Here is a 109117-nt window from a genome sequence, read left to right on the forward strand (position 1 = left end):
GCGGCCAGCCAGCCGGCATCCCGCGGCTGGGCGCGGCCGCTGTCGCGGATCACGATCTGCAGCTGTTCTTCCAGATCGGCGGTCACCAGGGTGCGCTGCAGCTGGTGCAGGGGATGCTCGGGATGGGCGACGGCGACGAATTCCACGGTGCCGAGGGAGGCCCCCAGGTGCGCGGCGATCACCAGCCCGGTGATCGCCAGGTCCGCCGAGCCGTCGAGCAGGGCCTCTTCCACGCCGGACAGAACCTCTTCGCGCAGCCGTACCCGGCAGCCACGACTCTGCGGCATGAACTCGCGCAGGCACAGCAGCAGGGGGCGGGTGGGGTAGGCGGCGTCCACCACCAGCCGCACCTCGGATTCCCAGCCCTGTTCCATGTGGTAGGCCAGTTCCTCCAGCTGGCTGGCCTGCTGTACCAGGCGGCGCGAGCGGCGCAGGAGCACGGCGCCGGCATCGGTCAGCACGGCGCGGCGTCCCTCCAGGCGCAACAGCGGCACGCCGAGCTGCTCCTGCATGCGCGCGACGGTATAGCTGACCGACGACTGGGAGCGATGCAGCACCTCGGCGGCCTGGGCGTAGCCGCCGTGATCCACCACCGCCTGCAGGGTCCGCCACTGATCGAGGGAAACGCGAGGAGTCTTCATCAAGCGCTCTGGGCTCACGAAAGGGCGCATGTTAGTGCCTAGCCTGGCAATGGCAAAACGCGGCGTCCATCACGGCATGAAAAAATGTCGGCTGGCGGGTCAAATGTTCCGCCGGCGCCAGCCTCCAAGCCTGCCGATGAGTTTCCCACTCTAGGCAGGACAAGGAGTCTCCATGTCGTCATTCAAGGCGTTGCTGGGTTGCTGTCTGGTCATCGCGCCGCTGCTGGTCCAGGCCGAGGAATCTCGCGCGGCGGCCGCCGATCCCATCGATATCGAAGGCATGAACATCAGCCGGACCCTCGACTGCGAGGGGCGCGACGTGTCCCTGTCCGGCGAGGGCAATACCCTGACCCTGAAAGGCCAGTGCGGTGAGGTGTCGGTCTATGGCAGCCATCATCGCCTGGTGCTCGACAGCGCCCGGGCGCTGACCATCCATGGCCTGGGCAGCGTGACCACGGTCAGGGGCGCGGTGGCCAGCCTGAGCATCGGCGGCGGCTATCAGCAGGTGCAGGCCAATGTGCGCGGCAGCGATGGCCTGGCCAAGGTCGATGCCTACGGCTACGGCGCCAAGGCGCGCCTGACCCTGCTCAGCCAGGCCGACATCGCCGTGGGCGGTTCCAGTCAGCAGGTCTACTGGTCCCGCGCGGCCGGGGTGGCCGAGCCCAAGACGCTGGTCTCGGGTGCCGACAACGTGCTGCAGGCCAACCAGTCGGTGGCGGGCCTCACCGGCGGCGAACCCTCGGGCCTGAACGCCACCCGCTAGGCCGTGAAGGGCCGGGGGTTTCCCTCGGGCGGCGGGCACGTTAAGGTCGCGCACCTTTTTCGTGCGTCGCCGTCATGCCTTATCTCCTGCTCGTCACCCTCATCTGGGCGTTTTCCTTCAGCCTGATCGGCGAATACCTCGCCGGTCGGGTCGACAGCGATTTCGCCGTGCTGGTCCGCGTGGCCATCGCCTTCGTGCTGTTCCTGCCTTTCACCCGCTGGCGCGGGGTGCCGGGACGCTTCGCCCTGGGGCTGATGGCGGCGGGCGCGCTGCAATTCGGCATCACCTATCTGTGCCTGTATCGCAGCTTCGCGGTGCTGACAGTGCCCGAGGTGCTGCTGTTCACCGTGCTCACGCCCATCTACGTGACCCTGCTAGACGACGCCTGGCAGCGGCACTTGCGAATCTGGTCGCTGCTCGCCGCCGTGGTGGCGGTGGGCGGCGCCGCCCTGATCCGCTTCCAACCGCTGACCGGTGACTACCTGCTGGGTTTTCTCCTGCTGCAGGTGGCCAACCTGACCTTTGCCGCCGGCCAGGTGCTGTGTAAGCACCTGGGGCATGCCTATGCCGGACAGGGCGCCCTGCATCGCCATTTCGGGCTGTTCTTTCTCGGCGCCCTGCTGGTGGCGGCGCTGTCCTTTCTGCTGTTCGGCAATCTGGCACGGTTGCCCGGCACCCTGTTGCAGTGGGGCGTGCTGGTGTGGATGGGCGTCTTCGCCACGGCGCTCGGCCTCTACTGGTGGACCCTGGGCTCGCTGCGGGTCAACGGCGGCACCCTGGCGATCATGAACGAAGCCCATGTGCCGGCGGGCCTGCTGGTCAGCCTGCTGATCTGGCAGCACCCGGCCGATCTGCCTAGGCTGTTGCTGGGCGGTGGGATCATCCTGCTGTCGCTATTCATCAATCGTCTGGGGCGTCAGTCATGAACGTGCTGTCCGGCAAGGGCCTGGGCCTTTCGGTGCTGTCGTCGGTGCTGTTCGCGCTGATGCCGGTGTACTTCGCCTGGCTGGCGCCGCTGGACGGCCTGCAGGTGGTGGCCCTGCGAGTGGTCTGGTCGCTGCCCATGGTGCTCCTGCTGGTGGTGCTGCTGCGGGAGGGCAGGGCCCTGTGGGCCACGCTCAAGCGACTGGTGCGCGAGCCCCGGCTGTGCCTGGCGATCCCGGCGGCGGCGCTGCTGATGGGCATCCAGTGGTGGGTGTTCGTCTGGGCGACCATGAACGGCGAGGCCATGGCCATGTCGCTGGGCTACTTCCTCTTGCCCCTGGCCATCGTGCTGACCGGCCGGCTGGTCTATGGCGAGCGCCTGCGACCGCTGCAGCGGCTGGCGGTCGGCTGCGCGCTGCTGGGGGTGGTCAACGAGGTCTGGGTGACCGGAGCGCTGTCCTGGGTCAGCCTGCTGCCGGTGGTGGGCTATCCGCCGTATTTCGTCCTGCGCCGCTGGATGGCGGTGGACGCCCTGTCCGGGTTCGTTCTGGAGATGGTCTGCCTGCTGCCCTTCGCGCTGCTCGCCCTGCACTGGTTCTCGCCCGGCGTCATCCTGCAGCAGTCGCCCTGGCTCTGGGCGCTCCTGCCAGGCCTGGGCCTGCTCAGTGCCATCGCCTTCGCCGCCATGCTGGCGTCGAGTCGCATGCTGCCGCTGAGTCTGTTCGGCATCCTCAGCTATGTGGAGCCCGCGCTACTGGTGTTCGTCGCCCTCTATGTGCTCGGCGAGCAGCTGCCGGAGGGCGCGATCTGGACCTATGGCCCCATCTGGCTGGCGGTGGCCTGGGTCTGCCTGGACAGTGCGCGCCTGCTGCGCAAGCAGCTCAGGCGCGCACCAGTGGCGCCCTAGAGCGCCAGGGTCGGGCACTCTGCGGCCGCGAAAAAGAACTCGTCGCAGTTGGGCAGACTGCCGGCGCGATCGACGATGAGGAATTCATCCTCGTCGCGCAGGGCCAGCACAGGGTGGTGCCAGACGCCGGCATGGTAGTTGATGCCCTGGCGGCCATCGGTGCGGAAGACGCGGATGGCGCCGGCATCCGGGACCGCCGCCGGCGGCGCCACCACCACCAGGAAAGGTTCGCCGCGCAGCGGCACGAAGGCCTGGCTGCCGTGGGGATGGCGTTCGAGCATGGCGATGGTCAGCGGATAGTCCAGCCGCCGGGCGCGAAAGATGCTGATGATCGCCGCGCCGTCCGCCGGCCCCGTCTCGACCCGTGCCAGGGCGTGGTATCTCTGGGTCGAGCCGTTGTTGATGGGATACCAGTCCCGGTCCGCCGTCTCTATGACCTCGCCGAAGGGCGCGAAGCCCTCGGCGGTCAGCGGCTCGATGCGCAGTGGCCGGCTCATGCCTGGCCCCGCGCCACCTTGCCGAACAGTCGCAGTCGGCTGACGCCGCCGTCCGGGAAGATGTTCAGGCGCACGTGGGTGATGGGGCCGAGGTCGCGCACCTGCTCGCGGAAGCTGTGCTCCTGGTGCATCTGCAGCTTTTGCGGCGGCAGCAGCTCCTTCCAGAAGAGACTCTGGGTCTCGATCTGACCGTCGGTGCCGCCACGCACATAGGCGCCCTGGATCTGGCAGCTGTCCGGGTAGTTGCCCTTGAAGTGCAGGGTGTCCACCAGGATTTCCTCGACGATGCCGGCGTGGCCCAGGGCGACGATGACCCAGTCGTTGCCGGGGGTGCGGCGGCGGGCGGTTTCCCAGCCGTCGGCCATGCTGGCGGCGCGGCCCGGATTGAGGATGTTGCTCATGCGGCCATAGTGCTCGTCATTGCAGGCCAGGGCGCGACCGCCGTTGAGGGCGGCGGCCAGATCCAGCACTTCGTCGTCGGCCTGGGCCGACCAGTCGCGGTGGGGAATGCCATAGACCCGCAGGCGCGCCACGCCGCCATCGGGATAGATGTTCAGGCGCAGGTGCGTCCAGGGGCGATCGTCGGCGATGGCATGGTAGTGATGGCTGTTGCCCTGCATCTCGATGGCCGGCAGCACCTCGGTCCAGGCGGCATCGGCGGCCGGGTCGCCCTCGGCGCAGAAGCAGGCTTCCAGGGAGGCCGAGGGCGGGTAGTTGCCGGTGAACCAGCGGGTGTCGATGTCGACGCCCTTGATCGAGCCGGGCACGCCCAGGCGGATGACCGCATGGTCGTAGCCTTCGAAGCGCTTGCGCCGCGACTCCCAGCCGTCCATCCACTTGCCGTTGTCGTCGTAGACGCCTTCCTTCCACTCCGGCTCGTGGGGCTGGAGCATGCGGTCGGCGGCGGCGAACCAGTCGTCGGTGACGCTGATGACACGGGTGCCGAGGCGGGCATCGGCGAGGTTGAGGTACTTCTCGAAGGGCGCAGCGTAGGTGCGTTTCATGGGGTGCTCTTGTCGGGGGAGGGGTCAGAGGGTCTGCAGGCGGAAGAGGGCGATGCGGTCGATCTCGGCCAGGGCACGCTGGAATTCCTGCTCCGGACTGTTGGGCAGGCGTTCCTCGAAGGCGGCCAGGATCAGGTGCCGGTTGCTGCCCTTCACCGCCATGATGAAGGGGAAGCCGAATTTGGCGCGGTAGGCCTCGTTGTGGCGGGTGAAGCGTTCGAGTTCGTCCGGGGTGCATTGATCGAGGCCGGCGCCGGCCTGTTCGCCACTGCTGGCGGCGGTCAGTTCTCCCGCCAGGGCGGCGCGTCCGGCGAGATCCGGGTGCGCCTGGATCAGCGCCAGCTGTTCGGCTTGGCTGGCGCGGGCGACCTGGGCGGCGAGGCGCTGGTGCAGGGCTTCGACGCTGTCCGGCAACGGCTGGCCCTCGTCGAAGGCGCGCTCGGCGACCCAGGCGGAATGCTCGTAGATGCCGCCAAAGGTCGCGACGAAGGCAGCGCGCTCCAACTGGCTGGGGGTGACGGTCTGGAAGGTGCTCATGCCGGCGAATGCTCCCGGTGCCAGTGACGGGCGATGTCCACCCGACGGGCGAACCAGACGCGCTCATGGCTCTGGGCGTATTCGAGGAAGCGCTTGAGGCCCACCAGGCGACCGGGGCGACCGATCAGCCGGCAATGCAGACCGATGGAAAGCATCTTGGGCGCGGTGGCGCCTTCTTCGTAGAGGGTGTCGAAGGCGTCCTTGAGGTACTGGAAGAATTGCTCGGCGGTGTGGAAACCCTGGACCTGGGTGAATCTCATGTCGTTGGTGTCCAGGGTGTAGGGGATCACCAGGTGTGGCTTGCCGGTGGGCGTATCGGGTTCCCAATAGGGCAGGTCGTCGTCGTAGGTGTCGCTGTCGTAGAGGAAGCCGCCTTCCTCCATCACCAGGCGCCGGGTATTGGGACCGGTCCGGCCGGTGTACCAGCCCAGCGGTCGTTCGCCGGTCAGCTCGGTGAGGATCTCGATGGCGCGCTGCAGATGGGCGCGCTCTTCGGCCTCGTCCATGTACTGGTAGTCGATCCAGCGATAGCCGTGGCTGCAGATCTCGTGGCCGGCCTGGACCATGGCGCGGATGACCTCGGGGTGGCGCTCGGCGGCCATGGCCACGGCAAAGATGGTCAGGGGCACCTGGTGCCTGGCGAACAGTTCCAGGATACGCCAGACGCCGGCGCGACTGCCGTATTCGTAGAGCGACTCCATGGACATGTTGCGGACGCCCGGCAACGGCTGGGCGGCGACCATCTCGGAAAGGAAGGCCTCGGACTCCTTGTCGCCGTGGAGGATGTTGCGCTCGCCACCCTCTTCGTAGTTGAGCACGAAGGACAGGGCGATGCGGGCGTCACCCGGCCAGAGAGGGTGGGGCGGCTGGGCGCCATAGCCGATGAGATCACGGGGATAGGTCATGGAAGGGGCATCCTGGCAGTCGAGATGTTTTGTATACAATGTTTGGAGACCTTTGCCGAGTCCCAGCAAGAATCCTGCCTAACTGGTCTGACCGGTCTGAAGACTTCCGGCCGGCTGGAACGCCCCCAGGCTGCAAACAGTGCCTCTGGCAGGGCTGTATACAATCGCTGGCTGGAAAACTGCTAGGCTGGCTCATCCCCCCTGCAGGAGCGCTCCCATGTCCGTTTCTTTCCCTGGCGGTTACCTGACGACCCATGTGCTGGACACCGCCGGTGGCTGTCCGGGCGCGGATATCGTCTTTCGCCTGTACCGTCTGGAGGGGGCCGCGCGGCAGGCCCTGGGTGAAGGGCGGACCAACGCCGATGGCCGCAGCGATACGCCGCTGTTGCAGGGCGACGCCTTCACGGCAGGGGTCTATGAGCTGGAGTTCGAGGTGGGCGCCTACTACCGGCGCCGCCAGGTGGCGCTGGATGAGCCGGCCTTTCTCGATACCGTGGTCCTGCGCTTCGGCCTCGCCGACGAGGGCGCGCACTACCATGTACCGCTGCTGGTCTCTCCCTACAGCTACTCGACCTACCGCGGCAGCTAGCGGCAACTGCTCCGCGGCGGTGCACTTCCGCCCGAATCGGCACCAGGGTAGGGCGTAGGTCCCGTGGCGCTAGTGGAAGGTCGGCTCGGTGTTGAGTCGCGCGGTGGCGAGCATCGGACGATCCGGCACGGCACTGCCGGGCCAGGTCTGGGCGATGCGTTCCAGCACTACCTGGGCCAGCATGCTGTGGGTACGACTGGCGAAATGCCCGCGGGCGCCAAAGATATAGGCCTGGTCAGCGCCCGGTTCGACGTAGCTGTCCGGATCGCAGAATTCGCGACCGGGGAGACAGGCATCCCCTTCGGCATGGGTAAAGCCGTAGTTTCCGTAGTGAGCGAAGACCTCTTCCATCACCCGGTAGGCATCCACCAGCAGCAGACGGTCTCCGGCCGGCAGGTTGGCCTGCAGGGTATCGTTGTAGAGCTTGACCAGCTCATGGTTGCGCTGCGCCACCTGCTCGGTCCAGGGCTCGAGATAGGGCGCCTTGCCGTAGTCGGTGTTGTTGAGCACCACCAGCCGCTGGGCACCCAGGCTCAGCAGATAGCGCAGCAGCTTGACCTCGTTCAGGGCCGTATGCCGGATCCGCGCCTCGACCTGTTCGCGGACCTCGGGGGGCAACGGGGCGTCGGCCATCAGCGCGGCCTTGAGCTTCTTGTCGTAGAAGGGGCCGATGATGTCATTGCCGCCGATCTGCACCAGCACCAGGTCCTGCTGGCGGAAGCGGCCGTGCTGCATCTCGAAGTTGCGGATCTGCTGGGAAAAGGCCAGTGGCGCCTCGTTGTGGTCGAAGCCCGGCTCGGTGAAGCTGCCGGTCACGGCGCCGCCCTCGGCGTAGCAGAGACCGTCGGGGTCGCTCGGCCCCTCGTGGCCATAGCCTTCCACCTGACGATTGGGACCCAGCTCTATGCCGTAGGCGTCGGCGATTTCCTGCGGGTAGGTACGCCCCGGATTGGTCGCATAGATGTGGCCGAAGGTGCCGCAATCCATGAGGCTGTCACCAAAGGCGATGACCCTCTGGATACCCCGCGCCTCGGCGATGGGCTCGGGGCTGGGTACGAGGGCGAGTAGCGCGGCGACACCCGCCAGTGCGGTCGCCAATCCCCAGTGCTTGCCCATCCTCTACCTCCCGGCAGCGCCCAGCGTCTGTGCTGTCACCGCCTGCTGCAACCTTCATACCGGGAAGAGCGGGAAAAACGGCGGAGAGTTCCCTGCGACCGGACCAGCCGAGACGGCAGGCGACGACAGGCAAGGACCTCGGGTGGGACGGGGCGATTGCGGCCCGCCCGCTGCCATTCAGGGTGGGTCAGTCCGGCTTGGCGACGGGATCGGAAGATTGCGCCAGGATGGCGGCCATCAGACCGGGGAAGCGCTGATCCAGGTCTTCGCGCCGCAACTGGTTCATGTGCGTGGTACCGGCGTTGCGGGTATGCACCAGGCCGGCGTCGCGCAGGACACGGAAGTGATGCGACATGCTGGATTTGGGACGGCCGCCGTCGAGTTCGCCACAGGTGGCCTCGGCGACCCGCGCCAGGTAGCGGACGATATCCAGGCGCACGGGATCGCTGAGCGCGTGGAACAGACGCTCAAGGGAAAATTCGTCGGGACTGGGATGTTTGAAAGGGCGCATGCGCCAATCATACACCGGGGGTTGGCGATTATGTTATGTTCGATTAATATCGAATTAACGAACAAGATTTCGACGTACACCTTGTCACCATACGGGAGACCGCTCAGATGTCCGCATTGTTCCAACCCTTCACCCTCAAGGACGTGACGCTGCGCAACCGCATCGCCATTCCGCCCATGTGCCAGTACAGCGCCGTGGACGGCGTCATCGACGACTGGCACCAGGTCCACTATGCCGGCCTGGCCCGTGGCGGTGCGGGTCTGGTCGTCGTCGAGGCCACGGCGGTCTCGCCGGAAGGCCGCATCACGCCCGGCTGCGCCGGCATCTGGTCGGACGCCCATGCCCAGGCCTTCGTGCCGGTGGTCCAGGCGATCAAGGCCGCCGGTTCGGTACCGGGTATCCAGATCGCCCACGCCGGTCGCAAGGCCAGCGCCAACCGGCCCTGGGAAGGTGACGACCATATCGCCGCCGACGACGCCCGCGGCTGGGACACCATAGCCCCGTCCGCCGTGGCCTTTGGCGCCAACCTGCCCAAGGTCCCCAAGGCCATGACCCTGGACGACATCGCCCGGGTCCGCCAGGACTTCGTCGACGCCGCCAAGCGTGCCTACGAGGCCGGCTTCGAGTGGCTGGAACTGCACTTCGCCCACGGCTACCTGGCGCAGAGCTTCTTCTCGGTGCATTCCAACCAGCGTGACGACCAGTACGGCGGCGACCTCGCCGGCCGCAGCCGCTTCCTGCTGGAAACCCTGGCCGCGGTGCGCCAGGTCTGGCCGGAGCACCTGCCGCTGACCGCGCGTTTCGGCGTGATCGAATACGACGGTCGCGACGAAGAGACCCTGGCCGAATCCATCGAGCTGGCCCAGGGCTTCAAGCGCGAAGGCCTGGACCTGCTGAGCGTCAGCATCGGCTTCTCCACCCCGACCGCCAACATCCCCTGGGGCTCGGGCCTGCTGGCACCCATCACCGAGCAGGTGCGCAAGGCGACCGGCCTCAAGGTGGCCTCGGCCTGGAACATCGACACCCCGGCCCTGGCCAACCAGGTAGTGGCCGACGAGCAGCTGGATCTGGTGATGGTGGGTCGCGCTCACCTGGCCGATCCGCACTGGCCCTACTATGCGGCCAAGGCCCTGGGCGTCGACAAGCCGTCCTGGGTGCTGCCGGCGCCCTACGCCCACTGGCTGGAGCGCTATCGCACCAGCTGAGGCTGAAGAAATGGCCGCCGCGGACCGGCGGCCATTTCTACTGGCGAGTGGCTAGTATGATAGCTAGCTAATCGTTAGGCCCGCACCTTGCATGACGTCAAAGCGATCCATCGCTGCTCTATCGTCATACAGGGAAAATTGTCATGTCCGAGATGTCTCGTCGCTCCTTCGTCAGCCTGGCCACCCTGGCCTCCGCCGCAGTTCCGCTGGTGGGCTGGTCCCGTCTGGCTGCCGCGGATACGGCCGCGCCGCCCGTGCGGGAAAAGGTGCTGATCAACTACAACGAGAATCCGCTGGGACCTTCGCCCAAGGCCGTGGCCGCCATGCAGCGAGGGGCCGCCCTGAGTGGCCGTTATCACTTCGAGTATCAGGAGCAGCTGATCAAGCTGTTCGCCCGCCAGCACGGCTTGCCGAAGGATCATGTACACGCCTTTTGCGGCTCCAGCGAACCCCTGCAGTACGCGGTGATGGCCTTTACCGGGCCCCGCAGCCTGGTGCTGGCCAACCCCAGTTACGAAGCGGCCATGGTGGCAGCCAAAGCCAAGGGGGCACCGGTCCACGAGGTTCCGCTGGACGCCAGCCATGCCCACGACATTCCCGCGATGCTGGCGGCGGACAGCCAGGCCGGGCTCATCTACATCTGCAATCCGAACAACCCCACCGGCACCGTCACGGCACGCGAGCGCATCGAATTCGCCATCGCCAATCGCCCCAAGGGTAGCGTGGTGATGATCGATGAGGCCTATATCCACCTGAGCAACGAAAAGAGCTGCCTGGACCTGGCCGCGCAGCATGACGATGTTCTGGTCCTGCAGACCTTTTCCAAACTCTACGGCATGGCCGGCGCTCGACTGGGCTTCGCCGTGGGTAAACCGGATTTGCTGGCCAAGCTGGAGGTGTTCGGCGGCGAGAATGCCATTCCGGTCGCCGCCATGCTGGGTGGCATGGCCAGCCTGGAGGATCGCCAGTTGGTAGCGCAGCGCCGCAAGGAGAATGCCGCCACGCGCGACGAGACCCTGGCCTGGCTTCGTCAACGGGGCTTCGCCTGCACGGCCTCCCAGGGCAACTGCTTCATGGTCGATACCGGTCATCCGGGCCAGCAGGTGATCGCCGCCCTGGCCAGGCGCAACATCGTCATCGGTCGCACCTGGCCGGCGTGGCCGACCTGGGTAAGGGTCAGCGTCGGGTTGCCGAATGAGATGAAGGCCTTCCGCGAAGCCTTCGTCGCGGTGCTCAAGGACCCGACGGCGCTGGCCGGATTCACGCCTTTGGAACGCCAGGGTGGCCAATTGGCGCAGCTCGCCTGATCCGCCGATAAAGCGCTTGTAGGGTGGCTAACGGCGCAGCCTTATCCACCCTGCCGCGGGCCTGCCAGTGGAAAACGCGGCGCGGTTTTCCACGCTACCGGATCGAGGCTCGGGCTTGGTCGTTTGGGTTTGTTGGGCTTCGCTAGGCTCAACCCAACCTACGTTGATGGGTAGGTTGGGTTGAGGCGGCTCCAGCGGCGAAGCCCAACAGGTTCAGCTGTCGCGGCCATGCACCCGGCGACCTGCGGCATAGGTCTCGCGCACCACGCGGTCGTCGGCGAGGGTGGTAAGGACGAAGAGGGTTTCTTCCAGGCTCTTGGACTGCTGCAGGCGGTAGTCCAGCAGCGAGGTGGCCTTGAGGTCGAGCACCACGAAGTCGGCGTCGTGGCCGGGGGCCAGGCTGCCGATGCGGTCGTCCAGGCGCAGGGCGCGGGCGCCGCCGAGGGTGGCCAGGTAGAGCGACTTGAAGGGGTGCAGGCGATGGCCGCGCAGTTGCTGCACCTTGTAGGCCTCGCCGAGGGTCTGCAGCAGCGAGAAGCTGGTGCCGGCGCCGACATCGGTACCGAGGCCGACATTGACCTTGAAGGCTTCCATCCGATCTAGATCGAACAGCCCGCTACCGAGGAAGAGGTTGGAGGTGGGGCAGTGGGCCACCGCCGAACCGGTGTCGTGCAGGCGCTGGCATTCGGCGTCGCAGAGGTGGATGCCGTGGGCGAACACCGAGCGCGGACCAAGCAGCTGGAAGTGGTCGTAGACGTCCAGGTAGTGGCTGCGCTCCGGAAACAGCGCCTTGACCCAGTCGATCTCCTTGAGGTTCTCGGAGAGGTGGGTGTGCAGGTAGACGTCCGGGTGCTCGGCCAGCAGGCGACCGGCGGCTGCCAGTTGTTCCGGCGTGCTGGTGGGGGCGAAGCGCGGGGTGACGGCGTAGTGCAGCCGGCCCTTGCCGTGCCAGCGCTGGATCAGCGCCTTGCTGTCGGTGTAGGCGGACTCGGCGGTGTCCTGCAGATAGTCCGGGGCGTTGCGGTCCATCAGCACCTTGCCGGCGATCATGCGCAGGTCGAGGCGTTCGGCGACCTCGAAGAAGGCATCCACCGACTGCGGATGGACACTGCCGAACACCAGGGCGGTGGTGGTGCCGTTGCGCAGCAGTTCGCCGACGAAGACCTCGGCCACCTCGGCGGCCTTGGCCGGATCGGCGAAGGCGCCCTCGGTGGGGAAGGTGTAGGTGTCCAGCCAGTCCAGCAGCTGTTCGGCGTAGCTGGCGATCATGCCGGTCTGCGGATAGTGGATATGGGTGTCGACGAAGCCGGGGGTGATCAGGGCGTGGGGGTGCTCGATCACCTCGGTGCCGGCTGGCAGGGTGGGCAGCAGTTCGGCGGCCTGACCCATGGCCTGGATGCGGCCGTCCGCGACCAGCAGCAGACCGTCGGCGTGGTATTCGTAGGAGGCGTCCAGCCCCACCTCGGCCGGGTCGGCGAGGCTGTGGAGCAGGGCGGCGCGATGGGCGATGGCAGTCATAACGATCTCTGAAAGACGAAGCGGCGGAAAAGGGATCAGTTGGGCGCGACGGCGTTGACCAGGCGCAGCGGCTGGTCCGCCTGCTGGGCCTGGCGGCCGTAGTGGGCGATGACCTCGCCGGCCACGGCGATGGCGATCTCCAGCGGCAACTTGCCCTGGACCTCGGGCAGGCCCAGCGGGCAGCGCACCGTGGCCAGGCGGTCGGCGCCGTGGCCACGGGCGGCGAGGCGGTGGCGGAACTTGGCCCACTTGGTCCTGGAGCCGATCAGGCCGAAGTAGCCATGGTCGCCGCGGGCGAGGATGGCGTCGGTCAGCTCCAGGTCCAGGGGGTGATTATGGGTCATGACGATGTAGTAGGCACCCGCCGGCATGCGGGCGATCTCGTCGACCGGCTCGTCGGTAACGATCTTTTCCACGCCAGCGGGCAGGACGGCGGGAAACTCCTGGGGCCGCGAGTCGACCCAGCGCACGGCGCAGGGCAATCCCGCCAGCAGCGGCACCAAGGCCCGGGCGACATGGCCGGCGCCGAAGACGATCACCGGGACGTCCTGCGCCAGCTGGGGTTCGAACAGCAGGGTGGTGACGCCGCCACAGCACTGGCCGAGGCTGGCGGCCAGGGAGAAGCGTTCCAGGCGCGGCTGGCGGATGCCGGCGGCGAGCATTTCCCGGGCGATGTCCACCGCGCGGTATTCGAGATGACCGCCACCGATGGTCAGGTGCTGCTCCTCGCGCCCCACCAGCATCTTGGTGCCGGCCTCGCGGGGCGTGGAGCCCTGTTCGTCGGCCACGGTGATCAGCACGCAGGGCTCGCCGCGTGCCTCGAAGTCGGCCAGCAGGGCCAGCCAGCCACGTTTGGGGGTCATGCGGGCTCCTCCGTGGCGGGGACCGGGGTGGTGTGCAGCTCGGCGGCCAGGCGGCGCATGCGCTCCACGCCCCAGAGTACCCGCTCGGGGGTGGCGGGCGCGTCCAGCGCAGGATGGAAGCGGTAGTCGGCCACGCTGGCCACGGCGTCCTGCAGGGCGCACCACACCGAGATGCCGAGCATGAAGGGCGGCTCGCCCACGGCCTTGGAGTGGAACACCGTGGCCTCGGGATTCTGCCTATTCTCCACCAGCCGTACGCGCAGATCCGGTGGCACATCGCTCACCGCCGGGATCTTGTAGGTTGAGGGACCGGCGGTGAGCAGCTTGCCGGCGTCGTTCCATACCAGTTCTTCCATGGTCAGCCAGCCCAGGCCCTGGACGAAGCCGCCTTCCACCTGGCCGATGTCGATGGCCGGATTCAGGGAGGCACCGACGTCGTGGAGGATGTCGGTGCGCAGCAGGCGGTATTCGCCGGTGAGGGTGTCGATCAGCACCTCGGAGCAGGCGGCGCCGAAGGCGTAGTAGTAGAAGGGCCGGCCGCGCGCCTGGTCGCGGTCGTAGTGGATCTTGGGCGTGCGGTAGTAGCCGGTGCTGGAGAGTGACACCTGGCCGACGTAGGCCAGCTGGATCAGCTCCTCGAAGCTCAGCAGGCGATCGCGCACCCTGACATGGCCATTGCGGAAATCGACCTCTTCGGGCCCGATGTGGAAGTGCCGACTGGCGAAATCGATCAGCCGGTCCTTGATGGTCTGGGCGGCGTTCTGCGCGGCCTTGCCGTTGAGATCGGTGCCGCTGGAAGCGGCGGTGGGCGAGGTGTTGGGCACCTTGTCGGTGTTGGTCGCCGTGATCTGGATGCGGGCTATGTCGACCTGGAAGACCTCGGCCACCACCTGGGCGACCTTGGTGTTGAGCCCCTGGCCCATCTCGGTGCCGCCGTGGTTCAGGTGGATGCTGCCGTCTGTGTAGACGTTGACCAGGGCGCCGCCCTGGTTGAGAAAGGAAGAGGTGAAGGAGATGCCGAATTTCACCGGGGTCAGGGCCAGGCCCTTCTTCAGTACCGGACTGTTCCGGTTGAAGTCGCGGATGGCCGCACGACGCGCCTGATAGTCGCTACTGGCCGCCAGGTCCGCGGTCATCTCCTCGAGCAGATTGTCTTCCACCACCTGGTGGTAGTGGGTGAGGTTGCGCGTCTCCTTGCCGTAGTAGTTGCGCCGCCTGACCTCCAGCGGATCGAGACCGCGATGGCGGGCGATGGCGTCCATGACGTTCTCGATGGCCAGCATGCCCTGGGGGCCGCCGAAGCCGCGGTAGGCGGTGTTGGACGCCAGGTGGGTCTTGCATCTGTGGCCGGTGATCTGGGCATTGCCGAGAAAGTAGGCGTTGTCGGCATGGAACATGGCGCGGTCGATGATGGCGTTGGACAGGTCCGGCGAATAGCCGCAGTTGCCTGCCAGTTCGAAGCGGATGCCCAGCAGCCGGCCGTCTTCGTCGAAGCCGACGTCGTACTCGACGTGGAAGGGATGGCGTTTGCCGGTCATGTGCATGTCTTCAAAGCGCGGCAGGCGCATCTTCACCGGGCGCCCGGTGAGATGGGCGAACACCGCGCAGAGCGCCGCCGGCATGCCGGCCTGGCTCTCCTTGCCGCCGAAGCCACCGCCCATGCGTCTCATGTCGACGGTGACCCTGTTCATGGAGACGCCGAGCACCTCGGCCACCTGTTTCTGCACCTCGGTGGGATTCTGGGTAGAGGAATAGACCAGCATGCCGCCGTCTTCGGTGGGCATGACCGAGGCCACCTGGGTTTCCAGGTAGAAGTGCTCCTGGCCGCCGATGGCCAGTTCGCCCTGCAGACGATGGGGGGCAGCGGCCAGGGCGGCGGCCGCGTCACCCAGGTGGTGGCTGTGGCTGGGCGAGATGAAGTGCTCGCGGCGCAGCGCTTCCTTGACGTCGAGGATGGCCTCCAGCGGCTCGTATTCGACGAGGGCGGCCTGGGCCGCACGGCGGGCGGCATCGAGGCTGGTAGCGGCCACCGCCAATACCGGCTGGCCCAGGTACTGCACCTCGCCATCGGCGAGCAACGGATCGCCGGGGAGGACGGCGCCGATGTCCAGCTGGCCCGGTACGTCGGCGGCGGTGATGGCCAGGGCCACGCCGGGAATCGCGTAGCAGGGCGCGAGATCGATGTGCTTGATCCGCGCATGGGCGTGCTCGCTCATGCGCGCATAGACGTGCAACTGGTTGGGGAATTCCAGGCGATCGTCGATATACAGGGCCTCGCCACTGACATGCTTGTCGGCGCTCTCGTGCTTGAGCGATTTTCCGACGCCGGTGGCCAGGCCGGCGGCGAAGGCCGCGGCCATTTCCTCGGGGGTGCGAACGGGGAGGGTGCTAGACATGGGCGGTGAGCCTCGTGGCGAGCGTGGGCTGGGTGGTCTCCAGGTGACATTTGCGCAGCAGATTCTGCGCCGTCAGCAGGCGGTATTCGCGACTGGCGCGGAAGTCCGACAGTGGCGCGAAATCCTCGGCCAGGGCCTGGACGGCGCGTTCGATGGACGCGGTATTCCAGAGCTGGCCGAGCAGCGCCTGCTCGCAGTGAGCGGCACGCTTGGGCGTGGCCGCCATGCCGCCGTAGGCGATGCGTACCGCCGCGACGTGGTCCTGGTCGAGCTCCAGCGCGAAGGCGGCGCAAACCGCGGAGATATCGTCGTCCAGCCGCTTGGATACCTTGAAGGCGCGAAAGACCAGGCCCTCACGCGCCCGCGGCACCCGGATCGCCTGGATGAATTCGCCGGGCTCCAGGGCCGTCTTGCGGTAGTCGAGAAAGAAATCGTCCAGAGCCAGTTCACGCAGGCGTTCACCCTGGCGCAACAGCAGGCTGGCGCCCAGGGCCAGCAACAGGGGCGGACTGTCGCCGATGGGCGAGGCATTGCCGATATTGCCGCCCAGGGTGCCCTGGTTGCGGATCTGCAGGGAGGCGAAACGCTGCAGCAGGGCGCCGAAGTCCGGGTAGTCGGCGGCCAGGGCGGCGGCGCAGTCGGCCAGCGGGGTGGCGGCGCGGATCTCGATCGAATCGTCGCCAACGGTGACGCCGCGCAATTCCGGGAGGTTGCCCAGGTAGATCAGGGTCTCCAGACGGCGATGCTGCTGGGTGACTTCCAGGGCCAGGTCGGTACCGCCGGCCAGCAAGCGCGCCTCGGGGTGCGCTTGGTAGAGACCGGCCAGTTCGCTCAGGGTGGTGGGGCTGTGGCAGCGCCGGTTGGCGCCCTGCAGCCGGGTATCGGGTGCTGGCGCCAGGGTCTCGAGGCGTTCCAGGGTCTGCTGCTCGCGGGCATCGAAGTGGTCCGGCTGACGGCCGGCGCAAGCCTGCTCGGCTGCGGCCAGGATCGGCCGGTAGCCGGTGCAGCGGCAGAGATTGCCGGCCAGGGCCTCGTGGGTGGCGGCGTCATCCGGCGCGGCAACGTTCTTCTGCAAGGCGAACAGCGACATGACGAAGCCAGGGGTGCAGTAGCCGCACTGGGAACCGTGGCAGTCGACCATGGCCTGCTGCACGCTGTGCAGGCGGCCCTGGTGCTTGAGGTCTTCCACGCTGATCAGTTGCCGGCCGTCCAGTGCCGCGACGAAGGTCAGGCAGCTGTTGACGGTGCGATAGCGCAGCTGGTCGCCGTCGGGCTCGGCCAGCACCACGGTGCAGGCGCCACAGTCGCCCGAGGCGCAGCCTTCCTTGGTGCCGGTCTTGCCGCAGCGCTCGCGCAGGTACTGCAGCACGGTAAGGTTGGGATCTAGCTGCTCTTCAACGCGCAGCTCCCGGTCCAGCAGAAACCTGATCACGGCCGCTCTCCACCTGGTCTCGAATGCCTTGATGGTGGGTAAAGCTGACCGATAGGTCAACATTTGCCCGGGTGAGTGGCGCCCCTCTGTCGTTTTTGAGCAAGAGGGGCAGGAAAGGCTGCGCCGTCCTGGCGCACTCGGTACGGCGGCGCCCATGGATGGTGCAAAAGCAGCCGCTCTAGCGAGCTCTTCTGCGGAATATTTATGCGAGGGCTTCAAGCCGCCCAAGGCAGTGCCGATATAAAGGCAGACGATTACGGCCTGGCCGCCTGCCGTCAGCACCCCCGTACAACCCGTTGCAACAGGTCGCTATCGTGCCTACCCAACTCAATCGTGTCGCCCGTCAGGCCTCCCTCGGCTTCTTCGCCCTGGTCACCCTCATCTTCGCTCTGGCGGGCTGGATGCTGTTCGACCTGTGCGCACGCATCGACGAGCAGCAACGCCACCACAGCGAGGCGGACGCCCAGCGCGCGCTGGAAACGCGGGTGGACAAACTGGGCCGGGTGCTGACCGATTATTCCTTCTGGCTGGAGGCCTATGCGCGGACCAATAAGAAGGTCGACGTCAACTGGGCCTACGAGGAGGACAATGTGGGGCCGTCCCTCTACAGCGGCTACGGGGTGAACGGCGCCTTCATCCTGGCACCCAATGGCGTGACCCGCTATGCCGTGGTTGGCGGCGGCCGCAGCAAGATGCAACTGGACACCTGGCTCGGCGACGACCAGACGGCGCTGCTGGCGCAGGCGCGGGAACGCTCGCTCAAGGATGGCTATGCCCAGGGCTATTTCCTGATCGATGGCCAGCCGGCCAGCGTGCTGGCCGCGGTCATCCGCCCGGATGCGACCTACCAGGACTTCAAGCGGCTGTCCTATATGGTGTTCGTCGACATCCTCACGCCGGACAAGCTGGCCCAGCTCGGGCACGCCTTCGAATTGCCCGGGCTGACCGCGGAGCCCGGGGACCTGCCCGCCCTGGCGGAGCGGCCGACCCTGGTGGTGAGGTCCGATCCGGGTATCGCGGTGACCTTCCACTGGCTGGTGCATGGCATGGGGCATCGCCTGCTGACGCAATTCGTGCCGCTGCTGGCGACCATGTGTGGCCTGGCGCTGCTGCTGGTCTGGTACCTGCGCCGGCGGATCGCCCTGGCGGCGCGGCAGACCGACGTGGCCGAAGATGCCCTGAGGCACAGCGAGCAGCGCTTTCGTACCGTTTCCGAGGCCTCGTCCGACTGGATCTGGGAGAGCGACGCCGAACAGCGACTGGTCTATCTCTCGGAGCGCTTCGTGGCCGTCACCGGCTTCAGCCGCGAAGACTGGCTGGGGCGTCCGCTGCACGAGTTGCTGGGCTACCCGCCGAGCCAGGTCGAGGAGGTGGCCCGGACGCCGCTGGCGGCCGGCCGCACCCGCCGTCCGCTGCCCTGCGAGATGCGCGATGCCCAGGCCAAGCTCAGGTACTGCCAGCTCTCGGCGCAGCCCATCATCAGCGGCGGCCTGCTGGCCGGCTTTCGCGGCACCGTATGCGACGTGACCGAGGAGATCGAGGCCAAGGCCCGCATCGAGCACATCAGCCGGCACGACGCCCTGACCGGACTGGCCAATCGTCATCAGCTGCATCGCTACCTGGCGCAGCGCTTCGCCGAGGGCGTCAGTGCCAGTCAGCCGCTGCATCTGCTGGCCCTCGACCTGGACCGCTTCAAGCCGGTCAACGACTCCCTCGGCCATGGGGCGGGCGATCAGGTGCTCTGCCAGGTCGCTCGCGAATTGCGCGCCAGTGTCCGGGAGGGCGATCTGGTCGCGCGCATCGGCGGCGATGAATTCCTGATCGCGGTGAACGGCTGCCTGAGTGCCGAGCAGGTGAGCCTGATGTGCAACCGGATGCTGGAGGGCATCGGCCGGACCATGCGCATCGACGAGCACGACATCAATATTGGCGCGAGCATCGGCATCGCCCAGGCGCCCCAGGATGGCCATGGCGCCGAGGATCTGCTGCGCTATGCGGACATCGCCCTGTACGAAGCCAAGGCCGCCGGGCGCAATACCCTGAGGTTCTACGAGCCCACCATGAACCAGCGCATCCTCGAACGGCGCCAGCTGGAGACCGAGTTGCGCCTGGGATTGCAGCGGCTGGAATTCGAGCTGGATTTCCAGCCGCGATTCGACGCCAGCAGCCAGCGCCTGCTGGGCGCCGAGGCGCTGGTGCGCTGGAACCATCCCGCGCGCGGTCGCCTGGCACCGGCCGAATTCATCGGGGTGGCGGAGGAGACCGGACTGATCCTCGGCCTGAGCGACTGGGTGCTGCAGGAAGCCTGCAGCCAGGCGGTGGTCTGGGAGCCGGAACTGATCGTGTCCATCAACCTGTCGCCGCTGGAGTTCCAGCGCGACGATCTGGTCGCGCGGGTCCGCAAGGTGCTCGACCGCACCGGCATCGATCCGGCGCGGGTCGAGCTGGAGCTGACCGAGAACGTCCTGCTGGACGACGCCGCGGGCGCCCTGGAGTTGATGAAGAAGCTCAAGGCGCTGGGGGTGCGGCTGTCCATGGACGACTTCGGCACCGGCTATTCCTCGCTGAGCTATCTGCGCACCTATCCCTTCGATTGCCTGAAGATCGATCGCAGCTTCGTCTCCAACATCGAGGTGAGCGAGAGCAACGCGGCCATCGTCGAGGCCATCGTCAGCATGGGGCGGGCGCTGTCGCTCACGGTGGTGGCCGAGGGCATCGAGACCGCCGGCCAACTGGCGCGCATCGCCGATCTCAGGTGCGACCAGGCCCAGGGCTTCCATCTGCAGCGACCGCTGTCCCAGGTGCGTTTCGCGGCCTTGCGGCAGGAGCAGTCACGACCGCGGGAAGCGTCCAACGACGCCAGTCGCGCCCTGGTCGCCACCAGGCACTAGGCACTAGGCACTAGGAGCGCCCAGGGCCGCACCCAGCAGCAGCGCGGCGAACAGCAGAAAGAGTCCGCCGGCCGCCCGGTTCAGGCGCGCGAGGGTGGAACCCGCGGTCAGGCGGGTACTCAAGGCTGCTGCGGCCCCGGCGTAGCTGCAGTGAATGAGGAGGCTCAACAGGCAGAAGCTCGCCACCAGCAGCACCAGCTGCGGCAGCACCGGGCGGTCGGCCTGGATGAAGGGCGGAAACAGCGCCAGAAAGAAGATGATCAGCTTGGGATTGGTGAGGGACACCAGCAGCCCTTGCCGGAGGCGTCTGGCGACGCCGATCGCCGGCCGGGTCGTGCCGGTCCGCTGGCCTGGAAGCGAGTCCTGGCGCAGGCGACTCAGACCCAACCAGCCCAGATAGAGCGCGCCAAGCAATTGCAGCCCCTGCAGCGCCCGTGGCGAACTGCTCACCAGGGCGCCGAGCGCGGTGCTGGACAGAATGGCTACCAGCAGGATGCCAAGCACCACACCGAGGATGCCTGGCAGGGCGCCGCGCCACTGCAGCAGCAGGGCGTTGTTGACCGTGAGCAGCACGCCCGGACCGGGACTGGCAATGGTGAGGCCGCACAGCAGCAGGTAGAGGGCAAAGGTATCCATGGCGTTTCCAGGCGGTCTGGTGGCCGGTCCTGGGCTGGCCGGTCCTGCGCTGCCGGCGACCAGTCGCTGACAGCGGCGCCCAGTCTGGCGACAGGGCGCGCCGGCGTCGCCATCCAGAGGGGCGGCTTTTCCACCGTACAGCGGCCGGCGCGGGGCTCAGGCCACCTGGAAGCGCCCCACCAATGACTGCTGGGCGTCGGCCAGGCGGGCCAGTTCGCGACTGGTGACCGCGGTCTGCTCGGCACCGGCGCTGACCTGGATGACCAGCTCATGGATGTCGCTGACGTTGCGGCTGATGTCTTCGGCGACCTGGCTCTGCTGCTCGGCGGCCGAGGCCACCTGGATATTGCGATCGTTGATCAGGGTCACGCCCTCGGCGATCTCGCCCAGCAATTCGCCGGCGCGGAGCATGTTGCCGGCGCCGGTCTGCACCTGGCCGAGGGTCTCCTGCATGGCCTGGGCGGCGCGGTCGGTGCCGCTCTGCAGGCGGCTGATCATCTGCTGGATGCTGCCGGTGGATTGCTGGGTCTTTTGCGCCAGGGAGCGTACCTCGTCGGCCACCACGGCAAAGCCGCGACCGGCCTCACCGGCGCGCGCCGCCTCGATGGCCGCATTCAGCGCCAGCAGATTGGTCTGCCCGGCAATGCCATTGATCACGTCCAGCACCAGGGAGATGGCATCGCTCTCCTGCTTGAGTTCGGCGATGATCTGCGCGGTGCGCTCGGCCTGCACCGACAGCCCCTGCACCAGGCCGATGGTGGCCTGCAATTCGTGGCGACCCTGGCGGGTGCTGGCCTCCACCTGCCGCGAGCCCTCGGCGGCTTCGCTGGTGCTGCGGGCGACGTCCTTGACCGTGGCGCTCATCTCGGCGATGGCGGTGGCCATCTGATCGGTGCCCAGGCGCTGCTGGGTCACGTTCTCGCTGGTCTGGATGGCGACCGCCGAGGCTTCTTCGGCGGCGGTGGCGACCTGCTGGGTGGCCGCGCCGATCTCCTGGATGACCTGGCCGAGTTCCTGACTCATCAGATTGAGGTTGCCGGTGATGGTGCCGAATTCGTCCCGGCCCTGATAGACGCAACGGGCGCTGAGGTCGCGGGTCGCCAGGCGGGTGAGGGTGCCGTTGACCTGTTCGACCGCCTGCCTGATGTTGCGGATGACCAGCCAGGCCAGCACCGAAACGGCCACCAGCAGCACCAGCATCAGGCCCAGGGTGGTCCAGAGATCGCGGCTGGAGCCAGCGCGTAGCTGTTCGGTGGTGGCGATGATGCTGGCGCCCAGCTCCGTTTCCAGGGTGCCCAGCTGATCGATGCGCTGGGTGGCCAGGTCGAACCAGGTGTCCGGCTGCACGTTCAGAGGTCTGCCCGGTGTCGTGTAGAGCGCACGCCGCTGCAACTGCGCCAGCTCCAGGGCACCGGGCTGCTTGAGGAGGTTCTCGAATCGCTGGACGACCTCGGGCGCGGACCTCTGCCTGAAGGCGTCGGCGTAGGCGGTGAATTCACCGAGATTGCGCGCGATCTGCACCAGTATCGGCAACTCCAGCCGATTCCTGCTGAAGGCTATCCCCAGCAGCGCGCGCTCGCGGCCGGCCCGCTCCTTCATCTCGACGAACAGATTCAGGGCATTCAGGGCGCGCTTGATCGCCGGATCCTCGACTTCGGCTTCGAGCTTGCTGTTGTAGCCTATCAACGCCTGGATCATCTCGGTATAGGCGGCACTGGATTGGGTACCGCTGATCGTCAGGCCGTCCACGGTGGTGCGCACCCCGGGCAGGCCGTCGAGGAGCTTCAGCACGGGTTGCAGGGCGGTATCGTCGCTGGCCACCCGGGCGCGCAAGGCGCCTTGGGCCTGGTCGCTGTCCTGGCGATAGGTTCGCAGGTCGTCACGCATGGCCGTGCCGCCACTGCTGAGAAAGGCGCCGCTGGCGCCCCGTTCCCGTTGCAGGGAGGTGATCAGGGTACTGACGTCTTGCGCCGTGGCGCTGGCGGTCACGGTGTGATCGAGGTTCTCCAGCGTCTGGTAGCGGTCCTTGAGGAAGAGACCGCAAATCAGCAGAAAGCCGGTCAGGGGCAGGAGCAGGATCAGCAGCAGCTTGGTACTCAGGGCGGCGTTCTTCAGCATTGGTCAGTCCTTCTATAGATAACCCTCGCGTCTGCTGGGACGCGAGGGATCGATTCCATGAGAGGTCACCGCGCAGGCATCGCCGGAAAGGATTCAGCTGCGCAAAGCCTGACGATTGCTTACGGACATACCCGGGTAGCGGATGCGCGCGCATGACCGGCGGTTATGCCTGCAAGTAGCGTGCTAGAGCGGTTCGAGGGTGTTGGTTGCGGATTCCCTGTTCCGTCTGGAACCGCGGAGTCGCCACCGGGACTGAAGGGCGATGGCGGCAAAGGCTTGCGGTCGAAGGATCAAGCCGGGGCAGACGGCAGAGCTCGGTACAGAGGACTGACGTCAGGGTTGCGGGCGGGGCTGGGCAGTGCCGAAGGGTGACCAAGCCCAACGACAGGGCAGTGCGGGGAGGCGGGAGAGTACAGCGAGAAGCGGGAAGGAGGGTTACAGCGGATGGCCAGCGAGGGGGACCTGGGGCTGTCCTCCTCGCTGGCCGTCGAATGCCTGGGTGGGGTCAGGCCACCCGGAAGCGGCCGACCAGCGCCTGCTGCTGTTCGGCGAGGCGGGCCAGTTCGCGACTGGTGACCGCGGTCTGCTCGGCACCGGCGCTGACCTGGATCACCAGGTCGTTGATGTCGTTGACGTTGCGGCTGATCTCTTCGGCGACCTGGCTCTGCTGCTCGGCGGCCGAGGCGACCTGGATGGTGCGGTCGTTGATCAGGGTCACGCCCTCGGCGATCTCGCCCAGCAGCTCGCCGGCGCGAACCACGTTGCTGGCGCCGGTCTGCACCTGGCTCAGGGTTTCCTGCATGGCCTGGGTGGCGCGGTCTGATCCGGTCTGCAGATTGTTGATCATCTGCTGGATGCTGCCGGTGGATTGCTGGGTCTTTTGCGCCAGGGAGCGCACCTCGTCGGCCACCACGGCAAAGCCACGCCCGGCCTCACCGGCGCGAGCGGCTTCGATGGCGGCGTTGAGCGCCAGCAGGTTGGTCTGCTCGGCGATGCCGCGGATCACGTCCAGCACCGAGGAGATGGCATCGCTCTCGTGCTTGAGTTCGGCGATGATGTCCGAGGTCCGTTCGGCTTGCACCGACAGCCCCTGCACCAGGCCGATGGTGGCCTGCAATTCGCGACGACCCTGGCTGGTGTTGCCCTCGACCTGGCGCGAGCCCTCGGCGGCTTCGGTGGTGCTGCGGGCGACGTCCTTGACCGTGGCGCTCATCTCGGCGATGGCGGTGGCCACCTGATCGGTGCCCAGGCGCTGCTGGGCGACGTTCTGGCTGGTCTGGATGGCGACCGCCGAAGCCTCCTCGGCAGCGGTGGCGACCTGTACGGTGGCCGCACCGATCTCCTGGATCACCTGGCCCAGCTCCTGGCTCATCTGGTTGAGATTGCCGGTGATGGTGCCGAATTCGTCCCGGCCCTGATAGGCGCAACGGGCGGTGAGATCGCGGGTGGCCAGGCGGGTGAGGGTGCCATTGACCTGTTCGACCGCCTGCTTGATGTTGCGGATGATCACCCAGGCCAGCGCCGAGACGGCCACCAGCACCAGCAGCACCAGGCCCAGGGTGATCCAGAGGTCGCGACTGGCGTTGGCGCGGGCCTGCTCGGCCTGGGCCCCGACGCTGGCGCCGAGGTCCGCCTCCACCTTGCCCATCAGGTCGATGCGCTGGGTGGCCAGGTTGAACCAGTCTTCCGGCTTGACGCCCAGGGCGTCGCCGAGGGGAACGGTAAAGGCCAGTTGCTGCAGGCGGCTGACTTCCTGGGCGCTGGGTTGCTTGAAGGTGTCGTCGAGCTGGCGGATGAATTCGGGCGTGGCCTTGCGCTGGAAGGCGTCGGCATAGGCGGAGAATTCACCCAGGTTGCGCGCGAAGCGCGACAGCAGGCTGGCGTCAAAGCGATTCTGGTTGAAGGCCAGACCCAGGAGCACCCGCTCGCGGCCGGCGCGTTCCTTCATCTCGACGAACAGATTGAGGGCGCCCAGGGCGCGCAGGATGGCCGGATCATCGACCCCGGCTTCCAGCGAATGGGTGTAGCCGATCAGCGTCTTGATCAGGTCGGTGTAGGCCGCACCGGACTGGGTGCTGTTGAGCGCCAGGCCGTCCACCTTGGTGCGTAGGTCACGTAGACCATCCAAAGCGCGCACGGCCGTCTGGATCGCGGTGTCGTCACCGGTGGCCAGAGCCCGCAGGTCTTTCTCCGCCTTGTCACTGTCTTCGCGAAAGGTCTTGAGCTTGTCTTGCATCGACTTGCCGCCGCTGCCCAGGAACACGCCACTGGCGCCGCGTTCGCGCTGCAGGCTGGTGACCACGGCACTGACACGCTGGGCCGTGGCACTGGCGGTCACGGTGTGCTCCATGTCCTTGAAGGTTTCGTAGCGATCGGCGGTGTAGAGACCCGAGATCACCAGGAAGCCGGCCAGTGGCAGGAGCAGAATCAGCAGGAGCTTGGTACTTAGGGGGGCATTCCTGAGCATGGTGGACTTCTCTGAAGCGGTCAGCGGGGGCGCCGGCGGCAGGATGATCAGCCGTCGTGGGCGAGGTCGATTGCGGTTATGTCGGCACCCCGAGACGAACCTTTATAGTCAGCTTAATCAATGGTGCGAGAGAGGGTGCGTCAGGCTGTCCATCAGACGGTGCGCCGGGTGGCGCGCGCTGCGCCCGGGGAGGCCGGGCGCTATGGTCAGACATCAATCAGCCCAGTTGCGCCTTGACGAGCAGGGCGTAGCCGAGCACCAGCAGCGGCCAGCCCACGGCCGGCCCGAACAGCAGGCGCCAGAGCCACAGGCGCGGCACGAAGCCGACGCCGTGGACCAGTCCGGCGGACACACCGAGCATGACCCCCATCAGCAGCGGATGACTGTAGTGGCCGCTGGCGTCGAGCATCAGCCCGGGGTGGATCAGCAGCAGCAGGGCCAGGGGCGCCGCCAGCAGCAGGGACAGCGTCCGCCCCAGCGGGTGGACGCGGGGCAGGGCCTCAGCATTCGGCATCGTCATGGACGTCCAGCTCCCGGGTGCTTTCCAGCCAGAGGGCGTTGATGATGCCGAAGCTCGCGGCGAGCAGGACACCGAGGATCCAGGTGAAGTACCACATGGCGTGTCTCCTTGAGAGGCCGATCAGTAGAGGCCGTGGGGGTTGGCGTCGATGAAGCGGTCATCGACCTTGCCCCACATGCGGATGTAGCTCCACAGGGTGTAGGCAAGGATGAGCGGCACGAAGAGGGCCGCGGCGACGAACATGATGCCCAGCGTCTTGTGGCTGGAAACGGCGTCCCAGACGGTCAGGCTGGAAGCCGGATCCAGGCTCGACGGCAGCACGAAGGGAAACAGCGCACAGCCGGCGGTGGCGAGGGTGCCGACGATGGCCAGGGCCGTGCCGGTAAAGGCCAGACCGGCCTGACGCCAGCTGCTGCCCAGCAGCGCCAGAACGCTGCCGAGCACGGCCACGACCGGGGCGATCAGGGTCAGCGGCTGGACCTGGTAGTTGGCCAGCCAGCCCGGGTTGCCGGCCGCGACCACCTTGTGCAGCGGATTCAGGGCAGTGCCCGGATCGCCCTGGCTGATCAGCACATAGCCGTCGATGCCATAGGCCAGCCAGACGCCGGCCAGGCCGAAGGTGGCGAGATGCAGCAGGGCGCACAGGCCGGTGGCGCGGCGGGCGCGCTCGCCCAGCGCCTGGTGGGTGCGCAGCATCAGCCAGCTGCCGCCGTGGGCGCAGAGCATGGCCAGGCTGACCCCGCCGCAGAGCAGCGCGAAGGGGTTGAGCAGGGCGAAGAAGCTGCCGCTGTAGGTGGATCTCAGGGTGTCGTCGAGCTGGAAGGGCACGCCCTGGAAGAGATTGCCGAAGGCCACGCCGAACACCAGCGCCGGAACCAGGCTGCCGGTGAACAGGCCCCAGTCCCAGGCGCTGCGCCAGCGGCCGTTGTCCAGCTTGCTGCGGTAGTCGAAGCCCACCGGGCGCAGGAACAGGGCGAAGAGCACCAGCAGCAGGGCCCAGTAGAGTCCGGAGAAGGCGGTGGCATAGACCATCGGCCAGGCGGCGAAGAGGGCGCCGCCGGCGGTGATGAACCACACCTGGTTGCCGTCCCAGTGCGGGGCGATGCTGTTGATGGCGGCGCGGCGTTCCTTGTCGGTCTTGCCGATCAGGGGCATGAGGATCATAGCGCCCATGTCGAATCCGTCGGTGAGGGCGAAGCCGATCAGCAGCACGCCGATCAGCACCCACCAGATGAGCTTGAGGACTTCATAGTCGAACATGGCGGTCTCCTCAGACGTTGGCCGGGGCAGCGGGCTTGGCCACCGCGGCCTGGCGCAGGGCGTCGCCGACCTGGGCGGCGCGTTCGTGGAAGTAGCGGCCGGTATGCAGGCTGCTTGGGCCGAGGCGGGCGAAGCGGATCATCAGGTACAGCTCCACGATCAGCAGCAGGGTGTAGAAGGTCACCAGGGCGCCGATGGAGCCGAGCAGATCGCCCGGGGCCAGGGTCGAGGCCGAGAGGTGGGTGGGCAGCACCTCGCTGATGGTCCAGGGCTGGCGACCGTGCTCGGCCACCCACCAGCCGGTTTGGGTGGCGATCCAGGGCAGCGGCAGGCTGAGCAGCGCCCATTTCAGCAGCCAGGGCTTGCTGAGTTCGTTGCGGCGGGTCGAAGCCCAGAAGGCGCAGATAAACAGCGCCAGCATCAGCACCCCGCTGGCGACCATGATGCGAAAGGTCCAGAATAGGCTGGCGACACCGGGAATGGTGTCCCGCGCGGCCTGGCGGACCTGCTCGGGGGTAGCGGTGGCGGGATCGTTGACGTATTTCTTCAGCAGCAGGCCATAGCCCAGGTCCTGCTTGTGGGCGTCGAAGGCGGCGCGGGTGGCGGCGGAGTCGTCGCCGGCGCGCAGGCGCTCCAGCAGGGCATAGGCCTGGGCACCGTTGCGGACGCGGGCCTCGTACTGGCTGACCAGGTCCTTGATGCCGGTGACCTGTTCGGTGGTGGAGCGGGTGGCGATCAGGCCCATCAGGTAGGGGATCTTCACCGCGTAGTCGGTGCGCATCTCCTGCTGATTGGGAATGCCGAAGAGGGTGAAGGAGGCCGGGGCTGCCTCGGTGTTCCACTCGGCTTCGATGGCGGCCAGCTTGACCTTCTGTACCTCGCCGACGCGATAGCCGGATTCGTCGCCCAGCACGATCACCGAGATGACCGCGGCCATGCCGAAGGCGGCGGCCACGGCGAAGGAGCGCCGGGCGAAGCCGATGTCGCGGCCCTTGAGCAGGTAGTAGCTGGAGATCGCCAGGACGAAGATGGCGCCGGTGACATAACCCGAGGCCACGGTGTGGACGAACTTCACCTGGGCCACGGGGTTGAGCAGCAGAGCGCCGAAGTCGACCAGCTCCATGCGCATGGTGACGTAGTTGAATTCGGCACCGACCGGATTCTGCATCCAGCCGTTGGCCACCAGGATCCACAGCGCGGAGAGATTCGAGCCCAGGGCCACCAGCCAGGTCACCAGCAGGTGCTGCCCTTTCGACAGCCGCTCCCAGCCAAAGAAGAACAGCCCGATTAGCGTCGATTCGAGGAAGAAGGCCATCAGGCCCTCGATGGCCAGGGGCGCGCCAAAGATGTCGCCGACATAGTGGGAGTAGTAGGCCCAGTTGGTGCCGAACTGGAACTCCATGGTCAGGCCGGTGGTGACGCCCAGGGCGAAGTTGATGCCGAACAGCTTGCCCCAGAACTGGGTCATGTCCTTGTAGACCTGTTTGCCGGTCATCACATAGACCGACTCCATGATCCCCAGGATCACCACCAGCCCCAGGGTCAGGGGCACGAAGATGAAGTGATACAGCGCGGTCATGCCGAATTGCAGGCGTGACAGGTCCACGACGGATTCCGAGATCATCCCGGCAATCTCCTCAAGCGAAGGGAAGGGGTACTAGTCCAGCAGGTGGGCGCTGACCGCCTGGGTGGCGTCGGGCGGAACCGTGGGGGCGCTGAACCAGAGGCTCTTGATCGCCATGAGCAGCGCCAGCTTGATCAGCAGGATGATCAGCAGTTCCTTGACCAGGCGTCCGTTCATGGCGACCTCGCGAGCCGTGGCGCCGCTCCAGGACGGAGTGGCGGCTGCATGCAGGATGCGCCTGCTGGCCCTGGGCAAAACTGATCCAGATCAATTGGCCAGTGGCCATCGCCTGGGGCAGGTTGTCGCAGCCGTTCAGGTCGGGTTCAGAGGGGTTAAGACAGCGTTAAGACGCCTGGGCGCAAGGTGGAACCGTGACTGACGCCGGACCGCTGCCGCGGCGACGCCAGCCCCCGTGTTCAAGACAGGAGGATCCACCATGAACGTCTTCAACAAGATGGCCGCTCTCGCCCTGCTCAGCACCGCCAGCTACACCGCCATGGCCGCCGAGATCAACGAAAGACGCGCCCAGGCCGCGCTGCAGCCCAAAGCGGCCCAGTCCGAGGTCGTCGCGGTGCAGCCACAGGCGCCGGCACGCTGGGACCAGGTGCTCGATCCCCAGGCCTATGGCCAGGCGTCGGTGCGCTATCAGGCAAGGGTCGTGGATCCGGCGCTGCTGCGGACCGTGAACCTCGGCTAGCGTCGCGGCGGGCCGGGCGGACCCCGGCCCCCGTTCGCATGCTATGTTGCATCCCTCGAGACGTGCGCAGGGGGACGCCGATGCAGCCGGTCACAGCCATATCCGCGGGACCCGGACCGATTCGCTGGGAGGCGCATGCCTGCCTGCCCCTCGTGCCCGGGCAGGACATGTCCGGCTTGCATCGCTATCGCGCGGCCGGCTTCCATCATGTGTCGATCAACGTCGGCATGGACATGACGCCTTTCGCGACGGTGGTGCAAACCCTAGCGGATTTCCGCGCCTGGCTGGCGCGGCATGAGGCGCACTTCCGTCTGGTCGGCACGGTGGCCGACATCCACCAGGCGCGTAAGCAAGGCAGGCTGGCCGTCTCCTTCGATCTCGAAGGCTCGACCATGCTGCTCGACGATCCAGCGATGGTCGGGCTCTATGCCAGTCTCGGGGTACGCCAGATGCTGCTCGCCTACAACCGCGACAACAGCTGCGCCGGAGGTTGCCATGGCGCGGGGGGCGGTCTGACGGCGCTGGGTCGCGAGATGGTGGCGGCCGGCAATGCGGCGGGCATCACCCTCGACTGTGCCCACGCGAGCGAGCGCGTCAGCCTGGAGATCATGGCGGTGTCGACCCGGCCGGTGGTCTTTTCCCACACCAATATCAAGGCGCTCCACGAGCATCCGCGGACGGTGAGCGATGGGCAGATCCGCGCCTGCGCCGACCAGGATGGCGTGATCGGCCTGACCGGTCTGAGTCTCTTTCTGGGCGATCCCGCGGCTTCGATGGCCAGCTTCGTCCGCCAGATCGACTACCTGGCGGAGCGGGTCGGGACTCGCCATATCGGCATCGGGCTGGATACCGAATTGTGCCCGGCCGACCATGCCCTGCCCGCTGGCGTCGACGTCGAGGACTGGTGGCCCGCACGCCACTATGGACAGCCGCACGGTCATACCCAGCTGCAACCCGAGGCGCTACCTGAACTGATACGCCAACTGGCGGGGCGGGGCTACACCGCCGCCGACATCGACGCCATCCTGGGCGGGAATTTCCTGCGCATCGCGAGCCAGACCTGGCCGTCTGCGGCTGCCTGAGTCCAGGCGCAAAGCGCTTTCCCCTGGCCTAGACGTACCGCGCCGCCGCGTAACCCGAGGCCCAGGCCCACTGGAAGTTGAAACCGCCCAGGTGGCCGGTGACGTCCAGCACCTCGCCGATGAAGTACAGACCGGGCGACTTGAGCGACTCCAGGGTCTTGGACGATACCTCGCGGGTGTCGACGCCGCCCAGGGTGACCTCGGCCGTCCGATAGCCCTCGGTGCCCGCCGGGACCAGTTGCCAGTCGTGCAGGCGGGCGGCGATGGCCTTGAGTTCGTCCGGGGTGTATTGCTTCAGCGGCCGGGACTGGAACCAGCTGTCGGCGAGCAGGGTAGCCATCTTCTTGGTGAACAGCTCGCCCAGCAGGGTCTTGAGTTCGCTGTTGGGCCGCGCCTGACGCTGCTCGGCGAACCACTGGACCAGGTCCAGGTGCGGCAGCAGGTCGATGCTGAGGCTGTCGCCGGGTTGCCAGTAGGAGGAGATCTGCAGGATCGCCGGACCGCTGAGGCCGCGGTGGGTGAACAGCAGATTCTCGACGAAGCTCTGGCCGTTGCAGCTGATCCGGCAGTCTTCCACCGCCGTGCCGGACAGGGCGCTGCAGAATTCCTTGAGCTGCGGATCGGTGATGGTGAAGGGCACCAGACCGGCGCGGGTCGGCAGCAGCTGATGGCCGAACTGGCGGGCGACCTGATAGCCGAAGCCGGTGGCGCCGAGGGTCGGGATGGACAGGCCGCCGGTGGCGATCACCAGGGATTCGCCACGCACCGGGCCCAGGCTGGTCTGCAGTTGATAGCCGCCCGGGTCGAGGCGGGCGATCTCCTGCACCGAGGTATTGAGGCGGATGTCGACGCCGCCCCGTTCGCACTCGTCCAGCAGCAGGGCGAGGATGTCGCTGGCCTTGTTATCGCAGAACAGCTGGCCGAGCTTCTTCTCGTGATAGGGCACGCCGTGCTTGGCCACCAGGGCGATGAAGTCCCATTGGGTGTAGCGCGCCAGGGCCGACTTGCAGAAATGCGCGTTCTGCGAGAGGAAGTTGGCGGGCTCGCAATAGAGGTTGGTGAAGTTGCAGCGGCCGCCGCCGGACATGAGGATCTTCTTGCCGGCCTTGTTGGCGTGGTCGAGTACCAGCACCCGGCGCCCGCGCGCGGCGGCGCTCAGGGCGCACATCAAACCGGCCGCGCCGGCACCGATGATGATGACCTGGGTATCGAACACTGTGACTCCTTACCGATAGACAGGGGCCTCTGGCCCGCGGCGGCGCATGTTACCCGATCGCTCGCTCGGGGTGGATGGCCGCCGTCGCGTCGCGGGTCCGGCTGTCCGGGCACCCTCCGACAGGCGCGGGCCGGGGCGGGCGGCGATCCATGAGCACCCTCGGCCACACCTGAGCGCGCGGCAGCGGGCAGTCTCAGCGCCGGCTGCCCGTTGCCCGTCCGCGCAGGTGATTGGTCGGTAGGGCGGTGGTGTACTTCACCTGGCTCAGGGCGAAGCTCGATCTGATGCTGGCGACGACGGGGATGGTCGTGAGGCAATCCAGCAGCAGCGTCTGGTACTTGGCCAGGTCTTCGCTCACCACCCTGAGCATGAAGTCGGCCTCGCCGCTCATCAGGTAGCACTCCATGACCTCCGGACGCTCCTTGATCGCATCCGTGAAGACCTCCAGCGACTGCTTGTCCTGCAGCTTGAGCGACACATGCACGAAGACGTTGATGGCGAGCCCCAGCGCGGCCGGATCGACCAGGGTCACGGCGCCGCGCAAGACGCCATGCTCCTTCATGTCCGCCACGCGCCGCCAACAGGGGGACGTCGAGAGTCCGGCGATTTCCGCCAGTTCGGCATTGCTCAGTTCGGCGTTCTGCTGCAGGGCATCCAAGATACGCAGGCTGGCATCGTCGAGTTTGGCGCGGCTCACGGTAGGACCTTCCTCTTTTAAATCTATTCAGGGTTGAATTTACCGAAATTCCCATTTTTCACGAAGAGAAAGGTGCGTTTTCGCGCACGAGCGGAAATAGCATAACTCCGAGTGATCCTTGGGCAACAGGGTGGCATCGTGAGCGCTACGATTCGGCAGAACCTCGACCTTCCCGGCAAGGCCTTCGGGCTTTCCTCCACCTATGTCGCGCTCGGCGTCATGGTGCTGCTGTGGGGAAGCAGCTGGCCGGTGACCAAGCTCGCCCTGCAATCGGTGCCGCCGCTCTGGCTGGCGACCGTGAGATTCGCCAGCGCCGCGGTCTGCCTGTGCCTCTACCTGGCGCTGCGGGGACAACTCAGGCTACCCACCCGGCACGACCTGCCGATCATCGCCAGCGTGGGACTCCTGCAGATGATGACCTTCACCGGGCTTGGCATGGTGGCCATGGTGCAGATCGACACCAGCAGGGCCGTGCTGCTGGCCTACACCACGCCCCTGTGGTGCGTACTGGTCGCCTGGATGCTGTTTCGCCAGGTGCCGTCGCGTCTGCAACTCACCGGATTGGCCATCGGCATGGCCGGGGTGGTCGCCGTCTGCAGTCCCGCGGAACTCGACTGGACGCAGCCGGGCACCGTGAAGGGGGCGCTCTTTCTCCTGCTCGCCGCGGTGAGCTGGGCGCTCGTCATCCTCCATGTGAAGCGCCATCGCTGGGTGACGTCGCCGCTGGCACTGGCACCCTGGCAGATGCTGCTGGCCGTGGTGCCCCTGGCCTTCGCCGCCTGGCTGAGCGAAGGCTGGCCGACCGCCGTCACCCTGGATACCCGGCTGTTGCAGGAGCTGTTCTTCATCGGTCCGATCGCCACCTCGGCCTGTTTCGTCATCTCGGCGGAGTTCGGCCGGAGGATTTCCACCTTCGCCATGTCGACCGTCACGCTCGGGGTGCCCCTGGTGGGAACCCTGGCGTCCTGCCTGGCGTTTGGCGCCACCGTGTCGAGCCTGTTCGTCGCCGGGCTCGGCCTGGTGGTGGCGGGGGTGCTCGTCTCGGCCCTGGCGGTGCGCCCCGGACGAACCTGAGCGCGACCGCCCGTACCGCGACGCCCTAGGTGGTCAGGTGCGTCGCGGTTTCTTCGAGGATCTGCTGCAGCCGGCGGGACAGGGCCTCCGCCGAATAGGGCTTGTGGATCAGCTCGAAGCCCTGGGCGCCATTGGTCGCCAGCACGTGGCTGTAGCCGGAGGTCAGCAGGATCGGCAGGCAGCGATAGAGGCGTCTGATCTCGATGGCCAGCTCCAGCCCGCTCATGCCGGGCATGACGACGTCCGAGAAGACCACGTCAAATCGACCCGGCTGGTCGGCGAGCAGGGCGAGGGCGCGCTCGGCGTTGGTGGCCAGGACTGCGTGGTAGCCGAGATCGCCCAGCAGGTCCACGGCGAAGCTACCCACCTCGAGATTGTCCTCGACCACCAGGACGGTGATCCCACCGCCATCGACCGTTGCCGTGGCATCAGCGAGGGTCGGTTGCGGCCCGCTGGCCGGCGCGAGCGGCAGATAGAGGCGGAAGGTCGTCCCGCGGCCGACCTCGCTGGTGACCCGCACCTCGCCGCCCGACTGCTTGATGAAGCCGAACACCTGGCTCAGGCCGAGTCCGGTACCCTGGCCGACTCTCTTGGTGGTGAAGAAAGGCTCGAAGATCTGCTCCAGGTGTGCCCGGGCGATGCCACTGCCGTTGTCCGCCAGGGTGATGGCCACGGCTGGGAGGTCCAGCGCTGGCTGAGCTCCGCTGGCCGGAATGCCGGCGACGGTCATTACGCCTATGGTCAGGCGTCCGGCACCGCTCATGGCGTCGCGGGCGTTCACCGCGATGTTCACCATCGCGGTATCGAACTGGCTGGGGTCGGCATAGACCAGGCACGGGTCATCGCCTACCTCGAGCTCGATGCCCACCTGCGAACCCAGCAGGGTTTCCAGCATGTCACCCATGGCCAGGACATTGTCCCGCGCGGAAAACACCTCGGGCGCCAGGGCCTGGCGCCGGGCGAAGGCCAGCAGTTGCCCGGTCAATCGCGCGGCGCGATCCACGGTGGTGGAGATCGCTTCCAGGTAGCGCTCGCGTCGCGCATCGCTGAGGTTGGGGCGCTTGAGCAGGTCGCAGGAGGTGCGGGCGACGGTGAGCAGGTTGTTGAAGTCGTGGGCCACGCCCCCGGTGAGCTGGCCGATGGCTTCCATCTTCTGCGCCTGGCGCAGGGCGTCTTCGGCGGCCGCGAGATCCAGCGTCTGCTGGCGTTGCTGGGTCACGTCGCGCACGGTGGCATAGATGAGTTCGCCGTTGCGCGTGGCATTCCAGGAAAACCAGCGGTAGGTGCCGTCGCGGTGGCGATAGCGGTTTTCGAAGCTGACCAGCGCCTTGCCCTGCTTGACGTCGCGAAACGCCTGGCGCGTGGCGACGAGGTCGTCATCGTGGACGAAGGTCAGGAAGGGACGGGCCTTGAGCTCGTCGAGCGACCAGCCCAGGGTCGCCGTCCAGGCCGGATTGAGGTTGACGAAGAAGCCTTCGAGGTCGGCCACGCACAGCGGATCGGTAGAGCAGTTCCAGATCTGGTCGCGCTCGGCGGTGCGCTCCGAGATGCGTAGCTCCAGCTCGTCGTTGAGCGCGGCAATGGCTTCGGCACGGGCCTGCTGCGCCTGCTGGGCGAGGATGCGACTGCTGATGTCGCGCGAGATGCAGACGATCTTGACCTCGCCGGTGCCGGCCACCGCGAAGGGCGAACAGGACACCTCCCACCAGCGCGGCTCGCCCCGGGCCGTGGGGCAGAATCCCTCGACCCGGGTGCCCTGGCCTTCGACGGCGCGCCTGACGGCGTGGCGGATCTTCTCGACCTCCGCGTCAGGCCAGAGCGCGGCGTATTCGCAGCCCATCACCTGATCGACGGACTGCAACTGGTTGAGCTCCAGGCCCTGGGCGTTCATGAATTCGATATGGCCCCCGGCGGAGAGGACCTTGACGCAATCCAGGCTGGCCTGGAGCAGGCTGCGGGAGAAGGCCTCGCTGTGCAGCACGTTGCGGGCGGCCACGAAGCGGCGCTGGGCGTCGATCTCCAGCGCGATCATGCTGGCGAAGAGTTCGAAGGCGGGCAGGATCTCCGGGCTGCTGGGCTTGGCCGGCTGCGGATCGATGGCGCAGAGGGTGCCGAAGAAGCTGCCGTCCTCCAGCACGATGGGCACCGAGATATAGCTGCGCAGGCCGTACTGCCTGGGCGTGTGATGGTGGCGATAGAGCTCGTCCCGCGCCACGTCGTCGATCACCACCGGCTGGCGATGGTCGCGGATCTCGTCGCAGATGGTCGATTTGACCTCCAGTTCGCCACCGGGCTCTAGGCCGAAGCCGATCAGGTCGAGGGTACTGCAGGCGATCCAGCGATCGTCGGTCACCCGGGCGACGGCGGCGAAGCCCATCCCTGTCATCCGGCAGACCACGTCCAGGATCCTGGGTACCGCGGCGATCTCGGCAATGAGATCGATGTCCTGGGACAGGAGGTACGAGGGGACTGGAGTCGAGGTGAGGGTGCTCATCGGGTCGCTCGTACGGTGCCCTGCCGGGGCAGCGGGGAAGATGGCGAGCGACAGGTTGAAGCCTCCAACACGGATGCTAGAGGTGTTCGTCACAGGCCGTGCGCGGCCAGTATAGCGAGCATCCAAGCGAAGCGGGTGACAGGATGCCCACCGGTTTGCGATGGGCGTCTCCGTCTCTAGCCTGAGGCCGCGGCGGGTATGGCCGTGCGACTGCCCAGGGGCTGGCTGGCACTGGCGTTGAACAGCGCGGTGAGGGGCGCGTAGTTGTAGAAGGCAGTGATGGCCTTGGCCAGGGAGGCGCTCTGCGTGCCCGCCAGCGGTTTCGCCGCTGGCGCGGGGAGAATCGGAGGAAGCCGTCCTGGTGCATTTAGGAAACCTTTGCAGCGGAAAAGGGCGGCCGCTCAGAGGCTAGGAGGTTTGTACCTCAGGGCAGGATTGCGGGCAAAGGTGCCCATTCTGGCTAGTGCGGCGGGTTCTGCTCGCCGTCTTTCCAGCAGGGCACCGCCGATTGGCTACCCTGGGAAGACCTCACAAGAAGGATGCAACCGATGCGCTACCTGTCCGCTGGAACCCTGCGCCCCTTGCTCGCGGCCATTGCCGGTCTTGCCAGTGCCACGGCTTTCGCCGCCACCGCGCCCGCTACCGACATACCCGCTCGGCAAGAGGTGCTGACCTTCACCTCGCTGACCCTGAGCGATCAGCAATTCCTGACGGGGGACCAGGGCGGCACCGAGGTCCTGCTCGGCGGCGTACTATCGCTGCCGCCCGGCGAGGGCCGGGTGCCGGTGGTGCTTCTGCAGCATGGGTCGGGCGGGATGGGGGCCAACATCACCTATTGGCAGCGGCAGTTCAATCAGGCCGGCATCGCCACCTTTGCCGTGGATGGCTTCTCGGGCCGGGGCATCACCAGCACTGCCACCAATCAGGCTCAGCTGGGGCGGCTCAATTTCGTGCTGGATGACTATCGCGCCGGTGCCTTGCTCGCGCGGCATCCCCGCATCGATACAGGCAAGATCATCCTGATGGGCTTTTCCCGCGGTGGACAGGCCTCGCTCTATGCCGCCATGGAGCGCTTCGACAAACGCTGGAAAAGTCAGGACTTCCAGTTCGCCGGCTATCTGTCGTTCTATCCCGACTGCTCGATCAGCTTTCGCGAGCAGGACCGGGTCGTCGCCAAGCCGCTGCGCGTCTACCACGGCCTGGCCGACAACTACGATCCCTATTCCCGCTGCGAGGGCTATCTCGCCACACTCAAGCAGCAGGGCGCCGATCTCGGGGTGCACACCTATCCTCACGCCGAGCACGGCTTCGACAGCCCCTATGTCTGGAGTCCGGTGGTGGTCGCGAAGGGTAGCCAGACCGTGCGTGAGTGTCGGATCACCGAGAACGCCAAGGGCGAGTTGATCAACCAGCAGACCGGCAAGGTCTTTTCCTATCAGGATAGCTGCGTGGTGCTGGGGCCCAAGGTCGGGCCCGATGCGGAGGCGACCCGGCAGGCCACCCGGGATGTGCTGGCGGCGGTCAGGGCCATCGTGAAATAGGGCTCACGCTCGACATCGGCCCTGGCGGAGGAGGGCGCAGGACCGCATCGGGGTTCGAGCGGATCGCCTGGCGGGACCGGCACGCATCCAGGCGGCGAGTCAGGCCCGCTGGTCGAAAAGGCACCCAATATCCCGGTGTAGAGCCTTCACGCGTGAGCGAGGCGGCACTTTTACAAGATGTGTCCAGTCGTAATTCAGGCCTCGCCGGGTCGCTTGAGCGGCCCCGCGTCTCTCCCATGCTCCGCTCCGAGACGACTCCTGATGAATACTGCGAACTGGGCTTATATCCTTATCGTCGTTGCCGGATTCCTGCAGGCTGCCGGTGCGGCCATGAACGGCTCGCTGAACAAGGCGCTGGTCAATCCCTGGCTGGCGACCTCGGTGTCCTTCGTGATGGTCACCTTCGTCGCGCTCGGGCTGTTCATCTGCATGCCCAGGCCGCTGCCTTCGGTGAGCCAGATCGGCGACATGCCCTGGTGGGCACCCCTGGGCGGCATCGCCGGTGCGGTGGCGGTCTTTGCCGGTCTGCTGTTCATCCAGCGCCTGGGCGCAGCGCCGGTGAACGGCGTCACCATCACCGCCAACCTCATCGCCAGCCTGGCCATCGATCACTTCGGCCTGTTTTCCATGGAACAGCATGCGGTCAACGGCTGGCGGCTGCTGGGCGCGATCCTGATGATCGCCGGGGTGGTGCTGATCGCCCGGTTTTGAAGCCACACCCCGGTAATCCCGGGACAGCGGAGGCCTTCGAAGCGCCTCCGGATTCACGGGAACCGGGCTAGCCGTCAGCCCTTTCCAGCCAGGCGCGGGCGATCTCCTCGCGGGTCGCGAACCAGACCCCTTCAAACTGCCTGGCGTATTCAATGAATCTCTTTATCGCCCGGACCCGACCCGGACGACCCACCATGCGTGGGTGCAGTCCGATCGACATCATGCGCGGTCCGGTCGCGGAATCCTCGTAGAGGACCTCGAAGCTTTCCTTCATGTATTCGAAGAAGTCCGAGGCCTGAGACAGGCCGGGCGAATTCCAGTAGCGGAAGTCGTTGACGTCGGCGGTATAGGGCACGACGAGATGGCGGCTGCCCTCGACCTCGACGAAGTAGGGGACGTCGTCGTTGTAGGCGTCGGAGTCGTAGAGAAAACCGCCTTCCTCGGCCACCAGCCGGCGGGTGTGGATGCTGGCGCCGTAGCGGCAGTACCAGCCGACCGGCCGCTTGCCACAGGTGCGCTCGAAGGATTCGACGGCGAGGCGGATATGCTCGCGCTCCTCTGCTTCGCTGAGGCGAAAGACTTCCTCCCAACGATAGCCATGGCTGCAGATCTCGTGGCCACCGGCGACGGCCGCCTGGGCGACGTCGGGATTCTGTTCGAAGGCCACCGCACAGGCGTGGAAGGTCGCGCGTACCGATTGTTCGTCGAGTATGTCGAGGATCCGCCAGATGCCGACCCGGGAGCCGTATTCGTACATGGATTCCATGGCCAGGTTGCGGGTGCCGGCGGGGATGGCGTAGCTGCCCCATTCGGTCATCGACTCCTGGTCCGGATCGCCCATGGCGAGCGAGCGCTCGGAGCCTTCCTCGTAGTTGATCACCAGGCTGATGGCCAGACGGGCGCCGTTGGGCCAGGTGCCTTGCGGCCGTTGTCTTCCATAACCGACCAAATCGCGTGCAGGTGACAGCATCGGGATCTACTCCTGAAGTGATTGTTGTGAACTACCCGGTGAGCGCTTGGGCTCAGCAGTCGATGTCCTTCAGCCGTTCATGGTCGAAGGCGCCATCGGTATCGCCCTGGCTGAAGGCGAGTCCCATGGCCAGGGTCTGGGCGATACAGAAGGAGGCGGTGAGGGAGCGAAAGCCCAGCAGCTCGGCATCGTTGACCTCTATCACCGTCTCCGCCATCTTTCCGATCGGACTCAACACGGTGTCGGTGATGGCCACCAGCGTCACACCCGCCTCGCGCGCCTGACGGCAGGCTTCGACGGTGTCCCTCGCGTAGGGTGGAAAACTCACCGCGATCAGCAGGTCGTCCTGGGCGATGGCGCTGACCTGTTCCGGCAGGGTGCCGCCGCCACCGCTGATCTGCACGGCGCGTCGGCCCACGCGGGCCAGGGCGTAGCTCAGGTAGGCGGCCACCGGAAAGGCCCGCCGCAGACCGATGACGAAGGTCGTGCGCGCCAGCTGCAGATGGGCGATGGCTGCTTCGATATTGGCCTGCTGGTCGCCTTCCGCCAGGTGTTCCAGGGACACGATATTGGCCTGGCTGAATTCCCGCAGGATCGCCCCGACGTCGCTGGGGTCATCCAGCAGCTTTTCCCCACCGTAGTGCCGGATGCGCTCGCTGTGGGTGGCCGCGGCCTGTTGCAGCGGCGCGCGAAACAGCCGCTGCAGATCCTTGAAACCGGCGAAACCCAACGCCTGCGCCAGCCGGATATAAGCCGCCGGGGCGATGTTGGAGCGCTTGCCCAGTTCGGCGACCGTGCTGAGGGCGATCTCGTGGGGATTGTCGATGAGGAAGCGGGCCGCATCGCGCAGGCGCTCCGACAGGTGTTCGTGCTGGGCGGTTATGCAATCGCGCAGCTCCGCAAGGGTTTCCGGTAAGGCCATGAAAAACGCTCGGCAGGTGGAAAGGAGAGGCGCCGGTCAGCGCAATTCGGTGATTGCCTGATCGAGCGCGGCGATGAGACGGTCGATTTCTTCGAGCGTGTTGTAGTGCGCCAGCGACACCCGTACCACGCCGCCCTGGGGCGCCAGGCCCAGGGCTTCGATCAGGCGTCGGGCATAGAAGTCGCCGAAGCGGATGCCGATGCGCTGCTCGTCGACCTTGAGCACCACGGCTTCCGAGCGCACGCCTTCCACCACGAAGCTGATCGTGGGCACGCGCGCCTGGACGCCTGTCTTGCCGATGATGCGGACCCCGGGGCGCTGGCGCAGAAAGCCCAGCAGTCGTTCGGCGAGGGCATCTTCCTGGATCTCGAAGGCGTCGAATGCTGCCTGCATCCGCTCTCGCTCGCTACCCTGGATGCCCAACTGGTTGGCGATGTCGAGCAGGTAGTCGGAGATGCCGATGCAGCCAAAGGACAGCTCGTAGTTGACGTTGCCGGGCTGCAGTTTGTAGGGCACCACCTCCTGGCCGATGAAGAAGTGGTTGAGGCTGGGAAAGTCCAGCAGCAGGTCACGACGGCCCCAGAGCACGGCAAAGTGCGGTCCGAAGGTCTTGTAGAAGCTGTAGACATAGAAGTCGGCGCCGCTGGCCTGTACATCGACCAGCCGGTGTGGCGCATAGGCCACCGCATCCACGCACAGCTGCGCCCCCACGGCATGCACGCGGCGGGCGATCTCGGCGACGGGATTGATCGAGCCGAGGATGTTGGAGGCGTGGGTCACGGCTACGTAGCGGGTCTTGTCGCCGAGCAGCGCCTGCAGGTCGTCCAGTTCCAGCTCGAGGCTGTCGGGATCGACCTCCCAGACACGCAGGGTGGCGCCGCGGTCTGCGCAGAGCCGGACCCAGGGGCCGATGTTGGCCTCGTGGTCGCAGTTGGTGACGATGATTTCATCACCGGGCGCGATCGAGGGGGCGATGGCGCGGCAGAGTATCTGCAGCAGGTGGGTGGTCGAGCCGCCCATGATGACTTCGTCGGGATGAGCCGCGTTGATCAGCTGCATGACCGAGCGGCGCGCCTGCATCACCCGTTCGCCGGCCGCGACCGAGGGCGCGTAGGAGGCGCCCAGCTGGACGCTGCTGTTGAGCAGGTAGTCGGCCACCCGGTCGGCGACCCCCTGCAACACCATGGAACCGCCGGCGTTGTCCATGAAGGCGTAGTCGCCGGCCAGACCGGGAAACTGCTTGCGAACGTATGCGATATCGAGGGGATTCACGCGACTCTCTCCAGCCAGGATCAGTGGTGCAGGATGGCCTGCAGGAAGGCCCGGGTGCGGGGTTCCTGAGGGGCGGTAAAGAAGGGTTCCGGGGTGTTCTGTTCGACGATGCGGCCGCTTTCCATGAAGATCACCCGGTCGGCGACGCGCCGGGCGAAGCCCATTTCATGAGTCACCACGACCATGGTGACGCCGGAGCGAGCCAGGTTCTGCATGACGTCGAGCACCTCGCCGACCATCTCCGGGTCCAGCGCCGAGGTGGGCTCGTCGAAGAGGATGGCACGCGGCTCCATGGCCATGGTGCGGGCGATGGCGACCCGCTGCTGCTGGCCGCCGGACAACTGGCTCGGGTACTTGTGGGCGTGATCGCCCATGCCGACCTTGACCAGCAGCTCCCGCGCGCGGGCGTGGACCTCGCGCCGGTTCAGGCCGCGCACCCGGATCGGCGCCAGCGAGACGTTGTCCAGGACGTTCAGGTGCGGATAGAGGTTGAAGCTCTGGAAGACCATGCCCACTTCGCTGCGAATACCGGCCAGGCGCGGTCCGTTCTCGACCCGTTCCCCGGCCACGCGGATATGGCCCTGCTGATAGTTTTCCAGCAGGTTGATGCAGCGGATCAGCGTCGACTTGCCGGAGCCGGACGGGCCGAGGATGACCACCACCTCGCCTTCCTCCACCTGCAGATTGATGTCGCTCAGCGCCTGGAAACTGCCGTAGTACTTGTCGAGGTGTTCGATGTCGATCAGGGTGCTCATGCGGTCTTGCCTCCCATGGCATTGCGTCTTTCGACCCAGCTGACCAGTTGCACCATGGGCAGGAGCAGCAGCAGATAGAGCAGGGCGGCGCCCACCAGCGGGGTAGGGTTGGCCGTCAGGGCCTGGGCCTGGGTGGCCTGCTTGAGCAGGTCCGGCATCGCCACCACCGAGGCGAGGGCGGTGTCCTTCATGACGTTGATGCAGTTGCTGGTCATGGGCGGCAGCACGATGCGGATCGCCTGGGGCAACACGACGTCGCGCATGGTGTTGAAGAAGCTCATGCCCTGGGCGGCCGACGCCTCGAACTGACCGCGGGGAATGGCTTCGATGCCCGAGCGAAAGATCTCGGCGCTGTAGGCGCAGGACACGAGGGACAGCGCGCTGGCCGCTGCCGCGAAGGAGGACAGGCGGATCCCGACGAAGGGCAGCGCGTAATAGATCAGGACCAGCAGGACCAGCAGCGGGATGGACCTCATGATGTCGATGTAGATGCGTGCCAGCAGCCGGACCGGGGCGTAGGAATACAGCCGCAGCAGCGCCAGCAACAGCCCGCCGACCAGCCCCAGGACGGTACTCACGAGGCCCAGCAGCACGGTCACGCCCAGGCCCCGGATCATCAGGGGGAGCGATTCGACGAGCACGTTCCAGTTGAAGAAGGTTTGCAGAAGATCCATGGGATACCTCGGTCACGGCCCGGGGCGCGCGGACGGCGTCCCGGGCCTGCAGCAGCGGCAGGACTCACTTGGGCGCGGCGGAGACCTTCAGGGTGCTCGACTCCTTGTCGGCCTCGGTACCGAACCACTGTTTGTGGATGGCGCCCAGGGTGCCGTCTTCCTTCATCTTGCTGATGATGTCGTTGACCTGATCGCTCATGGCCCAGCCCTTGGCATGCATCAGCGAATAGCGTTCCCCGGTGGGGATGCGGGCGACGACGGTGAATTGCGGCTTGTCCTTGATGTAGTAGAGGACGGCGGGGATATCGCTCAGGTAACCATCGATGCGCCCGGAGCCCAGGTCCAGCATGGCCGGTGACAGCCCTTCGTAGCGCGAAACGTCGGCGAACTTGTATTCGTTCCTGTGCTGGCCGATCCACATGTCGCCGGTGGAGCCGGTATCGACACCCACGACCTTGCTATTCATGTCCGCCAGGCTTTTCACCTTGGAGTTGGTCAGGGCGGTCAGCGACTGGTCGCTGTCGAAGTAGGGTTGAGCGAAGGCGACCGATTCCAGGCGTTTGGGCGTGATGGTGATGGACGAAATCGCGATGTCCACGCGTTTCGACTGCACCGCGCTGAACAGCCCGTTGAAGGGAATGTTGACGAAATCCACGGTCTTGCCGGCCCGTTTCGCCACTTCCTTCACCACATCGACTTCAAAGCCGACGAAGTCACCCTTGGCGTCCTGGAACTCCCAGGGCACGTTGCCGACGTTGGCACCCACCGTCCAGTCGGCTGACCAGGCGGGCAGGGCTACGGCGGCGGTCATGAGCAGACCCAACGCTATCTTCGCTTTCATCTTCACTCCCTATTTTTCGGTGCGGTCAGTGGCTTGTTCCTTACGACGTCGAGCCGAGAGTAAGGCGATGAAATTTTTTATTCAATAGGATTTTTTTATGAATATTTTGCTCCAAAATTGTGCGAAGCAGCTCGATGAATGCGCTGCTGTAGGGGCTTTGCGCGGGTTTTCCTGGCTGCATTTTCAATCGATGGCCGGCGCTAGACACCTCCAGCGGCCGGTCGCACGCATGCCCGAAAATGAGTCACGCGACCTTTGGCTAGACGCTCGGCCCGGCAGCTCTCTTGCTGTCAGCGGACGAATGACAGCCTCCTCTGCAGCAGTGCGGCCGGATCGTGGGCGACTGGCCTTGGGCTAGCTCTGGCTACGGGCGTGTCTGGTCCCTGGATACTTCCTCAGGACAAGCACCGCCGGCAGCCCGCTACGGGCTCAGGCCGGTTTGGAACGGCGCGAATTTCCCCTATGTCCTTGTTGCGACTACAGTTGTCTGACTAATCCAACAATGCCAACAAGGAAAGCCCGATGTCCGCTCCGTTCTTCCGCACCACCCTCGCTGCCGTTCTCGCCTGCTGTATCGCCTTGCCCGCCAGTGCCGCGCTCGATGCGCGCATCCAGACCGCTGCGGAGCAGGCCAAGGCGCCGACGCTCAAGCTGCTGGAGCAACTGGTCAACATCGACTCGGGTTCCGGCTACGAGCCCGGCCTGAGCGAGGTGGGCAAGCTGGTCAGCGCGGAATTGAAGACACTCGGCGCCACGCTGCAACAGGTGCCCAATACCGCGCCGGACAAGAGCCAGCACCTGGTGGCCACGCTCAAGGGCAGCGGCAAGGCGAAGATTCTCCTGCTGGCGCACATGGACACGGTGTTCAAGGAAGGCACCGCCAAGGCCCGGCCGTATCGCACCGATGAAAAACGCGCCTATGGTCCGGGCGTGTCCGACGACAAGGGCGGCATCGTGGTCGCCCTGGCGGCGCTGGAGATCCTCAAGCAGCTCGACTTCAAGGACTACGGGCAGATCACCCTGTTGCTGGACGCCAGCGAGGAAACCGGCTCCCAGGCCGCCACCGAGCTGATCGCCAGTACCGCCAAGCAGCACGACGTGACGCTGAATCTGGAGCCCGGTCGACCGGCCGATGGCCTGGTGGTGTGGCGCAAGGGCAGCGCCACCGCCGTGGTGGAGGTCAAGGGCAAGTCGTCCCACGCCGGCGTCTCGCCGGAGCTGGGGCGCAACGCCGCCACCGAGGTGGCGCACCAGGTGCTGCAACTGGGCAACCTGGGCGATGCGGAAAAGAAGACCTCGGTCAACTTCACCGTGATCGAGGCGGGCGAGCGGATCAACGTGATTCCCGATCATGCCGTGGCGAAGGCCGACGTCCGCGCCGCGCTGCCCGAAGAATTCGACCGGGTGGAAAAGGACCTGGCGCGCATCGCTGCCAACAAGCAGATCCCCGATACCGAGGTGACCACGCGGCTGGAGCGTGGCCTGCCGCCGATGCCGCAGACGGCGGCGAGCGATCGGCTGATGGCCATGGCCCAGGGCATCTATGGCGAACTGGGCCGCAAGCTGACCGTCGAAGGCAGCGGTGGCGCCGCGGATGCCAGCATCGCCGCCGGTGCCGGCGTGCCCACCCTGGACGGCTTCGGCATCGTCGGAGGCAAGCTGCATACCCCGGAGGAGTACGTCGAACTGGACAGCGTGGCGCCGCGTATCTATCTGCTCACGCGCATGCTGGTGGAGCTGTCCAAGGGGCAGTGACGGCCTGGGCCCCCTGATGCATGGGGGCCAGCGCCCAGCGGCCAGCGATCAGGGCGCGCAGTTGCCCGCCTTGGTGAAGCCGGCCGCCTTCGCCTCGGCTTCCGAGGCGAACGTGACCTGGTTCTTCGGCGACACCTGGGCGTAGCTCGGGCAGCCTTGCGGCAGGTGATAGACGTGGCTGTTGCGGTTGCCGATGATCGCGCCCTGGCTGGCAGCGGCAGGGCTATCGGTCTTGGCCGGTGCCTTCGGCGCCGATTTCGGTCCGGGCAGCGGGCTGACGATGCCGTCGCCGACCGGCTGGTAGCCCAGCGTCCAGTGCCGCTCGCCGGACACGAAGGGATTGCCGTAGCCCATCACCGCGGCGATGCGTCTGTCCCGTTCGCGCTCCCAGGCGGTGACCGGCTGCTGCTTGTCCCAGGCCATGAGCAGTTGCTGCTGCTGGCGCGACATGTTCAGGCCGTAGCGATCGAACATGTAGAAGGTGACCCGGGCGACCAGTCCCTTGACCTCGTCGCGCGGTTCGGCGGCGCGTTCCTGGAAGTCGATCCTGGTCGTGCAGCGACCATATTGCGGCTGCACGCCCTGGGCCATGCCGTAGTTGAAATTGGCCCGGTCCCCATTCACCTCGCCCACGGCGGGGTAGAGGTTGAAGAGGTCGGCCTCCATGGCCCGGAACACCGGGTCATCCGCCACGCAGTGTTCGCGGCCGCCGTTCTGCCAGCACTGGCGCTGATGACCAAAGGTCCAGGCCGGCACGATGTGCTCCCATTCGGTGCGCTCCCCACGGGTTTCCTGCTTGCGTGCCTGGAAGCCGCAGGAGGCGGCATCGACGCGCCCCCCGGACTTGCCGACCCACTCCCATTGGCAGCCGCAATAGAGGTCGCCCTGGGCGCTGGTGTTCTGGTCGAAATAGACTTTTTGTTTGGCGATTACCTTGGCTTCGACAAAGGTATCGGGCGCAGCGGCGAACGCGGAGGAGGCCAGCAGCGTGGCCAGGAGAAGCGAGAGCAGAGGACGCATGTATCTTCACGGCTTATTTAGGGCGCCGAATTGTATAGCTTTTGCCGGGCTGATGGCGGGTGCAAAGGTTGGGGGGAGTCAAGGAAGCGCTCTAGCCCGAGGGGGCGGGAAACACCGCGGTGGAACGCATATTCAGCAACAATGAGATTCGCTACGATTTGTGAACCAAATCTCAAAAACTTGTCTGATGACGCAGTCTGCACATCTGTCCGGAGTTTTTTATGAATGGCCCCAACCCCTGCTGTGATCTGGGTATGAGCACCTCGTTGCTGGAGCAGGAGCTGGCCGAGCGCAAGACACGTCTGGCCCAGGCCCATGCCCAGGCCCAGGCCGATGCCCAGCGCCAGTTCCTGTCCTATGCGGACGAGCACGCCTGCATCGCCGTGCTGGAGCGGGCGCTGGCCAAGGCCTATCGGTTTTTCTAGTGTCTGGCTGCCGGCGCCTGGCGTGAGGCGCCCGGAGTCCGGCTTAGGGAGGCGCCTATTCAGGCGCTCCTTCCGCACTGAGTCGACTAGCGCCTCAATTCTGGTTGTAGCAGCCGTTGCCGAACACCTGGTAATCCAGCTCATGTTCCCGGCCAGCGTGATCCAGGTAGTCGAGGCGGGCCGTGACGATCCCGCATTGGGCGCTCAGGTCGGTCTGGCTGACCACCCGGGCGACGTCGAGGGGGACGAAGAAGCCGGGCTGGTCGTGGATCAGGGCGGGATGGTCGGGAGCGGCCAGGGCGGAGCCGGTGGCGAGCAGACTGAAGAGACCGAGCAGCAGTGCTTTCATGATGAGTCCTCTTGAGTGGGGTAGCTATTCGCTGACCGGGCCACTCTAGGAGGACAGGAGGGACGTCAGCCTGACCGGCGCATGACAAATCGGTCATGGAGGTTGTCGCCTGGTCGCGCAGAAGGCCGAGAGATCCGCGCGGACCTCTTACCAGGCGCCCAACGCTCAGACCGAGCAGTCCAGTGTCTTGCCCGGCACCCGGCGCCGCCCGCAGGAAAGCATGACGATCACCAGGACGCAGCCGATGAGGATGGCCCCTGAGGACAGCACGAAAAGGCTGCGCCGGTCGTTGCCTTCGATGATCAGGCTCAGCAGGGTCGGCGCCGCGGCGGCCGAGGCGACCTGCACCACGCCGACTAGCTTGGTCAGGCGACCGCTCGGATCGTGGGTCACCACCAGCGACATGTAGTAGGACAGCGCCAGGTTCCAGCCGAAGTTCATCAGGAAGACCGCGAGCAGTAGATCCGCAGCGGTGTGGATGCGTGTGGCCAGCAGGTAGATGGCGCCGAGCACGGCCAGGGAGCCGGTGAGGATCATCGGCACCCGGCCGAGGTGCCGCCCGGCCAGGCTCGGCAGCGCCGCACCGGGCAGGCCGCCGAGCAGGCCAAGGCTGATCGCCCAGCCGATATCGACCGGTGCCACCCCGGCGTCGCTGGCGATGCCCTCGACGAAGCCCCACAGCGAATAGATCGACAGCTGTAGGAACAGCATGCCGAGCAGCGAGCAGACGCCGATCACCGTCAGGCCGGAGCGTAGCGACGCCTGGGAGACGGATCGTGTTTCCGGGCTGTGCCTGGCCGGCAGGCAGAGGCTCAGCAGGCAGACCAGGGCGAACCAGGCTGCCAGGTAGTAGATCGCCCCGGCGAAACCCTGCCACTGGGCGATCATCGGCATGATCACCGCGCTGCTGGCGAACAGGGCGGTCTGCACGAACAGCAGGATGCCGAAGGACCTGTCCTGGCCCGGCATGCTGCCCAGCCAGTAGATGGCGTAGGAGTAGAGCACACCCGAGCAGAGACCCGAGAGACCGCGCAAGGCCAGCAGCGGATCGAGCGCGGTGACGCTGGCGGTCGCGGTGTTGGCGAACAGCAGGAGCAGGGCGGTGCCCAGGGCCAGGGTGCGCGGACCGAGGAAGCGGATCATCGGCAGGTACAGCAGCGTCCCGACGATGGAGCCGCACATCTCCACGGACAGGGTCCAGCTCTGCTGCGCCAGGCTCAGGCCGAGGCGTTCGGTCAGCAGTCCGATAAAGATCGGCTGCACACCGATGACGAGGATCGAGGCGGCGGCGATGGCGATGCACGCGGCGCGTACCAGGGTTTGATGGGCGATGGTCATGGTCATTTACCTGCCGGCTCGGCCACGGCGGGGCCTGCCGCTTCAGTAGAAAGCCGTGCTGCGAGAAGGGTGGGCGGTCAGGTGAGGCGATAGCAATGGATGGCGACCCGGTCGGCGGCGGGATAGCCCACCTTGCCGATCATCACGCTACGGGTCAGCCAGTCGAGTCTGCCGCTGGCCACCTGGAAGCGCGGCGTGCAACTGCAGTGATAGTCCTCCTCGGCGATGGGCCAGAGGCCCTGGGCGACCTGCGCCCGGCCCCGGTCGCTGAGGGTGATCAGGCCGGTGTTGTGGATGTTGATCCACTCGCCCTGGTCGCTGCGCAGGCTGTAGCGAGCGTCCAGCTCGCCCACGCCATCGCTGCGCAGCAGATAGAAATCCGCGCCGCCGGCGATGACTTCGCCGCGCACGTTCAGGCCTTCGAACTGCCCGCCGGTGATGCGGTAGTTGCTGCGCTGGCCATCCGTGCAGGCGCCCAGGCCATCGGCCGGATCGATGATCACATGCAGGCTCAGCACCCATTCCAGCGTCGGCACGGCGATCCCGTTTTCTGTCTTGGTATTCATCACGCTCTCCTGTGCCCCTCGGGGGCAGTGGTGGCTGGTGGTCAGTAGCGATAGGTGAAGTACAGCTCGAGGGCGCTGAAGCGCTCGTTATCGCCGAACGCCTGGCGGGCGGCCGACCTGGCCTGCACCCAGTTGTACGAGAGCGAGCCGTAGAACTGCCGGTTGGGGGTCCAGTCGAGATACACCGCGGTCTCGTCGGCGAAACGCCGATCGCTGACCGCGGCGCCGCGGAAGTTGGCCTGGTCGAGCCAGAACTGGTAGTGGATGACGCCGAGGGTGAGGGTGTCGCCGAGGCGGTTCTTCAGCGAGAACTGCTGGACGCGCTCGTTGCTGTTGAACAGCAGGTAGTTGCCCACCACGTCGCCGATCAGCCAGGTGCTCCAGTCCGTGAACCCCTTGCTCAGCGGGTCCCAGGCTTTCTGGCGATTGTCAGTCGGGTTGCTGTCACCGGAGAAGACGGCGTAGCGATAGCCGAGGGTGGGGCTGAAGGGCAGGTCCTGGAATTGATAGTCGGCCTGGGCGTACCAGGCCCTGGCGTCGTAGCTGAGGGCGCCGTCACCGCCGCGCTGCACCGCGTATTCGCCATTGAGGGCGAGGTTGGGCAGGCCCGGCAGGTGACCACGCAAGGCCCGCAGGTTGTATACCCGCATGCCGTCGCGGCGGACCGCGGTGCTGTCTCGGCTGGCCAGGGTATCGACCGTCATGGCCAGGGCGCCGAGGGTCACCTGGCCGTCGAGGTCGTAATCCAGGTTGGCGCCGCTCAGGCGGAAGTCGCCGTAGTGATCGTCGGTGCGCAGGGTGAAGACCTGGGCCTGGGCTGGACCTTGGCCCCACGCCAGGATCGCCGAGTCGCGAAAGGCAGTGCGCGGACCGAGCCAGTAGGCGCCATCGCCGAACAGATCGAGATTGCCGTCCATGACGATGAAGCCGGTACCGACCATGAAATTCTGGCGGCCCGCGGTGAATTTCCAGTCGCCCAGCTGCACCCCGGCATAGAGCTCTTCGGGGGCGAAACGGCCGTCCGAACTGCGGGTGAAGCCACCGGCATCGCCGTCGCCAAAGGTGGTGGCGCCGACCACCGAGCCCCCGGCGAGCAGATGGAGCCTGTCGCTGAGCGAATAGTCGAGCGTGACGCCGGGTTTGACGTAGAACTCCTGCCAGGCGCTGCGGCTGCCGTCGTTCTGGCCGCTGCGGGCATCCACGCGCCCGGCACCGAAGTTGACGCCCCGGGTGCTGATGGAACCGGCGCCCACCGTCAGGTTGAGGTCACCTTTGAGATTCTCGTAATCGAACGCATAGCCCGCCAGGGCCGGCTGGCTGGCCAGCGGCAGGCCGAGCGCCAGCAGCACGCCGGGAAGGCGCTTGGTTGTGCACATGTGGAGCTCCTGACTATTTTTCTTGTATTACAGGGCAGTGAAGGATGGCCAAGGCGACCACCGGATACCTGACAGTGCAGGTGGGAGCGCTGGCGAGCCGGCGCTCTTCGATCTCGTTAGGGGTGGATCAACCGCGCAACCGGGCGGCAATGGCGCGCAGCAGGCGAACGGTATCGATGTCCAGTTCGGTGACCGCCTCGGGCAGCGACGACTGCTTGACGATCACCACCTCTGAGGCGAAGTCGACGAACAGGTACTGGCCGTGGATGCCACTGGCCATGAGGGCCGGGCTGTGGTCGTTGAAGACGTACCACTGGCTGCGATAGGAGGCGCCCGGGGTCCAGTCGGAGAAGTCCTGGTGCACGCCATAGACGGCCGGATCCCCGCCGGCCGCAATGGCCTCGATCACCGCTTGGTCGATGACCTGCTGGCCATCGACCACACCGCCATTGGCCAGCATCAGGCCGAAGCGGCCCATGTCGCGCAGTGTGGCGTTGAAGCCGGCGCCGGCGACACTGCGGCCCCAGGGATCGGCCATGAAGTAGGCGTCGCGCTCGCAGCCGAGTTGCTGCCATACCCGCTGCAACTGCTCGGCGCAGCCCAGGCCGCTGGCGCGCTCCATCACCCAGGCCAGCACCTCGGTGGTGGCGGTCACGTAGTGGAAGAGGCCGCCGTGCTCGCCTCTTTTGCGCAGCGATGGCAGGTACTGGTACAGCGACTCGTACTGGGCGTACTCGGACGGCGCGGGCTTGAAGCCACAGGCATAGCCGTACTGGGAGCTTTCCGAAGTCGGATCGTCGTACAGCTCGGTGTAGTGGACGCCCACGGCCATGTCGAGCAACTGGCGGACGGTGGCGTCACCGAAGGCGCTGCCGGCCAGTTCCGGCACATAGCGCTGGGTCGGCGCCTGGGCATCGAGCACGCCATCGTGGATGAGTTGCTCGCCGAGTATCCCGATCAGCGACTTGGTGACCGAGAACATGATGTGGCGGTCGGTGGCGACCTGGCCGTTGAAGTAGCGCTCGTACACCACCCGGCCCTGGTGCAGCACCAGAAAGCCGTCGGTCTTGCTGGCCTGCAGATGGTCGAGGGCGCTGACGCTGCGGCCGCAGCTGCTCTCGAATCTCAGTTCTTCGAGGGCCTCGGGTGCATGGGCCAGCACCCTGTCCGGTCGCGGTCCGGCCGCCACCTCGATGGTAGGGCGCAGGCGCGCCAGATGGCGGAAGCCCCAGCGATTGAACGGCGGTGACATCCAGTTGGCCCAGGTCACGCGCCGGTCCGGCTCGGCCGGAAAACCCTGCATCAGTACGGGCTCTTGTTCTTGTCTGTCGTACATCTCGCTGACTTCCCGACTCCGGGAAACCAGGGAGCGATCGAGGCTCTGGTTCATCAGACTCATCCTGGCAGTGGCCCTGCGTAGAGCAGGTACGAGAAAATAATTAACCCTGTTAATTTATTTAGTCAATAAAATATTTTCTTTGCCGAAGCCTGGCCAGCTATCCTCTCTGGCACCCCAGGAATCAGGAGCGACGGTGAGCGGGCTACGCGAACGTCAGAAGGAATCACGCCGCACCGCCATCTCGGCCGCGGCGGTCATGCTGTTCCAGCGCCAGGGCTTTCGCGAGACCACTGTCGAGCAGATCGCCCGCGAAGCCGGCGTCTCGGCGCCCACGGTGTTCAAGTATTTCGGCAGCAAGCACGAGATCATCCTGGAGATGATCAAGGAGTCCGATCGCCGGGCCCTGGTCGACGTGCGCCGGCACCTCCGCGACTTCGCGGATCCCGTCGACGCGCTCTGCCACCTGGAGCACCTGCTGGTCAGCTACGCGCTGGATGTCCTGCCCGCCGCCCTTTGGCGCGAGCTGCTGCCGCTGGTGCTGGTGGGGGGCGACAGCGGCCTGCCCCTGGCCTACCGGCAGATGAACAGCGGCCTGCAGGACGAGATCGCCAAGGTGCTGCGCGAGTTGCAGGCCGCCGGCAAGTTGCGCGCCGACCTGGATGTGCAACTGGCCGCCTTTCTGCTCAACGACTACTCCCATCTGCAGCTGCTGCGCCTGACGGCCAGTGACCCGCTGGATCGCGAAGGCCACGCGGCCAACGTGCGCAACACCACGCGCCTGATCTTCGAGGGCATGCGCGCGCTGCCGGCGTGAGGCGCCAGCGGCGTCATCAGCCGTGGCAGTGTCTTTGCGGGTCGGCTGGCGTCTCGTCAGGTTTCGCTCAGGGGTGCTCTACGGCGCTACGATTGCTAGGGCAGGGGGCAGGCGAAGCGGATCGCGGCGCCAACCCAACAGTGAGCCGACCAAGGCGAGCGCCTCTCACCTATCCCGGCAGGGAGGTGCCCAGCCCTTTTCAGATGCGCCTATAGTGAGTCCGCGCGCAGCAGGTGAACGTTGAACCGCCTTATCGGCGGCGATCGATACTCCTGCCGTATCCAACGGGCCGGTGCGGCGCGTGCGGGCTGCTCAGAACAACAAGGTAATGGAGTGCTTATGCCTATAGCGGGCTTCTTGATGCTGGTGGGTTGCTATCTGGCGGGCGTCTATCTGACGACTCATATAGGCGGCATTCCGGCCAGCGTCATAGGGATCATCGTCCTCTTCGCCCTGCTGATGCTCTTGCGTCGCGTGCCGGAAGGCGTGGAGACCATGGCCGGCAACCTGCTCAAGTACCTGCCGCTGATGCTCGTGGTGCCGGCGGTGGGCATCGTCGATTTCAGCGGTCTCGAGGCGTCGGTGTGGTTGCGCCTGGTACTGGTCATCGCGCTGTCTCTGCTGGTCACGGTGCCGCTGTGCGGCTGGTTGCTGCAGTACCTGATCGGACGGAGCAAAGACCATGGCTGATCAATCCCTCGCACCCCTGCTGGCCCTGTCCCTGACGCTCGCGGCCTATCAGCTGGCGCTCGTGCTGCAGCAGCGCCTGCGCCTGGTCATGCTGCAACCGGTGCTGGTCACCACGGCCATCGTCGCCACCGTGCTCTGGATCGGTGGCATTCCCTACGAGCAGTATCGAAGCGCCAGCGGGATGCTCGCTATGCTGCTCGGGCCCACCACCGTGGGCCTGGCCGTTCCGCTCTACAAGAATGCCCAGCGGGTGAGGGCACTCTGCACGCCGCTGCTGATAACCCTCGTGGTCGGTGGCGTGGTGGGCGTCTCCCTGACCCTGGCCCTCGGCTGGCTGTTCGGCTTGTCCGAGACCCTGCTGATGAGTCTGGTGCCCAAATCGGTCACCATGCCGATCGCCTTGCCGCTGGCGGATCATTTCGGTGGCATCGCGCCCCTGACCGCGGTGATCGTCATGCTGACCGGCGTGATCAGCACCACGCTGGCGCTGCCGCTGCTCAAGGTCTGCAAGGTAGAGGATCCGGCGGCCCGCGGCCTGACCCTGGGCATGAACGGCCATGCCATAGGCACCGCCCATGCGTTGCGCGAAGGTCAGGAGACGGCGGCCTTTTCGGCACTCGGCATGATCCTGCTCGGCATCCTGACGGCACTGGTGCTGCCCTGGGTGCTAGGTGCCTGAGCGACCTTGCCCGAGCGGGCGGGAAGGGGCGTGGCAGGCCAGTCCGGGCGTCACGGCCTCGGGGGCTCCTGCAGGGCTCGCCGCAGACCGGCATGGCCCAACGAAAGGGCGATGCCGTCTTCGGCCAGACCCAGACCCGCGTTGATCCAGGTGTCAGCGGCGTAGCGCTTGCGCAGTCCTATCGCGACCCGGGCGGCGACACAGGCCGCCGTCGCCCCGATCACGGCAGGCAACAGCCTTGGTTGCCGCCGCGCGCCGGCGAGAGCTGCTGCGCTGACGCCACCGGACAGGGCACGGACCAACATAGAGGGCGCTATGGTACGGTCCGGCGCGAAGGGCAATTTGTCGCCCAACAGCTCGCCGGTCGCCAGGGGCAGCAGGTACTGCCGTACGGGCTGCGACGCGAGCGTGCGAGCGGGTTCGCAAGCTTCGTCGAGGTCCGCACGTTCCGCCAGTGCCCGGCTGACCAGGGTCGGCGCCAGCATGCTGCGCATGCCCGTCACCACGCCAATGGCCAAGGCGCCCCACAAGACATTGCTGGCTGTCGTCATCGTCGAGTCTCCAATGGTCGTTCCAATAGGGACCGGATCCACGGGTTGCTGTTCGGCTGGATGGCACCGCAGGTCGCACGCCTGCTCGTATCCAGGGATGCCCACCTTCCGGTCTCGCGGCGCGGACACTCTCGCTACCGGTCCTGTCGTCAGGAAGCGGCGACGCTCCTGCCGGATGGGGTGTGATCAGGCACTTAGCAGTGCCCTGACGTGCGGCCGCCAAGGTCTGTGGACCAGCCGGCCCTTCAGCAGGTCGGCATCGGTATCCAGCAGCCGCGAGGTCCGGAAATGGTCCCAGTCGTGCTGGAAGGCCGAGCGCGAACGCAACAGCTGGAGCTGCGCCAGCACCACCCGTTCTTCCTCGGCCGAGCTGCAGGGGTCGATCCAGTCGATGCGACGGCGCTCGCGATCCACCTTGCCGGCCATGACCAGGTGGCCGTGGCGATCGGAGACGGAGATCCGCTTGGGGTGAAAGTCGAGCGCCGCCACGGGGGTCGGATAACGATCCTGGCGGACCGCCGCCAAGGCGATCCGGAGGACGTCATCGAGCACGCCGCACTGGCCGAGCTGGACATGCCCGGCGACATGGAAGGTGCCATGCCCGGCGTCTTCGAAGCGCTTCATCGTCCCGTGCAGCAGGATGGTGAATTGCCGCTCGAACAGATCCTGGCGAAGCGAGGTACCCGGTACATAGGGGTTGCTGACGAAGGGCTGGCCTTCGAAGTGTCGAATGATCAGATCCATGATGCCTCCAGCGTCCTGGAATCCATCATGCCCCGAAAGGATGATGGATTCCTTAAGGGTAGACGACGCAGGCGGGAAGCCAAGTCGGGCCGGTGATCCGCACCCCGCCCGGCGGAGCGGAGTAGGGACCTTGCCGTCTGGTCATCGCCGCACCCCAGGGCTTGTCTGGAACCGGAGCGTGGGGTGCGCGCCTGAGCTGGCCACCTGAATTCGGCGGGCGGCTCGTGAGGAGGCCGGTGTGAGCCCTAGGCCTTGGCGACGTTCAGTGACTGGCCGGGATATCAGAAGCGAAAGGCCTGGCGACCGATCAGCAGCCAGTGGCCGTTCTGTTTCTGCCAGATCTGGAAGTTTTCGATTTCGGTGGGCACGACCTTCCCACTGTTCACGGCCTGGGCGGAAAAGTGATTGCGCACCAAGGCGACGTCGCCGGACAGCGTGATCTTCTGATTGAGCATCTTCAGCTCGTTGAAGGCGCTTTTGCCCGTCTCGATGTCGGCGATGAAAGCCTTCTTGTCCTGAATGTTGCCGCTCGAATGGCCGTAGGTCAGGTTGTCCGCGGTCAGGGCATCGAGTTGCGCGATATCCTTGTGCCACATGGCTTGGGTCAGCTTGTCGACCGCAGTGGCGACATCGCCTTCATCGCCGGTAGCCGCGGCGACATAGCCGCTGAACAGACACAGGAAACCTACCGCCAATTTCAGCTTTTTCATGAGCGTATCCTTTTGTTGTAGTTGTCGGAAAGGGGGCGTAGCAGACGTCACAGGACGACCCTTCTTGTCGGTCATCATATGACTATTGGATTGTGCCTGGCGGAAAGGCGTAAGGCCAGCCCTGGCCACATTCCGCGGAAGGCGGAATGCCTGGCCTGTTGGCTGCGACTGGCTGGCACCTGCAGGTGCCCGCAGAACCCAACCCGAGGCCGGCAAGCGCCGGGATGCTGGGCCCGAGGCACCTCATGAGTGGTCATTGCCGCGACCGCAGCGAGTCGACAGCGATTGACGGCGGTGCAGGGCTAGAAGGCGAAGCACGAGCAGCCGAAGGCCCCCCAGAAGCCCTGGTGGTCACTGACCGGCACCGAGCTGCGGCGTGCGCGATCGTGCTGGTGCTGGTGAACGGCGCAGGAGCCGATGCACTGGTGGAGGCTGGCCGCCAGCGGGGCCGCGGGACGCCAATGGCCAGGTACGATGGCCACCGGTGACCAGTCCGGCATGACCGGTACGGCTGGCGGTGCCAGGTCAGCGAATTCGCTGGCGGCATGCACCACCTTGCCCCCGACCACCGTCAGCACCGATTCGAGCCATTTGATCTGCTCTTCCTCGACGCTGAAGAAATCGGCCGAGAGCGCCACCAGATCGGCCAGCTGGCCGACCTTGAGCTGTCCCTTCTTGCCTTGCTCGCTGGAGAACCAGGCGCTGCCGTGGGTGAAGAGCTGCAGGGCGGTGGCCCGGGGCAGGCCTTCCGGATAGAGGGTCATGCCGCCGACGGTCTTGCCGCTCACCAGCCAGTAGAGCGCCGTCCAGGGGTTGTAGCTGGCCACCCGGGTGGCATCGGTACCCGCGCCGACTGGTACGCCTTCGGCGAGCATGCGCTTGATCGGCGGGGTGGCCTCCGCCGCCTGGGCGCCGTAGCGGTCGACGAAGTATTCGCCCTGGAAGGCCATGCGATGCTGGATGGCGATGCCGCCGCCCAGGGCCCGGACACGCTCGATGTTGCGCGGGCTGATGGTTTCGGCGTGATCGAACAGCCACGGCAGCCCGTTGAAGGGGATGTCGCGATCGACCTTTTCGAAGACATCGAGCATGCGCGAGATGGACTCGTCATAGGTGGCATGCAGCCGGAACGGCCAGCGCTGCTCGACCAGATGGCGCACCACCGGCTCCAGTTCATCTTCCATGCTCGGGGCCAGATCCGGCCGGGGTTCGAGAAAGTCCTCGAAGTCGGCGGCGGAAAACACCAGCATCTCGCCGGCGCCGTTGTGTCGGAGAAAGTCGGTGCCCTGGTGCAGGGTGACGCTGCTCGTCCAGTGCTTGAAGTCGTTCAGCTCTTCCTTGGGCTTCTGCGTGAAGAGGTTGTAGGCGATGCGCACGGTGAGCTGGTCGTTGTCGGCCAGCTGCTGGATCACCTGGTAGTCCTCCGGGTAGTTCTGGAAGCCGCCGCCGGCATCGATGGCGCTGGTGACGCCCAGGCGATTGAGTTCGCGCATGAATTGCCGGGTGGAGTTGACCTGGTATTCCAGCGGCAGCGTGGGCCCCTTGGCCAGGGTCGAGTAGAGGATGAGGGCGTTGGGCCGGGCGATCAGCATGCCGGTGGGATCGCCCTTGGCATCGCGCTGGATCTCGCCGCCGGGTGGGTTGGGGGTGTGACGGTCATAGCCCACCGCCCGGAGCGCCGCTCGATTCAACAACGCGCGATCGTAGAGGTGCAGCACGAAGACCGGCGTGTCCGGCGCGGCCCGATTCAGTTCCTCGACGGTAGGCATGCGCTTTTCGGCGAACTGGAATTCCGTCCAGCCACCCACCACCCGCACCCACTGCGGCGTGGGCGTGCGCTCGGCCTGCTCCTTGAGCATACGCAGGGCATCCGCCAGCGACGGAACACCCTCCCAGCGCAGCTCCAGGTTGTAGTTGAGGCCGCCGCGGATCAGGTGCAGGTGCGAGTCATTGAGGCCGGGGATCACACAACGCTGCCGCAGATCGATCAGCCGCGTCGCCGTGCCACGAAAGGCCATGGCCTCGGCATCGGTGCCCACCGCGATGAAGCGGCCATCCCTGATCGCCACGGCGGTGGCCTGGGGTTGCTGGGGATCGACGGTGTGCAGGCGGCCATTGAACAGAATCAGATCGGCGCTCATGGGTAGGGTCCTTGTGAACGAAAGGAAGGGTTGTAGAGGGCGAAAGGGTGAGGGCAGGGGCCGGGGCCACGCCCTAGGCGGGGTCGGCGGTCAGCCAGGGATCCAGCATCCGCGTGGCCAGCGGCATGAACAGGTACACCACCAGCACCACGATGCTCAGGGTGATCAGCAGGTTGCTCATCAGGTAGCCGGCCAACCAGGGCGCCACGCTGAATACCGGTTGCCAGAGCGCGGGTACCAGCAGGCTCAGGGGCAGAATGACCAGGAAGCTGACGACCACCTGCTTCCACCGCGGCGGTGCCTGCTCGGCCGGCCGGGGCGCGAACCAGAAGTCCTTGCCGAGCCGGACCTCGGTGTTGTCGCCGTCCTGCAGCCATCCCTGTGCCTGGCTGACCAGCCACTGCCGGGCGGAGGACGCGAGCCATTCCTGCAGGTGCTGCATCTCGTCGAAGCGCAGCACCGAGGTGAACTGCAGGGCATCGCCATGGCGTTCCCGGCCGACGTCCACCCCGAGGTGCCCCGGGAATTGACTGGCGGCCTCGATGGTCTGGTGCAGCCAGGTTTCGTAGCGCTGTTCGTGCTGCGGATGGACCTGGTGGCGGACGACCAGGGTCGCGGTAGTAAGAGCGGGGTTCATGAGCAGGACTCCTGCCTGGACTGGGGAAGCGCCAGCCCCGCCCGAGACGGTGGGGCTGGCAGGGGCTCAGACGGCGGCGGCGACCGGGGCCAGGGTGGGGCCGTGGGCGATACGCTCGGGGGCCTTGTGCACCATGGTGTAGGCGTAGTCGACGCCCATGCCGTAGGCGCCGGAATGCTCCTTCACCAGGGCCATGACGGCGTCGTAGGTGTCGCGGTTCTTCCAGTCGCGCTGCCATTCCAGCAGGACCTGCTGCCAGGTCACCGGAATCACGCCGGCCTGGATCATGCGCTGCATGGCGTAGTCGTGAGCGGCCTGGGTGGTGCCACCCGAGGCGTCGGCGACCATGTAGATCTCGTAGCCGGCGTCGTGCATGGCGGAGAGGGCGAAGGTGGTGTTGCAGACTTCCGTCCAGAGGCCGGAAACGATGATCTTGTTGCGGCCATTGCGCTTGAGCGCATCGCACACCTTCTGGTCGTCCCAGGAATTCATCGAAGTGCGCTCCAGCAGCGGCGCCTCGGGGAACACGGCGAGCAACTCGGGATAGGTGTGGCCGGAGAAGCTTTCGGTTTCGACCGTGGTGATGATGGTCGGCACGTTGAAGATCTTGGCGGCCTTGGCCAGGCCGACGGTGTTGTTCTTCAGGGTCTGGCGATCGATGCTCTGGACGCCAAAGGCCATCTGCGGCTGCTGGTCGATAAAGATCAGCTGGCTGTTCAGGGGGGTCAGGACTTCGGTTTTGGAGTTGTTCATGGCTTCACCTATCGATTGAGTGTGGTTTGGGATGTGCTCCGGGCGGCGATCTGGGCGGCTCGCCTTCAAGGGGGCGATGGCCTCGTTCGCAGCGGTTGTGACCGGAACTGCTATCCAAGGTAAGGGATCAATCGAGGCTGTGCTTGTGCACTTTTGCGCCTTTGAAAGCGCAAACTTGCGCCATTGGATTCGCCAGGGGGCTGCTAGGGTGTGGCCTTCCAATCACCCGGATTCCACAGCGCGAATCCACTTTCCGCGAGGAACAGGCAATGGCAGCAGCACAGTTGAGGGACAAGGACACGGCGTACTGGGGCGTACCCTGGGAGCAGGCCTACGGCTATCCGCAGGCCCGTCGGGTGGGTGACGAAATCTTCGTCTCGGGGCAGTTCAATCACGACGCGGACGGCAATCTGGTGGCGCCCGCGCCTCTGGACAGCGAGGGCCGCCCCAGCGACTTTTCCACCATGGGCGAGCAGATGCGCACCGCCTACGACAACATCGCCACACTGCTCGCGCTCTATGGCGCCACCCTGCAGGACGTCGTCGAGGAAACCCTCTATGTGCTGGACATGGACGCCGCCTTCGCCGTCGTCGGCAAGGTGCGCAAGGCGGCCTACGGCTGCGAGGCACCGCGCTGCGCCAGCAACATCATCGGGGTTTCGCGGCTGGCCCAGCGCCCGCAGCTGATCGAGATCGCCTGCCGGGCGGTGATTGGCAGTCGCGCGCGCTAGGCAGAGGCTTAGCGCTCTTCGGGCGCAGTGGCAAACGGGCGCTGACCTTCCACCAGCGCCTTCTGCTCGGCCACCGCCGCCGCACAGAACGCCATGAAGGCCTTTACCCGCCAGGACTTGCGGATGTCCTGATGGGTCAGCAGCCAGAGTTCGTCGTTGAGCTCCGGCACCACCGGCCCCACGCGCACCAGGCCGGGCGTGGTATCGCCCAGCATGCAGGGCAGAAAGCCGAAACCCAGCCCCGCCACGATGGCCGTACTGGCGGCGGCGACCGAATCGGTACGGTAGGAGACATCCTCAGGCGCCACCCGGCATTCCAGATAGGCAGCCGCCTTGAGGTTGGCCAGGGCGGAGGTGTAGGACACCCAGGCCTGACCGGCCGCATAGGGATCCTCCTGCCGCGCACCGCCGCGACTGCCATAGGCGGCCCAGGCGATGGTGGCCAGCTTGCGCCCGACCAGGCTGTCGGCGGGCTTCCTGGTGGCCCGGATCGCGATGTCGGACTCGTCGCGGGCCAGACTCAAGGTCTGATTCCCCACCAGCACCTCGATGGTCATGCCATCGTTCGCCGCCTTGAAATCGGCGATGATGGGGGTCAGGAAGTACAGCAGCAGCGAGTCGCTGGTGGTGATGCGCAGCTTGCCCAATGGCCCCTGGGCGGCGCGGGATACCCGTCGGGCGACGCTGACGATATCCAATTCGACCCGCTCGCCCAGGGCGCGGAGCTCTTCGCCTTCGACGGTCAGCTGGTAGCCGGAGCGACGATGGTCGAACAGGGCGACACCCAGGGTTTTCTCCACCTGTGCGACCCGTCGGGAGACGGTGGAGACGTTGATGCCCAGTTTCTTGGCGGTCGCCGCCCGATTGCCGGACTCGCTGAGGGCCTTGATGATGCGCAGGTCGTCCCAGGACAGCTGGCTGACCGCCGCCCCCACATCCCAGCGCGCTGCAGCCTGATCAGGTTGGCTTGGAGAAGCCGGTTTTGCTGAGGCGTCCACACCTGAGGTTCCGTCGGTTGTTGTCGGGCATCATACGAAAAAGGCCATGGCAGAACCACGGTCGGGCAAGGGCGCTGGCGGTACCTGCAGCCATGCGGGCCTTCCACGGGCGTATTTGGCGGGCGGTCACTGGCGATTCCCCCCGGCCAAGTGCCGCTCAGTCATCAATATGGACAGTTCATGCGATAACTGATGTATTCATCAGGCCATCACGAAAGATGATGGCAATAAGCCAGTCGGCAATCGACAGCAGTGCTTTCAGGTAAGACCACCATGGGCATCGACGACACCGAATTTCCACCTCGCCTCACCCTGACCAGTCCGCTGGACCTGAACCGGGTCATGGATCAGGCCCGCCTCGATCAGGGCTTCATGCGCCGGGTCATCACGGTGCTGGAAGAGTGTGGGGTGGACGATCGTACCGACGACGAAAATGCCCTGCTCGAATGGGCACGCAGCTTCCAGCGCCGGCAGCCGGGCGAGGTTGAAGGTTAGGGGACCAGAGATGCCGGCGCCGGGCGTTGGCCCACCTGGTTCAGGCATTGCGCCTGGTCCGGGCCTTTCCGCGGCCGACCGATCCTTGGAGGGGCAGCCACGGCCTCCCGATCCGGCGTAGACGTGGCGTCAGCCCTGATCCGGGCTTCCCGTGGGAACCGTTTCCGCCACCAATCCCAGAGGCACAGGCGCCAGCAGCGCCGTCTCGGCCACCATGTCGGCCACCCGTTCGTTGAGATCCTGTACGGCCTGGAGCACAGCCTGGACGTCCGGATCGTCGCAATCGACCTTGCCCAGCCGCCTGGCATTTTCCTGTAACTGACGATGGAGGCCGAGCAGGGCCTCCCGGGCTTGGCTCTGGGGATCAGGATGCATGGCGAGGTCTCAGGCTCTTGTCTGGTTGATGGCGCCTGGCCACTATGTCCACATTGCTTTGGTATCGCAATAAACATTAAGACGATGCCGCTACCTTTCGACGAGTGGCGGCAGGGGCAGGGGCGCGGATAGGCACGGTGTGGCTGAAACGTTCTGGCCAGATTTCCAGCCACACCCTGGCACGCCCGAGCCCGACCAATCTCGGCGCCTCAAGCTAAGGTCGAGTAGCCTGGGGCGCCGCGCCTGGCCTGGGGGCCGCCGCTTTCGGCTTCAGTAGCCGGCCACCAGGCCATCCTTGCGCGGATCGGAGCCGCCCACGTAGCCACCGGCAACGCGCTGGATGATCTGGGCGCCGCCGAAGGCGAACACGCCGGAGGGCTCTTCCACGGTCACCTCGTGGCCCAGGGCCCGCAGTGCTTCCAGGGTGGCCGGGTCCAGGCTGCTTTCCACCGCGACCCGGCGGCCACCTTCGAGGCGCCAGCGTGGTGCGTCGGCGGCGGCCTGGGGATTCTGCCGGTACTTGAGGATGCGCAGCATCAGTTGCAGGTGCCCCTGGGCCTGCATGGGGCCACCCATCAGGCCGAAGGCCATCAGCGGGGTGCCGTCGGCGTTCATGGCGAAGCCGGGGATGATGGTGTGGAAGGGTCGCTTGCCCGGCGCCACGCTGTTGACGTGATCCGGCGCCAGGGTGAAGCCGGCGCCGCGATTCTGCAGGCTGATGCCGGTACCCGGCACCACCACGCCCGAGCCGAAGCCCATGTAGTTGGACTGGATGAAGGAAATCATCATGCCGCTCTCATCAGCCGCCGACAGGCAGACGGTGCCGCCGGGGCGTGGGGCGCCATAGCCGGGATCGCCGGCACGCGACCCGACCAGCCCGGCGCGTTCGCGCAGGTAGGCCGGGTCCAGCAGGTGTTCGGCCTGGATGCGCATGTGCGCGGAGTCGGTGACGTGCTGGTAGAGATCGGCCAGTCCCAGCTTCATGGCCTCGATCGAGCGGTGCAGGGTGGCGGGGCTGTCCACGGGATCCGCGCCGATGCCGGCGGCTTCGAGGATGCCCAGGCCGGCGAGGGTGGCGATACCCTGGCCGTTGGGCGGCAACTCGTGCACCACGGCGCCGGCGAAGGGTACCGAGAGGGTGTCGATCCAGTCGGCCCGGTGGGCGCGCAGGTCCTCTTCGTCCAGCACCGCTCCGTGTTCGCGGGCATGGCGGGCCATGGCCTGGGCCAGTTCGCCCTGGTAGAAGGCAGCACCGTTGCTTTCAGCGATGGCCTCCAGGGTTCGCGCGTGGTCGGGCAGGCGTACCAGGGTGCCGGCCCGGGGTACGCCGTTGGCCAGGAAGCAGGCGGCGAAACCGGGTTGGTCCTTGAGCTGCTCGGCGCCGCGGCGCCAGAGTTCGGCGATCACCGGGGTGAGCAGGAAGCCGTCGCGGGCATAGTGGATCGCCGGGGCGGCGAGGGTGGTCAGCGGCAGCTTGCCGTAGCGCTGGGCCAGGGCGACCCAGGCCGAGACAGCCCCGGGCACCGTGACCGCGCCCCAGCCGCGCGCCGGCATGGCGCTCTGGCCGGCGAAGTATTCCGGCGTCCAACCGCGCGGTGCGCGGCCGGAGGCATTGAGGCCCTGCACCTTCTCGCCGTCCCAGACGATGGCGAAGGCGTCGCTGCCGATGCCGCAGCCGGTGGGTTCCACCACGGTGAGCACCATGGCGGCGGCCACCGCGGCGTCCACCGCGTTGCCGCCGCGGCGCAGCATCTCCACGCCGGCCTGGGCGGCCAGCGGCTGCGAGCAGGCCACCAGGTTGCGGCCCATGACCGGCGAGCGAGCCGAGGAATAGGGGTTGTGATAGTCCAGATCGGGCATGGCGAAGGGTCTCATTGGTGACGAGGATCGAGGGCGTCGCGCAGGCCGTCGCCCAGCAGGTTGAAGCCGAGGACGGTGAGGTAGATGCAGACGCCCGGGGCGATGGACATCCAGGGCGCCTGCTCCATGAAGTTCTTGGCGGTGTTCAGCATGGAGCCCCAGGAGGGCATCGGCGGTTGCTGGCCGAGGCCGAGAAACGACAGGCTGGCCTCGGCGAGGATGGCGGCGGCGATGGTCAGGGTGGCCTGGACCACCAGCGGCGAGAGGATGTTGGGCAGGACGTAGCGCCAGAGAATCCAGCGATCCGGCAGGCCGATGGCGCGCGCCCCCTCCAGATAGTCCTCGTGGCGGATGGCGAGCACCTGGCCACGGGTCAGGCGGGCGAACACCGGCATGGCGGACAGGCCGATGGCGATCATGGCGTTGCCCAGACTCGGGCCGAGAAAGGCCCCCAGGGCGATGGCGAGGACCAGGAAGGGACAGGACAGCAGGGCTTCGACCAGGCGTGAGACCACGGCGTCCAGCCAGCCGCCGAAGTAGCCGGCGATCAGGCCCAGGGGCACCCCCACCAGCAGGGCGATGGCCACCGAGACCACGCCCGCCAGCAGCGAACTGCGCGCGCCCCACAGCAGGCGCGAGAGCAGGTCGCGCCCGAGTTCGTCGGTGCCCAGCCAGTTCAGCGCCGAAGGCGCCTTGCGTACCGCCAGGAAGCTGGTCTTGAGCGGATCGAAGGGGGCCAGCCAGGGTGCCAGCAGGGCGGCCAGGGCGAAGGTCAGGATCAGGGCGGCGCCGAGCAGCGCGCCGCGATTGGCGCTGAACTTGCGCCAGAAGGGCGAGCGCGCGGGTCTCAGGGTGGCCGGGCGGGGCAGGGTCAGGGCGTTCATGCGGCGTGCCTCAGGCGCGGGTTGATCAGGCGGTAGAGCAGGTCGGCCACCAGGTTGAGCAGCACGAAGCCCACCGCCACGCAGAGCACCACCCCCTGGACCACCGCGTAGTCGCGGTTGAACACGGCGTCGACGATCATCTTGCCGAAGCCGGGGATGCTGAAGACCTGCTCGGTGAGCACCGCACCGCCGAGCAGTTCGCCGAACAGCAGGGTGGTGAGGGTGACGATGGGCATCAAGGCATTGCGCAGGGCATGGCGCAGGATCACCACGCGCTCGCGCAGGCCCTTGGCCCGGGCGGTGCGCACGTAGTCGGCGCGCAGCACCTCCAGCATGGCCGCTCGGGTATGGCGCATCAGGGTGCCGGAGAGGCCGGCGCCCAACACGAAGGCCGGCAGGATCAGGGTGCGCAGGTTGCGCAGCGGGTCCTCGTGAAAGGGCACGAAACCGGAGGCCGGCAGCCACTGCAACTTCACCGCGAAGAGCAGGATCAGGAGGATGCCGAGCCAGAAGTGCGGGATGGAGATGCCGGACAGGGCCACCAGATTGGCGCCGTAGTCGACCGCCGTGCCCCGGCGTACCGCGGCGAGGATGCCGGTGGGGATGCCGATGAGCAGGGCGATGACGATGGCCAGCAGCGATAGCTCCAGGGTCACCGGCAGCTTTTCGGCGATCAGCGCCGTCACCGGCTGGTCGGTGCGCAGCGAGATGCCCAGGTCACCCCGCAGCACCCCGCCCATCCAGTGCAGGTACTGCACCGGTACGGGATCGTTCAGCCGGTATTTCTCGCGCAGGAATTCCAGCACCTGGGGATCACGCTCCTCGCCGGCCATGGCCAGCACCGGATCGCCCGGCAGCAGTTGCTGCAGGGTGAAGACGAACAGCGACACCAGCAGCAGGGTGGGCAGGGCACTTAGCAGGCCACGCAGGAAGAGGCGCAGCATGGCTATTGCCCGCGGGTGACGCCGGCCAGGCGAATCAGGCCGTCGGGATTGGGGACGAAGCCCTTGAGATCGGCGCGGGTGGCGATGATGCGCGGATCGAAATAGAGATAGAACACCGGCAGCTCCTCGCGCAGCAGGGTCAGGGCCTGGGCATAGAGCGCCTGACGCTGGGCCTGGTCATTGATGGTGCGGGCCTGGTCGAGCAGTTGATCCAGCGCGGCGTTGCAGTAGCGGCCGTCGTTCTGGTTGCCCTTGCAGGTGACGAATTGATGCACGTTGCCATCCGGATCGGGGCGGCCGGACCAGGCGCTCAGGCCGAGCTGGAAGTTGCCGGCGTGCTGTTCGGCCAGCAGGGTGGCGTATTCGGTGGCGACCAGGTTGACCTCGAAGCCGGCCTCGGCGGCCATGGCCTGGATCAGCTGGCCCACCTGCTGGGCGATGGGGTTGTTGGCGATCTTCAGCTCCACCTTGACCGGCAGGCTGACGCCGGCGGCCTTGAGCAGCGCCTGGCTGCGCGCCACGTCGCGGGCCGGCACGGCGAAGGCCTTGTCGTAGTAGGGGCTGCTCTGCGGGAAAGGCTGCACGCTGGGCGCATAGAGGCCCTCGAACACCACCTGGTTGAGCGCTTCGCGATCCAGCGCCAGGTCGAAGGCCTGACGCACGCGCTTGTCGCCGGCGAAGGGATTCTTCGCCCGGTCGCCGTTGGCCATGTTCACCATCAGCTGCATGTAGCCCAGGCCCGGGGTGTTGTAGAGGGTGAAGCCGGCCTGGCCCTGCAGGCCCTTGACGTCGGTGGGCGCGACCCGCTCGACGATGTCCAGGTCGCCCGAGCGCAGGTTGGCGAGGCGCACCGAGGTGTCCGGGATGGGCAGGAAGATCAGCCGGTCGAAGTGGTAGGCGCTGGCGTTCCAGTACTGGGGGAACCGCTCCAGCACGATGCGGTCCTGCTGCACCCGCTGCACGAAGCGATAGGGGCCGGAACAGACCGGCTTGCTGCCCACGTCGCCCGTGGATGCCTTGGGCGCCAGCATCATGCCGGCGCGGTCGGAGAGCTGGGCGAGCAGGGTGGCGTCGGGTCGCTTGAGGCGGATGCGCACGGTCTGGGGATCGACCACCTCGACGGTATCCACCGAAGCCAGTTCGCTCTTGCGCAGCGAGTCGGGCAGGCTGCGGGCGCGGTCCAGGTTGAATTTCACCGCGGCGGCGTCGAAGGCTTCGCCGTCATGGAAGGTCACGCCCTGGCGCAATTGCAGCGTCAGGCTACGGTTGTCGTCGCTCCACTGCCAGGCGGTAGCCAGTTGGGGCACCAGCTCCAGCTGTGGCGAGACGTCTACCAGCTTGTCGCACAGGGCGGTGTAGACCAGCCGCCCCGAATAGGTCCGCGAACGGTGCGGATCGAGCACGTCGGGATCGTCCTGGATGCCGATGCGCAGGGTGGTCTCGGCCAGGGCGGAGCCGCCGGCCAGGAGCAGAAGGGTGGCGGTGAGCCAGGCGGAGGCTTTCATGGGGTGGACTCCAGAAGGGATTGATGACGGTTGAACAGGGCCAGGCGGCGCGTGAAGGCGGCGCTGGTGGCGATCAGCGGCGGCGGTGAGGCGCCCGCGCCGGCGATCTCGCGCCAGAAGTGGCAGGCCACCCGGCCTTCGCCGGCGGCGGATTCCAGCAGCGGCTTGGCCTCGCGGCACAGCGGCCGGGCGTGGGGGCAGCGGGTGTGGAAGCGGCAGCCGCTGGGCGGCGCCGTGGGGCTGGGCAGGTCGCCGCCGAGCAGGGTGCGTGGCCGCCGCGCCCGCGGATGGTTGACCGGCACCGCGGCCAGCAGCGCCTGGGTGTAGGGATGCAGGGGCGTCTCGAACAGCGCCTCCACCGGCGCCAGTTCGACGATCTCGCCCAGGTACATCACCGCCACCCGGTCGCTCATGTGGCGGATCACGCCGAGGCCGTGGGCGACGATGATCAGGGTCAGGCCGAAGCGCGCCTTGAGGTCTTCCAGGAGGTTCACCACCTGGGCCTGCACCGAGACGTCCAGCGCCGACACCGGTTCGTCGCCGAGCAGCAGCCGCGGATCGGCGGCCAGGGCGCGGGCGATGCCGATGCGCTGCCGCTGGCCGCCGGAAAATTCATGGGGATAGCGCCCCGCCAGCTCCGGCGCCAGGCCCACGGTGCGCAGCAGCTCGGCCACCCGCTCGGCGCGCTGGCCCCGATTCAGCGGCTGGTGCAGCCATACGGGCTCGCCAACGATGTCGGCCACGCTCATGCGCGGATTCAGCGAGGCGAAAGGGTCCTGGAAGATGATCTGCAATTCCTGACGCACCTGACGTAGCGCCGCCGGACTGAGGTTGCCCAGGTTGCGGCCTTCGTAGATGACGTCGCCGGCGGTGGGCGCGAGCAGGTTGAGCAGCAGGCGGCCGAGGGTCGACTTGCCCGAGCCGGACTCGCCCACCAGCGCCAGGGTCTCGCCGCGGCGCACCGTGAAGGAGACATCGCTCACCGCCTGTACCGGCGGCTTTGGGCGTTGCAGGAAACCGGCCTGGCCACCGAAGTGCTTGGTCAGGCCGATGGCTTCGAGGATGGGACGTTCCACGGCATTCATGCGGGGGTCTCCAGGTGCTGTTCCAGGGGCGCGCGCAGGCAGGCCACCTGCTGCCCGGGAGCGGGTTCGACCAGGGGTGGCGGCGCAACGCGACAGGCATCGAGGACGAAGGGGCAGCGGCTGGCGAAGCGGCAGCCCGCCGGCATCTCGGCGGGCGTCGGCACCCGGCCGGCGATGGTCGCCAGGCGTCCCGTGCGCGGTCCCAGCGAGGGCATGGAGCCCATCAGGCCGAGGGTGTAGGGATGCTGCGGATCGTCGAACAGCTGGGCGACCGGGCCGGATTCCACCACCCGGCCGGCGTACATCACTGCCATCTCGTCGGCGACCTCGGCGACCACGCCGAGGTCGTGAGTGATGAGGATCATGGCGCTGCCGGTCTCGGCCTGCAGACTGGCGATGAGTTCGAGGATCTGCGCCTGGATGGTCACGTCCAGCGCCGTGGTGGGCTCGTCGGCGATGATCAGCGCCGGGTCGTTGGCCAGCGCCATGGCGATCATCACCCGCTGGCGCATGCCGCCGGAGAGTTCGTGGGGATAGGCCGCCAGTCGCTGGGTCGCCGCCGGCACCCGCACCTTCTCCAGCATCTCCAGGGCGCGCTGCCGGGCAGCCGACTGACTGCCACCACGATGGCGCAGCACGGTTTCCATCAACTGTTCGCCGACTGTGAAGGCCGGATTCAGCGAGGTCATCGGCTCCTGGAACACCATGGCCAGGCGATCGCCGCGCAGGTCGCGGCGGCGCGCCTCGGGCATGCCCAGCAGGTCCTCACCCATGAAGCTGGCTTGATGAGCGCGGACCTCGGCGGTGGCCGGCAACAGCCCCATCAGCGCCATGGAGGTCACGCTCTTGCCACAGCCGGATTCGCCCACCAGGGCCAGGGTGCGGCCCGGCTGCACGGTAAAGCTCAGCCCTTCCACCACCGCCGCCGGGGCGCCGGCGAAACGCACGCTGAGATCGTCCACCACCAGCACCGGGGCACTCATAGGGCCTGCTCCAGGGTCTGTTGCAGCACGCTGTCCAGTGCCAGTTGCAGGGCGCGCAGATGGGCGCGCATCACCGCCGCGGCGCGGACCGGATCGCGGGCATCGAGGGCTTCCACCAGGGCCTGGTGGTCATCGTGGTAGGCCAGCAGGCGCTGGGCATTGCGCGCCCGGTGGCGCAGGTCGCGCCAGGTCGGGTCCAGGCGGATGGCGTCGAGCATCTCGAACAGGTCCAGCAGCAGGCGATTGCCGGCGGCCTCGGCAATGCTGCGGTGGAAGGCGCTGTCCCACAGCTCGATGGCATCGGCATCCTCACTGCTGCCCAGGCGTTCGAAGGCGGTGCGCTCGGCCATGCGGCGAATCAGGGCGCGCTGTTCGCCACTGGCGCGCTGGGCGGCCAGGGCGGCGAGATTCGGCTCCAGGTGCAGCCGTGCCTCCATCACCTCGCTGAAATTGGTGCGCGCCGACAGCTGGGTCAGGGTGAGGGCTGCGCTCGGCGGCGTGGGGCCGACGTAGGTGCCCTTGCCCTGGCGGCGCCAGACCTGGCCCTCGGCCTCGAGCACGGCCAGGGCGCGGCGGATGGAGCGCCGGCTGACGCCGAATTCACTGGCCAGCTCGCGCTCCGGCGGCAGGGGTTTGTCGGGCACGCTGCTCTGCTGGGCCACCAGGTTGCGCAAGGCATCCAGGGCCAGGCGGGCACTATCGTCGGTGTGGATCTGCATCGAACCTTTGCCTCTTAGGTCTGGGCCGTCTCCCGCTGCGAAACGCGCTAAAAGCGCGATCGCAGCGGAGATGCGAATACCTGAGCCGGGTGCAAGGCCGATGCCATTTGAAATTGGTTCGCTGGACCTTTCAGCGCGAGGCTCTGGGGCGATGCCTGGATTCCGGTCGCGGTCCGGGCCCGCAGCATTGGTTCGCGTCTGGGCGAACCTTTGTCCGGCTACTCACGAGACGCTGCGCCAGGATGGAGCCCGGTTGCACCGGAGCGGCGCGTTGGGGATGTCACTCAGCGTCTGCCCCGATACTCCGCCTTCGACGCTGAGCGGATCGATGCAACGGATAGCCAGATCTTCCTCGTGCTGCCGGACCCTACGTAAGTGTCCGGTCCCGCTGCCGAGTTGCTGAATGGACAGGTCCGCGGGAGAGTTGTCGTGGACGTCAGCGCCTAAGCCCGGCCCAGGCGAACGTTGATAAGGACCGTCAAAAGGCTGCATTTCTCGCGACTACGCATGGCTGCGCCGAAATCCGGCATCACTCGCTCGGCATTCGGCTGCGTGCGCTTCTACGTCTGGCCCAAGACCACCCGCGGGGACGTCGCCGCTCGCCTTCCCAAATGACGGCCGACTGGCATCAGGGCGTCGGCCGATGGGCAGTTCACCGGTCACGATGGCGGTGACGATGAACAGGCCAAACATCGGTAGCGATCTCTTGAAGAATTCCTTCTGGTACTCGCCGAAGGTCATTTCCGTTCGATTCATCAGCAGGAACAGCCAGGCGACTGTAGGACTCGGATAACGCTGAGGTAGAGAGTCATTTCACCATTTTCGGCGGCGAACACTGTTCAAGTGGGTAACGCGGATGGCGATGGGCTCCGCCATCATGAGGTGAGGGTGCTGCCTATCCTGACGTCCTTCTGGCACGCGACTACCATTTCTCGCTACTTCGATTCAGCGCTCAGAGGGGTGTTGATCGTGGTAAGCCTTACCGCCGAGTCGGCATTTCATTCCTTTTTGGCATTGAGATGGCTTTCCACCGCGCGGAACGTCAGCAACAGCAGACCGGCGATGCCGAGCGTGAGGGGGGCGCCTAGGGCGCTGGCGAGCAAGCCGGCGAGTAGGCCACCCACCGCCTCGAAGCCGAAGCGCATGGCGATGTACAGGGCGATCACGCGGCCACGCAGCGCTGCCGGGGCATCGCCCTGCAACAGCATGTTGGTGCTGACGTTGTTGGCGGTGATGCCGAAGCCCAGCAGGGCCAGCAACAGTAGCGCGAAGGTAAGCGGCAGCTGGAACGCCAGCAGGCACAGGGCCAGGGCGCAGCACAACTCGGCGATGAAGATCACGCGCCTCAGGCGGTGCAAGGCGCCGGCGAGGGCGAGCATGATCGTGGCGACGAAGGCACCCGCACCGGCGGCTCCCCATAGCCACCCCAGCATCCGGGCATCGCCGAGGTAGAGCGTCTTGGCCAGTACCGGCAGCAAGACGCTGTAGTTGGAGGCCAGCAGGTTGACGGCGACCACCCCCAGCATCAGGCGCCGGACCGAGAAGGTATTCCAGACGTAGCCCAGGCCTTCACGAAACATCTGACTGGTCGAACCGCTGGCTTTGGCGGTCGCGCTGCCCTGAACCTTCGTCAGGCCCAGCAGCAAGGTGGCAAAGGCGATCGCCGTGATCAGGAAGCACAGCGCTTCGCTACTGGCGGCGATCAGGGCGCCGGCCAACGGCGGGCCGATGAAGCGCGCGGCGTTGATCAGCATGGCATTGAGGGCGAGGGCGTTGGGCAAATCGCTGGCGTCGGCCACGAAGCTACCGATGAGTGCCTGTCTGAGTGGTGTTTCTAGCGCATTCAGCAAGCCCAGGAATAGAGCCATGGCGATCAGGATCGGCGCGTCGATCCAGCCTTGCCAGCTCAAGAGCGCGAGCAACAGCGATTGGATGGCCAGCAGCGACTGCGCCGCGATCAGGCAACGGCGTTTGTCGTGGCGGTCGATCCAGGCGCCGGCGATCGGACCTACCAGCAATTGCGGGGCGAGTGTCAGAAAGGTGATGACGCCCAGCAGGGTGGCGGAAGCGGTGACGTGATAGGCCATCCACGACAGCGCAACCTGTTGCACCCATTTGCCCAGGGTCGACACGCCCTGGCAGGCAAAATAGATCTGGAAGTCACGATGGGCGAGCGCCCGTACAGCGGTGGGCCAACGGGAGGGCTGAGCAGGTTTCGCCAAGAAGGCTGTCTCCAGATTGACTCGGCAGGCAGCGGCCGGTCCGGCAGGTCAAGTGCGGCACCGCGACAACCAGCACGGCGATGCTTGGGACAAGAGCGGCTACCCCCTGGCGCTCATGCCATACAGGGCGGGCAGTGCGCAGAACCCGTCATCAGGCCGGCCGTTTCAAGTTGCGGGGTGACAACCAGCTATGAGCTGGCTTTTTAGAATGTCATTTCGTTTTGTTGTTTGCAATGGCCAGCCCGCCAGCCCGAGCAGCCGGGCTGGCAGAAGTTGGCGGGACGAAGGTCTCCTCGTCCGGCCCTAGCGGCCGGCACGGCGCCGTTGTCGAGCATGGGGTGAACAACCAAGCCGGACGGAAGTAGGACCGATGGCCTTCAGTCCTAGCGTGGGGTCGATGCCGAGGAGGGCGCATCGTTTTCCGGTAACGCGCCGTGACGAAGCAGATGCACGACTTCGTCCTGCGTCTGGTTGACCGCCCCGAGGCGTTCGATCAGTTCGGCCGCGCGACTGCCGCGCAGGCCGGCGGTGGTGAGCTGGCCGGCATGGACGTAGGTGTAAACCCCGGACACGGCGAAGGCCTTAATACAGGCGACGTGCCGCGCCTGTTCGGGCAGGCTGCTGCGGAAGGCCTCGCTGGCGAAGAAGCGGCGGCGCTCCAGTGGCGAGGCGAAGACGATCTCCACCATCGACAGCGCCGCGCGGATGGCATCGGCCCGGTGCGCCACGTCCGGCGACGGCGGATGCTGACCGTCGTTGACGAAGGGCACGCACGGGTGGACGCGCACTTTGAGGACGGCCGCCTGGGTGGCCAGCCAGGGGCCCAGCTGGCTCAGCAGATAAGTGTTCAGGTCCTCGAGGCTGTCGCGGGGATGCAGATGGAGCTGCAGGCGATCCAGCTGGTCGGGACCGTTGTGCTGCTCGTCCGCCAGCGTGTTCTTGAAGGCATGCGAGCCATTGGGCAGATCATAGGCAAGCGTCTCGGCGAACATGTTCTGCTCGTCGCTGAACAGCACGGGGCTGGCGGCCTGGAAGGTACGCTGATGCGCCTCGTCAGCGAAGCCGATCTCGACCATTCCATCCAGTTCGTAGTCGGGAATCTCGCGGATGCCCTCGGCCAGCGGCCACAGATGGGCGTCCTGCTCTCGGTCGAAGTGGTATTGCACGTAGTGACCGAGCCCCGGCAGACGGGCGCACAGGGGACCGTGGACATCACGCCAGTATTGCGCGAACAGGTCATGGGGCACGCGTTCGCGACGCTTGACCGTGGTGTAGCTGTTGAGAGTGATCATGGGGGCGCATTCCTGGACGCGAGGCTTGGAAAGTGGACCCCTGATGTTGGCGATAAGCTCCGGACGTTCGCGAGCGAGATCCCGGGCCATGGTGCGTACCTACCCGCCCGAACCCGGACGCGCTCGATCCGTGGAGCGCGTCCTGCTCGTCCAGGCGCGAGACGGCTGTCAGACCTGCGCCATGCCACCGTCGACCGGCAACTCGGCGCCGGTGATGAAGCTGCTCTGGTCGCTGGCGAGAAAGAGCGCGGCCGCGGCCACTTCCTCGACGCGTGCCATCCGGCCGAGCGGGATCAGCCTGTTCAGCTGCTCTCTCACCTCCGCCGAGGTCGCCGCCATCATGGCGGTGTCCGTGGGCCCCGGCGCGACGACGTTGACGCGGATGTTGCGGGGCGCCAGTTCATTGGCCCAGGTCCGCGCGAAGGCGCGTACCGCCGCCTTGGTCGCCCCATAGACGCCATAGCCCGGGGTGCCGATCGCGGCGGCGATGGAGCCGATCAATACGATGGCCCCGCCAGCGGGCATGATCGCCGTCGCCGCCTGGGTGGCGAAGAGCAGGGCGCGTACGTTGAGCGCGAAGGTGCGGTCGAAGTGCTCTGCGGTGAGGGTCTCGAGCGGTGCGAACTCCGAGAGGCCGGCGTTCACCACCAGCACATCCACCCGCCCGGCTTCGCGCCGCACCTTGTCGAAGAAGGCGGCAAGGGCCGTCACATCGGACGCATCGAGGCTGCGCTCGAGCAACCTGCCCGCGCCGCGTTCGACGTCGCGGGCCTGGGTGCGTCGACTGCTGGCGTACACCGTGGCGCCCTCGGTCGCGAAGCGTTCCGCGATGGCCCCACCGATCCCGCCATGACCACCGATCACGACGGCGACTTTTGCTGAAAGTGTGCTCATGGATCCTCACCCGGTTGCTGTGGCTGTCCAGGAGCACGGTATCATTCGTATATCTGATCGCAAGAACGCACCTGAGGGTACCTAGATATCCAGGCGGATACCCATGTCCAGCAACGAGCTCGAACTCCCGCTCGACGTCAGCGCGACGCGTCCCATCCTCGAACACATCGGCAACAAGTGGGCCGTGCTGATCCTGAGCGTCCTGTGCACGCAGCCGTCGCGCTTCAACGATCTCAAGCGCCGCCTCCACGGCATCACCCACAAATCCCTTTCCGAGGCCTTGAAGCGGCTCGAGCGCAACGGCCTGATCAGTCGCAAGGTCCTGCCGACGCAGCCGATCGGCGTCGAATACACCATCACCCCGCTTGGCAGCTCGCTGCGCGAACCCTTTGCCGCGCTTTATAGCTGGGCCCTGGCCCATGGCGCCGCCATGGAAGAGGCGCAACGGGTCTACGACGAGTCGCGAAAGGGGGAAGGGCAGGAGGAGGACCTCTAGCGCCCGTCATCTGGGTTCGCCGCTCTTGCCAGCGTAGCGGACGGGCGTGGTGCTTCAGGGACTGCCAGTGAATCCCCGGCAAGAGGCTTGGTGAGTCATGAGCGCGGGCGGGACGGCCTCTCTTCGCCTGGGAGGAGCCTCGCCGCCCTCTGGAGCGGCCACCACGCGGCGTGCGCCAGCGCTAGCGACTCAACTCATAGGCGCACATGTTCACCGTGGCCGCCAGATTCAGGGACTCGATGGCGCCCGAGCCGCCGATGGTGAAGGGCTGAGCGTTCAGCGCCGCCAGCTGCTCGCGCGGAACGCCGCGGGCTTCGTTGCCGAACAGGTAGCAGTCGAAGGCTGCGAAATCAGCGGACTGCACCGGCGTGCCCTGCATGTCCAGGCAGGCGAGGCGGGGGAAGCGCTGCTGCAGACCGTCGAGTTCGACGTCGAGTTCCAGCGGGGTGTGGAAGATGGCGCCCATGCTGGCGCGGACCACCTTGGGGTTGTAGGGATCGACGCTGCCCGGGCTGAGCAGGCAGCGGAAGCGCCCGAACCAGGCCAGGGTGCGCAGGATGGTGCCCAGGTTGCCCGGATCCTGGATCTCGTGCAGATAGACGGCGCGCTCGCCCTCGACCGCTGCTGCCACGGGCTCCCGGGGCATGGGCACCACCGCAAGGATGCCCTGCGGGGTCTTGGTGTCGGCGAGCTGCGCCATCTGGCGGTCGCTGATCAGGTGCGTCCGGAACGGGCTCTGCCAGTGTTCGTAGGCGCCCGTCACATAGAGTTCGGCGCGCTGCAGCGGGGGATGCTGCAGCGCGGCCTTTTGCAGTTCCAGCGCCAGGTGCTCGCCCTCCACCAGGAAGTGGCCGAATTCGGCGCGGTACTTCTTCTGGTGGAGCTTCTTGATGTCGTCGAGCTTCATCAACCCGCGGCCCGAACCAGCGGCGCGTCCTGCGCGTCGCCTTCCGCGAGCATCGCCTTGGCCAGGGCCTCGGCGACCTTGATGCCGTCCACGCCGGCGGACAGGATGCCGCCGGCGTAGCCGGCGCCTTCCCCGGCCGGATACAGGCCGCGCAGATTCAAACTCTGCAGGCTGTCGTTGTCGCGGGTGATGCGCACTGGCGAAGAGGTGCGGGTCTCGATGCCGGTCAGGATGGCGTCATGGCGGTCGAAGCCGCGGATCTGCTTGCCGAAGGCGGGCAGGGCTTCGCGAATGGCCTCGATGGCATAGGCGGGCAACGACGGCGCCAGATCGCCCAGGCGCACGCCGGGCTTGTAGGAGGGCTCGACTTCACCGAATTCGGTGGAGGGCACGCCGCGAATGAAGTCGCCGACCAATTGGCCGGGCGCGCAATAGTCCCTGCCGCCCAGTTCGTAGGCGCGCGATTCCAGGCGCTCCTGCAACTCGACGCCGGCCAGCGGATCGCCGGGGAAGTCCTGCTCGGGATTGATGCCCACCACGATGCCGGAGTTGGCATTGCGCTCGTTGCGCGAGTACTGGCTCATGCCGTTGGTGACCACCCGGCCCGGCTCGGAGGTGGCGGCCACCACGGTGCCGCCCGGGCACATGCAGAAGCTGTAGACGGCGCGGCCATTCTTGGCGTGATGGACCAGCTTGTAGTCGGCGGCGCCCAGTTCCGGATGGCCGGCGTACTTGCCCAGGCGGGCCTGGTCGATCATGCCCTGGGGGTGTTCGATGCGGAAGCCGACGGCGAACGGCTTGGCTTCGATGTACACGCCCTGGCGGTGCAGCATGCGGAAGGTGTCGCGCGAGCTGTGGCCCAGGGCGAGCACCACATGGCGGCTGTGCAGGGTTTCGCCGCTGGCGAGCACCACGCCCTCGAGCTGGCCGTCATTGATCACCAGGTCGGTCACCTTGCTCTCGAAGCGGACTTCACCACCGAGGGCGATGATCTCTTCGCGCATGGCGGCGACCACGCCGGTCAGGCGGAAGGTGCCGATGTGCGGCTTGCTGACGTAGAGGATCTCTTCCGGCGCGCCGGCGCGGACGAATTCGTGCATCACCTTGCGGGCGTAGAACTTCGGATCCTTGATCTGGCTGTAGAGCTTGCCGTCGGAAAACAGCCCCGCACCGCCTTCACCGAATTGCACGTTGGATTCGGGGCTCAGCACCTTCTTGCGCCACAGCGCCCAGGTGTCCTTGGTGCGGCTGCGCACGTCCTTGCCGCGCTCGAGCACGATGGGCTTGAAGCCCATCTGGGCCAGCAGCAGGGCGGCGAACAGGCCGCAGGGACCGAAACCCACCACCAGCGGGCGCTCGGTCAGGTTGGCCGGCGCCTGGCCGACCGGGTAGTAGCCGGTGTCCGGCGCCGGACGCACGTGCAGGTCATTGGCGAAGCGCGCCAGCACCGCCGCCTCGTCGCGCACTTCCAGGTCGATGATGTAGATGAACAGGATGACGCTGTTCTTCTTGCGCGCATCGTAGCTGCGCTTGAACACGGTGAAATCGAGGAGGTCGGCGTCGCTCAGCTTCAGGCGTTCCAGGATGGCCTGGCGCAGCTCGGCGGGGGTGTGGTCAAGCGGCAGAGACAGTTCGTTGATGCGAATCATGACAATAATCCTGGCCGGTGACTCCGGCAAAGGAAGGGACGAGGGGGGTAGGGCGGCGATTGTACCCGGCGGCTCCAGCGCTGTCAGGCCGGGACGATGGGCGCTCCACTGGGCGGCCTGGCGGTCGCTCGGGCGATCCCCGATTCGTCCCCGGGCGTTATCGGCTTATAATCGCCGCCACTTTGCGGCCGGCCCGACCTGGCGCGCGTCCGCTCCTCACCCGCTTTCCCGTGGTAGCTCCAACATGAAAAGATCCAAAAGCAGCCGTCGCTGGCTGGATGAACACGTCAACGATCCCTACGTCAAACGCGCTCAGAAAGACGGCCTGCGCTCGCGCTCCAGCTACAAGCTGATCGAGCTCAACGAGAAGGACAAGCTGATCCGTCCCGGCATGCTGGTCATGGACCTGGGCTCCGCGCCCGGCGGCTGGTCGCAGGTGGCCGGCGGCATCGTTGGCGACAAGGGCCGCGTGGTGGCCACCGACATCCTGCCGATGGGAGCCCTCGACAACGTCGACTTCGTCCAGGGCGACTTCACCGACGATGCCGTCTTCCAGAAGATCCTCGGCGTGCTCGATGGCCGCCAGCCCGATCTGATCGTCTCCGACATCGCGCCCAACATCAGCGGGGTCGCGGCCGCCGACCAGGCCGCCGCCATGTACCTGGTGGAACTGACCCTCGACATGGTGCGCCAGGTGCTCAAGCCCGGTGGCAACTACGTGGTCAAGGTGTTCCAGGGCGAAGGCTCCGATGTCTTCCTGAAAGACGTACGCACCTCCTTCGAGAAGGTGTCGATCCGCAAGCCCGAAGCCTCGCGTCCCCGCTCGCGCGAGGTCTATCTGGTGGGCAAGGGTTTCAAGGGCTAGTTCTGGCCCTTGCCGCCGGCGCGGGCCTGCCAGATGGCCCGCCGAGATGATCGTCCGCCGTGCTGTTTCGTCATTAATACCTGCCGCTACCCGTCGAGTATGTGCGCCGGCTCCTGGAGCTGCTGCAGCACATCGACGCGTCTTTCGAAAAGCCGCTCCCTTGCTCAGGAGACGCTGAGAATCCCGTAATCAGGGCCAAGGCGAACTGGCGTTGCTCTTCAGCGCTATCCCGCAACTGTGAAGGGATGTTTCCGGCAGGAGTTAATTCCTGGGCGGCTGCTAGGGTTTCCTATTCATCTGCGCTCAAGCAGTTGTTGCGGTGATCTCGTGCCGAAAACTGGGGGCGGAAGAGATGAATACCTATGTGTTCGAGACGGCCAGAAGATTGCTGACGGACATCTATGGCGCCTTGTACGAGATGGAAAGCGGGCATGGTTTCAGATGCGTGAAGGCCGAGCGAGGTCAGATCTTCCTGTATCGGCCCGTGGCGGGTCTGGCCGAGGGCAATCTGGGCGAGATCGCCTTCGAGATCGAATCCCATGCCAGGCGCGCAGGCCGAGGGGTCGTCGAAACCCGACACTTCTTCAGGCAGTTGAAAGTCGCCAGCGGCCACCCCACCGAGCGTGACAGTCGCTATGACTGGCCGCGGATCGGCTTCACCGATAAGGAAGAGGTCACGGCTATCGTGCTCGAGCTCAAAGCCTTTCTCGGCGTGGGCCGCTGAGGCTTTCCAGCAGACAGCCTGGCCAGGGATCCTGACTAGCGTCCATCCGGTGTCTTGCAGGCAGAGGTGCTCACCCGGGGGTGAGCACCTCTGCCGAAGGGGACCGTATTGCCGGACCGGTCTCAGGCCGGCTCTTCGAAACGGGCATAGCCGACGGGGATGCCGCCTTGGCTGGCATGCCGCGAGTTGTCGACGAGAGCGGCCGCCCGCTTGGCCAGCCCCGGTCCCGAGCGCTTGGTAGCGGGGCGCGGTAGGTCTTGGCCAGTCAGGGTGCTGTTCAGGGTGAAGAACTCCATCAGTTGCTGGAGCAATTCGGCCTGGCTGCTCATCTCTTCGGCGGTGGCGGCCAGTTCCTCGGAGGCCGAGGCGTTCTGCTGGGTGACCTGGCTCAGCTGCAGCATGGCGCTGTTTATCTGCTCGACGCCAGAGGTCTGTTCTTCCGAAGCGGCAGTGATCTCCTGCACCAGGTCGGAGGTCTTGCTGATGGAGGGCACCATCTCGTCCAGCAGCGAGCCGGCGCGCTCGGCCAGGGCCACGCTGCCCTGGGCGACGTTGCTGATCTCCTGGGCGGCGACCTGGCTGCGCTCAGCCAGCTTGCGCACCTCGGACGCCACCACGGCGAAGCCCTTGCCATGCTCGCCGGCACGGGCCGCCTCGATGGCGGCGTTGAGGGCCAGCAGGTTGGTCTGGTAGGCGATGTCGTCGATGATGCTGATCTTGGCCGCGATGGTCTTCATCGCCACCAGGGTGTCCCTGACGGCCTGGCCGCCTTCGTTGGCCTCGCGATTGGCCTTGCCGGCCATGCCATCGGTGACCTTGGCGTTCTCGGTGTTCTGGGCGATGGAGGCCGACATCTGCTCGACGCTGGCACTGGTCTCCTCGACGGAGGCGGCCTGCTCGGTGCTGGCCTGGCTGATGCTCTGGGCAGTAGCAGAGATCTCTTCCGACGCGCTAGCCAGCCCATCGGAGGCACTGCGGACATCGCTGATGATCTGCGACAGGCGCTGGTTCATGCCGTCCATGGCGCGGAGCAGGGCGGCGGTCTCGTCACGGCCCTCGGCGTCGATGCGCTGGGTGAGGTCGCCGGCGGCCAGGCGATCGGCGATCTCGACGGCGGCGCGCAGGGGCCGGGTGATGCTGCGGCTCATGAGGAAGCCCAGCAGGATGCCAAAGGCCACGCCCCCCGCGATGATGCCGATCAGCATGACCCGGCTGCGGGCATAGATCTGGTCGGTGAGGTCGTTGGCGTCGCTGGCGTTTTGCTCCTTGCGCTTGGACAGTTCGGTCATCAGCACGCCCACCTGGTCGCCATAACGGCGGACACTGACCAGCTGGTTGTCCAGCTCCGGATCGGCGTCACGGAGCGTTCTCTTGCCCGCGATCGCCATGGCCTGGTCCAGTTGAGAGGTGTAGCTGCCGAGCAACTCGTCGATCTGCCGGAAATTGGCGGCCGACGCCTCGCTGCTGAACAGGGGGCGGGCCTTGGCGAGATTGTCCCGCACGTTGGCCAGGCCCAGCTTGACCTCCGCCTTGGCCCGATTGCGATCCTCTTCGGAGGTCGCCAGCAGGTAGTTGCTGCGCGCGCGGCCGATAAAGACCAGGTTCAGATTGGCCTCCTTGATATAGGACAGCCCGAGCAGCTCGTTCTGATAGAGCTGAGTTGCCAGATCGTTGATCTGGCTGCTGTTGCTCAGACCTGCCAACCCTACGACCAGGCTGATGGACGCCACGGCGATAAAGGACACGATGAGGCGGGTGCCAATCCGGAAATTCTTGAACATCTGAAAGCTCCTGCTTAGGAAGGCTAGTGTTCGCGACTAGCCAGGACTGACGACGGAATAGTGACGTCAATAGGCAGGCTTTCGGATCGGGCTTAACTAAATTTATAGTGGCCTAACGCCACTTCGATAAATAAAAACAGTTGTTGTAGTTAGCGTTAATATTCTTCCAATAATTGTTTTCACGCTAATGGTGGCGTGTGGCGAAGTTCCAGGGCGTTGTGTTCGGGCAATGCGCCGGCAGTCGCTCGCGACCCCGTAGGGCTAAGCGAAGCGGACAGTAGGCGGCGCGTTGAAAGGCAGTTTCGACAGTCCAAATCGCGCATTTGGTGGATCGCGCCTCAGCGGCGTTCTGCGTAGCCACGAGTCTTGGATCCTGCAACGGTACGGATGAAGCGCGGAAGGTGGGCGGGATCATGGTTCAACTGCGCGCGGGTTCAGCGAGTAAAGTTGTGAGTAAGTGCAGCGAGTTAAACCCTGGGGCAGTTCTCTCAATCAGATTGGTCTATCTGCCAAAGTTTTAGTTGGAAGTTTTATTTTGATGGATATGGCTACAACGTTTCCATTGTTCTTTTTATATCTAGGCGCTGGCCGGAAAAGTTGGTGTTTGAGCCTTCGGCAGTTAGTGGGAGGGCACAGCAAGAGTGGTAAGGTCATGTTCGTCCGCGTCCATCCCCTGGGCGCTACATAGTCCAACTGATCTCGCCACTCTGACCGTCAATTGCGCCGGCCTGCGCAAAAGGGGCAGGATGGTCTGCCCGCCAACACGTCTCACCGCCAGAGCACAGCCTCAGCGCAGGGTTTCGTCCACCAGGCTCTTGAAAAGCGACGTCCGAGGCCGGCTCGCCGGTGGGATGTCGGCCTGTTCGAACCAGCTCGCATCGGCCTCCGGATGCGGTCCGCTCAGGGCCACCACGCCACGGCCGAAGGGATAGCGGGCCGCGGCGATGTCCCCGTTGGCATAGGTCGCCAGCACCCGAACGCCAGGCGCATGACTGGGCGGTAGATAGGGACCGTCCTGGTAGAAGACGTTATCGTCGCGACCGGCCCAGCGTACGGCGACCGCGGCGTCGTCGATGGTGGTCACGGGAAAGCCGGGGCGTCCCACCTCCGAGTCCAGATCGTCGGGTATGAGCCTGAGGTTTCCGGCATCGGCTAGGTAGGCGCCCATGCACAGCCCCAGATAGCGTCCGCCCTGGGCAACGTAGTCACGCAGCGCGGCGCTGCGCGCATCGCCAAGGCTGGCCAGGGCGGCGGGAATGTCCTGGCCGCCGCCCGGCTGTACATAGAGGCTGTAGCGGCGCAGGTTGGCGGGCGTGATATCGATGCGTTCCGCCGGGCCGACGAAGTCAACGCGATAGCGCGGGTCCAGCCGTTCGATGGCCGTCCGGACCGTTTCGGAGCAGTCGTCGCACCCCGCAGGGCCGCGGTAGAGGGCCACGGCCACGGTGGGCTGGGCAGCCTGGGCCAGTGGCAAGGGGCCGGCCAGACAGAGGAGCGCCAGCGCGGCGCGTCTTACTCCAGTTGAAAGCGTCATCCGCGGGACTCTTTTGCAGGGGGCTCTAGGATTGGCAAGCGGCATCAGGCTTTGGCCCCATCCATTCAAGGACCGAAACGAGCCGTTACGGGTCAGCTTATCAGGCGAAGGGCGTGCCAGGGCGGTAGGGGCGTCAGGCGTGGATCACGGAAAGCGCCGAACGCAGCGCCCCGAGCGCCTCGTCGTCAGGCGCCGCGTCCGTTACCAGGGTGCTGACATCGGCCAGCGGGATGATGCCGTAGGGAGAGGCCGCGCCGAGTTTTTCCCGCGTCGCCAGCACAAAGGTCTCCGCCGCCTGGCGGCTGATGATGCGCTTGATCGCGGCTTCCTCGGCATTGCCGGTGGTGGCGCCCGTCTCGGGATGCAGTCCGGTCACGCCCATGAAGTAGCTGTCGACCCGCACCCGGGCGATGGCCTCCGCACAGGCCGCGCCCAGGGTCACGATGGAATGCTTGAACAGGCGGCCACCCATGAGCTCGACCTCGATCAGCGGATGCTCGACCAGCTCCACCGCGATGTTCGGGCTATGGGTTACCACGGTGATCTCAAGCTCCTTGGGCAGGTGGCGGACGAGTTGGACATTGGTCGTGCCGCCATCGATAAAGACGATTTGTCCTGGTTGGATCAGGCGGATGCCCGCCTGGCCGAGCGCCACCTTGCTGGCCGTGGACGTCTCTTCGCGCCTGGCGTAGTCCGCGACGGCAGCCGACGCCGGCAAGGCGCCGCCATGCACGCGCTGCAGCACACCTTCCGCCGCCAGTTCCCGCAGATCGCGTCGAATGGTGTCTTCCGATACCCCCAACTGCTGGCTGAAGGTCTTGGCCACCAGTCGGCCTTCCTGGCGCAGCACCTGCTGGATAAGCGCCTTGCGTTCACGGGTCAGCATCGGAAACTCCTGCACGAAAATTCTTGACGTTGCACGAAACTGCACGAATTCTAGCGCGAAGCCCCAGAGCGGTAAACACCGTTCGCCAACCCAGAGGATCGCCCATGAGCATCGCCCCGCGTATTCGTGTCGAAGAGGTCGAGGTGTTGTCTGACGACTGGTTCGTTTTGAAGAAGACCACCTTCGCCTTCCTGCGCAGTGATGGCACCTGGCAGCGGCAATCGCGAGAGACCTACGATCGCGGCAATGGCGCGACCATCCTGCTCTATGATCCCCGGCGGCGCACCGTGGTGCTGACGCGCCAGCTGCGTTATCCGGCCTTCGTGAACGGGCACGACGACCTGCTGATCGAAGCGCCCGCCGGCCTGCTGGACGCGGCCGAGCCCGAGGTGCGCATCCGTGCCGAGGTCGAGGAGGAGACGGGCTTTCAGGTGCGGGAGGTGCGGCAGGTGTTCGATGCCTTCATGAGCCCCGGCTCGGTGACCGAGCGGCTGCATTTCTTCGTCGGCGAGTACGCCCCGGGCGATCGCAAGTCGGCCGGGGGTGGCAATGTCGCGGAAGGTGAGGACATCGCCGTGCTCGAGGTCGACCTGGACGAGGCGCTGGCGATGATCGATGCCGGGACCATTCGCGACGGCAAGACCATCATGCTGCTGCAGTACGCGGCCCTGAAGCTCAGGCCACACCTGGCGGTCAGCTGATCGCCAAGGCTGACGACCAGGGCTCTGGCAGCTCCTCTCGGATCCGGGAGACGCGGCTCCGGGCGCCGGCCGCCTGGCAACTAGGAGGACGCGCCGGGCCTCAGGAAGGGCAGTACATGGGCGACGTAGTCGGCCTTGCCCAGCTCCACGCCTTGCGCCCGGAGGATGGCGTAGGCGGTCATCACGTGAAAGTAGAACTGCGGCAGCGCCCAGTCGCGGACGTACTGTTCGGCGGTGAAGTCGAACACTAGTCCCTGGGGCAGTTCGTGAGCGACAGGCGCGCCCTCCTTGATGGGCGACCCTTCGCCGGCGATGGCCTGTACCCGGTCCAGGGTTTCGCGGATGCGGGCCTGCGCCTGGGCGAGGGTGCCCGGTTGTTCGGCGGCGTTGCGGCCTTCGTTGAGCAGCTCTGTCAGTTCGGGCGGAAAGGCCTGGTCGTGCAGTCGCAACACCCCTTCCTGGGCCTGGACGCAGGCGAAGCGGATCTGGGTGGCGAGCGGGAACATGTCGGGCGCCAGGCGAGCGACCAGCAGGGCCTCGGCGGCCCCGTCCGGCCGTTGGGTCTCGGCCTTGCCGAGCCAGGCCGACAGGGCGCCGAGCAGATTCGTATAGGTGGGAACGAGGATATCGGTGAAGGTCATGGCGAGTCCTTTATGGGGGCTGGAGGCAGGGCCGGGCAGCCCTAGTAGAGCGTGCTGGCGATCCGCTGCGGCAAGGCGTGGTCGTAGGCGTCGCCGTCCACCTGCGTCGGGCAGAGCTGCTTGAGGATGGTGCCGGGAGAGGGCAGCGCGCTGCGCGCAAGGTGCCTGGAGGGATCCCACAGGCCGGCCCGGATCACCGCGCGGCTGCACTGAAAGTAGACGCTGGTGACCGTGACTTCCAGTACGGTCCGCGGGCGCTGACCCTTGACCTCGAAGCGGGCCAGCAAGGCCGGATCGACCGCTATCCGGGCGGTGCCGTTGATGCGCAGGGTTTCGCCGATACCGGGGATCAGGAACAGCAGCGCCACCCGGGGATCCTGGAGGACATTGCGCAGCGTATCCAGGCGATTGTTGCCCCGGCGATCCGGCAGGTAGAGCGTCCTGGCATCCTCGACATGCACGAAGCCCGGCGCATCGCCGCGCGGCGAGGCATCCAGTCCCTGAGGCCCCGAGGAGGCCAGGACCACGAAGGACGCGGCTTCGATGAAGGGCTGGTAAACGGGGTGGATGTGATCGATCTCCTTGAGGATCGAGGGTGCCGCGACCTCGCCGTAGAGGCTTTCCAGCGCCTCCAGCGAGCTGAGGTAGTCCTGCGCGGGGTTGTCCTGCTCCATGTGCGACTCCTGGTTCGAGGTGCTTTGCGCGCCTTCTCGCGCGCGGGTTTTCCGGCGCCTGGCGTTCGCGGCAGCCGAAGGGTTGGCTGAACTGTAGCCGATAGGCGGGACGGGAGCGCGGCTCGACAAAGGAGTTCTGCGATAGTCGCCTGGCTAGCGACTTTCGCCAGCCAGACGGAGAGTCCGGCCGGCGAGCACAACTTTCCTCAGAGCCAGGATGCGGGAGGTCATCGAGATCACGGGTGGACGGCTGTCGGGGGAGACGAGCTTAGGACTGCCGTTGGTTGCTGCACTGCAGCGAAGCAGCACATGAGCTATGGGTGAGGCAGTTGCTATCGAGACTGCGCTCTGGCGCGATAATGCTCGCTCAGACCGTCAGTTTCCGGCTGAACTTGGTTTCCATCACGATGTGCGAGGCCGTGTGGGCGACACCCTTGATCATGTTGATGCGGGTCAGCTCCGCATTCAGCTCGCCAAGCGTGTGAGTGGCGAGATGGATGATGAAATCGGATTCACCCGACACGGCGTACACCGCCTGTACCGAGTCCATGTTGCGCAGGTGCGTCATGACATCCGTGTAGCTCTTGTTGGTACAGGAGGTCATGGTGAAGCAGTTGATCACCTGCTGCAGGCGATCCTGATCGATGCGAACGCTGTAGCCGGTGATCACACCGGCCCGCTCCAGGCGGGTGATCCGCTCCTGTACGGCGGAGCGCGAGACTCCAAGCTTGCGCGCCAGGGCCGCAGTGGGCTCGCGGGCATTGGCCTGCAATAGAGCCAATAGCTGCCGATCCTTCTCCGTTAGTTGAAACAGCGCTCCGGTGTTGCGTGCATCCATGACCTTTTCCTCGGCTCAGCGGTGTCCGTGCGCCCGGGCTTCCTGGAATTTGTCCATCAGCTTGAGATAGGCATAGACCGTCTGCGCGGCCGCTGGCCCGACGGGACCGCCGTTCCATTCGAGGCCATAGGCGGAGAACAGCCGATAACGATCCGTCTCCCCACAGATGGCTTCTGCTATGACGCGGCCCCCGATCGGTGCGGTGTTCATACCATGGCCCCCAAATGAAGTACAGGTCCATACCCCTGGCGCCAGGCGACCGATGTGCGGCATTTTGTGGCGCGCATAGCCCATCAGTCCGGACCAGGCTTTGGCGATCTTCAAGCCCTGCAGCTGCGGATAGACTGCGAGAATGTCGCGGGTGAGCAACTGCCCCAGCCGCTGCTCGTCCTGCAGGTTGTGGGTGGTGATGTGTCCGCCCCAAAGCAGACGATCGCCGTCGACGATGCGGTAGTAGTCCGAGGCGCGTCGATTGTCACCGACCGCATCCGTGGTGGTCACGGCATTCGCGAGCCGCTCGCCCAGAGGCTCGGTCAGCACCACATAGGTGGCAATCGGCAGAAAGGCGCGGCGGAGTCGTCCGAACTCCGTACCGCCATAGCCTCCGCAGCAGTAGACCACGTCGCGGCAGGTCACCGAACCCTGGTCGGTCGTGACCCGGTGCCGGTCCGCCTGGCTCACCACCTCGCGCATTGCCGTGCGCTCGTGGATCACGCCGCCGCCGGCCTCGAATAGTTCCGCCAGGCCCAGGCAGTAGTTCAAGGGGTGGAAGTGAAAGCCATGGGTGTCGCGCAGCGCCTGAAAATAGCGATCTGTCTTCAGACGCTTACGGATCTGCTCGGTGTCCAGATACTCCAGTTCGAAATCGAAGTCCCGCGCCATGCGATCGCGGGTCCGTTGCAGATTGATGCCATCATCGTAGCGCACCACGCTGAGCTTGCCGGACGTGGGCGCACACCCGGGCAACTGATGGCGAGCGATGGTGTCACGGACGATGTCGACACCTTCCAGCGATAGCCTGAACAAGGCGGCTGCGGTCTGACGACCGCAGCGCCGTTCGATTGCGGACAGACCTTCCGACCAGCCCTGCAGCACAAATCCGCCGTTGCGGCCGGAGGCTCCCCAAGCCACGCGATTCGCTTCCAGCAAGACCACTGAACGGCCACGTGCTGACAGCTCCTGGGCCGTACTCAAACCGGCCAGGCCGCCACCGATGACGCAGACGTCCGCCACTAAATTGCCTAGCAAAGGCGCACGTTGAGTGGTCGCACGCATGGTTCCTGTGTAGTAGTTGTTGCTGTAGGCAGCCATCAGTGGGTGTCCTTTTTCGGGCAGCAGTGGTCCTCACACCCGCCGCATGACGGGCACGGGCGTCTGGAACGATGGTTACTGAATCAGGGTGAGGTCAGTGCCGTACCATTTCTGCGAGAGTTGCTTGAGCGTGCCGTCGGCTTTCATATCGGTGACGGTCTTGGCCAACTCCGCGTTGAAGGCTTCGTCGCCCTTGTCGACCGCGATGGCAAGGGGTTCGTAGTAGGCCGGTTTACCCGACACGGCGGTGATGGGGTAACCGGCCTTGATAGCGTCCAATACGGTCGGTAGCGCAGACAGGGTGGCGTCCAGCCGAGTGCCGTTGCCCATGCGCAGGTCGTCGAGCGGACCCATACTGTCGCCATAGGTCAGGACTTCGCCAGGCTCCACCTCGTAGGTGAACGCGGGTACATCGGCGGCATCGATCTTCAGACGCCTGTTGATGTAATCCTCTGAAGTGGTACCGGCCTCCACCCCGATTTTCTTGCCATTCAGCTCGGATACTGTCGTCTTGGCGGCGTCCTTGTGCACCGCGAACACATAGGGCGTGTAGTAGTAGACGGCAGGGAAATCGAGCACCCTCGCCCTGGCCGTCGTCGGCGTCATGGAGCCGACGGAGAGGTCCCAGCGATTGGCCCAACGACCGGCGGTGATGATGCCGTACTCGGGTGTCACGAAGGTCACCTTGGTCCCGAGTCGTCGCCCGATCTCGGTCGCCACGTCGATGTCGAAGCCGCGCAGCTGATTGTCCTCGCCGAGAAAGGATTGCGGTGGCCAATTTGCTGCGGTGGCTACTTTCATGACCTTGGTCTGGTGAATGCGGTCAAGGGTCGCGCCGGCCCAGGCGGAGGGCATGGCGGCTCCCAGGGCGGCAGCGGCGGCGAGAGCGGTGAGATGGCGAGCGGCTGGGGTCATGGAATGTCTCCGGATACACGTTTGTTGTTGTCGTGAGGGGTGTAGCGGCTGTGGTCAGTGACTGAGGATCTGCGAGAGAAATTCGCGCGCCCGTGGCTCGCGTGGGTTATCAAAGAATTCGTCCGGACGGGCCTCTTCGATGATCTGGCCCTGGTCCATGAAGATGATCCGGTCGGCGACCTTGCGGGCGAAGCCCATCTCGTGGGTCACGCAGAGCATGGTGATGCCGTCCTGAGCCAGTTCGCCCATCACATCCAGGACTTCCTTGACCATCTCCGGGTCGAGCGCCGAGGTCGGTTCGTCGAAGAGCATGATGCGTGGCTTCATGCACAGCGCACGGGCAATGGCAACCCGCTGCTGCTGACCACCGGATAGCTGGCCGGGATACTTGTCCGCCTGGTTGGCGATCCGCACCCGCGCCAGGTACTGCAGAGCAAGTTTTCGGGCTTCGGTCTGATCGAGTCTGCCGACCAGTCGCGGCCCCAGCATCAGGTTCTCCAGCACCGTCAGGTGCGGGAAGAGATTGAACTGCTGGAACACCATGCCGACTTGTCGGCGGATATTGGCCACGCTGGCCGCTTCGCGGGTCAGCACCTGGCCGGCGATCCGTATCTCGCCTCGCTGGAAGTCTTCCAGCAGGTTCAGGCAGCGGATCAGCGTCGACTTGCCCGAACCGGAGGGACCGCAGATCACGACGATCTCGCCGCTACCGACGTGCAGGTCGATCCCCTTGAGGACCTGGAAGTCGCCGTACCATTTCTGCAGATCGCGTACCGAGACGGCCGCGTTCAGGTTGGAGGAAGCAGAGGTCTGATGCATGGGATGCTCCAGGTTAGCGGTGGGCGCGGTCAAAGCGCTTTTCAAGGCGGGCCTGCACGGTTTCGAGCAGGATCGACAGCACCCAATAGAGCACCGCGGCCGTGATCAGCATTTCCAGATGGCGGAACTCCGCACGCCCTTGAGTACGCGCCAGGAACATCAGCTCCCAGACCCCGATCACCGATACCAGAGAGCTGTCCTTGAGCATCGAGATGAACTGGTTGCCGGTCGGCGGAATGATGAGCCGCATCGACTGCGGCAGGATCACGCGGGTCATGGCCTGGAAGGGAGTAAGGCCGATTGCCCGGCAGGCCTCCCATTGCCCGCGCGGGATGCTGCTGATTCCGGCGCGAAAGATCTCGGTCATGTAGGCGCCATAGCACAGCGACAGAGCGAGCACCCCCGCCGGCACTGCGCCTACGACATAACCTAGTTGGGGAATGCCGAGGTAGATCAGGTAGATCTGGATCAGCAGAGGTACGCCGCGAAAGAACGAGGTGTAGAAACTCGCGATGGCGACGGCGAAGCCATTGGCCGAAAGGCGCGCGGTGGCGCCGAGCAAGGCCAGCACGAAGGCGATGGCGATTGAAAGCGCCGAGACGTAGACGGTGGTGAAAACCCCCTGGGTGATCATGAAGCCGACTTTGCTGAAGATGAAGCTGTAGGACAGATCGAAGGTATCGAAGAACAGCAGGAACAGCAGCAGCAACTCGCACCAGACGGTGACGACCTGAGCCTTCAGCGGAAACCGGCCGAGGATGAACAGGTTCAGCATCAGGGTTAGGGTCAGGGTCCCGGAGACCGCGATGTTGCGCAGCATCGGGGCTTCGAGGTCGAGCACGATCGGCCCCATGAGGCGGGCCAGACCGCCCTCTCCGACGCCATAGACGCAGGCCAGGAGAAAGACTGCGACGGCTACCATGGCCATAATGGGAAGGCTGTCTGTCGCACGTGGTTTGACGATGTGGTCGCGATACATGGCTCGGTCCTCATGCGCTTGGCGCTTTTCTTGTTGTGAGGCCATTGTAGGGAGGCGTTGTGCAGGGCAGTACCCGGCGAAATAGGTCACTTTTCCGGTAAGTAATTGAAAATAGCCGGGTATGACCTGTCGATTTGATAGCTTGGGCTGGCGAATGGATAGAGCGGCGAACGTCACTGAACGATGCTATCCGGATACCCTGAAAGGTCAGGCCCGCTGCCTGAAGGCCGTCTCGGAGCGGTCAGCGCTCAGGCCATGACATGACATTTATCTCGAGGGTCCGATCTCCGCGGTGATGCATCCCGAGTAGCCCTTGTCGGAGAGTGGTTGCTCTTGGCCCGGCGAACCCATGCGCGCTGGACACTTACTGTCGAGGCGTGGTCTTAGCAAGGTGTGATGAGCCGCCGCGGTGGTCCGACCTTCCTGCGGGCTGCCGTTCCTAGATGACCTGATGAACAACGACGAGGAACCTCCTGATGCCCCTTCCGCTACGCCTGTACGAACTGACCGGTGCCGACGACAGCTGCCGCTTCAGCCCCTATTGCTGGCGCATACGCCTGGCGCTGGCGCACAAGGGGCTGCCGGTCGAGACCGTGGCCTGGCGCTTTCACGAGAAGGAGGCCATCGCCGCTTCGGGGCAGGGCAAGGTACCGGTGCTGGTGGATGGCGAGCAGTGGGTGAGCGACAGCTGGGCCATCGCCGAGTACCTGGATCGCCAATACCCCGAGCGGCCCTCGCTACTGGGCGATGCTTCGCTCAAGGCCACGACGCGCTTCATCAACCAGTGGGTCGCGGACAGTGTCCATCCGGCGCTGGCGCGGGTGATCCTGCCCGATGTCCATGCGGTGCTGGATGAAGCCGATAAGGACTATTTCAAGCGGACCCGCGAAGCGGCGTTTGGCGTCTCGCTGGAGGCCCTGGCTGGACAGCGCGAGGCCTCATTGCAGGCCTTTCGCGAGGTCCTCAAGCCCCTGCGCAGCACCCTGGCCCTGCAGGATTACCTGGCCGGCGAGGCCCCGGCCTATGCCGATCACATCGTCTTCGGCGCCTTTCAGTGGGCGCGGATCGTCAGCACCCAACCCTTGCTGGCCCAGGACGACCCCATTACGGCCTGGTGTGGGCGGATGCTCGACGCCTACAACGGACTGGCGCGGCAGGCACCCGCGGCAGCCGAGCGCTAGCGAATCGAGCCGGCGGATCGCTGCTGGCTAGCCAGCAGCGACGTCAGCCCCTCAGGGCTCAGTGACTGTACCCGGTCGGCTTGTTGCGGATGGTCTTGAGCAGGTCTTCCGGGCTGATGCTGGCGAGCGCCTTGGCCGCGGCCTGGCTGCCCGGCAGTGGCAGGTCGAGGATGTGGCCCTTCATCTTGCCCACCACATGCATCTCGCAGGGCTTGCAGTCGAATTTCAGGGTCAGCACCTCGTCGCCGTGGACCAGTTGCATCGGCGCGACCTTGGTGCGCACGCCGGTGACGCCCTTGGCCTGCTTGGGGCAGAGGTTGAAGGAGAAGCGCAGGCAGTGCTTGGTGATCATCACCGGCACCTCGCCAGGCTCTTCATGGGCCTCGTAGGCCGCGTCGATCAGTTGCACGCCATGGCGATGATAGAAGTCGCGGGCCTTCTGGTTATAGACGTTGTAGAGAAACGACAGGTGCGACTCGGGGTACACCGGCGGGGGACAGCTCTCGGCCTTGCGGCTGCCGCGCGGGTGGGCGGCGACGCGGGCAGCGGTCAGCTGCTCGATGGCCTCGCGGCGCAGCGCCTTGAGTTGCGAATTGGGCACGAAGAAAGCCTGAGGTGCGTCCAGGCTCACGTCCAGGGCGTGGTATTCGGTGGTGCCCAGCTGGGTCAGCAGATCACGCAGGCCATCCAGCGCCTGCTCCGGCTTGTTGGCCGCCCCGAAGGGACCGTCCAGGGCAACCGAAACACTGACGCCTTCCTCACTGGTGACAGTCAGCTGTAGCCGCTGCTCGCGCAGCTCGGCCTGCCAGCGCACGCCGATGCGGCGCTCGGCGCTGGTCTTGAGCAGGGCCTGCTGCCAGTTGTGGTCCAGGTTCCGCGACAGCGGATGATTCGGGCGCAGGCGGAACAGCCCCTCGGGCATCTCGTTGGGTTCGACGCGATAGCGATAGCGCTTCTGGCCGTCCTCCTCGAATTCGCTCTTGAGCTCGGCGACGTTGGCGCGAAAGCCCACCACCTCGCGCTTGACCAGCACGTTGAGGCCGTCGCCGTTGGACAGCGGCTCCTCGGTCACGGCGATGAAGTCGCGCTTGCCGACCTTTTCCACCTGACCCACTGGCAGACCGGTAAAGGTCGGCGAGTCGAAGGCGCCGATGTCCACCTTGCGGTCGGTGACGAAATAGTCGGTGCTGCCGCGGTGGAAGGTCTTGTCCGGATCGGGCACGAAGAAGTGCGCCGTGCGACCGCTGGAGGCGCGCGCCAGGTCGGTGCGGTCTTCCAGGATCTCGTCGAGCAGCTGGCGGTAGTAGGCGGTGATGTTCTTCACATAGCCCATGTCCTTGTAGCGGCCCTCGATCTTGAAGGAGCGCACGCCGGCCTCGACCAGGGCGCGCAGGTTGGCGCTCTGGTTGTTGTCCTTCATCGACAGCAGGTGCTTCTCGAAGGCCACCACCCGACCCTGGTCATCCTTCAGGGTGTAGGGCAGGCGGCAGGCCTGGGAGCAGTCGCCGCGGTTGGCGCTGCGACCGGTCTGGGCGTGGGAGATGTTGCACTGGCCGGAGAAGGCCACGCACAGGGCGCCATGGATGAAGAATTCGATGGCCGCGTCGGTCTCGGCGGCGATGGCCGAAATCTCCTGCAGATTCAGCTCGCGCGCCAGCACCAGCTGGGAGAAGCCGGCCTGGTCGAGAAACTTGGCCCGCGCCAGGGTGCGGATGTCGGTCTGGGTGCTGGCATGCAGCTCGATCGGCGGGATGTCCAGTTCCAGCACGCCCAGGTCCTGCACGATCAGCGCATCCACGCCCGCGTCGTACAGCTGGTGGATCAGCGTGCGCGCCGGCTCCAGCTCGTCGTCGTGCAGGATGGTGTTGATGGTGGTGAACACCCGCGCATGGTAGCGGCGGGCGAACTTCACCAGCTCGGCGATCTCGCTGACCTCGTTGCAGGCATTGTGCCGCGCACCAAAGCTCGGCCCGCCGATGTAGACGGCATCGGCCCCATGCAGGATGGCCTCCCGGGCGATACCGACATCGCGGGCAGGGCTGAGCAATTCCAGATGGTGCTTGGGCAGGGACATGGCGGTTCTTCTCGATCAGGCGTGGCACGGCAAGGCGCGCATTGTAGCGGGCGAGGGGGAGGAGGGCACGCCTGGGGTGCTGGGTGGTTGGGCCAGCCCATCAACCGGGGCAGGATTCACAGCCCCGCCGGCTGACCGACAGTTATCCGTGTTTCCGCATCCTATTCCTGCCCGGGAGTGCAGCGATCGCGACTCGCAGGCCGACTGCCAAGGGCTCAAGCATCGCTATCCCGCCGATTGTGGGCGCTGCTCATTCCTAAGGGGAATGAATGCCTGTGCCTCTTTATCGCTTTTTTCCATTAATGGACCGTCGTAAAACCTCCGTCACCTTTAATAAACATAAAAATCGGAGGACTCATGACCGAATCCCTGGCTTCAAAGCCGGCACCGGCAGTGGCGGAACGGGCAGCGCTACAGACGCGATCCAGGACCCGCTATCGCTGGGTGGTACTGGCGGTCATCGTGGTCGTGTACATGCTCGCCGCAGCCGATCGGGCCAATATCGGGATCGCCTTGCCCTATATCCAGAAGGAGTTCGGCGCGACCAATGCCGAAGTGGGTCTGCTGGTCAGTGCCTTCTTCCTGTTCTACTCGCTCGGTCAGATACCGGCGGGCTTCCTGCTGAGTAAGGTCAGCGTGCGCGTGGTCGCCCCCGCGGCGATTGGCCTGACGTCGCTCGTGACGCTGCTGATCGGCACCTCCCACAGCATCGGTATGCTCAAGATCTATCGCTCGGCGCTGGGCGTCGCAGAAGCCGCCTTGCCCCTGTCGATGTTGAGCACCATCAACCGCTGGTTTCCGCCGCGGGAAAAGGGCACGGCTACCGGCGCCTTCCTGTCCGCCGCCAAGATGGGCGCGGTGATAGCACCGCCATTGGGGGCAGCGCTGATTCTGCTCGATGGCTGGCGCACCATGTTCATCGCCTTCGCCCTGCCAGGCGTGCTGCTCGCCTTGCTGTGGTGGTGGCTCGTCCCCAATGATCCGAGAGCCTGCAAGCAGGTGAGTGACGCCGAAGCCGAACACATCGAAGACCAGACGACCGCGCACAGCGAGTCGGTCCGTAAGCACCGGGATTTCGGCAGGCTCGACCGCGCGCTGCGCTATGAGCGCACCCTCCTCCTCGATACGTCCCGCTCCGTGTTCAGGTCCTGGAACATCTGGGGCTGTGGATTGGGCTACCTGCTGATGACCGGAGTGGTGAACGTGCTCCTGGCCTGGCTCCCCAAGTACCTGGGCGAGGTAAAGCACTTCGAACTGATGCAGGTCGGCTTCGTGGCGTCCTTGCCCTTTGTTGGCGGGGTGCTCGGCAATATCGTCGGCGGCTGGCTGTCGGATCGAATCCTGGACCGCCGTCGCAAACCGACCATGATGATCAGCGCCGTAGCGACCTGCGTGATGATGGTCGCTCTGGTTTACGCACCCAACGGGCTGCTCGCGGTCAGCCTGTTGCTGTTTGGTACCGGCTTTCTGCTCAATATCGGCTACTCGTCGTTCTCGGTCTATTCGATGGGACTGACGACCAGAACGACCTATCCGGTGGCTGCATCCGTGGTCAACAGCGCGGGCCAGGCGGGGGGCGCCATGGCGCCGCTGATCACCGGCTTCCTGCTGGATAGCTACAGCTGGACGGCGGTGTTCATCTTCCTCGGCGTCTGCTCCTTGGCTGCGCTGGCCTTCGTGCTGACCATTTCCGAACCGGCTACCGCGCCGGTCGAGGCCTCTGCTGACTAGGGGGCGGAACCTTGGTCCAGGATCACGGCCGTCTGCTGCGTTGTCGCTCTGGTAGCCGCAGGGCGGTCTGGCGATAGCGGGCTAACGCTGCAACTGTTTCGTGAAGTCGCAGAGTTGCGTCGCCAGCGTGGCGATCTCGGCGACGAAGGTCGAGGGCCGATCATTGCGGTACATCGCCATGTAGGGAACCGGTGGCAGCTCGGGATCGGTCTCGACGATGACGAGTTTGCCTTCGTCCACCAGCGGGCGGAAACATTCGCGTGGCAGGTAGGTGACGCCCAGGCCCGCCGAAGCAAGACCGAGCATGGCGGTGAGGCTGTCGGAGGAGAGGATCCTGGGCAGCTCTATTCCGCGTGCATGCAGCCAGCGATTTACGAACAGGCCCGATCCTGACTTCTTGCCCTGCATCAGCATGGGATACTTGGCCAGCTCGGCCAGGCCCACCACGCCTGAACTCCGGACCAGTCCCGGCGCGGCCATCCAGGCATTCTCCACGGTGGCGAGGGGTACGCTGGTGACCTCGGGCGCCGTGAAGGTGTCCGGTATCACGATGAGGTCGACCAGATCGTCCATCAGCCGCTCGTGCAGATTGCGACTCATGTCGACTTCCGGCTCCACCGTAAGCCCGGGGAAGTCGGCGACCAGGCGCGTGACCAGGCGCGGTAGCCAGGTCCAGGCGGTAAGTTCGGTAACGCCCAGTCGCAGACGGCGGGTGGTGACGTGCTTGCCGTCCTTGAGCGAGGTGATGCGCTCGTTCAGATCGAGCATCTCGCGCGCAATGACCAGCAGCTCCTCGCCCTCGGCGGTGAAGCGGGCACCCCGCTGCGAGCGATCGAACAGCTGCAGGCCGGTGGAGGACTCCAGCTCCTGCACCCGTTTCGAGATGGCTGACTGGGTGGTGTTGAGATGCTCGGCGGCCCTTTCGAAGGTACCCAGACGTTCGATCCAGTGCAGCGCCAGCAACTGGCGTAGTGTGACCACGGGCATTCCTCCAGGGCATGAATGGCCATACCTTAATATCGCTTTTTCTATTTGGCCACGGGCCTATCCTCGACGTTATCCAACAAGAGGAGCCCTTATGAACGTCAACGCTTCCAGTCCGACCTCGCTGGTCGAAGCCTTCGCCCGCACCTCCACCTCGATCATCAGCGACTGTCTCGACCGGCTTCCAGGCGCTCCGCTGCGGCCCTTCCACCGGATCGAAGGCACCATGGCCGGCCTTGCGCTCACCGTCAAAGTACCCGCCGGCGACAACCGGGCGATCCACCAGGCGCTGGAGCTCCTCGTCCCTGGCCAGGTGCTGGTGGTCGATGGCGGTGGCGACCTGAGTCGCGCCCTGATGGGCGACATCATGGCGGCTATCGCGGAAAAACGCGGTGCCGCGGGCGTCGTTGTCGATGGGGCGATTCGCGACCTGGCGACGATCAGCAAGGGCAGCTTCCCCATCTTCGCTCGCGGGGGCTATCACCGTGGCCCCTACAAGAACGGCCCGGGGGAGATCAACGTGCCGGTGAGCATTGGCGACATGATCGTTTCACCAGGAGACCTCGTCGTGGGAGACCATGACGGCATCGTCGCCTTTCCCCTGGCCCAGGCGGCGGAGTTGCTCGACCGTTGCCTGGCGACCGAGCGCAAGGAAGCGGAAATGCTCGCGCAGATTGCCGCGGGAACCTACCGGGGCGCCTACGCGGCCCACTGATTACGGAACAAGCAAATGAAACTAGCGATTATCGGCGCAGGCGAAGTGGGCCTTACCTACGCGCACCCCTGGGCGGCGGCAGGCCACGAAATCCTCTTGTGTGACCTCAAGCCTTCACCCAGGGCCCAGGCCTTCGCGAAAGAGCATGGCGTGGCTCTCGTCACCTCGATGGAGGATGGGGTAGCCAATTGCGATGTCGTCGTCTCCTGCGTATTCGGCACTGTCTCGCTGCCAGTTGCCGAGCAGGCGCTCGCCCTTATGCGGACGGGTGCGCTGTTCATCGACATGACCACCGCGGATCCGGAGCAGATCAGACGAGCCGCGGCCATTGCGGCCGAGCGCTCCATTCCCTATGTGGACGTGGCCATCCTGGGGGCCATCGCCTTGACGCACGCGAAAACCAATCTGCTGGCCGCCGGTATCGGCCTGGAGCGTGCGGTCGTCCTCTTTGCCGAAGCCGGGGCACCGCTCAAGCCCGTCGAGGGCGGCGCCGCGGGCGATGCAGCCGCCCTGAAGATCTTGCGCAGCGTGTTCACCAAGGGACTGGAAGCCTTGACCATCGAGTGCTTCATGGCGGCCGAGAAGCAGGGTGTCACGGAAAAGCTTCATGACGCCCTGAGCGATATCGACCAGGCCTCATTAAGAGACTTTCTCGGCGCCCTCATCAGGACGCATGTCGTGCATGCCCCGCGCCGTCTCAAGGAAGTGGAAGAGGCCGAACGCCAACTGCGGGCCGCCGAGCTGCCGGTGGCGGTGCTGCCTGGGGTGAGGGAGGTATTCGCTCGGACATCCGCGCAGCTGGCACACGCGCCTATCGACACGGCATCGCCGAGTCTTGGCCAGGCCTTCGATTGGCTGTTCAAGGCCAATGGCGTGGTGAGGTAGCGGGGCACTCCATGTGACGCCGAGCGAATGTCACCGCTCGGCGATCTCGTTAACCGGGATCAAAATGCCTATGGCGCTAAGGCGGTATCCGGCACCGCTGGCTGCCCCAGCAACTCCTCCAGAATGCTCAGCCTGAACTGCCGCTGCAGGGTCACCGCATAGAAGCGCTCGGCGATCTCGGGGACTTCGGCGTAGAGCTGCAGGGCGCCGCTGCGCAGTTCGTCCTGGACCACCACGGCGGGCAGCAGGGCCATGTCGCCGGAGTCGCGGGCGAGCAGGCGCAGCAACGCCATGTCGTCGACCTCCGCGCAGATGCGGGGCGTCAGCCCCTGGCCGCTGCAATAGACGTCGAACTGGCTGCGCACGTCGCTGCTGCGACCGGGCACGATCAGGCGGGCCTGTTGCAGGTCGCGGTGGAGATCGAAGGGGCGACTGTCCTGGCGCGGCGGGCCGATCAGGCACACCGGCTGGCGATGCAGCAGGCGGCATTGCCAGGTGCGCTGGCTGTCGGCGCTCACCGCCTGGTTGGTCAGCACCACGTCCAGCTTGTGCAGCGCCAGGCGCTCCAGCAGCTCGTCCACGCTGCCGGATTCGAGGGTCAGCACCAGGTCTTCACGACCGAGGAAGGGGCGCAGCAGGTTTTCCTGGAAGTTGCGCGAAAGGGTCGCCACGGAGCCGATGCGCAGCGTCTGGTTGGCTTCCTGGGTGTTTTGCAGGGTGTCCTGCAACTCGCTGCCCAGGGCGAAGATGGTCTCGGCGTAGTCCAGCACCAGCTGCCCGGCTTCGGTCAGCCGCAGGCTGCGTCCGGAGCGGATGAACAGGGGGTGGCCGAGCTGATCCTCCAGCACGCGGATCTGGGTGGAGAGGGCGGACTGGGAGACATGCAGCGCCTCGGCGGCGCGGGTGAGATTGCCTTCCTTGGCCACGGCCCAGAAGTAGTGCAGGTGATGAAAATTGAGCCGGCGCATGCTTCGTTCTTCAAAAGTGAACGTTAGGTTCTGATCAATCTATTTTAAATAATTCGTACACATCCTGAAACTATCGGTATCTGGTGTTCATGGAGTGTGCACGATGTCTAGCCTGCCGTTTTCCCTGGCTCCCTTGTTGCCCTGGGTCTATGCCCTGGCGCTGTTGCCCGCAGCCGTCCTCGCTTCACCCAGCCGACTCTGGCTACCCGCACGGGTCGTGGGTTATCTGGGCGTCTTCCTGGTGCTGGCGGCCTGGCTGCAGGCGCTCCACGACACCCGGCACCCCGACCGCCTGGGTCTGGCGATGGCCGGACTGGTTAGCCTGCTGGCGCTGGTGATCATCGAGTATTCCCGACGCTATCTGGAGGGGGAGGCCGGGCAGCGGCGCTATGTGCTCGCGCTGCTGGGCACCCTGGCGGCGGTGGCCACAGTGGTCACCAGCGGCAACCTCGTGCTGGTGGCAGGTGCCTGGATCCTGTCCAGTCTGTGCCTGCATCTATTGCTGACCTTCTACCGCGAACGCCCCCAGGCGGTCGTCGCAGCCCACAAGAAATTCCTCGCCAGCCGCCTGGCCGATGTCAGTCTGCTGCTGGCGACCCTGCTGCTGGTGCAGGCCGGCGGGAGCAGCCAGATTTCGCTGATCCTCACCGCCGTGACCGCCCAGGTGCAGGCGGGGGGACCGCTCGGCTGGGAATGGCAGGGCGCGGCGCTGCTGCTGGCGCTGACGGTGATCCTCAAGTCTGCGCAGTTGCCGGTGCATGGCTGGCTGATCCAGGTGATGGAGGCGCCCACGCCGGTCTCGGCCCTGCTGCATGCCGGGGTGGTCAACCTGGGCGGCTTCGTGCTGCTGCGCTTCGCCCCGCTGTTTTCCGCCGCAGTGCCGGCGCAGAGCCTGCTGGTGCTGATTGGCGGCCTGACCGCGGTCCTGGCCGCGCTGGTGATGATGACCCGGATCAGCATCAAGGTCCGTCTGGCCTGGTCGACCTGCGCGCAGATGGGCCTGATGCTGCTGGAATGCGGGCTCGGTCTGTACGAACTGGCGCTGGTACACCTGCTGGCCCACTCGCTCTACAAGGCCCATGCCTTCCTCGCCGCCGGCGAGACGGTAGCCCACGCCCGCCAGCATGCCCTGCAGCCGCCGGCACCCACGCTCGAACTGGGCGGCCTGCTGCGGGCGCTACTCACGGCCGCGCTGGCGCTGCTCCTGTTGCAAGGACTCTGGCGCTGGCTGCTGCCCAGCCATGAGCTGCCCCTGGTGGCTCTGACGCTATTGGCAATCGGCCTGGCGCCCTGGTGCCTGCGCCGCGACCAACCCGCCCATGGCCTGCTCATGTTCGGCCTGCTACTGGGCGCTTACCTGCTGTGGCACCAAGCGGCCGGTTGGCTGCTCGACCAGCACCTCGCCACGGCGCCGCTGCCGTTGACCGTGGTGGCGATGGTCATGCTGGTCGGACTTTACCTGGTGCAGGGCCTGCTGCTGGCCCGACCGCACGGCGCCCTGGCGCAACGGCTCTACCCCCTGGCTTTTGCCGGCTTCTACCTGGACGAGCACTTCACCCGCCTGACCTTTCGCCTGTGGCCGGCGCGTGCGCCCCAGCCGCTGAACGCAACCCTTGGAGACCGCGCATGACCGTCCTCGAAACACTTCCCAGCCTTGAGCACCAGGCCCTGCATGAGGCCGCCCGGCAGGCCTGTGCGCGCATCGCACCGACCTGGCCGCTGGATCGCATGATCGCTGTGAACCCGCTGTGGGAGCGGCGCGACCAGGCCTGGCAGGCCGTGGCCGCGCAACTCTGGCAACGGGCCGGCAGCCGCCTGACCCTGGAAGCGGCCGACTATCGCCAGGCCTGGCGGGAGGGGCGTATCGCCGAGCGTCATCTACAGCAGGCGCTGGCCGAGCAGGGGTCGTCCTGCAAGCCGACCTGGCTGCTGGAGGCGCTGGACGCTCCCGCCGAGGTCGGGCAAGGGTTGCCGTTGCTGGAAGATCTGGCCGAGCCAGGGATCCCGCTCCCGGGCTGGCCCGCACTGATCACCCACCAGATCGGCCAGAGTTGCGCGGCCTGGTTCGATCACGAACAGGCGGATTGGCGTCCGTCAGACGGTGGCGGGCTCTATCAGACCTGGCGCGCCAGCCTGCTGGCTGACCGGGGCTTGAGCGTACTCAGCGGTTGTCGCGAGCTGCACCAGCGGATCGCCGAATTGCCGGCACTACCCGAGGCGGCCCTGGAGGCGGCGGTCGACCACCTGGGGCTGCCGGCATCAGACTGGGCCGCCTGGTTCGACTGCCTGCTGCTGCGCAACCTGGGCTGGGCCTCCTGGTGCGCCTATCGGCACTGGCAGGCCCGGCTGCAGGGAGAGGACGACCGCACGCTGCTGGAGTTGCTGGCCATCCGCGCGGCCTGGGAGTGGCTGGTGGATGATCGGCGGCGCGATGCCGATAGCCGCTGGCAGTGCTGGCGGGCGGCTTGGGAGGAGGGCTTGCAGCGGATGCCTTCGGCCAATTGGCAGGCCCTGCAGCTGTGGCAGCGCGCCGACGAGCTGGCCTGGCAGGAGCACCTGCAGCAGGCGCTGTGCCACAGCGTACCGGCGGCCTTGCCCCCGGTGCCACTGGCCAAGCTGTTCTTCTGTATCGACGTCCGCTCCGAGCCCCTCAGGCGCGCCCTGGAGCAGACTTGCCCGGCCCTGGAAACCGGCGGTTTCGCCGGCTTCTTCGGGCTGCCCATCGCCTTTACCCCGCTGGGTACCGGTGCCACGCGCCCGCAATTGCCGGGCCTGCTCGCGCCGCAACTGCAGGTCAGCGAGGGCAGTGGCGATGCCGTACGGGATCGGCAATTGGCACAGGTGCGTCAAGGTCGTCTGGCGCGGCTGGGTCGCTGGCGGCTGTTCGAGCGGCTGCCGGCCTCGACCTTCACCCTGGTGGAAAGCGTCGGGCTGGGCTATGCCGGGGCGCTGTTGGGACGGACCTATGGCCTGGCCAGTGGCGCGCCTTCGCCCGAACTCAGCGCCTGGCGCCGCCATGAGCGGCAACAGCTGCAACCACAGCTACCGGAGATGTCACAGCTGCAGCGGGTCGACCTTGCCGAGCGTATCCTCAAAGCCATGGGCCTGAACGGACCGGTACCACCCCTGCTGGTGCTGCTCGGCCATGGCAGTCAGAGCGCCAACAACCCTCAGGCGGCGGGTCTGGATTGCGGCGCCTGCTGTGGTCAGAGCGGCGAGATCAATGCGCGGCTGCTGGCCGGCCTGCTCAACGATGCCCAGGTGCGCGCCGGGCTGCGGGTGCGCGGACTCGACCTGCCGCCGCACTGCCAGGTACTGGCCGGGCTGCACAACACCACGACGGATGAGGTGCAGGTCTTCGGGTGTGAGTCGCTTCCGGCAGAGCTCCAGCCCAGCTGGCAGCGCCTGCGGCTGGCACTGGACAGCGCCAGCGCCGAGGTGCGGCGGCAGCGGGCGGGCAAACTGGGCCTGGCGCCGCTGCCGGCGCAGCCGGAAAGATTGCTCGGCCAGCTGCGCCGGCGGGCCCGTGACTGGGCGCAGACCCGGCCGGAATGGGGCCTCGCCGGCAATGCCGCCTTCATCGCCGCACCGCGGGCGCGCACCCGCGCGGTGGACCTGGAGGGCCGCGCCTTCCTGCACGACTACGACTGGCGGCAGGACCAGGAGGGCAAGGTGCTGGAGCTGATCATGACGGCGCCCATGGTGGTGGCGCACTGGATCAACCTGCAGTATTTCACCTCGACCACCGACAACCTGCGCTTCGGCAGCGGCAACAAGTTGCTGCACAACGTGGTGGGCGGCCATATCGGCGTGTTCGAAGGTAACGGCGGCGACCTGCGCATCGGTCTGGCGCGGCAGTCGCTGCACGACGGCCAGCAATGGATGCACCGGCCGCTACGCCTGCACGTGGTGATCGAGGCGCCGCGCGCCATGATCGACCAGGTGATCGCCAACCACGCCGTCGTGCGCGATCTGGTGCGCAACGGCTGGCTGCACCTGCTGCGTCTGTATGGCCTGCCGGCCTGCCTCGAGCTGCGCACGGCCGGGGGGTGGCAGCCGTTGCCCAGGGTCTGACGCTTGCCGGCGCCAGGCTACCCGAAGTTTCAAGCGGCCTGGCAGCTGCATCCGAGACCGAGGGGGCAGGGCCCCTTGCTAAGAGGTCAGCAGTTGCCGTCTCAGCAGGGGAAGGATCACGTCGCGAGTCAGGGGCGCCAGCGGCAGATCGCCGTGTTCGTCCACTGCGACCCATACCGCCTCTTCGATCTCGGCGGCAGGCACCGCCTGGTCCCCCGCGCGCAGGGCGACCTGATACAGCGCGCAATCGACCCTGAACCCGGGTTCGTTGGCGGCGGGCGCCTGGTGATTGCCGAGAAAGGTCGCAGCCTCTGCGGTGATGACCAGACCGAGCTCTTCCTGCAGTTCGCGGATCAGGGCTTCCAAGGGTTGCTCCCCCGGATCCACCTTGCCGCCTGGTTGCATGAAGGCGGTGGTACCGCCCTTGCGTACCAGCAGCACCTGCTGACGGTCGTTCAGGAGGATGGCAGCGGCGATGTGGAGGGTAGGGGTCAAGGCAGGCGTCCCGGTAAGCGTGGGCGGATCACCCTGCAGTGAACCGATCGAAAAGGCAATCGTCGGCGCTCCTGGCTACGCCTGGTCATGAGGGCGAGTGGCGGCCGTCGACGATCTGTTTCAGGGATCGGTGCGCAGCGCATAGCCATTGAACCCTGCCGCGAACAGCAGGGCGCCCCAGAGGAAGAGGTCCGTCTGCAGGAATTCGCGCTTTATCGAAGCGAACTTGATGCCGCGTTGCAGGGAAAGGGAGGGATCGATCAGCCACCCCAGAAGGACGGCTGCCAAGCCCAGTATCATGGCGATAGCGCCGATGCTCTTCAGGACGTGCCTCACCTCGATAACCCTCTGCGCGAAACGCATTCAGCGAATGATCGCCGGGGGTCAAGGGTATCGATCGATAAAGGGCCGCGTGTAAAACTTCCTGAACGCTTGTAAACAAGTGTTAAAGGGCGGCCTCAGGCACCAGGGCAGAGTCACCTGGCAGCGACCGGCGTCACCCGAGGTGACACCGGCGCATCTGGCGGCTCAGCCCGATCGTGCTGCCAGATGCGCAGGTACCCAGGGACCGCGGAGCGGGATGTGGGGAAAGGCGTCGTCGAGGATGCGCAGCTCGGCGTCCTTGGGCGTGTTGTCGCCTTCCCCCTGAATGCTGACGATATCCTGGGGACAGGACGAGAAGGCGACGAAGCAATCCATTTCCGCGCGAAGGGTGATGAAGTCGCCTGGGCGGGTCACTGTGGGCAGGGTGGCCAGGTGGCCTCACTCCTCGCTGGACGCGAACCCCTCCAGCCAGCGCGCTTCCGAGCAGAGCAGGTGGTGGCGCATGGCGGTCTGGGCGCCGATCAGGTCGCGGGCTTCCACGGCGCGCAGGATGGCCTCGTGCTCGGCCACGGCGACGCCCCAGGTCTTCTGGCTTTCGGTCTGCTCGGCGACATGGGTGGAGATGGGGCTGTGGCGCTCGTCGAACAGCGAGGTGATGATGCGCACCAGCGTGGAGTTGCCGCTCATCCGGGCCAGGCGGCAGTGGAACTTGCGATCGTCCTCCATGGGCGACAGCCCCTGGGCGATCTTGTCGCTCATGTTCTGGATGCACTTCGCCAGGTAGCGATAGTCGGCCTTACCGCCCAGGGAGCAGGCCAGCACGATGGCCGCGCCTTCGATGATCGCCCGGGCGTGCATCAGCTCCGAAGGACTCTCGCCGAGGGTGGAGGTCCGCGCGCCGTTGTTCAGCAGGGCCGCGTTCACATAGATGCCGGAGCCCTGGCGGACCTCGATGCTGCCTTCGATTTCCAGGGCGATCAGGGCTTCGCGCAGCGACGGCCGGGAGACGCCCAGCAACTGCGCCAGGTCGCGCTCCGGGGGCAGGCGGGTGCCGGCTTCGATGGCGCCCTCGCGGATGTGCTGGCGCAGGCGGTCCGCGATCTTCTGGTAGAGCTTTCTTTCGGTGGTGGCAGTGGGCAGCGTCATCGATGAAACCTGCATCTTCAAGGGCTTCAGTATCTCATGGGCTACCCGGATCGGCGCCAGCGACCTAGGGCAGGGCCGCCAGCTCGAACAGCGGGGTCGCCAGCTGCCACTTTTCCGATCCCGCCTCCGGCGAGGACAGCTGATAGCGCGCCATCAGGGTCTCCCATTCCTGGACCTTCGGATTGCGCTGTTCCAGCTCCTGCATGCGGGCGAAGGAGAAGTCCGGCCCCGCCTCGAGCAGCATGGTCAGGCGGCAGCCGAGGCGCCAAATGGTCATGTTGGCGACGCCGGCTTCGCGCAGATGGGCGATGACCTCGGGCCAGACCGCCGCGTGCTGGCGTTCGTATTCGGCGATGAGTTCGGGGTCGTCCCGTAGGTCCAGCAACAGGCAGTAGCGTGTCATGGTCTCGCTCCTCGGCCAGGTCAGGCCCGTTAGATTTCGACGATGGCTTTGACGACGCCGCGGGCCGGGTCCAGCAGCTCGGCGAAGCGGGTGGGCAACTCGGCCAGTTGCAGGCGATGGGTATTGAGCGCCTGGTCCGGGATCAGGCCTTCGCGCAGGCAGCGCTCGACGTGCTGGAAGTCCTCGGCGGTGGCGTTGCGACTGCCGAGCAGGGTGGTCTCGCGCTTGTGGAATTCGGGGTCGGCGAAGCGGATGTGGTCCTTGACCACCGAGATCAGCACATAGCTGCCGGCATGGGCGACGAATTCGAAACCCCGCTCGATGGCGCGGGCGTTGCCGGTGGCGTCGAACACCACATCGAAGAAGTCGCCATCGGTCAGCCGCGCCAGTTCGTCCTTGTCGCCGTCACCGACGGCGACCGTGGCGGCGACCTTCAAATGCTGGCGACAGAACGCCAGGCGATCGGTGCGGGTGTCGAGGACGGTAACCTGGGCCCCGGCGATACCGGCGAAGATGGCCGCGGCCATGCCGATCGGACCGGCGCCCACCACCAGCACGCGCTGGGCCTGGCCCAGGCCCGAGCGGCGCACGGCATGGGCGCCGATGGCGAGAAATTCCACCATGGCCGCCTGGTCGAGGCTGAGGCCCTCGGCCTTGAAGACGAAGCGGTCGGGCAGGCTGAGGTATTCGGTGAGGGCGCCGTCGCGATGCACGCCCAGCACCGCGATCCTGGTGCAGCAGTTGGTCTTGCCCTGGCGGCAGGCGATGCACTGGCCGCAGGACAGATAGGGCACCACGTAGACGATATCCCCGGCCTGCAGGCGCCCGCTGTCGTCGGTTTCCTCGACGACGCCGGAAATCTCGTGGCCCATCACCCGTGGGTATTCCAGATAGGGCTGGTTGCCTTCGTAGATGTGCAGGTCGGTGCCGCAAACGCCGACCCGGCGGATGCGGATCAGGGTTTCGCCTTCGCCACGGGCGGGCTTGGGGGTATCACGCGAGACCAGCAGGCCGGGTTTTTCACAGATGACGGTCAGCATAGGAAGACTCCGCATCGCATCGGGATGCACATTGGATTCAGGGCGGCGAGCGTCCGTCGCCACAGAGGCGGGTGGAAAGGGCGGTGCGGCTTCATGCCGGGGCTCCCGCCACGGGAGCGTCGGCGTCCAGCAGGCCGCGCTGCTTGAGGGTGCTCCAGAACTCCGCCGGAATGGGCGTCTGCAGCCAGGCCAGGTTGTTGGCGACCTGCTCGGCGCTGCGTGCGCCGATGACCGCCGAGGCGACCGCCGGATGGGCCAGGGGAAATTGCAGGGCCGCGGCGGCCAGGGGGATCGCGAAGTCGCGGCAGACCTCCTGCAGCGCCCGCACCTTGGCGACCACCGCCGGCGGCGCCGCGCCATAGTCGAAGTGCTGGCCACCGGCGAGGATCCCGGAGTTGAAGACCCCGCCGGCGACGATGGCGTGGCCCTGGGCCCGGCAGCGATCGAGCAGGGGTTTCAGGCTTTCCTGTTCCAGCAGGGTGTAGCGACCGGCCAGCAGGGTGCAGTCCAGCGGGCACTCCTCGAGGCTGTCGACCACCACCTCCCATTCGTTGACGCCCAGGCCGATGGCCTGGATCTGGCCACTGCTGCGCAGCTCTTCCAGGGCGCGGAAACCGCCGCCCCGGGTCAGCGCCTGCCAGTGGAGGTCGTGCCGCTCGCCGTGGGTACGGCGGCCGATGTCGTGTACATAGAGGATGTCGATCCGCGCCAGCCCCAGTCGCTGCAGGCTGTCTTCGTGGGACCTCAGGATGGCGTCGTAGCGGTAGTCGTAGACCGGCTTGAAGGGCAGCGGCCGTTCCCAGCCGTCGCCGTTGGCGCGCTCGCTGCCATTGGGCGCGAGCAGCCGGCCCACCTTGCTGCTGAGCACGAAGTCATCCCGTGGCTGTTCGTCGAGAAAGGCACCGAGGCGATGCTCCGAGCGGCCATAGCCATAGAAGGGCGCCGTGTCGAAATAGCGGATGCCCTGCTGCCAGGCGCCGGCCAGGGTGTCGACGGCCTGCTGCAGCGGCATGTCCCGGTACAGCCCGCCCAGCTGGGAGCAACCGAGCCCGAGCACCGGCAGGGCCAGCGGGCTTTTCGCCAGGGGACGCCGTTCGGAGAGATTCATCGCCAGGCCTCCGCTCAATAGAGCACGTTGCGTGCGTCAGGGCTGTCCAGGTTGGCCTTGTCGATGAGCAGGACGCCGGTGTCGATGAACTTGGGCACCTTCTGCTTCTCGATGACCTTGATCACCGTGGCGACCGATTCCAGGCCCATGCGATAGGAACTCTGCACCACGATGGCGTCCAGGGTGCCGTCGCGGACGAAGCCCTGCAGGTCTTCGTTGCCGTCGAAGCCGATGGCCTGCAGCTTGCCGGCCTTGCCGGACTGGGCGATGGCCCGCGCCATGCCGACCGCGGTGGGTTCGTTGGCGCCGTAGATGCCCTTGAGGTCGGGATTGGAGGCCAGCACGTCGGTGGTCTGGTTGAGGGCGTTGGCCATCTGCGACTGGGAATAGAAGGGGCCCACCACGGTCAGCTGCGAATGCTGCTCCAGGTACTTGCGGAAGCCGCCGACCCGGCCCACTTCCGAACCGGTGCCCGGCACATAGGACATGATGGCGATCTTGCCGGTCTTGCCGACCTTTTCGATCATGCGCTGGGCGGACAGCTCGCCGGCTTTGTTGTTGTCGGTGGAGAGAAAGGACTGGTAGTAGGGCGCGCCGCTTTCCGCCACCGAGGAGTCGATCAGCACCACCGGGATATGGGCTTCCCAGGCCTGCTTGATGGCCGGGACCAGGGCATCGGGGTCGGACGGCGCCAGCACGATGCCCGAGACGCCGCGATTGACCGCGTTGACCACCATGTTCACCTCGTCCGCGATCGCCGATTCCGACGCCGGTCCCTGGAAGGTGACCTTGTAGTTGGCGTGCTGCTTGGCCGTTTCCTGCACGCCTTTCTGCACGTTCTGCCAGTAGTTGGAGTTGGCACTCTTGACGATGACGGCGATCTCGCCGTTACCGGCCAGCGCCAGGGAAGTCGCGGCGGAGAGGGCGACACCCAGGACCACTTTCTTGAAGTTTTTCATCGGTCGTTCCTTGTTGTTGTTATCGAGGGTTCACTTCTTGCGGTTGCGGAGCTGGTCGATACAGACGGTCAGCAGGATCACCAGGCCGATGATGATCTGCTGGGTGAAGCTGGAGACGCCAAGCATGTTTAGGCCGTTGCGCAAGACGCCAATGGTGAAGGCGCCGATCAGGGTGCCTGACACGCTGCCGATGCCACCGGAAAGGGAGGTGCCGCCGATCACCGCGCTGGCGATGGCGTCCAGTTCGTACATCACCCCTTCGTTCGGCTGGGCGGTGACCAGGCGTGACATCAGCACCGCGCCGGTCAGGCCGGCCAGCACGCCGGACAGCACATAGGTGAAGAGGGTGACCGCGCGCACCTTGACCCCGGAGAGGCGGGCCGCCTCGGCGTTCGAGCCCACGGCATAGATGTGGCGACCCAGGCGGGTGCGGCTGAGCACCAGCCACAGGGCGATGGCCAGCACGATCATGATGATCACCGGGTAGGGGATGCCCGGAAAGATCACGTTGGGAAAGCCGTCGTCGCCGATGCGTTCGATGCGCCCCAGGGTGCCGTTGCCGAGCGTGCCGAAGGCGGCGCCGAGGCCGGAGATGGGCTGGGCATCGGTCAGTCGCAGCGCCAGGCCGCGGGCCACCAGCATCATGCCCAGGGTGGCGATGAAGGGCGGCAGCTTGACCAGGGTCACGAACAGCCCGTTGATCGCCCCGCAGATCCCGCCGACGATCAGGCCGACCAGGATGCCCACCTCGATGGACGCGCCGGCCTTGACCGCCATGGCGTTGGCCACGCCGGCCAGGGCTAGCACCGAGCCCACCGAGAGGTCGATGCCGCCGGTGATGATCACCGCCGTCGCGCCG

General features: G+C 66.2%; 105 protein-coding genes (2 of these 105 only partly in view). 29 read left to right on the top strand and 76 right to left on the bottom strand.

The window, feature by feature from the left end:
• A protein-coding gene (locus tag ACZ5R1_RS09090) for a LysR family transcriptional regulator (RefSeq protein ID WP_007158868.1) crosses the window boundary here: on the bottom strand, window positions 1–641 show its 5' portion. Its footprint begins 250 nt before the window's first position; only the first 641 of its 891 coding nucleotides appear in the window; its start codon is at window positions 639–641; the stop codon falls past the left edge of the window.
• A 172-nt stretch (window positions 642–813) separates the two neighbouring features.
• On the opposite strand from ACZ5R1_RS09090, the gene ACZ5R1_RS09095 reads away from it, so the two are divergent.
• The 3 genes from ACZ5R1_RS09095 (at window position 814) to rarD (ending at window position 3235) form a co-directional block, all read left to right on the top strand.
• Window positions 814–1404, top strand: a complete 591-nt coding sequence (locus tag ACZ5R1_RS09095) for a DUF3060 domain-containing protein (protein ID WP_007158867.1) — start codon at window positions 814–816, stop codon at window positions 1402–1404.
• 74 nt (window positions 1405–1478) lie between these two features.
• Window positions 1479–2330: an EamA family transporter gene (locus ACZ5R1_RS09100; RefSeq protein WP_464713055.1), complete on the top strand. Its 852-nt coding sequence runs from the start codon at window positions 1479–1481 to the stop codon at window positions 2328–2330.
• Window positions 2327–3235: an EamA family transporter RarD gene (rarD, locus tag ACZ5R1_RS09105; protein ID WP_169853635.1), complete on the top strand. Its 909-nt coding sequence runs from the start codon at window positions 2327–2329 to the stop codon at window positions 3233–3235. The genes ACZ5R1_RS09100 and rarD overlap by 4 nt, the downstream gene beginning before the upstream one ends.
• Here the strand turns inward: rarD and ACZ5R1_RS09110 are convergent.
• The 4 genes from ACZ5R1_RS09110 to puuE are packed head-to-tail and all read right to left on the bottom strand — an operon-like array spanning window position 3232 to window position 6178.
• A complete protein-coding gene (locus tag ACZ5R1_RS09110; protein WP_007158864.1) occupies window positions 3232–3732 on the bottom strand; it encodes an ureidoglycolate lyase in 501 nt (166 codons plus the stop codon). The two genes, rarD and ACZ5R1_RS09110, sit on opposite strands and share 4 nt — an antisense overlap.
• A complete protein-coding gene (alc, locus tag ACZ5R1_RS09115) occupies window positions 3729–4736 on the bottom strand; it encodes an allantoicase (protein ID WP_007158863.1) in 1008 nt (335 codons plus the stop codon). Before alc ends, ACZ5R1_RS09110 begins: the two co-directional genes overlap by 4 nt.
• A gap of 24 nt (window positions 4737–4760) precedes the next feature.
• Window positions 4761–5273, bottom strand: coding sequence for a 2-oxo-4-hydroxy-4-carboxy-5-ureidoimidazoline decarboxylase (gene uraD / locus ACZ5R1_RS09120; RefSeq protein WP_027599783.1), 513 nt, complete (start codon window positions 5271–5273; stop codon window positions 4761–4763).
• Entirely contained in the window at window positions 5270–6178 is a 909-nt protein-coding gene (puuE, locus tag ACZ5R1_RS09125; protein WP_464713056.1) for an allantoinase PuuE, read from the bottom strand. Before puuE ends, uraD begins: the two co-directional genes overlap by 4 nt.
• Before the next feature lie 217 nt (window positions 6179–6395).
• Here puuE and uraH point away from each other — a divergent pair, with 217 nt between their 5' ends.
• On the top strand, window positions 6396–6767 hold the full coding sequence (uraH, locus tag ACZ5R1_RS09130) for a hydroxyisourate hydrolase (RefSeq protein WP_007158860.1): 372 nt from the start codon (window positions 6396–6398) through the stop codon (window positions 6765–6767).
• Between the two features lie 69 nt (window positions 6768–6836).
• Here uraH and ACZ5R1_RS09135 read toward each other — a convergent pair whose 3' ends face one another.
• Window positions 6837–7883 carry an SGNH/GDSL hydrolase family protein gene (locus ACZ5R1_RS09135; protein ID WP_464713057.1) on the bottom strand — a complete coding sequence of 349 codons (1047 nt, stop codon included), beginning with the start codon at window positions 7881–7883 and terminating at the stop codon, window positions 6837–6839.
• A gap of 187 nt (window positions 7884–8070) precedes the next feature.
• Window positions 8071–8394 carry an ArsR/SmtB family transcription factor gene (locus ACZ5R1_RS09140; protein WP_007158858.1) on the bottom strand — a complete coding sequence of 108 codons (324 nt, stop codon included), beginning with the start codon at window positions 8392–8394 and terminating at the stop codon, window positions 8071–8073.
• A gap of 107 nt (window positions 8395–8501) precedes the next feature.
• Here ACZ5R1_RS09140 and ACZ5R1_RS09145 point away from each other — a divergent pair, with 107 nt between their 5' ends.
• Window positions 8502–9599, top strand: a complete 1098-nt coding sequence (locus tag ACZ5R1_RS09145; RefSeq protein WP_464713058.1) for an NADH:flavin oxidoreductase/NADH oxidase — start codon at window positions 8502–8504, stop codon at window positions 9597–9599.
• A 143-nt stretch (window positions 9600–9742) separates the two neighbouring features.
• Window positions 9743–10906 carry a pyoverdine biosynthesis transaminase PtaA gene (gene ptaA / locus ACZ5R1_RS09150; RefSeq protein ID WP_464713059.1) on the top strand — a complete coding sequence of 388 codons (1164 nt, stop codon included), beginning with the start codon at window positions 9743–9745 and terminating at the stop codon, window positions 10904–10906.
• 213 nt (window positions 10907–11119) lie between these two features.
• Here the strand turns inward: ptaA and guaD are convergent, their stop codons facing one another.
• From guaD to xdhA, 4 genes are read right to left on the bottom strand one after another with little or no spacing between them, the layout of a single operon-like run.
• The gene (guaD, locus tag ACZ5R1_RS09155; protein WP_412177559.1) at window positions 11120–12424 is read right to left on the bottom strand and encodes a guanine deaminase; all 1305 of its coding nucleotides are present in this window, start codon (window positions 12422–12424) and stop codon (window positions 11120–11122) included.
• 35 nt (window positions 12425–12459) lie between these two features.
• On the bottom strand, window positions 12460–13287 hold the full coding sequence (gene xdhC / locus ACZ5R1_RS09160; protein ID WP_169853639.1) for a xanthine dehydrogenase accessory protein XdhC: 828 nt from the start codon (window positions 13285–13287) through the stop codon (window positions 12460–12462).
• Window positions 13284–15683, bottom strand: a complete 2400-nt coding sequence (gene xdhB, locus ACZ5R1_RS09165; protein ID WP_464713060.1) for a xanthine dehydrogenase molybdopterin binding subunit — start codon at window positions 15681–15683, stop codon at window positions 13284–13286. Before xdhB ends, xdhC begins: the two co-directional genes overlap by 4 nt.
• Complete coding sequence (gene xdhA / locus ACZ5R1_RS09170; protein ID WP_464713061.1) at window positions 15676–17115, bottom strand: xanthine dehydrogenase small subunit; 1440 nt, start codon at window positions 17113–17115, stop codon at window positions 15676–15678. Before xdhA ends, xdhB begins: the two co-directional genes overlap by 8 nt.
• 314 nt (window positions 17116–17429) lie before the next feature.
• Between xdhA and ACZ5R1_RS09175 the strand changes: the two genes are divergently transcribed.
• A complete protein-coding gene (locus ACZ5R1_RS09175) occupies window positions 17430–20006 on the top strand; it encodes a bifunctional diguanylate cyclase/phosphodiesterase (RefSeq protein WP_464713062.1) in 2577 nt (858 codons plus the stop codon).
• Window positions 20007–20009: 3 nt separating this feature from the next.
• Here the strand turns inward: ACZ5R1_RS09175 and ACZ5R1_RS09180 are convergent, their stop codons facing one another.
• The 8 genes from ACZ5R1_RS09180 to cydP form a co-directional block, all read right to left on the bottom strand.
• A complete protein-coding gene (locus ACZ5R1_RS09180; RefSeq protein ID WP_074583044.1) occupies window positions 20010–20642 on the bottom strand; it encodes a LysE family translocator in 633 nt (210 codons plus the stop codon).
• A 156-nt stretch (window positions 20643–20798) separates the two neighbouring features.
• A complete protein-coding gene (locus ACZ5R1_RS09185) occupies window positions 20799–22760 on the bottom strand; it encodes a methyl-accepting chemotaxis protein (RefSeq protein ID WP_464713063.1) in 1962 nt (653 codons plus the stop codon).
• Between the two features lie 505 nt (window positions 22761–23265).
• Complete coding sequence (locus ACZ5R1_RS09190; protein ID WP_464713064.1) at window positions 23266–25227, bottom strand: methyl-accepting chemotaxis protein; 1962 nt, start codon at window positions 25225–25227, stop codon at window positions 23266–23268.
• Between the two features lie 217 nt (window positions 25228–25444).
• On the bottom strand, window positions 25445–25741 hold the full coding sequence (locus ACZ5R1_RS09195) for a cyd operon YbgE family protein (protein WP_007158844.1): 297 nt from the start codon (window positions 25739–25741) through the stop codon (window positions 25445–25447).
• Window positions 25728–25844 (bottom strand): cytochrome bd-I oxidase subunit CydX, encoded by a 117-nt coding sequence (gene cydX, locus ACZ5R1_RS09200; RefSeq protein WP_007158843.1) that lies wholly within the window; start codon window positions 25842–25844, stop codon window positions 25728–25730. The genes ACZ5R1_RS09195 and cydX overlap by 14 nt, the downstream gene beginning before the upstream one ends.
• A 23-nt stretch (window positions 25845–25867) precedes the next feature.
• Complete coding sequence (gene cydB / locus ACZ5R1_RS09205) at window positions 25868–27007, bottom strand: cytochrome d ubiquinol oxidase subunit II (RefSeq protein WP_464713065.1); 1140 nt, start codon at window positions 27005–27007, stop codon at window positions 25868–25870.
• Window positions 27008–27017: 10 nt separating this feature from the next.
• The gene (locus ACZ5R1_RS09210; RefSeq protein ID WP_464713066.1) at window positions 27018–28631 is read right to left on the bottom strand and encodes a cytochrome ubiquinol oxidase subunit I; all 1614 of its coding nucleotides are present in this window, start codon (window positions 28629–28631) and stop codon (window positions 27018–27020) included.
• A 33-nt stretch (window positions 28632–28664) separates the two neighbouring features.
• The gene (cydP, locus tag ACZ5R1_RS09215; protein ID WP_007158840.1) at window positions 28665–28808 is read right to left on the bottom strand and encodes a cytochrome oxidase putative small subunit CydP; all 144 of its coding nucleotides are present in this window, start codon (window positions 28806–28808) and stop codon (window positions 28665–28667) included.
• Between the two features lie 259 nt (window positions 28809–29067).
• Here cydP and ACZ5R1_RS09220 point away from each other — a divergent pair, with 259 nt between their 5' ends.
• Together ACZ5R1_RS09220 and ACZ5R1_RS09225 are read left to right on the top strand one after the other, a co-directional pair.
• Complete coding sequence (locus ACZ5R1_RS09220; protein WP_464713067.1) at window positions 29068–29328, top strand: hypothetical protein; 261 nt, start codon at window positions 29068–29070, stop codon at window positions 29326–29328.
• A gap of 167 nt (window positions 29329–29495) precedes the next feature.
• Window positions 29496–30410, top strand: a complete 915-nt coding sequence (locus tag ACZ5R1_RS09225; RefSeq protein ID WP_464713068.1) for a dipeptidase — start codon at window positions 29496–29498, stop codon at window positions 30408–30410.
• A gap of 28 nt (window positions 30411–30438) precedes the next feature.
• On the opposite strand, the gene ACZ5R1_RS09230 is transcribed toward ACZ5R1_RS09225, so the two are convergent.
• Entirely contained in the window at window positions 30439–31578 is a 1140-nt protein-coding gene (locus ACZ5R1_RS09230) for a BaiN/RdsA family NAD(P)/FAD-dependent oxidoreductase (protein WP_464713275.1), read from the bottom strand.
• 241 nt (window positions 31579–31819) lie between these two features.
• On the bottom strand, window positions 31820–32323 hold the full coding sequence (locus ACZ5R1_RS09235) for an Lrp/AsnC family transcriptional regulator (protein WP_464713069.1): 504 nt from the start codon (window positions 32321–32323) through the stop codon (window positions 31820–31822).
• Between the two features lie 138 nt (window positions 32324–32461).
• On the opposite strand from ACZ5R1_RS09235, the gene ACZ5R1_RS09240 reads away from it, so the two are divergent.
• Window positions 32462–33397, top strand: a complete 936-nt coding sequence (locus ACZ5R1_RS09240; protein WP_464713070.1) for a DMT family transporter — start codon at window positions 32462–32464, stop codon at window positions 33395–33397.
• Window positions 33398–33422: 25 nt separating this feature from the next.
• Here the strand turns inward: ACZ5R1_RS09240 and ACZ5R1_RS09245 are convergent, their stop codons facing one another.
• Window positions 33423–35891 (bottom strand): PAS domain-containing protein, encoded by a 2469-nt coding sequence (locus ACZ5R1_RS09245; protein ID WP_464713071.1) that lies wholly within the window; start codon window positions 35889–35891, stop codon window positions 33423–33425.
• A 548-nt stretch (window positions 35892–36439) separates the two neighbouring features.
• Here ACZ5R1_RS09245 and ACZ5R1_RS09250 point away from each other — a divergent pair.
• A complete protein-coding gene (locus ACZ5R1_RS09250; RefSeq protein WP_464713072.1) occupies window positions 36440–37432 on the top strand; it encodes a dienelactone hydrolase family protein in 993 nt (330 codons plus the stop codon).
• Between the two features lie 261 nt (window positions 37433–37693).
• Window positions 37694–38143 carry a DMT family transporter gene (locus ACZ5R1_RS09255; RefSeq protein ID WP_042133543.1) on the top strand — a complete coding sequence of 150 codons (450 nt, stop codon included), beginning with the start codon at window positions 37694–37696 and terminating at the stop codon, window positions 38141–38143.
• A 67-nt stretch (window positions 38144–38210) separates the two neighbouring features.
• Here the strand turns inward: ACZ5R1_RS09255 and ACZ5R1_RS09260 are convergent, their stop codons facing one another.
• The 6 genes from ACZ5R1_RS09260 to ACZ5R1_RS09285 all read right to left on the bottom strand — a co-directional run bounded on the left by ACZ5R1_RS09260 (window position 38211) and on the right by ACZ5R1_RS09285 (window position 43577).
• Window positions 38211–39113 (bottom strand): allantoinase PuuE, encoded by a 903-nt coding sequence (locus ACZ5R1_RS09260; RefSeq protein WP_027599758.1) that lies wholly within the window; start codon window positions 39111–39113, stop codon window positions 38211–38213.
• A gap of 52 nt (window positions 39114–39165) precedes the next feature.
• A complete protein-coding gene (locus ACZ5R1_RS09265) occupies window positions 39166–40035 on the bottom strand; it encodes a MurR/RpiR family transcriptional regulator (RefSeq protein WP_027599757.1) in 870 nt (289 codons plus the stop codon).
• A 36-nt stretch (window positions 40036–40071) separates the two neighbouring features.
• Complete coding sequence (locus tag ACZ5R1_RS09270; protein ID WP_464713073.1) at window positions 40072–41307, bottom strand: cysteine desulfurase-like protein; 1236 nt, start codon at window positions 41305–41307, stop codon at window positions 40072–40074.
• Window positions 41308–41327: 20 nt separating this feature from the next.
• A complete protein-coding gene (locus tag ACZ5R1_RS09275) occupies window positions 41328–42062 on the bottom strand; it encodes an amino acid ABC transporter ATP-binding protein (RefSeq protein WP_464713074.1) in 735 nt (244 codons plus the stop codon).
• A complete protein-coding gene (locus tag ACZ5R1_RS09280; RefSeq protein WP_464713075.1) occupies window positions 42059–42736 on the bottom strand; it encodes an amino acid ABC transporter permease in 678 nt (225 codons plus the stop codon). Before ACZ5R1_RS09280 ends, ACZ5R1_RS09275 begins: the two co-directional genes overlap by 4 nt.
• A 64-nt stretch (window positions 42737–42800) precedes the next feature.
• Window positions 42801–43577 (bottom strand): transporter substrate-binding domain-containing protein, encoded by a 777-nt coding sequence (locus ACZ5R1_RS09285; RefSeq protein ID WP_115945412.1) that lies wholly within the window; start codon window positions 43575–43577, stop codon window positions 42801–42803.
• Between the two features lie 522 nt (window positions 43578–44099).
• On the opposite strand from ACZ5R1_RS09285, the gene ACZ5R1_RS09290 reads away from it, so the two are divergent.
• On the top strand, window positions 44100–45332 hold the full coding sequence (locus tag ACZ5R1_RS09290) for a glutamate carboxypeptidase (RefSeq protein ID WP_464713076.1): 1233 nt from the start codon (window positions 44100–44102) through the stop codon (window positions 45330–45332).
• A gap of 48 nt (window positions 45333–45380) precedes the next feature.
• Here the strand turns inward: ACZ5R1_RS09290 and ACZ5R1_RS09295 are convergent, their stop codons facing one another.
• Window positions 45381–46343: an endonuclease gene (locus ACZ5R1_RS09295; RefSeq protein ID WP_042134407.1), complete on the bottom strand. Its 963-nt coding sequence runs from the start codon at window positions 46341–46343 to the stop codon at window positions 45381–45383.
• Window positions 46344–46606: 263 nt separating this feature from the next.
• Between ACZ5R1_RS09295 and ACZ5R1_RS09300 the strand changes: the two genes are divergently transcribed.
• Window positions 46607–46777, top strand: a complete 171-nt coding sequence (locus ACZ5R1_RS09300; protein ID WP_464713077.1) for a hypothetical protein — start codon at window positions 46607–46609, stop codon at window positions 46775–46777.
• Between the two features lie 94 nt (window positions 46778–46871).
• Here the strand turns inward: ACZ5R1_RS09300 and ACZ5R1_RS09305 are convergent, their stop codons facing one another.
• The 5 genes from ACZ5R1_RS09305 to ACZ5R1_RS09325 form a co-directional block, all read right to left on the bottom strand.
• Complete coding sequence (locus ACZ5R1_RS09305; protein ID WP_044342852.1) at window positions 46872–47126, bottom strand: DUF2790 domain-containing protein; 255 nt, start codon at window positions 47124–47126, stop codon at window positions 46872–46874.
• Between the two features lie 165 nt (window positions 47127–47291).
• Window positions 47292–48464 carry an MFS transporter gene (locus ACZ5R1_RS09310; protein ID WP_044342851.1) on the bottom strand — a complete coding sequence of 391 codons (1173 nt, stop codon included), beginning with the start codon at window positions 48462–48464 and terminating at the stop codon, window positions 47292–47294.
• Window positions 48465–48541: 77 nt separating this feature from the next.
• Entirely contained in the window at window positions 48542–49030 is a 489-nt protein-coding gene (locus ACZ5R1_RS09315; protein WP_042133558.1) for a DUF3237 domain-containing protein, read from the bottom strand.
• A gap of 41 nt (window positions 49031–49071) precedes the next feature.
• Window positions 49072–50406, bottom strand: coding sequence for an alginate export family protein (locus ACZ5R1_RS09320; protein ID WP_464713078.1), 1335 nt, complete (start codon window positions 50404–50406; stop codon window positions 49072–49074).
• A 127-nt stretch (window positions 50407–50533) separates the two neighbouring features.
• Window positions 50534–51796, bottom strand: a complete 1263-nt coding sequence (locus ACZ5R1_RS09325; protein ID WP_464713079.1) for a serine hydrolase domain-containing protein — start codon at window positions 51794–51796, stop codon at window positions 50534–50536.
• A 142-nt stretch (window positions 51797–51938) separates the two neighbouring features.
• Here ACZ5R1_RS09325 and ACZ5R1_RS09330 point away from each other — a divergent pair, with 142 nt between their 5' ends.
• The 3 genes from ACZ5R1_RS09330 (at window position 51939) to ACZ5R1_RS09340 (ending at window position 53928) form a co-directional block, all read left to right on the top strand.
• Complete coding sequence (locus ACZ5R1_RS09330; RefSeq protein ID WP_027601977.1) at window positions 51939–52559, top strand: TetR/AcrR family transcriptional regulator; 621 nt, start codon at window positions 51939–51941, stop codon at window positions 52557–52559.
• 339 nt (window positions 52560–52898) lie between these two features.
• Entirely contained in the window at window positions 52899–53249 is a 351-nt protein-coding gene (locus ACZ5R1_RS09335) for a CidA/LrgA family protein (protein ID WP_027599748.1), read from the top strand.
• A complete protein-coding gene (locus tag ACZ5R1_RS09340) occupies window positions 53242–53928 on the top strand; it encodes an LrgB family protein (protein ID WP_027601978.1) in 687 nt (228 codons plus the stop codon). The genes ACZ5R1_RS09335 and ACZ5R1_RS09340 overlap by 8 nt, the downstream gene beginning before the upstream one ends.
• Before the next feature lie 50 nt (window positions 53929–53978).
• Here ACZ5R1_RS09340 and ACZ5R1_RS09345 read toward each other — a convergent pair whose 3' ends face one another.
• The 6 genes from ACZ5R1_RS09345 to ACZ5R1_RS09370 all read right to left on the bottom strand — a co-directional run bounded on the left by ACZ5R1_RS09345 (window position 53979) and on the right by ACZ5R1_RS09370 (window position 59464).
• Window positions 53979–54479 (bottom strand): DUF4126 domain-containing protein, encoded by a 501-nt coding sequence (locus ACZ5R1_RS09345; RefSeq protein WP_314582956.1) that lies wholly within the window; start codon window positions 54477–54479, stop codon window positions 53979–53981.
• 186 nt (window positions 54480–54665) lie between these two features.
• Window positions 54666–55223, bottom strand: coding sequence for a hypothetical protein (locus ACZ5R1_RS09350; RefSeq protein ID WP_464713080.1), 558 nt, complete (start codon window positions 55221–55223; stop codon window positions 54666–54668).
• Window positions 55224–55504: 281 nt separating this feature from the next.
• Window positions 55505–55933, bottom strand: a complete 429-nt coding sequence (locus tag ACZ5R1_RS09355; RefSeq protein WP_027599744.1) for a nuclear transport factor 2 family protein — start codon at window positions 55931–55933, stop codon at window positions 55505–55507.
• Between the two features lie 302 nt (window positions 55934–56235).
• Window positions 56236–58074 (bottom strand): amidohydrolase, encoded by a 1839-nt coding sequence (locus ACZ5R1_RS09360; RefSeq protein WP_464713081.1) that lies wholly within the window; start codon window positions 58072–58074, stop codon window positions 56236–56238.
• Between the two features lie 73 nt (window positions 58075–58147).
• The gene (locus ACZ5R1_RS09365; RefSeq protein WP_044342844.1) at window positions 58148–58711 is read right to left on the bottom strand and encodes an antibiotic biosynthesis monooxygenase; all 564 of its coding nucleotides are present in this window, start codon (window positions 58709–58711) and stop codon (window positions 58148–58150) included.
• Between the two features lie 66 nt (window positions 58712–58777).
• Window positions 58778–59464, bottom strand: coding sequence for a hydrolase (locus ACZ5R1_RS09370; RefSeq protein WP_464713082.1), 687 nt, complete (start codon window positions 59462–59464; stop codon window positions 58778–58780).
• Between the two features lie 269 nt (window positions 59465–59733).
• On the opposite strand from ACZ5R1_RS09370, the gene ACZ5R1_RS09375 reads away from it, so the two are divergent.
• Window positions 59734–60195 carry a Rid family hydrolase gene (locus tag ACZ5R1_RS09375; RefSeq protein WP_027599740.1) on the top strand — a complete coding sequence of 154 codons (462 nt, stop codon included), beginning with the start codon at window positions 59734–59736 and terminating at the stop codon, window positions 60193–60195.
• Window positions 60196–60203: 8 nt separating this feature from the next.
• Here ACZ5R1_RS09375 and ACZ5R1_RS09380 read toward each other — a convergent pair whose 3' ends face one another.
• Window positions 60204–61130 carry a LysR family transcriptional regulator gene (locus ACZ5R1_RS09380; RefSeq protein WP_464713083.1) on the bottom strand — a complete coding sequence of 309 codons (927 nt, stop codon included), beginning with the start codon at window positions 61128–61130 and terminating at the stop codon, window positions 60204–60206.
• A gap of 336 nt (window positions 61131–61466) precedes the next feature.
• Here ACZ5R1_RS09380 and ACZ5R1_RS09385 point away from each other — a divergent pair, with 336 nt between their 5' ends.
• Entirely contained in the window at window positions 61467–61688 is a 222-nt protein-coding gene (locus tag ACZ5R1_RS09385; protein ID WP_181083506.1) for a hypothetical protein, read from the top strand.
• 129 nt (window positions 61689–61817) lie between these two features.
• Here ACZ5R1_RS09385 and ACZ5R1_RS09390 read toward each other — a convergent pair whose 3' ends face one another.
• The 11 genes from ACZ5R1_RS09390 to ACZ5R1_RS09440 all read right to left on the bottom strand — a co-directional run bounded on the left by ACZ5R1_RS09390 (window position 61818) and on the right by ACZ5R1_RS09440 (window position 74451).
• Window positions 61818–62063 carry a hypothetical protein gene (locus ACZ5R1_RS09390; RefSeq protein ID WP_027601985.1) on the bottom strand — a complete coding sequence of 82 codons (246 nt, stop codon included), beginning with the start codon at window positions 62061–62063 and terminating at the stop codon, window positions 61818–61820.
• 270 nt (window positions 62064–62333) lie between these two features.
• Window positions 62334–63923: a gamma-glutamyltransferase family protein gene (locus ACZ5R1_RS09395; RefSeq protein ID WP_108581020.1), complete on the bottom strand. Its 1590-nt coding sequence runs from the start codon at window positions 63921–63923 to the stop codon at window positions 62334–62336.
• A gap of 11 nt (window positions 63924–63934) precedes the next feature.
• Window positions 63935–64807 carry an ABC transporter permease gene (locus tag ACZ5R1_RS09400; protein WP_144944624.1) on the bottom strand — a complete coding sequence of 291 codons (873 nt, stop codon included), beginning with the start codon at window positions 64805–64807 and terminating at the stop codon, window positions 63935–63937.
• Window positions 64804–65751, bottom strand: a complete 948-nt coding sequence (locus ACZ5R1_RS09405; RefSeq protein ID WP_027599735.1) for an ABC transporter permease — start codon at window positions 65749–65751, stop codon at window positions 64804–64806. Before ACZ5R1_RS09405 ends, ACZ5R1_RS09400 begins: the two co-directional genes overlap by 4 nt.
• Before the next feature lie 2 nt (window positions 65752–65753).
• Window positions 65754–67256, bottom strand: a complete 1503-nt coding sequence (locus tag ACZ5R1_RS09410; protein ID WP_464713084.1) for an ABC transporter substrate-binding protein — start codon at window positions 67254–67256, stop codon at window positions 65754–65756.
• The gene (locus ACZ5R1_RS09415; RefSeq protein ID WP_464713085.1) at window positions 67253–68341 is read right to left on the bottom strand and encodes an ABC transporter ATP-binding protein; all 1089 of its coding nucleotides are present in this window, start codon (window positions 68339–68341) and stop codon (window positions 67253–67255) included. The genes ACZ5R1_RS09410 and ACZ5R1_RS09415 overlap by 4 nt, the downstream gene beginning before the upstream one ends.
• Window positions 68338–69324, bottom strand: coding sequence for an ABC transporter ATP-binding protein (locus ACZ5R1_RS09420; protein ID WP_464713086.1), 987 nt, complete (start codon window positions 69322–69324; stop codon window positions 68338–68340). The genes ACZ5R1_RS09415 and ACZ5R1_RS09420 overlap by 4 nt, the downstream gene beginning before the upstream one ends.
• A complete protein-coding gene (locus ACZ5R1_RS09425) occupies window positions 69321–70043 on the bottom strand; it encodes a FadR/GntR family transcriptional regulator (RefSeq protein WP_169853669.1) in 723 nt (240 codons plus the stop codon). Before ACZ5R1_RS09425 ends, ACZ5R1_RS09420 begins: the two co-directional genes overlap by 4 nt.
• A 998-nt stretch (window positions 70044–71041) precedes the next feature.
• Window positions 71042–72265 carry an MFS transporter gene (locus ACZ5R1_RS09430; RefSeq protein ID WP_278388715.1) on the bottom strand — a complete coding sequence of 408 codons (1224 nt, stop codon included), beginning with the start codon at window positions 72263–72265 and terminating at the stop codon, window positions 71042–71044.
• Window positions 72266–72648: 383 nt separating this feature from the next.
• Window positions 72649–73557: an EthD domain-containing protein gene (locus tag ACZ5R1_RS09435; RefSeq protein ID WP_464713087.1), complete on the bottom strand. Its 909-nt coding sequence runs from the start codon at window positions 73555–73557 to the stop codon at window positions 72649–72651.
• Between the two features lie 168 nt (window positions 73558–73725).
• Window positions 73726–74451, bottom strand: coding sequence for an SDR family NAD(P)-dependent oxidoreductase (locus ACZ5R1_RS09440; RefSeq protein WP_464713088.1), 726 nt, complete (start codon window positions 74449–74451; stop codon window positions 73726–73728).
• 103 nt (window positions 74452–74554) lie between these two features.
• Here ACZ5R1_RS09440 and ACZ5R1_RS09445 point away from each other — a divergent pair, with 103 nt between their 5' ends.
• Window positions 74555–74947 carry a winged helix-turn-helix transcriptional regulator gene (locus ACZ5R1_RS09445; RefSeq protein ID WP_464713089.1) on the top strand — a complete coding sequence of 131 codons (393 nt, stop codon included), beginning with the start codon at window positions 74555–74557 and terminating at the stop codon, window positions 74945–74947.
• 181 nt (window positions 74948–75128) lie between these two features.
• On the opposite strand, the gene ACZ5R1_RS09450 is transcribed toward ACZ5R1_RS09445, so the two are convergent.
• The gene (locus tag ACZ5R1_RS09450) at window positions 75129–75854 is read right to left on the bottom strand and encodes a TrmH family RNA methyltransferase (protein WP_145247927.1); all 726 of its coding nucleotides are present in this window, start codon (window positions 75852–75854) and stop codon (window positions 75129–75131) included.
• Window positions 75854–77503, bottom strand: coding sequence for an NAD(P)/FAD-dependent oxidoreductase (locus ACZ5R1_RS09455; protein WP_464713090.1), 1650 nt, complete (start codon window positions 77501–77503; stop codon window positions 75854–75856). Before ACZ5R1_RS09455 ends, ACZ5R1_RS09450 begins: the two co-directional genes overlap by 1 nt.
• A 244-nt stretch (window positions 77504–77747) precedes the next feature.
• Between ACZ5R1_RS09455 and rlmE the strand changes: the two genes are divergently transcribed.
• Together rlmE and ACZ5R1_RS09465 are read left to right on the top strand one after the other, a co-directional pair.
• On the top strand, window positions 77748–78368 hold the full coding sequence (rlmE, locus tag ACZ5R1_RS09460; RefSeq protein ID WP_007158737.1) for a 23S rRNA (uridine(2552)-2'-O)-methyltransferase RlmE: 621 nt from the start codon (window positions 77748–77750) through the stop codon (window positions 78366–78368).
• Window positions 78369–78720: 352 nt separating this feature from the next.
• The gene (locus ACZ5R1_RS09465; protein ID WP_027599722.1) at window positions 78721–79092 is read left to right on the top strand and encodes a hypothetical protein; all 372 of its coding nucleotides are present in this window, start codon (window positions 78721–78723) and stop codon (window positions 79090–79092) included.
• A gap of 122 nt (window positions 79093–79214) precedes the next feature.
• Here ACZ5R1_RS09465 and ACZ5R1_RS09470 read toward each other — a convergent pair whose 3' ends face one another.
• The 3 genes from ACZ5R1_RS09470 to ACZ5R1_RS09480 all read right to left on the bottom strand — a co-directional run bounded on the left by ACZ5R1_RS09470 (window position 79215) and on the right by ACZ5R1_RS09480 (window position 83293).
• The gene (locus ACZ5R1_RS09470; protein ID WP_027601996.1) at window positions 79215–80873 is read right to left on the bottom strand and encodes a methyl-accepting chemotaxis protein; all 1659 of its coding nucleotides are present in this window, start codon (window positions 80871–80873) and stop codon (window positions 79215–79217) included.
• Window positions 80874–81660: 787 nt separating this feature from the next.
• Window positions 81661–82407 carry a BPL-N domain-containing protein gene (locus ACZ5R1_RS09475; RefSeq protein WP_464713091.1) on the bottom strand — a complete coding sequence of 249 codons (747 nt, stop codon included), beginning with the start codon at window positions 82405–82407 and terminating at the stop codon, window positions 81661–81663.
• Between the two features lie 133 nt (window positions 82408–82540).
• Entirely contained in the window at window positions 82541–83293 is a 753-nt protein-coding gene (locus ACZ5R1_RS09480) for a DeoR/GlpR family DNA-binding transcription regulator (RefSeq protein WP_197852243.1), read from the bottom strand.
• 104 nt (window positions 83294–83397) lie between these two features.
• On the opposite strand from ACZ5R1_RS09480, the gene ACZ5R1_RS09485 reads away from it, so the two are divergent.
• Window positions 83398–83994 (top strand): NUDIX domain-containing protein, encoded by a 597-nt coding sequence (locus ACZ5R1_RS09485; protein WP_027599718.1) that lies wholly within the window; start codon window positions 83398–83400, stop codon window positions 83992–83994.
• Window positions 83995–84074: 80 nt separating this feature from the next.
• Here ACZ5R1_RS09485 and ACZ5R1_RS09490 read toward each other — a convergent pair whose 3' ends face one another.
• The 7 genes from ACZ5R1_RS09490 to ACZ5R1_RS09520 form a co-directional block, all read right to left on the bottom strand.
• Window positions 84075–84635, bottom strand: a complete 561-nt coding sequence (locus ACZ5R1_RS09490; protein WP_464713092.1) for a DUF1993 domain-containing protein — start codon at window positions 84633–84635, stop codon at window positions 84075–84077.
• A gap of 41 nt (window positions 84636–84676) precedes the next feature.
• Entirely contained in the window at window positions 84677–85309 is a 633-nt protein-coding gene (locus ACZ5R1_RS09495; protein ID WP_464713093.1) for a pyridoxamine 5'-phosphate oxidase family protein, read from the bottom strand.
• A 367-nt stretch (window positions 85310–85676) separates the two neighbouring features.
• Window positions 85677–86147 carry an Lrp/AsnC family transcriptional regulator gene (locus ACZ5R1_RS09500; RefSeq protein ID WP_044342831.1) on the bottom strand — a complete coding sequence of 157 codons (471 nt, stop codon included), beginning with the start codon at window positions 86145–86147 and terminating at the stop codon, window positions 85677–85679.
• Between the two features lie 15 nt (window positions 86148–86162).
• Window positions 86163–87458, bottom strand: a complete 1296-nt coding sequence (locus ACZ5R1_RS09505; protein ID WP_144953389.1) for an NAD(P)/FAD-dependent oxidoreductase — start codon at window positions 87456–87458, stop codon at window positions 86163–86165.
• A 75-nt stretch (window positions 87459–87533) separates the two neighbouring features.
• Entirely contained in the window at window positions 87534–88373 is an 840-nt protein-coding gene (locus tag ACZ5R1_RS09510) for a transporter substrate-binding domain-containing protein (RefSeq protein ID WP_464713094.1), read from the bottom strand.
• A 54-nt stretch (window positions 88374–88427) separates the two neighbouring features.
• Window positions 88428–89192, bottom strand: coding sequence for an amino acid ABC transporter ATP-binding protein (locus ACZ5R1_RS09515; protein ID WP_044342828.1), 765 nt, complete (start codon window positions 89190–89192; stop codon window positions 88428–88430).
• A 13-nt stretch (window positions 89193–89205) separates the two neighbouring features.
• Window positions 89206–90171 carry an amino acid ABC transporter permease gene (locus ACZ5R1_RS09520; protein WP_464713095.1) on the bottom strand — a complete coding sequence of 322 codons (966 nt, stop codon included), beginning with the start codon at window positions 90169–90171 and terminating at the stop codon, window positions 89206–89208.
• 476 nt (window positions 90172–90647) lie between these two features.
• Between ACZ5R1_RS09520 and ACZ5R1_RS09525 the strand changes: the two genes are divergently transcribed.
• A complete protein-coding gene (locus tag ACZ5R1_RS09525; protein WP_144959079.1) occupies window positions 90648–91352 on the top strand; it encodes a glutathione S-transferase family protein in 705 nt (234 codons plus the stop codon).
• Window positions 91353–91410: 58 nt separating this feature from the next.
• On the opposite strand, the gene ACZ5R1_RS09530 is transcribed toward ACZ5R1_RS09525, so the two are convergent.
• The gene (locus ACZ5R1_RS09530; RefSeq protein ID WP_144959077.1) at window positions 91411–93426 is read right to left on the bottom strand and encodes a peptidase U32 family protein; all 2016 of its coding nucleotides are present in this window, start codon (window positions 93424–93426) and stop codon (window positions 91411–91413) included.
• A gap of 357 nt (window positions 93427–93783) precedes the next feature.
• Between ACZ5R1_RS09530 and ACZ5R1_RS09535 the strand changes: the two genes are divergently transcribed.
• Window positions 93784–95157 carry an MFS transporter gene (locus ACZ5R1_RS09535; RefSeq protein WP_464713096.1) on the top strand — a complete coding sequence of 458 codons (1374 nt, stop codon included), beginning with the start codon at window positions 93784–93786 and terminating at the stop codon, window positions 95155–95157.
• A gap of 81 nt (window positions 95158–95238) precedes the next feature.
• Here the strand turns inward: ACZ5R1_RS09535 and ACZ5R1_RS09540 are convergent, their stop codons facing one another.
• Window positions 95239–96138: a LysR family transcriptional regulator gene (locus tag ACZ5R1_RS09540; RefSeq protein WP_027602003.1), complete on the bottom strand. Its 900-nt coding sequence runs from the start codon at window positions 96136–96138 to the stop codon at window positions 95239–95241.
• Window positions 96139–96235: 97 nt separating this feature from the next.
• Here ACZ5R1_RS09540 and ACZ5R1_RS09545 point away from each other — a divergent pair, with 97 nt between their 5' ends.
• Both ACZ5R1_RS09545 and ACZ5R1_RS09550 read left to right on the top strand, forming a co-directional pair.
• The gene (locus ACZ5R1_RS09545; RefSeq protein ID WP_027599711.1) at window positions 96236–96856 is read left to right on the top strand and encodes an RraA family protein; all 621 of its coding nucleotides are present in this window, start codon (window positions 96236–96238) and stop codon (window positions 96854–96856) included.
• Between the two features lie 15 nt (window positions 96857–96871).
• Entirely contained in the window at window positions 96872–97741 is an 870-nt protein-coding gene (locus ACZ5R1_RS09550) for an NAD(P)-dependent oxidoreductase (RefSeq protein WP_144959073.1), read from the top strand.
• A gap of 68 nt (window positions 97742–97809) precedes the next feature.
• Here the strand turns inward: ACZ5R1_RS09550 and ACZ5R1_RS09555 are convergent, their stop codons facing one another.
• Window positions 97810–98709: a LysR family transcriptional regulator gene (locus tag ACZ5R1_RS09555; protein ID WP_027602005.1), complete on the bottom strand. Its 900-nt coding sequence runs from the start codon at window positions 98707–98709 to the stop codon at window positions 97810–97812.
• Between the two features lie 103 nt (window positions 98710–98812).
• On the opposite strand from ACZ5R1_RS09555, the gene ACZ5R1_RS09560 reads away from it, so the two are divergent.
• Together ACZ5R1_RS09560 and ACZ5R1_RS09565 are read left to right on the top strand one after the other, a co-directional pair.
• Entirely contained in the window at window positions 98813–100339 is a 1527-nt protein-coding gene (locus tag ACZ5R1_RS09560) for an NADH-quinone oxidoreductase subunit L (RefSeq protein WP_464713097.1), read from the top strand.
• On the top strand, window positions 100336–102783 hold the full coding sequence (locus tag ACZ5R1_RS09565; RefSeq protein WP_464713098.1) for a YbcC family protein: 2448 nt from the start codon (window positions 100336–100338) through the stop codon (window positions 102781–102783). Before ACZ5R1_RS09560 ends, ACZ5R1_RS09565 begins: the two co-directional genes overlap by 4 nt.
• A 78-nt stretch (window positions 102784–102861) precedes the next feature.
• On the opposite strand, the gene ACZ5R1_RS09570 is transcribed toward ACZ5R1_RS09565, so the two are convergent.
• The 9 genes from ACZ5R1_RS09570 to ACZ5R1_RS09610 all read right to left on the bottom strand — a co-directional run.
• Window positions 102862–103278 carry an NUDIX hydrolase gene (locus ACZ5R1_RS09570; protein ID WP_464713099.1) on the bottom strand — a complete coding sequence of 139 codons (417 nt, stop codon included), beginning with the start codon at window positions 103276–103278 and terminating at the stop codon, window positions 102862–102864.
• A 120-nt stretch (window positions 103279–103398) separates the two neighbouring features.
• Entirely contained in the window at window positions 103399–103566 is a 168-nt protein-coding gene (locus ACZ5R1_RS09575; RefSeq protein ID WP_244898816.1) for a hypothetical protein, read from the bottom strand.
• Window positions 103567–103806: 240 nt separating this feature from the next.
• The gene (locus ACZ5R1_RS09580; protein WP_222126851.1) at window positions 103807–103977 is read right to left on the bottom strand and encodes a hypothetical protein; all 171 of its coding nucleotides are present in this window, start codon (window positions 103975–103977) and stop codon (window positions 103807–103809) included.
• 63 nt (window positions 103978–104040) lie between these two features.
• Window positions 104041–104748: a FadR/GntR family transcriptional regulator gene (locus ACZ5R1_RS09585; protein WP_027599703.1), complete on the bottom strand. Its 708-nt coding sequence runs from the start codon at window positions 104746–104748 to the stop codon at window positions 104041–104043.
• Between the two features lie 64 nt (window positions 104749–104812).
• Window positions 104813–105151: an L-rhamnose mutarotase gene (locus tag ACZ5R1_RS09590; RefSeq protein WP_027602017.1), complete on the bottom strand. Its 339-nt coding sequence runs from the start codon at window positions 105149–105151 to the stop codon at window positions 104813–104815.
• A 29-nt stretch (window positions 105152–105180) separates the two neighbouring features.
• Window positions 105181–106191: a zinc-binding alcohol dehydrogenase family protein gene (locus ACZ5R1_RS09595; RefSeq protein ID WP_464713100.1), complete on the bottom strand. Its 1011-nt coding sequence runs from the start codon at window positions 106189–106191 to the stop codon at window positions 105181–105183.
• 91 nt (window positions 106192–106282) lie between these two features.
• Window positions 106283–107299, bottom strand: coding sequence for an aldo/keto reductase (locus tag ACZ5R1_RS09600; RefSeq protein ID WP_284670741.1), 1017 nt, complete (start codon window positions 107297–107299; stop codon window positions 106283–106285).
• A 14-nt stretch (window positions 107300–107313) separates the two neighbouring features.
• Window positions 107314–108258 (bottom strand): ABC transporter substrate-binding protein, encoded by a 945-nt coding sequence (locus ACZ5R1_RS09605; protein ID WP_027599699.1) that lies wholly within the window; start codon window positions 108256–108258, stop codon window positions 107314–107316.
• Between the two features lie 30 nt (window positions 108259–108288).
• A protein-coding gene (locus ACZ5R1_RS09610) for an ABC transporter permease (RefSeq protein ID WP_027599698.1) crosses the window boundary here: on the bottom strand, window positions 108289–109117 show its 3' portion. It continues 158 nt past the right edge of the window; only the last 829 of its 987 coding nucleotides appear in the window; its start codon lies beyond the right edge, outside the window; its stop codon occupies window positions 108289–108291.

The organism is Pseudomonas sp. Pso3, from assembly GCF_055393275.1.

What these genes read in the sequence shown, in the direction of transcription:
- ACZ5R1_RS09265 (WP_027599757.1), bottom strand. Translation starts at nt 40,035, where the DNA reads ATGGCCTTACCGGAAACCCTTGCGGAGCTGCGCGATTGCATAACCGCC.
- ACZ5R1_RS09445 (WP_464713089.1), top strand. Translation starts at nt 74,555, where the DNA reads ATGTCCAGCAACGAGCTCGAACTCCCGCTCGACGTCAGCGCGACGCGT.
- xdhC (WP_169853639.1), bottom strand. Translation starts at nt 13,287, where the DNA reads ATGACCCCCAAACGTGGCTGGCTGGCCCTGCTGGCCGACTTCGAGGCA.
- cydB (WP_464713065.1), bottom strand. Translation starts at nt 27,007, where the DNA reads ATGTTCGACTATGAAGTCCTCAAGCTCATCTGGTGGGTGCTGATCGGC.
- ACZ5R1_RS09425 (WP_169853669.1), bottom strand. Translation starts at nt 70,043, where the DNA reads ATGCAGATCCACACCGACGATAGTGCCCGCCTGGCCCTGGATGCCTTG.
- ACZ5R1_RS09600 (WP_284670741.1), bottom strand. Translation starts at nt 107,299, where the DNA reads ATGAATCTCTCCGAACGGCGTCCCCTGGCGAAAAGCCCGCTGGCCCTG.
- ACZ5R1_RS09325 (WP_464713079.1), bottom strand. Translation starts at nt 51,796, where the DNA reads ATGAACCAGAGCCTCGATCGCTCCCTGGTTTCCCGGAGTCGGGAAGTC.
- ACZ5R1_RS09190 (WP_464713064.1), bottom strand. Translation starts at nt 25,227, where the DNA reads ATGCTCAGGAATGCCCCCCTAAGTACCAAGCTCCTGCTGATTCTGCTC.
- ACZ5R1_RS09275 (WP_464713074.1), bottom strand. Translation starts at nt 42,062, where the DNA reads ATGAGCACCCTGATCGACATCGAACACCTCGACAAGTACTACGGCAGT.
- puuE (WP_464713056.1), bottom strand. Translation starts at nt 6,178, where the DNA reads ATGACCTATCCCCGTGATCTCATCGGCTATGGCGCCCAGCCGCCCCAC.
- ACZ5R1_RS09420 (WP_464713086.1), bottom strand. Translation starts at nt 69,324, where the DNA reads ATGAGTGCCCCGGTGCTGGTGGTGGACGATCTCAGCGTGCGTTTCGCC.
- ACZ5R1_RS09530 (WP_144959077.1), bottom strand. Translation starts at nt 93,426, where the DNA reads ATGTCCCTGCCCAAGCACCATCTGGAATTGCTCAGCCCTGCCCGCGAT.
- ACZ5R1_RS09605 (WP_027599699.1), bottom strand. Translation starts at nt 108,258, where the DNA reads ATGAAAAACTTCAAGAAAGTGGTCCTGGGTGTCGCCCTCTCCGCCGCG.
- ACZ5R1_RS09260 (WP_027599758.1), bottom strand. Translation starts at nt 39,113, where the DNA reads ATGCTGTCACCTGCACGCGATTTGGTCGGTTATGGAAGACAACGGCCG.
- ACZ5R1_RS09300 (WP_464713077.1), top strand. Translation starts at nt 46,607, where the DNA reads ATGAGCACCTCGTTGCTGGAGCAGGAGCTGGCCGAGCGCAAGACACGT.
- ACZ5R1_RS09560 (WP_464713097.1), top strand. Translation starts at nt 98,813, where the DNA reads ATGTCTAGCCTGCCGTTTTCCCTGGCTCCCTTGTTGCCCTGGGTCTAT.
- uraH (WP_007158860.1), top strand. Translation starts at nt 6,396, where the DNA reads ATGTCCGTTTCTTTCCCTGGCGGTTACCTGACGACCCATGTGCTGGAC.
- ACZ5R1_RS09550 (WP_144959073.1), top strand. Translation starts at nt 96,872, where the DNA reads ATGAAACTAGCGATTATCGGCGCAGGCGAAGTGGGCCTTACCTACGCG.
- ACZ5R1_RS09410 (WP_464713084.1), bottom strand. Translation starts at nt 67,256, where the DNA reads ATGAAAGCCTCCGCCTGGCTCACCGCCACCCTTCTGCTCCTGGCCGGC.
- ACZ5R1_RS09320 (WP_464713078.1), bottom strand. Translation starts at nt 50,406, where the DNA reads ATGTGCACAACCAAGCGCCTTCCCGGCGTGCTGCTGGCGCTCGGCCTG.
- ACZ5R1_RS09210 (WP_464713066.1), bottom strand. Translation starts at nt 28,631, where the DNA reads ATGATCTCGGAATCCGTCGTGGACCTGTCACGCCTGCAATTCGGCATG.
- ACZ5R1_RS09405 (WP_027599735.1), bottom strand. Translation starts at nt 65,751, where the DNA reads ATGCTGCGCCTCTTCCTGCGTGGCCTGCTAAGTGCCCTGCCCACCCTG.
- cydX (WP_007158843.1), bottom strand. Translation starts at nt 25,844, where the DNA reads ATGTGGTACTTCACCTGGATCCTCGGTGTCCTGCTCGCCGCGAGCTTC.
- ACZ5R1_RS09335 (WP_027599748.1), top strand. Translation starts at nt 52,899, where the DNA reads ATGCCTATAGCGGGCTTCTTGATGCTGGTGGGTTGCTATCTGGCGGGC.
- ACZ5R1_RS09545 (WP_027599711.1), top strand. Translation starts at nt 96,236, where the DNA reads ATGAACGTCAACGCTTCCAGTCCGACCTCGCTGGTCGAAGCCTTCGCC.
- guaD (WP_412177559.1), bottom strand. Translation starts at nt 12,424, where the DNA reads ATGACTGCCATCGCCCATCGCGCCGCCCTGCTCCACAGCCTCGCCGAC.
- ACZ5R1_RS09525 (WP_144959079.1), top strand. Translation starts at nt 90,648, where the DNA reads ATGCCCCTTCCGCTACGCCTGTACGAACTGACCGGTGCCGACGACAGC.
- ACZ5R1_RS09195 (WP_007158844.1), bottom strand. Translation starts at nt 25,741, where the DNA reads ATGCCGAATGCTGAGGCCCTGCCCCGCGTCCACCCGCTGGGGCGGACG.
- ACZ5R1_RS09490 (WP_464713092.1), bottom strand. Translation starts at nt 84,635, where the DNA reads ATGACCTTCACCGATATCCTCGTTCCCACCTATACGAATCTGCTCGGC.
- ACZ5R1_RS09280 (WP_464713075.1), bottom strand. Translation starts at nt 42,736, where the DNA reads ATGGATCTTCTGCAAACCTTCTTCAACTGGAACGTGCTCGTCGAATCG.
- ACZ5R1_RS09535 (WP_464713096.1), top strand. Translation starts at nt 93,784, where the DNA reads ATGACCGAATCCCTGGCTTCAAAGCCGGCACCGGCAGTGGCGGAACGG.
- ptaA (WP_464713059.1), top strand. Translation starts at nt 9,743, where the DNA reads ATGTCCGAGATGTCTCGTCGCTCCTTCGTCAGCCTGGCCACCCTGGCC.
- ACZ5R1_RS09355 (WP_027599744.1), bottom strand. Translation starts at nt 55,933, where the DNA reads ATGAAAAAGCTGAAATTGGCGGTAGGTTTCCTGTGTCTGTTCAGCGGC.
- ACZ5R1_RS09510 (WP_464713094.1), bottom strand. Translation starts at nt 88,373, where the DNA reads ATGACCCCAGCCGCTCGCCATCTCACCGCTCTCGCCGCCGCTGCCGCC.
- ACZ5R1_RS09495 (WP_464713093.1), bottom strand. Translation starts at nt 85,309, where the DNA reads ATGGAGCAGGACAACCCCGCGCAGGACTACCTCAGCTCGCTGGAGGCG.
- ACZ5R1_RS09470 (WP_027601996.1), bottom strand. Translation starts at nt 80,873, where the DNA reads ATGTTCAAGAATTTCCGGATTGGCACCCGCCTCATCGTGTCCTTTATC.
- ACZ5R1_RS09290 (WP_464713076.1), top strand. Translation starts at nt 44,100, where the DNA reads ATGTCCGCTCCGTTCTTCCGCACCACCCTCGCTGCCGTTCTCGCCTGC.
- ACZ5R1_RS09230 (WP_464713275.1), bottom strand. Translation starts at nt 31,578, where the DNA reads ATGTGCGCCCTGAGCGCCGCCGCGCGCGGGCGCCGGGTGCTGGTACTC.
- uraD (WP_027599783.1), bottom strand. Translation starts at nt 5,273, where the DNA reads ATGAGCACCTTCCAGACCGTCACCCCCAGCCAGTTGGAGCGCGCTGCC.
- ACZ5R1_RS09520 (WP_464713095.1), bottom strand. Translation starts at nt 90,171, where the DNA reads ATGTATCGCGACCACATCGTCAAACCACGTGCGACAGACAGCCTTCCC.
- ACZ5R1_RS09590 (WP_027602017.1), bottom strand. Translation starts at nt 105,151, where the DNA reads ATGACACGCTACTGCCTGTTGCTGGACCTACGGGACGACCCCGAACTC.
- ACZ5R1_RS09245 (WP_464713071.1), bottom strand. Translation starts at nt 35,891, where the DNA reads ATGAGCACCCTCACCTCGACTCCAGTCCCCTCGTACCTCCTGTCCCAG.
- ACZ5R1_RS09350 (WP_464713080.1), bottom strand. Translation starts at nt 55,223, where the DNA reads ATGGATCTGATCATTCGACACTTCGAAGGCCAGCCCTTCGTCAGCAAC.
- ACZ5R1_RS09400 (WP_144944624.1), bottom strand. Translation starts at nt 64,807, where the DNA reads ATGAACGCCCTGACCCTGCCCCGCCCGGCCACCCTGAGACCCGCGCGC.
- ACZ5R1_RS09455 (WP_464713090.1), bottom strand. Translation starts at nt 77,503, where the DNA reads ATGATTCGCATCAACGAACTGTCTCTGCCGCTTGACCACACCCCCGCC.
- ACZ5R1_RS09440 (WP_464713088.1), bottom strand. Translation starts at nt 74,451, where the DNA reads ATGAGCACACTTTCAGCAAAAGTCGCCGTCGTGATCGGTGGTCATGGC.
- ACZ5R1_RS09500 (WP_044342831.1), bottom strand. Translation starts at nt 86,147, where the DNA reads ATGGATGCACGCAACACCGGAGCGCTGTTTCAACTAACGGAGAAGGAT.
- ACZ5R1_RS09435 (WP_464713087.1), bottom strand. Translation starts at nt 73,557, where the DNA reads ATGATCACTCTCAACAGCTACACCACGGTCAAGCGTCGCGAACGCGTG.
- rarD (WP_169853635.1), top strand. Translation starts at nt 2,327, where the DNA reads ATGAACGTGCTGTCCGGCAAGGGCCTGGGCCTTTCGGTGCTGTCGTCG.
- ACZ5R1_RS09135 (WP_464713057.1), bottom strand. Translation starts at nt 7,883, where the DNA reads ATGGGCAAGCACTGGGGATTGGCGACCGCACTGGCGGGTGTCGCCGCG.
- ACZ5R1_RS09555 (WP_027602005.1), bottom strand. Translation starts at nt 98,709, where the DNA reads ATGCGCCGGCTCAATTTTCATCACCTGCACTACTTCTGGGCCGTGGCC.
- ACZ5R1_RS09565 (WP_464713098.1), top strand. Translation starts at nt 100,336, where the DNA reads ATGACCGTCCTCGAAACACTTCCCAGCCTTGAGCACCAGGCCCTGCAT.
- ACZ5R1_RS09585 (WP_027599703.1), bottom strand. Translation starts at nt 104,748, where the DNA reads ATGACGCTGCCCACTGCCACCACCGAAAGAAAGCTCTACCAGAAGATC.
- ACZ5R1_RS09225 (WP_464713068.1), top strand. Translation starts at nt 29,496, where the DNA reads ATGTCCGGCTTGCATCGCTATCGCGCGGCCGGCTTCCATCATGTGTCG.
- ACZ5R1_RS09480 (WP_197852243.1), bottom strand. Translation starts at nt 83,293, where the DNA reads ATGCTGACCCGTGAACGCAAGGCGCTTATCCAGCAGGTGCTGCGCCAG.
- ACZ5R1_RS09515 (WP_044342828.1), bottom strand. Translation starts at nt 89,192, where the DNA reads ATGCATCAGACCTCTGCTTCCTCCAACCTGAACGCGGCCGTCTCGGTA.
- rlmE (WP_007158737.1), top strand. Translation starts at nt 77,748, where the DNA reads ATGAAAAGATCCAAAAGCAGCCGTCGCTGGCTGGATGAACACGTCAAC.
- ACZ5R1_RS09310 (WP_044342851.1), bottom strand. Translation starts at nt 48,464, where the DNA reads ATGACCATCGCCCATCAAACCCTGGTACGCGCCGCGTGCATCGCCATC.
- ACZ5R1_RS09450 (WP_145247927.1), bottom strand. Translation starts at nt 75,854, where the DNA reads ATGAAGCTCGACGACATCAAGAAGCTCCACCAGAAGAAGTACCGCGCC.
- ACZ5R1_RS09465 (WP_027599722.1), top strand. Translation starts at nt 78,721, where the DNA reads ATGAATACCTATGTGTTCGAGACGGCCAGAAGATTGCTGACGGACATC.
- ACZ5R1_RS09110 (WP_007158864.1), bottom strand. Translation starts at nt 3,732, where the DNA reads ATGAGCCGGCCACTGCGCATCGAGCCGCTGACCGCCGAGGGCTTCGCG.
- ACZ5R1_RS09415 (WP_464713085.1), bottom strand. Translation starts at nt 68,341, where the DNA reads ATGAATGCCGTGGAACGTCCCATCCTCGAAGCCATCGGCCTGACCAAG.
- ACZ5R1_RS09475 (WP_464713091.1), bottom strand. Translation starts at nt 82,407, where the DNA reads ATGACGCTTTCAACTGGAGTAAGACGCGCCGCGCTGGCGCTCCTCTGT.
- ACZ5R1_RS09140 (WP_007158858.1), bottom strand. Translation starts at nt 8,394, where the DNA reads ATGCGCCCTTTCAAACATCCCAGTCCCGACGAATTTTCCCTTGAGCGT.
- ACZ5R1_RS09375 (WP_027599740.1), top strand. Translation starts at nt 59,734, where the DNA reads ATGGCAGCAGCACAGTTGAGGGACAAGGACACGGCGTACTGGGGCGTA.
- ACZ5R1_RS09145 (WP_464713058.1), top strand. Translation starts at nt 8,502, where the DNA reads ATGTCCGCATTGTTCCAACCCTTCACCCTCAAGGACGTGACGCTGCGC.
- alc (WP_007158863.1), bottom strand. Translation starts at nt 4,736, where the DNA reads ATGAAACGCACCTACGCTGCGCCCTTCGAGAAGTACCTCAACCTCGCC.
- ACZ5R1_RS09305 (WP_044342852.1), bottom strand. Translation starts at nt 47,126, where the DNA reads ATGAAAGCACTGCTGCTCGGTCTCTTCAGTCTGCTCGCCACCGGCTCC.
- ACZ5R1_RS09390 (WP_027601985.1), bottom strand. Translation starts at nt 62,063, where the DNA reads ATGCATCCTGATCCCCAGAGCCAAGCCCGGGAGGCCCTGCTCGGCCTC.
- ACZ5R1_RS09095 (WP_007158867.1), top strand. Translation starts at nt 814, where the DNA reads ATGTCGTCATTCAAGGCGTTGCTGGGTTGCTGTCTGGTCATCGCGCCG.
- ACZ5R1_RS09580 (WP_222126851.1), bottom strand. Translation starts at nt 103,977, where the DNA reads ATGGATTGCTTCGTCGCCTTCTCGTCCTGTCCCCAGGATATCGTCAGC.
- ACZ5R1_RS09220 (WP_464713067.1), top strand. Translation starts at nt 29,068, where the DNA reads ATGAACGTCTTCAACAAGATGGCCGCTCTCGCCCTGCTCAGCACCGCC.
- ACZ5R1_RS09365 (WP_044342844.1), bottom strand. Translation starts at nt 58,711, where the DNA reads ATGAACCCCGCTCTTACTACCGCGACCCTGGTCGTCCGCCACCAGGTC.
- ACZ5R1_RS09485 (WP_027599718.1), top strand. Translation starts at nt 83,398, where the DNA reads ATGAGCATCGCCCCGCGTATTCGTGTCGAAGAGGTCGAGGTGTTGTCT.
- ACZ5R1_RS09360 (WP_464713081.1), bottom strand. Translation starts at nt 58,074, where the DNA reads ATGAGCGCCGATCTGATTCTGTTCAATGGCCGCCTGCACACCGTCGAT.
- ACZ5R1_RS09100 (WP_464713055.1), top strand. Translation starts at nt 1,479, where the DNA reads ATGCCTTATCTCCTGCTCGTCACCCTCATCTGGGCGTTTTCCTTCAGC.
- ACZ5R1_RS09315 (WP_042133558.1), bottom strand. Translation starts at nt 49,030, where the DNA reads ATGAATACCAAGACAGAAAACGGGATCGCCGTGCCGACGCTGGAATGG.
- ACZ5R1_RS09370 (WP_464713082.1), bottom strand. Translation starts at nt 59,464, where the DNA reads ATGAACAACTCCAAAACCGAAGTCCTGACCCCCCTGAACAGCCAGCTG.
- ACZ5R1_RS09255 (WP_042133543.1), top strand. Translation starts at nt 37,694, where the DNA reads ATGAATACTGCGAACTGGGCTTATATCCTTATCGTCGTTGCCGGATTC.
- xdhB (WP_464713060.1), bottom strand. Translation starts at nt 15,683, where the DNA reads ATGTCTAGCACCCTCCCCGTTCGCACCCCCGAGGAAATGGCCGCGGCC.
- ACZ5R1_RS09505 (WP_144953389.1), bottom strand. Translation starts at nt 87,458, where the DNA reads ATGGCTGCCTACAGCAACAACTACTACACAGGAACCATGCGTGCGACC.
- ACZ5R1_RS09385 (WP_181083506.1), top strand. Translation starts at nt 61,467, where the DNA reads ATGGGCATCGACGACACCGAATTTCCACCTCGCCTCACCCTGACCAGT.
- ACZ5R1_RS09595 (WP_464713100.1), bottom strand. Translation starts at nt 106,191, where the DNA reads ATGCTGACCGTCATCTGTGAAAAACCCGGCCTGCTGGTCTCGCGTGAT.
- ACZ5R1_RS09340 (WP_027601978.1), top strand. Translation starts at nt 53,242, where the DNA reads ATGGCTGATCAATCCCTCGCACCCCTGCTGGCCCTGTCCCTGACGCTC.
- ACZ5R1_RS09185 (WP_464713063.1), bottom strand. Translation starts at nt 22,760, where the DNA reads ATGCTGAAGAACGCCGCCCTGAGTACCAAGCTGCTGCTGATCCTGCTC.
- cydP (WP_007158840.1), bottom strand. Translation starts at nt 28,808, where the DNA reads ATGAACGGACGCCTGGTCAAGGAACTGCTGATCATCCTGCTGATCAAG.
- ACZ5R1_RS09395 (WP_108581020.1), bottom strand. Translation starts at nt 63,923, where the DNA reads ATGCCCGATCTGGACTATCACAACCCCTATTCCTCGGCTCGCTCGCCG.
- ACZ5R1_RS09250 (WP_464713072.1), top strand. Translation starts at nt 36,440, where the DNA reads ATGCGCTACCTGTCCGCTGGAACCCTGCGCCCCTTGCTCGCGGCCATT.
- ACZ5R1_RS09180 (WP_074583044.1), bottom strand. Translation starts at nt 20,642, where the DNA reads ATGGATACCTTTGCCCTCTACCTGCTGCTGTGCGGCCTCACCATTGCC.
- ACZ5R1_RS09345 (WP_314582956.1), bottom strand. Translation starts at nt 54,479, where the DNA reads ATGACGACAGCCAGCAATGTCTTGTGGGGCGCCTTGGCCATTGGCGTG.
- ACZ5R1_RS09285 (WP_115945412.1), bottom strand. Translation starts at nt 43,577, where the DNA reads ATGAAAGCGAAGATAGCGTTGGGTCTGCTCATGACCGCCGCCGTAGCC.